The sequence below is a fragment of the Flavobacterium galactosi genome (genome assembly GCF_048158585.1).
Taxonomy (GTDB): Bacteria; Bacteroidota; Bacteroidia; order Flavobacteriales; family Flavobacteriaceae; genus Flavobacterium; species Flavobacterium galactosi.
This window is the reverse complement of record NZ_JBLNKV010000007.1, coordinates 1-115,343: the sequence shown is the minus strand read 5'-3', so window position 1 is coordinate 115,343 and position 115,343 is coordinate 1. Positions and strand designations below refer to the sequence as shown.

General features: G+C 33.2%; 97 protein-coding genes, 2 tRNA genes and 1 rRNA gene (1 of these 100 running past the window's edge). 36 read left to right on the top strand and 64 right to left on the bottom strand.

Annotated features, from left to right (window positions below; genetic code table 11):
* The 12 genes from ACM55M_RS15360 to ACM55M_RS15305 all read right to left on the bottom strand — a co-directional run.
* A protein-coding gene (locus tag ACM55M_RS15360; RefSeq protein WP_416858540.1) for a 3-keto-disaccharide hydrolase crosses the window boundary here: on the bottom strand, window positions 1–480 show its 5' portion. Its footprint begins 165 nt before the window's first position; only the first 480 of its 645 coding nucleotides appear in the window; it begins with the start codon at window positions 478–480; its stop codon lies beyond the left edge, outside the window.
* A 59-nt stretch (window positions 481–539) separates the two neighbouring features.
* Entirely contained in the window at window positions 540–2,006 is a 1,467-nt protein-coding gene (locus ACM55M_RS15355) for a Gfo/Idh/MocA family protein (RefSeq protein WP_416858539.1), read from the bottom strand.
* 94 nt (window positions 2,007–2,100) lie between these two features.
* Window positions 2,101–3,153 (bottom strand): sugar phosphate isomerase/epimerase family protein, encoded by a 1,053-nt coding sequence (locus ACM55M_RS15350; RefSeq protein ID WP_416858538.1) that lies wholly within the window; start codon window positions 3,151–3,153, stop codon window positions 2,101–2,103.
* 35 nt (window positions 3,154–3,188) lie between these two features.
* Window positions 3,189–4,352, bottom strand: coding sequence for a Gfo/Idh/MocA family protein (locus ACM55M_RS15345; RefSeq protein WP_416858537.1), 1,164 nt, complete (start codon window positions 4,350–4,352; stop codon window positions 3,189–3,191).
* A 10-nt stretch (window positions 4,353–4,362) separates the two neighbouring features.
* A complete protein-coding gene (locus ACM55M_RS15340) occupies window positions 4,363–6,066 on the bottom strand; it encodes a GMC oxidoreductase (protein ID WP_416858536.1) in 1,704 nt (567 codons plus the stop codon).
* A gap of 106 nt (window positions 6,067–6,172) precedes the next feature.
* Window positions 6,173–6,733: a gluconate 2-dehydrogenase subunit 3 family protein gene (locus ACM55M_RS15335; RefSeq protein WP_416858535.1), complete on the bottom strand. Its 561-nt coding sequence runs from the start codon at window positions 6,731–6,733 to the stop codon at window positions 6,173–6,175.
* Window positions 6,734–7,232: 499 nt separating this feature from the next.
* Complete coding sequence (locus ACM55M_RS15330) at window positions 7,233–8,423, bottom strand: hypothetical protein (RefSeq protein WP_416858534.1); 1,191 nt, start codon at window positions 8,421–8,423, stop codon at window positions 7,233–7,235.
* Window positions 8,424–8,438: 15 nt separating this feature from the next.
* Entirely contained in the window at window positions 8,439–9,269 is an 831-nt protein-coding gene (locus tag ACM55M_RS15325) for a type 1 glutamine amidotransferase (protein ID WP_416858533.1), read from the bottom strand.
* Between the two features lie 41 nt (window positions 9,270–9,310).
* Window positions 9,311–10,417, bottom strand: a complete 1,107-nt coding sequence (locus tag ACM55M_RS15320) for a carboxylate-amine ligase (RefSeq protein ID WP_416858532.1) — start codon at window positions 10,415–10,417, stop codon at window positions 9,311–9,313.
* A gap of 122 nt (window positions 10,418–10,539) precedes the next feature.
* On the bottom strand, window positions 10,540–11,487 hold the full coding sequence (locus tag ACM55M_RS15315) for an ATP-grasp domain-containing protein (protein WP_416858530.1): 948 nt from the start codon (window positions 11,485–11,487) through the stop codon (window positions 10,540–10,542).
* 18 nt (window positions 11,488–11,505) lie between these two features.
* Window positions 11,506–12,219 carry an esterase family protein gene (locus ACM55M_RS15310; protein ID WP_416858528.1) on the bottom strand — a complete coding sequence of 238 codons (714 nt, stop codon included), beginning with the start codon at window positions 12,217–12,219 and terminating at the stop codon, window positions 11,506–11,508.
* A 229-nt stretch (window positions 12,220–12,448) separates the two neighbouring features.
* On the bottom strand, window positions 12,449–12,853 hold the full coding sequence (locus ACM55M_RS15305) for a glyoxalase (RefSeq protein ID WP_416858527.1): 405 nt from the start codon (window positions 12,851–12,853) through the stop codon (window positions 12,449–12,451).
* Between the two features lie 69 nt (window positions 12,854–12,922).
* Between ACM55M_RS15305 and ACM55M_RS15300 the strand changes: the two genes are divergently transcribed.
* Window positions 12,923–13,306: an acyl-CoA thioesterase gene (locus ACM55M_RS15300; RefSeq protein ID WP_416858525.1), complete on the top strand. Its 384-nt coding sequence runs from the start codon at window positions 12,923–12,925 to the stop codon at window positions 13,304–13,306.
* 21 nt (window positions 13,307–13,327) lie between these two features.
* Here ACM55M_RS15300 and ACM55M_RS15295 read toward each other — a convergent pair whose 3' ends face one another.
* Genes ACM55M_RS15295 through ACM55M_RS15285 form a run of 3 tightly spaced genes read right to left on the bottom strand, consistent with a single transcriptional unit; the run spans window position 13,328 to window position 15,284 of the window.
* Window positions 13,328–13,720 (bottom strand): ACT domain-containing protein, encoded by a 393-nt coding sequence (locus tag ACM55M_RS15295; protein WP_416858524.1) that lies wholly within the window; start codon window positions 13,718–13,720, stop codon window positions 13,328–13,330.
* A gap of 33 nt (window positions 13,721–13,753) precedes the next feature.
* A complete protein-coding gene (locus ACM55M_RS15290; protein WP_416858522.1) occupies window positions 13,754–15,007 on the bottom strand; it encodes a mechanosensitive ion channel family protein in 1,254 nt (417 codons plus the stop codon).
* On the bottom strand, window positions 15,000–15,284 hold the full coding sequence (locus ACM55M_RS15285) for a DUF3817 domain-containing protein (protein ID WP_416858521.1): 285 nt from the start codon (window positions 15,282–15,284) through the stop codon (window positions 15,000–15,002). Before ACM55M_RS15285 ends, ACM55M_RS15290 begins: the two co-directional genes overlap by 8 nt.
* 148 nt (window positions 15,285–15,432) lie before the next feature.
* Here ACM55M_RS15285 and ACM55M_RS15280 point away from each other — a divergent pair, with 148 nt between their 5' ends.
* From ACM55M_RS15280 to ACM55M_RS15265, 4 genes are all read left to right on the top strand, one after another.
* The gene (locus ACM55M_RS15280; RefSeq protein WP_416858520.1) at window positions 15,433–15,960 is read left to right on the top strand and encodes a DUF6155 family protein; all 528 of its coding nucleotides are present in this window, start codon (window positions 15,433–15,435) and stop codon (window positions 15,958–15,960) included.
* 107 nt (window positions 15,961–16,067) lie between these two features.
* Window positions 16,068–17,612: a DEAD/DEAH box helicase gene (locus ACM55M_RS15275; protein ID WP_416858519.1), complete on the top strand. Its 1,545-nt coding sequence runs from the start codon at window positions 16,068–16,070 to the stop codon at window positions 17,610–17,612.
* Window positions 17,613–17,754: 142 nt separating this feature from the next.
* Window positions 17,755–19,092: a DEAD/DEAH box helicase gene (locus tag ACM55M_RS15270; protein ID WP_416858518.1), complete on the top strand. Its 1,338-nt coding sequence runs from the start codon at window positions 17,755–17,757 to the stop codon at window positions 19,090–19,092.
* Between the two features lie 320 nt (window positions 19,093–19,412).
* Entirely contained in the window at window positions 19,413–20,690 is a 1,278-nt protein-coding gene (locus tag ACM55M_RS15265) for an NAD(P)/FAD-dependent oxidoreductase (RefSeq protein ID WP_416858517.1), read from the top strand.
* A gap of 13 nt (window positions 20,691–20,703) precedes the next feature.
* Here ACM55M_RS15265 and ACM55M_RS15260 read toward each other — a convergent pair whose 3' ends face one another.
* Complete coding sequence (locus tag ACM55M_RS15260) at window positions 20,704–21,948, bottom strand: multidrug effflux MFS transporter (protein WP_416858516.1); 1,245 nt, start codon at window positions 21,946–21,948, stop codon at window positions 20,704–20,706.
* A gap of 114 nt (window positions 21,949–22,062) precedes the next feature.
* Window positions 22,063–22,800 carry an NUDIX hydrolase gene (locus tag ACM55M_RS15255; RefSeq protein WP_416858515.1) on the bottom strand — a complete coding sequence of 246 codons (738 nt, stop codon included), beginning with the start codon at window positions 22,798–22,800 and terminating at the stop codon, window positions 22,063–22,065.
* A gap of 475 nt (window positions 22,801–23,275) precedes the next feature.
* Here ACM55M_RS15255 and ACM55M_RS15250 point away from each other — a divergent pair, with 475 nt between their 5' ends.
* Genes ACM55M_RS15250 through fucP form a run of 4 tightly spaced genes read left to right on the top strand, consistent with a single transcriptional unit; the run spans window position 23,276 to window position 27,929 of the window.
* Window positions 23,276–24,658 (top strand): carbohydrate porin, encoded by a 1,383-nt coding sequence (locus tag ACM55M_RS15250; protein ID WP_416858514.1) that lies wholly within the window; start codon window positions 23,276–23,278, stop codon window positions 24,656–24,658.
* A gap of 44 nt (window positions 24,659–24,702) precedes the next feature.
* Window positions 24,703–25,548 carry a sugar phosphate isomerase/epimerase family protein gene (locus ACM55M_RS15245; protein ID WP_416858513.1) on the top strand — a complete coding sequence of 282 codons (846 nt, stop codon included), beginning with the start codon at window positions 24,703–24,705 and terminating at the stop codon, window positions 25,546–25,548.
* A 60-nt stretch (window positions 25,549–25,608) separates the two neighbouring features.
* A complete protein-coding gene (locus tag ACM55M_RS15240; RefSeq protein ID WP_416858512.1) occupies window positions 25,609–26,547 on the top strand; it encodes a carbohydrate kinase family protein in 939 nt (312 codons plus the stop codon).
* A gap of 20 nt (window positions 26,548–26,567) precedes the next feature.
* Entirely contained in the window at window positions 26,568–27,929 is a 1,362-nt protein-coding gene (fucP, locus tag ACM55M_RS15235) for an L-fucose:H+ symporter permease (RefSeq protein WP_416858511.1), read from the top strand.
* A 296-nt stretch (window positions 27,930–28,225) separates the two neighbouring features.
* On the opposite strand, the gene ACM55M_RS15230 is transcribed toward fucP, so the two are convergent.
* Complete coding sequence (locus ACM55M_RS15230; RefSeq protein WP_416858510.1) at window positions 28,226–28,729, bottom strand: DUF2911 domain-containing protein; 504 nt, start codon at window positions 28,727–28,729, stop codon at window positions 28,226–28,228.
* Window positions 28,730–28,914: 185 nt separating this feature from the next.
* On the opposite strand from ACM55M_RS15230, the gene ACM55M_RS15225 reads away from it, so the two are divergent.
* Together ACM55M_RS15225 and ACM55M_RS15220 are read left to right on the top strand one after the other, a co-directional pair.
* Entirely contained in the window at window positions 28,915–30,831 is a 1,917-nt protein-coding gene (locus ACM55M_RS15225) for a DUF294 nucleotidyltransferase-like domain-containing protein (RefSeq protein WP_416858509.1), read from the top strand.
* 2 nt (window positions 30,832–30,833) lie between these two features.
* Entirely contained in the window at window positions 30,834–31,430 is a 597-nt protein-coding gene (locus ACM55M_RS15220) for a 3'-5' exonuclease (RefSeq protein ID WP_416858508.1), read from the top strand.
* A 53-nt stretch (window positions 31,431–31,483) separates the two neighbouring features.
* On the opposite strand, the gene ACM55M_RS15215 is transcribed toward ACM55M_RS15220, so the two are convergent.
* From ACM55M_RS15215 to ACM55M_RS15150, 14 genes are all read right to left on the bottom strand, one after another.
* The gene (locus ACM55M_RS15215; protein ID WP_416858507.1) at window positions 31,484–31,975 is read right to left on the bottom strand and encodes a 4'-phosphopantetheinyl transferase family protein; all 492 of its coding nucleotides are present in this window, start codon (window positions 31,973–31,975) and stop codon (window positions 31,484–31,486) included.
* A gap of 67 nt (window positions 31,976–32,042) precedes the next feature.
* Window positions 32,043–32,291: an acyl carrier protein gene (locus ACM55M_RS15210; protein ID WP_416858506.1), complete on the bottom strand. Its 249-nt coding sequence runs from the start codon at window positions 32,289–32,291 to the stop codon at window positions 32,043–32,045.
* 93 nt (window positions 32,292–32,384) lie between these two features.
* Window positions 32,385–33,704, bottom strand: coding sequence for a beta-ketoacyl-[acyl-carrier-protein] synthase family protein (locus ACM55M_RS15205; protein ID WP_416858505.1), 1,320 nt, complete (start codon window positions 33,702–33,704; stop codon window positions 32,385–32,387).
* A 58-nt stretch (window positions 33,705–33,762) separates the two neighbouring features.
* Window positions 33,763–34,212 carry a 3-hydroxyacyl-ACP dehydratase FabZ family protein gene (locus ACM55M_RS15200; protein WP_416858504.1) on the bottom strand — a complete coding sequence of 150 codons (450 nt, stop codon included), beginning with the start codon at window positions 34,210–34,212 and terminating at the stop codon, window positions 33,763–33,765.
* A 49-nt stretch (window positions 34,213–34,261) separates the two neighbouring features.
* Window positions 34,262–35,314, bottom strand: coding sequence for a type III polyketide synthase (locus tag ACM55M_RS15195; protein WP_416858503.1), 1,053 nt, complete (start codon window positions 35,312–35,314; stop codon window positions 34,262–34,264).
* Between the two features lie 40 nt (window positions 35,315–35,354).
* On the bottom strand, window positions 35,355–36,074 hold the full coding sequence (locus ACM55M_RS15190; RefSeq protein ID WP_416858502.1) for a methyltransferase domain-containing protein: 720 nt from the start codon (window positions 36,072–36,074) through the stop codon (window positions 35,355–35,357).
* Window positions 36,075–37,205: an NAD(P)/FAD-dependent oxidoreductase gene (locus tag ACM55M_RS15185; protein ID WP_416858501.1), complete on the bottom strand. Its 1,131-nt coding sequence runs from the start codon at window positions 37,203–37,205 to the stop codon at window positions 36,075–36,077.
* Between the two features lie 157 nt (window positions 37,206–37,362).
* Entirely contained in the window at window positions 37,363–39,270 is a 1,908-nt protein-coding gene (acs, locus tag ACM55M_RS15180; protein ID WP_416858500.1) for an acetate--CoA ligase, read from the bottom strand.
* 476 nt (window positions 39,271–39,746) lie between these two features.
* Window positions 39,747–41,216 (bottom strand): ketol-acid reductoisomerase, encoded by a 1,470-nt coding sequence (gene ilvC, locus ACM55M_RS15175; RefSeq protein WP_416858499.1) that lies wholly within the window; start codon window positions 41,214–41,216, stop codon window positions 39,747–39,749.
* A gap of 86 nt (window positions 41,217–41,302) precedes the next feature.
* Entirely contained in the window at window positions 41,303–41,824 is a 522-nt protein-coding gene (gene ilvN, locus ACM55M_RS15170; protein ID WP_416858498.1) for an acetolactate synthase small subunit, read from the bottom strand.
* Between the two features lie 4 nt (window positions 41,825–41,828).
* Window positions 41,829–43,523 carry a biosynthetic-type acetolactate synthase large subunit gene (gene ilvB, locus ACM55M_RS15165; protein ID WP_416858497.1) on the bottom strand — a complete coding sequence of 565 codons (1,695 nt, stop codon included), beginning with the start codon at window positions 43,521–43,523 and terminating at the stop codon, window positions 41,829–41,831.
* 132 nt (window positions 43,524–43,655) lie between these two features.
* Entirely contained in the window at window positions 43,656–45,329 is a 1,674-nt protein-coding gene (ilvD, locus tag ACM55M_RS15160) for a dihydroxy-acid dehydratase (protein ID WP_416858496.1), read from the bottom strand.
* 269 nt (window positions 45,330–45,598) lie between these two features.
* Window positions 45,599–46,714: a 3-isopropylmalate dehydrogenase gene (leuB, locus tag ACM55M_RS15155; RefSeq protein WP_416858495.1), complete on the bottom strand. Its 1,116-nt coding sequence runs from the start codon at window positions 46,712–46,714 to the stop codon at window positions 45,599–45,601.
* A 45-nt stretch (window positions 46,715–46,759) separates the two neighbouring features.
* Complete coding sequence (locus tag ACM55M_RS15150) at window positions 46,760–47,935, bottom strand: 2-isopropylmalate synthase (protein WP_416858494.1); 1,176 nt, start codon at window positions 47,933–47,935, stop codon at window positions 46,760–46,762.
* Between the two features lie 154 nt (window positions 47,936–48,089).
* Between ACM55M_RS15150 and ACM55M_RS15145 the strand changes: the two genes are divergently transcribed.
* Window positions 48,090–49,634 (top strand): hypothetical protein, encoded by a 1,545-nt coding sequence (locus ACM55M_RS15145; protein WP_416858493.1) that lies wholly within the window; start codon window positions 48,090–48,092, stop codon window positions 49,632–49,634.
* Window positions 49,635–50,132: 498 nt separating this feature from the next.
* Here ACM55M_RS15145 and ACM55M_RS15140 read toward each other — a convergent pair whose 3' ends face one another.
* Complete coding sequence (locus ACM55M_RS15140) at window positions 50,133–52,109, bottom strand: alpha-ketoacid dehydrogenase subunit alpha/beta (RefSeq protein WP_416858492.1); 1,977 nt, start codon at window positions 52,107–52,109, stop codon at window positions 50,133–50,135.
* Window positions 52,110–52,282: 173 nt separating this feature from the next.
* Between ACM55M_RS15140 and ACM55M_RS15135 the strand changes: the two genes are divergently transcribed.
* From ACM55M_RS15135 to ACM55M_RS15095, 9 genes are all read left to right on the top strand, one after another.
* Window positions 52,283–53,233 carry an isopenicillin N synthase family dioxygenase gene (locus ACM55M_RS15135; RefSeq protein WP_416858491.1) on the top strand — a complete coding sequence of 317 codons (951 nt, stop codon included), beginning with the start codon at window positions 52,283–52,285 and terminating at the stop codon, window positions 53,231–53,233.
* Between the two features lie 134 nt (window positions 53,234–53,367).
* Window positions 53,368–53,697: a translation initiation factor gene (locus ACM55M_RS15130; RefSeq protein WP_416858490.1), complete on the top strand. Its 330-nt coding sequence runs from the start codon at window positions 53,368–53,370 to the stop codon at window positions 53,695–53,697.
* 87 nt (window positions 53,698–53,784) lie between these two features.
* Complete coding sequence (locus ACM55M_RS15125; RefSeq protein ID WP_416858489.1) at window positions 53,785–54,654, top strand: nucleoside phosphorylase; 870 nt, start codon at window positions 53,785–53,787, stop codon at window positions 54,652–54,654.
* A gap of 97 nt (window positions 54,655–54,751) precedes the next feature.
* Window positions 54,752–55,876 carry an SDR family oxidoreductase gene (locus tag ACM55M_RS15120; RefSeq protein ID WP_416858488.1) on the top strand — a complete coding sequence of 375 codons (1,125 nt, stop codon included), beginning with the start codon at window positions 54,752–54,754 and terminating at the stop codon, window positions 55,874–55,876.
* Window positions 55,877–55,900: 24 nt separating this feature from the next.
* Window positions 55,901–56,752 (top strand): substrate-binding domain-containing protein, encoded by an 852-nt coding sequence (locus tag ACM55M_RS15115; RefSeq protein ID WP_416858487.1) that lies wholly within the window; start codon window positions 55,901–55,903, stop codon window positions 56,750–56,752.
* A 21-nt stretch (window positions 56,753–56,773) separates the two neighbouring features.
* Window positions 56,774–57,706, top strand: a complete 933-nt coding sequence (locus ACM55M_RS15110; RefSeq protein WP_416858486.1) for a transglutaminase — start codon at window positions 56,774–56,776, stop codon at window positions 57,704–57,706.
* Between the two features lie 676 nt (window positions 57,707–58,382).
* On the top strand, window positions 58,383–58,514 hold the full coding sequence (locus ACM55M_RS15105; RefSeq protein WP_416858485.1) for a GIY-YIG nuclease family protein: 132 nt from the start codon (window positions 58,383–58,385) through the stop codon (window positions 58,512–58,514).
* 23 nt (window positions 58,515–58,537) lie between these two features.
* Window positions 58,538–58,954: a thiol-disulfide oxidoreductase DCC family protein gene (locus tag ACM55M_RS15100; RefSeq protein WP_416858484.1), complete on the top strand. Its 417-nt coding sequence runs from the start codon at window positions 58,538–58,540 to the stop codon at window positions 58,952–58,954.
* Window positions 58,955–59,032: 78 nt separating this feature from the next.
* Complete coding sequence (locus tag ACM55M_RS15095; protein WP_416858483.1) at window positions 59,033–59,161, top strand: hypothetical protein; 129 nt, start codon at window positions 59,033–59,035, stop codon at window positions 59,159–59,161.
* Between the two features lie 60 nt (window positions 59,162–59,221).
* Here ACM55M_RS15095 and ettA read toward each other — a convergent pair whose 3' ends face one another.
* From ettA to holA, 3 genes are all read right to left on the bottom strand, one after another.
* Window positions 59,222–60,916, bottom strand: a complete 1,695-nt coding sequence (ettA, locus tag ACM55M_RS15090) for an energy-dependent translational throttle protein EttA (RefSeq protein WP_416858482.1) — start codon at window positions 60,914–60,916, stop codon at window positions 59,222–59,224.
* A gap of 43 nt (window positions 60,917–60,959) precedes the next feature.
* The gene (locus ACM55M_RS15085; protein WP_416858481.1) at window positions 60,960–61,142 is read right to left on the bottom strand and encodes a CAL67264 family membrane protein; all 183 of its coding nucleotides are present in this window, start codon (window positions 61,140–61,142) and stop codon (window positions 60,960–60,962) included.
* Between the two features lie 61 nt (window positions 61,143–61,203).
* On the bottom strand, window positions 61,204–62,208 hold the full coding sequence (gene holA, locus ACM55M_RS15080; protein ID WP_416858480.1) for a DNA polymerase III subunit delta: 1,005 nt from the start codon (window positions 62,206–62,208) through the stop codon (window positions 61,204–61,206).
* Between the two features lie 91 nt (window positions 62,209–62,299).
* On the opposite strand from holA, the gene ACM55M_RS15075 reads away from it, so the two are divergent.
* The 3 genes from ACM55M_RS15075 to ACM55M_RS15065 all read left to right on the top strand — a co-directional run bounded on the left by ACM55M_RS15075 (window position 62,300) and on the right by ACM55M_RS15065 (window position 64,657).
* A complete protein-coding gene (locus ACM55M_RS15075; RefSeq protein WP_416858479.1) occupies window positions 62,300–62,749 on the top strand; it encodes a type I restriction enzyme HsdR N-terminal domain-containing protein in 450 nt (149 codons plus the stop codon).
* A gap of 13 nt (window positions 62,750–62,762) precedes the next feature.
* The gene (locus ACM55M_RS15070) at window positions 62,763–63,749 is read left to right on the top strand and encodes a glycosyltransferase family 2 protein (RefSeq protein ID WP_416858478.1); all 987 of its coding nucleotides are present in this window, start codon (window positions 62,763–62,765) and stop codon (window positions 63,747–63,749) included.
* A gap of 74 nt (window positions 63,750–63,823) precedes the next feature.
* The gene (locus ACM55M_RS15065; protein ID WP_416858477.1) at window positions 63,824–64,657 is read left to right on the top strand and encodes an OmpA/MotB family protein; all 834 of its coding nucleotides are present in this window, start codon (window positions 63,824–63,826) and stop codon (window positions 64,655–64,657) included.
* A gap of 223 nt (window positions 64,658–64,880) precedes the next feature.
* On the opposite strand, the gene ACM55M_RS15060 is transcribed toward ACM55M_RS15065, so the two are convergent.
* From ACM55M_RS15060 to ACM55M_RS15045, 4 genes are all read right to left on the bottom strand, one after another.
* Window positions 64,881–65,918 (bottom strand): carboxypeptidase-like regulatory domain-containing protein, encoded by a 1,038-nt coding sequence (locus ACM55M_RS15060; protein ID WP_416858476.1) that lies wholly within the window; start codon window positions 65,916–65,918, stop codon window positions 64,881–64,883.
* An 82-nt stretch (window positions 65,919–66,000) separates the two neighbouring features.
* The gene (locus ACM55M_RS15055; RefSeq protein ID WP_416858475.1) at window positions 66,001–66,621 is read right to left on the bottom strand and encodes an L-threonylcarbamoyladenylate synthase; all 621 of its coding nucleotides are present in this window, start codon (window positions 66,619–66,621) and stop codon (window positions 66,001–66,003) included.
* 82 nt (window positions 66,622–66,703) lie between these two features.
* On the bottom strand, window positions 66,704–69,040 hold the full coding sequence (locus ACM55M_RS15050; RefSeq protein WP_416858474.1) for an ATP-dependent helicase: 2,337 nt from the start codon (window positions 69,038–69,040) through the stop codon (window positions 66,704–66,706).
* Window positions 69,041–69,159: 119 nt separating this feature from the next.
* A complete protein-coding gene (locus tag ACM55M_RS15045; RefSeq protein WP_416858473.1) occupies window positions 69,160–69,927 on the bottom strand; it encodes a sulfite exporter TauE/SafE family protein in 768 nt (255 codons plus the stop codon).
* 131 nt (window positions 69,928–70,058) lie between these two features.
* Here ACM55M_RS15045 and ACM55M_RS15040 point away from each other — a divergent pair, with 131 nt between their 5' ends.
* Entirely contained in the window at window positions 70,059–70,580 is a 522-nt protein-coding gene (locus ACM55M_RS15040; protein ID WP_416858472.1) for a DUF7935 family protein, read from the top strand.
* 151 nt (window positions 70,581–70,731) lie between these two features.
* On the opposite strand, the gene ACM55M_RS15035 is transcribed toward ACM55M_RS15040, so the two are convergent.
* Window positions 70,732–72,795, bottom strand: a complete 2,064-nt coding sequence (locus ACM55M_RS15035; RefSeq protein WP_416858471.1) for a M1 family metallopeptidase — start codon at window positions 72,793–72,795, stop codon at window positions 70,732–70,734.
* 104 nt (window positions 72,796–72,899) lie between these two features.
* On the opposite strand from ACM55M_RS15035, the gene ACM55M_RS15030 reads away from it, so the two are divergent.
* Window positions 72,900–73,637 carry a Dph6-related ATP pyrophosphatase gene (locus tag ACM55M_RS15030; protein ID WP_416858470.1) on the top strand — a complete coding sequence of 246 codons (738 nt, stop codon included), beginning with the start codon at window positions 72,900–72,902 and terminating at the stop codon, window positions 73,635–73,637.
* Window positions 73,638–73,866: 229 nt separating this feature from the next.
* Here ACM55M_RS15030 and ACM55M_RS15025 read toward each other — a convergent pair whose 3' ends face one another.
* The 6 genes from ACM55M_RS15025 to ACM55M_RS15000 form a co-directional block, all read right to left on the bottom strand.
* The gene (locus ACM55M_RS15025; RefSeq protein ID WP_416858469.1) at window positions 73,867–75,351 is read right to left on the bottom strand and encodes an aminopeptidase P N-terminal domain-containing protein; all 1,485 of its coding nucleotides are present in this window, start codon (window positions 75,349–75,351) and stop codon (window positions 73,867–73,869) included.
* Window positions 75,352–75,600: 249 nt separating this feature from the next.
* Window positions 75,601–76,023: a hypothetical protein gene (locus ACM55M_RS15020; RefSeq protein WP_416858468.1), complete on the bottom strand. Its 423-nt coding sequence runs from the start codon at window positions 76,021–76,023 to the stop codon at window positions 75,601–75,603.
* A 137-nt stretch (window positions 76,024–76,160) separates the two neighbouring features.
* Window positions 76,161–76,706 (bottom strand): DUF1697 domain-containing protein, encoded by a 546-nt coding sequence (locus ACM55M_RS15015; protein WP_416858467.1) that lies wholly within the window; start codon window positions 76,704–76,706, stop codon window positions 76,161–76,163.
* A gap of 240 nt (window positions 76,707–76,946) precedes the next feature.
* Window positions 76,947–77,393: a NanQ anomerase/TabA/YiaL family protein gene (locus ACM55M_RS15010; RefSeq protein ID WP_416858466.1), complete on the bottom strand. Its 447-nt coding sequence runs from the start codon at window positions 77,391–77,393 to the stop codon at window positions 76,947–76,949.
* Between the two features lie 85 nt (window positions 77,394–77,478).
* Window positions 77,479–78,132, bottom strand: coding sequence for a Yip1 family protein (locus ACM55M_RS15005; protein ID WP_416858465.1), 654 nt, complete (start codon window positions 78,130–78,132; stop codon window positions 77,479–77,481).
* A 93-nt stretch (window positions 78,133–78,225) separates the two neighbouring features.
* Entirely contained in the window at window positions 78,226–78,669 is a 444-nt protein-coding gene (locus ACM55M_RS15000) for a DUF2059 domain-containing protein (protein WP_416858464.1), read from the bottom strand.
* A gap of 149 nt (window positions 78,670–78,818) precedes the next feature.
* On the opposite strand from ACM55M_RS15000, the gene recG reads away from it, so the two are divergent.
* The 6 genes from recG to ACM55M_RS14970 all read left to right on the top strand — a co-directional run bounded on the left by recG (window position 78,819) and on the right by ACM55M_RS14970 (window position 88,871).
* Window positions 78,819–80,927, top strand: coding sequence for an ATP-dependent DNA helicase RecG (gene recG, locus ACM55M_RS14995; RefSeq protein WP_416858463.1), 2,109 nt, complete (start codon window positions 78,819–78,821; stop codon window positions 80,925–80,927).
* A gap of 486 nt (window positions 80,928–81,413) precedes the next feature.
* Window positions 81,414–82,475, top strand: coding sequence for an efflux RND transporter periplasmic adaptor subunit (locus tag ACM55M_RS14990; protein ID WP_416858462.1), 1,062 nt, complete (start codon window positions 81,414–81,416; stop codon window positions 82,473–82,475).
* Window positions 82,476–82,568: 93 nt separating this feature from the next.
* Window positions 82,569–85,664, top strand: a complete 3,096-nt coding sequence (locus ACM55M_RS14985; RefSeq protein WP_416858461.1) for an efflux RND transporter permease subunit — start codon at window positions 82,569–82,571, stop codon at window positions 85,662–85,664.
* Between the two features lie 4 nt (window positions 85,665–85,668).
* Window positions 85,669–86,979 carry a TolC family protein gene (locus ACM55M_RS14980; protein WP_416858618.1) on the top strand — a complete coding sequence of 437 codons (1,311 nt, stop codon included), beginning with the start codon at window positions 85,669–85,671 and terminating at the stop codon, window positions 86,977–86,979.
* A 28-nt stretch (window positions 86,980–87,007) separates the two neighbouring features.
* Window positions 87,008–87,871: a bestrophin family protein gene (locus ACM55M_RS14975; RefSeq protein WP_416858460.1), complete on the top strand. Its 864-nt coding sequence runs from the start codon at window positions 87,008–87,010 to the stop codon at window positions 87,869–87,871.
* A gap of 73 nt (window positions 87,872–87,944) precedes the next feature.
* Complete coding sequence (locus ACM55M_RS14970) at window positions 87,945–88,871, top strand: AraC family transcriptional regulator (protein ID WP_416858459.1); 927 nt, start codon at window positions 87,945–87,947, stop codon at window positions 88,869–88,871.
* A 2-nt stretch (window positions 88,872–88,873) separates the two neighbouring features.
* Here the strand turns inward: ACM55M_RS14970 and ACM55M_RS14965 are convergent, their stop codons facing one another.
* Complete coding sequence (locus tag ACM55M_RS14965) at window positions 88,874–89,248, bottom strand: DUF779 domain-containing protein (protein WP_416858458.1); 375 nt, start codon at window positions 89,246–89,248, stop codon at window positions 88,874–88,876.
* A gap of 76 nt (window positions 89,249–89,324) precedes the next feature.
* On the bottom strand, window positions 89,325–90,830 hold the full coding sequence (locus ACM55M_RS14960) for an aldehyde dehydrogenase family protein (protein WP_416858457.1): 1,506 nt from the start codon (window positions 90,828–90,830) through the stop codon (window positions 89,325–89,327).
* 294 nt (window positions 90,831–91,124) lie between these two features.
* Here ACM55M_RS14960 and pheT point away from each other — a divergent pair, with 294 nt between their 5' ends.
* Window positions 91,125–93,545, top strand: coding sequence for a phenylalanine--tRNA ligase subunit beta (gene pheT, locus ACM55M_RS14955; protein ID WP_416858456.1), 2,421 nt, complete (start codon window positions 91,125–91,127; stop codon window positions 93,543–93,545).
* 121 nt (window positions 93,546–93,666) lie between these two features.
* On the opposite strand, the gene ACM55M_RS14950 is transcribed toward pheT, so the two are convergent.
* The 12 genes from ACM55M_RS14950 to ACM55M_RS14895 all read right to left on the bottom strand — a co-directional run bounded on the left by ACM55M_RS14950 (window position 93,667) and on the right by ACM55M_RS14895 (window position 112,386).
* On the bottom strand, window positions 93,667–94,221 hold the full coding sequence (locus tag ACM55M_RS14950; RefSeq protein ID WP_416858455.1) for a fasciclin domain-containing protein: 555 nt from the start codon (window positions 94,219–94,221) through the stop codon (window positions 93,667–93,669).
* Window positions 94,222–94,600: 379 nt separating this feature from the next.
* On the bottom strand, window positions 94,601–96,382 hold the full coding sequence (gene rpsA / locus ACM55M_RS14945; protein ID WP_416858454.1) for a 30S ribosomal protein S1: 1,782 nt from the start codon (window positions 96,380–96,382) through the stop codon (window positions 94,601–94,603).
* 358 nt (window positions 96,383–96,740) lie between these two features.
* A complete protein-coding gene (locus ACM55M_RS14940; RefSeq protein WP_416858453.1) occupies window positions 96,741–97,997 on the bottom strand; it encodes a nucleoside permease in 1,257 nt (418 codons plus the stop codon).
* 66 nt (window positions 97,998–98,063) lie between these two features.
* On the bottom strand, window positions 98,064–98,768 hold the full coding sequence (gene cmk, locus ACM55M_RS14935; RefSeq protein WP_416858452.1) for a (d)CMP kinase: 705 nt from the start codon (window positions 98,766–98,768) through the stop codon (window positions 98,064–98,066).
* 7 nt (window positions 98,769–98,775) lie between these two features.
* Window positions 98,776–99,795, bottom strand: a complete 1,020-nt coding sequence (gene porQ / locus ACM55M_RS14930; RefSeq protein ID WP_416858451.1) for a type IX secretion system protein PorQ — start codon at window positions 99,793–99,795, stop codon at window positions 98,776–98,778.
* A gap of 164 nt (window positions 99,796–99,959) precedes the next feature.
* The gene (lon, locus tag ACM55M_RS14925; protein ID WP_416858450.1) at window positions 99,960–102,413 is read right to left on the bottom strand and encodes an endopeptidase La; all 2,454 of its coding nucleotides are present in this window, start codon (window positions 102,411–102,413) and stop codon (window positions 99,960–99,962) included.
* Window positions 102,414–102,674: 261 nt separating this feature from the next.
* Window positions 102,675–104,000: an MFS transporter gene (locus ACM55M_RS14920; protein WP_416858449.1), complete on the bottom strand. Its 1,326-nt coding sequence runs from the start codon at window positions 103,998–104,000 to the stop codon at window positions 102,675–102,677.
* Window positions 104,001–104,207: 207 nt separating this feature from the next.
* On the bottom strand, window positions 104,208–105,023 hold the full coding sequence (locus tag ACM55M_RS14915) for a M48 family metallopeptidase (protein WP_416858448.1): 816 nt from the start codon (window positions 105,021–105,023) through the stop codon (window positions 104,208–104,210).
* 90 nt (window positions 105,024–105,113) lie between these two features.
* Complete coding sequence (locus ACM55M_RS14910) at window positions 105,114–107,510, bottom strand: glycoside hydrolase family 31 protein (RefSeq protein ID WP_416858447.1); 2,397 nt, start codon at window positions 107,508–107,510, stop codon at window positions 105,114–105,116.
* A 199-nt stretch (window positions 107,511–107,709) separates the two neighbouring features.
* Window positions 107,710–109,617 carry a 1,4-alpha-glucan branching protein GlgB gene (gene glgB, locus ACM55M_RS14905; RefSeq protein WP_416858446.1) on the bottom strand — a complete coding sequence of 636 codons (1,908 nt, stop codon included), beginning with the start codon at window positions 109,615–109,617 and terminating at the stop codon, window positions 107,710–107,712.
* 70 nt (window positions 109,618–109,687) lie between these two features.
* Complete coding sequence (locus ACM55M_RS14900) at window positions 109,688–110,968, bottom strand: glucose-1-phosphate adenylyltransferase (RefSeq protein WP_416858445.1); 1,281 nt, start codon at window positions 110,966–110,968, stop codon at window positions 109,688–109,690.
* Window positions 110,965–112,386 carry a glycogen synthase gene (locus ACM55M_RS14895; RefSeq protein ID WP_416858444.1) on the bottom strand — a complete coding sequence of 474 codons (1,422 nt, stop codon included), beginning with the start codon at window positions 112,384–112,386 and terminating at the stop codon, window positions 110,965–110,967. Before ACM55M_RS14895 ends, ACM55M_RS14900 begins: the two co-directional genes overlap by 4 nt.
* A 189-nt stretch (window positions 112,387–112,575) precedes the next feature.
* Here ACM55M_RS14895 and ACM55M_RS14890 point away from each other — a divergent pair, with 189 nt between their 5' ends.
* The 3 genes from ACM55M_RS14890 to ACM55M_RS14880 are packed head-to-tail and all read left to right on the top strand — an operon-like array spanning window position 112,576 to window position 114,517.
* Window positions 112,576–113,442, top strand: a complete 867-nt coding sequence (locus ACM55M_RS14890) for an alpha/beta fold hydrolase (protein ID WP_416858443.1) — start codon at window positions 112,576–112,578, stop codon at window positions 113,440–113,442.
* Window positions 113,443–113,478: 36 nt separating this feature from the next.
* Window positions 113,479–113,868, top strand: coding sequence for a peptide-methionine (R)-S-oxide reductase MsrB (gene msrB, locus ACM55M_RS14885; protein ID WP_416858442.1), 390 nt, complete (start codon window positions 113,479–113,481; stop codon window positions 113,866–113,868).
* 4 nt (window positions 113,869–113,872) lie between these two features.
* Complete coding sequence (locus tag ACM55M_RS14880; RefSeq protein WP_416858441.1) at window positions 113,873–114,517, top strand: endonuclease III domain-containing protein; 645 nt, start codon at window positions 113,873–113,875, stop codon at window positions 114,515–114,517.
* A 484-nt stretch (window positions 114,518–115,001) separates the two neighbouring features.
* Here ACM55M_RS14880 and ACM55M_RS14875 read toward each other — a convergent pair.
* The 3 genes from ACM55M_RS14875 to rrf all read right to left on the bottom strand — a co-directional run bounded on the left by ACM55M_RS14875 (window position 115,002) and on the right by rrf (window position 115,341).
* Window positions 115,002–115,087 (bottom strand) — tRNA-Leu (locus tag ACM55M_RS14875).
* Window positions 115,088–115,093: 6 nt separating this feature from the next.
* Window positions 115,094–115,166, bottom strand: a tRNA-Phe gene (locus tag ACM55M_RS14870).
* A gap of 65 nt (window positions 115,167–115,231) precedes the next feature.
* A 5S ribosomal RNA gene (rrf, locus tag ACM55M_RS14865) occupies window positions 115,232–115,341 on the bottom strand.
* Between the last annotated feature and the right edge of the window lie 2 nt (window positions 115,342–115,343).

Below are 115,343 nucleotides of genomic sequence, written 5' to 3'. Positions count from 1 at the left end.
TATTCCGTTTAAAATAAAAGTCAATACTCCTTTATTACTGATTATTTCAGCAGTATTCCATTCACCTACAGCTTTTACGGGCTCCACATCACTTTTTATCAAATCATATAAATTTCCAGCTCTGTGTTTTGTTATTTTCCCGTCAGGATGTCCGTCATTATCCAAAACTTGCATTTCCAAACCAGTTTCATAAGTGTTTTTGTATTTTTTAGGATTCTCATTAATGTAAAAAATGATTCCACTGTTAGATTTTGAAGCTACTTTCCAATCCAACTTTAAATGAAAATTAGCGTATTCTTTATCTGTTACAATGTCACCGCCTTGATCTTTATCTTTTGCTGTTGGATCCAAATGCAATATGCCTCCATCAATTTTCCAAGCTGTGCCAACAGTAGTTTTTCCATAAGTATGCCAGCCTTTTGTAGTTTTACCATCAAAAAGTGGTTTAAACTCATTTTGGGCATTTGCTATTTGTATCATAACTATTAATGTTAATAAGCTTAGGATTTTTTTTATCATGATGCTTTCTTTAAGTACTTTTATAAAGTTAAATTATTCCATCCCTGACGGTATTCACGTTTTACAAATTGATTAACATCATCAAAATTTGTAATTTTCATAGCATTATTATCCCAAAGTAATTTTACTGATCGACCTGGATATTTAATTTTTCCAAGAGTTTCTCTTTGAATATCATATCCTCTGATGGCCAAATTTGCCATTAACAAAGCCTCGGTCAAAGGACCTGCAATTTCAAAAGGAGAACTTAATTCTTGTTTGCCATGACCGGCAATAGCAGCTTCAACCCATTGTTTATAATGTCCATTTGCTCCGTCATGCACTCTGGCATATTTTTGGGCAACATTTATATTTTGATTTTTTGTCAAAGGAAGCAAACGAGGATTCATTCCATATGTGTCACACATCATTTTACCTTTTGTACCAACAAATAACGTTCCATTTCCTCCGTCTCCAAAAATTTCGTTTGGTTCTAATTCTAAAGGTCTTTCAGGTTGAATTCCTCCATCCATCCAATGTAAGGATACATCGCCATTCGTTTTATTAGTTTTAGGAAAAGTTAAAGTTACATGGCTTGAAGGGGGACAACTTTGTGGAAAATAACCTCTTTTAAATTCATCAACATATACGGATCCAACGCTACATTGCACATCTTTAGCATATTTTAAGTTTAATACACTAAAAGGAGCTTCAATAAGATGACAACCCATATCTCCTAAAGCACCTGTTCCATAATCCCACCATCCTCTCCAGTTAAAAGGAACTAATTTATCTACATAATCTTTTTGAGGAGCCGTTCCTAACCATAAATCCCAATCTAATTCTTTTGGGATTTCTGCTTTTGTAGTAGGCCAGGGGATACCCTGAGGCCAAACTGGGCGATCAGTCCAAGCATAAACAGTATGAACATCTCCAATTAAATCGGCATCATACCATTCTTTCATTATTCTGGTTCCATCGTTAGAAGCACCTTGATTCCCCATTTGGGTTACTACTTTGTATTTTTTTGCAGCTTGAGTTAAAATACGAGCTTCGTAAATATCATGCGTTAATGGTTTTTGAACATAAACATGCTTGCCTAATTGCATAGCAGCGAGGGTTTGTATTGCATGATTATGGTCTGGTGTTGCTACTGAAACAGCATCAAAATTTTTATGTTCTTTGTCAAACATTTCTCGCCAATCTTTGTAATATTTGGCTTTAGGAAATGCATTTACACTTTTAGAGGCTCTTCTATAATCTACATCACAAAGAAAAGCAATGTTCGCTTTTCCACTTTTATCAAACATAGCAATATCAGACTGTCCCTTACCGCCAACACCAATACTGGCAATTAATAAACGATCACTTGGAGCTACAAAACCGCGTCCCAAAACATGTCTTGGAACAATCATAAATGCAGCAGCAGCTAAAGCACTTGTTTTTATAAAATCACGACGATTCGTTATGATTTTATTTTCTTTATCGTCTTCTTTTTTTATACTCATTATAAGATACTTATTGTTTATTATGAAATATAGAAATTTGCTATTGGTGTTTTAGATTTTACTACTATTTAAGTTGAATTAATCCTTGATTGTTTTATAATCCTAAATTTTTCATATTAAATGATTTGTTCGTTTCTACCGCAGCAAAATCATCAAAAGCTTTATCAGTTACTTTTATAATATGCTTTTTTATAAATTCAGCACCTTCACGAGCACCATCTTCTTGATTTTTAATACAGCATTCCCATTCCATAACTGCCCAACCTTTATAATCGTATTGCGCTAATTTGCTGAAAATAGTTTTAAAATCAATTTGTCCATCTCCAGGGGAACGATAGCGTCCTGCACGATTTGCCCAACTTTGGTAGCCTCCAAAAGTGCCTTGTTTTCCTGTTGGGTTAAATTCAGCATCCTTAACATGAAATGCTTTTATTCGTTCGTGATAAAAATCGATATATTGAATGTAATCTAATTGTTGTAAAACAAAATGGGATGGATCATATAAAATACATGCTCTGGAGTGATTATTTACAGCTTTTAAGAACATTTCATAGGTTTCCCCGTCAAATAAATCTTCTCCGGGATGAATTTCATAGCAAAGATCAACACCGTTTTGATCAAATTCATTTAAGATAGGCAACCAGCGTTTTGCTAATTCAGCAAAACCATCTTCCACTAGACCTGGTGGACGTTGTGGCCATGGATGAAAATACTGCCAAAGTAATGAACCGCTGAAAGTGGCGTGCGCATTTAAACCTAAATTATGAGATGCTTTTGCAGCATATTTTAACTGCTGAACAGCCCATTCTTGTCTTGCTTTTGAATTTCCATGCACATTTTTTGGCGCAAAAGCGTCAAAAAAATCATCATAAGCAGGATGAACTGCTACTAATTGACCTTGTAAATGTGTTGATAATTCAGTGATTTCTAATCCGTATGTTGCAATGGTACCTTTTAATTCATCCGCATAGGTTTTGCTTTCAGCTGCTTTTTGCAAATCGATGAATCTAGTATCTAATGTTGGCATTTGAATACCTTTAAAACCTAAATCGGCTGCCCATTTACAAATTCCATCTAAGGAATTAAAAGGAGCTTCATCACCAATAAACTGAGCTAAAAATACTGCAGGACCTTGTATTGTAGTCATTTATTTATTTTAAATTTTTTATGAATACCCTCTTCCTACAAAACGTAAGGAGTCCATTTTTTATCTGAATGTGCTGAAACTACTACGGTATCAATAAACGCCATACCTCTTAATCCATCTTCAACAGAAGGGAAATCTAACATTTCAGGAGTGGGCTCATTGCCGTCTAGTTTGCAACCAATTGTTAATGCAAAATTGCGGTAGATATTAGCAAAAGCTTCTAAATAGCCTTCCGGATGTCCTCCTGGAGTACGGCAATTATGAGTAGCAAATGAGGATAAATGTGCATAATTAGACCCTGCTCTTAAAATTTGTGCGGGTTCATCTAACCATCTTACAATTAAAGTATTGGGATCATGTTGCAACCATTCGATTCCGCCTTTTTCACCATAAACTCTGATTCTTAAAGCATTTTCTTCCCCAGCAGCAACTTGGGACGCCATTAAAACTCCTTTAGCACCATTATCAAATTTTAACATTACGGCTCCGTCATCATCCATTACACGTCCTTCAACTAATGTATTTAATTCAGCACAGACATCTGTAATCTTAGATCCGGTAATATATTCTGCTAAATGAGCTGCATGAGTACCAATGTCTCCCATTACAGAACTTTTCCCTGCCTTTGTGGGGTCAGTTCTCCAAGCAGCTTGTGCATTTCCTTCTCTTTCGGATAATTTACTCAACCATCCTTGAGGGTATTCTACCCAAACTTTTCTAATCTTTCCAAGTTTTCCTTCTCTGACCATGGCTTTCGCCTGTTTCACCATTGGGTAACCAGAATAGGTATGTGTCAAACAAAGGATTAATCCTGTTTCTTTTATTTTTTGTTCTAAAAGTTTGGCTTCTTCTAATGAAAAAGTGATTGGTTTTTCGATTACTACATTAAAACCATAATCTAAAGCCATCATAGCAGGTGCAAAATGAGCGAAATTGGGAGTAACAATAGTCACAAAATCCATTCGTTCGTTAATCGGTAATGCCTTTTCTGCTTTAAACATTTCTTCATAAGTTAGGTATGTTCTTGATTCTGGAAGAAATAAGGCTTTTCCAGATGCTATTGCTGTTTCTGGTTTTATACTTAATGCACCACAACTTAATTCTATAAGACCATCCATATTGGCAGCTAAGCGGTGAATGGCACCTATAAATGCATCTTGGCCACCACCGACCATACCCATTTTTAATTTTCTATTCATCTTTTGTATACTAAATATTCCCTTTATTTAATTCTTTTACTGCATAATCACAAGCTCTAGCCGTTAATGCCATAAAGGTCAATGATGGATTTTGGCAAGCAATTGATGGCATACAAGAACCATCTGTTACAAATACATTATTTACTTCGTGCATTTGATTCCATTTGTTTAAAACGGAAGTTTTAGGGTCATTACCCATTCTGGCAGTTCCCATTTCGTGAATGGCCATTCCAGGATAACATTCATTATCATACGTTTCTACATTTTTAATTCCTGATGCTTCAAGCATTTCTGCAGCATCATTCATCATGTCAATACGCATTTTTTTCTCATTTTCTTTGTATTCGCAATCAATGGCTAATACCGATTGGCCCCATTTGTCTTTTTTATCATGGTTGATATAAACCTTATTTTCATAGTAAGGTAACATTTCGCCAAAACCACCTAATCCCATATTCCATGTATCAGCCGGTAGACTCATTTTATCTTTAAAATCTCCACCAAAAGCTAATTCTGCAACTTCTTCATGCCAAGGATCTCTACTGGCACCACCTTGATAACCAAAACCTCTTAAATAATCTCTTTTATCATTGCCTATATTTTGATATCTTGGAACATATATACCATTCGCTCTTCGCCCATAAGTATATTTATCTTCAAAGCCTTCTGCTTTTCCTGAAGCACCACAACGGAAATGATGATCCATCAAGTTATGTCCTAATTGACCACTGGCATTACCCAATCCTTCCGGATGTGCTTCTGAAGTTGAATTTAATAAAATAAATGTTGAACCTAAAGTTGAACCATTTACAAAAACAATTTTAGCATAAAACTCCATAGTTTCATTTGTTTCTGCATCAATCACCATAACCCCTTTTGCTTTCTTGGTATCTTTATCATAAATGATATGATTTACGATAGAGTAGGGTCTTACCGTTAATCGTTTAGTTGCCATAGCGGCAGGAAGAGTAGCTGATTGTGTACTGAAATAAGCTCCAAAAGGACAACCACGACTGCATAAATTTCTATATTGACAACTACCACGACCATTATGAGGAACCGTCAAATTTGCTGTACGTCCAATGGTAAGAATACGGGTTCCTTTATAATGCTTTTCCATTCTTTCCTTAACGGACTTCTCCACACAATTCAAATCCATTGGTGGTAAAAATATACCGTCAGGTAAAAGAGGCCAATTTTCTGCTTGACCACTTATTCCTGCAAATTTTTCTGCATAATCGTACCAAGGGGATATATCTTTATAACGAATAGGCCAGTCATTACCATGACCATCTTTAGCATTATCTTCAAAGTTATGATCACTTAAACGGTAACTCTGACGTCCCCACATTAAGGATTTTCCACCAACATGAAAACCTCTGTACCAGTCAAAACGTTTGTCTTCGGTATAAGGGCATTCTAAATCATTTACCCACCATTTTTCTGTAGCTTCATTATAAGGATAATCTCTTGTTTGAACTGGATGTGTTCTTTTTTGCTCTTCGGTCATTTTTCCGGCATGCTTAAATTCCCATGGATTTTTCATGGCCGAATCGTAATCTTTTATATGTTCGATGTTCATTCCACGTTCCAACATCAATACTCTTAATCCTTTTTCAGTTAGTTCTTTTGCAGCCCAACCACCACTTATTCCTGAACCTATAACAATCGCGTCATAAGTATTTTCTTCTTTTAAATTTGAATTTATATTCATTCTAGGGGAGTTCTATTTGGTTAATTTGAAGATAATATTTCGAAAAAATTAATGTGCTAAAATCCTAAATAATTTATTATAAAGGATTTCTATCGGCAATTAATTTCTAAGTAGCCCAAGCTTTTTGTCCGGGCTTGTAATCCGCATTTCCGTCATAACGACCAGGAACTGCAATATATTCACGTGCTTGTGTACAACCAATTTCCGATGAAAAGTATCCTAGAATTGTTAAGTCTCTGGCAAGAATAAAAAAGGAAGGTTTTTTAATATCTACAAGCGATTCGGTTCTTAATTGTTCCATTATTTTAACACGTTCTTCAGGGGACAATGCAATGAAATTTTTATTATATTCTTTTTGACATTTCTCTTCCATCTCTTTCATTCCGGTAAAGAACGTTTGTTGTAAATCTGCAGGGTAACACTCTTTAATCATCATAGGAATAAAAGCTCCTAAACCAGCAGCTTTAGCTCCAGGTGCAGCTTTTGTAGTTGGAATAATAATATCAGCAAATTCGGCTAAAAGTTCTTCGTCTGTAGCAGAAAACGATACATTACTATTTTCGTTGTCAGGAATTACAATATCTTTAATTAAAATTCCAACTGTTGTGGCTGAGATTACACCTCCCAGCACCAACGCCAAGTTTTTGATTGCTCTACGTCTATCCATTTACTAAATTATTAAAAGTATTAATGATTATTGAATATTATGCATTTATTATAACAATACAATAATAAATAAAAATAAGATAGATTCATTTTTTTAATGTTAAATTATTGATAGAATTCAATAATTTGTAAATTATTAAGGGAATCACTTTAAAAAATTCATTAAAGTGTAACTCTAAGCAATTAAAACTCGAAAAATATTAGTTTTTAAAAATAGCACACAAAGTAAAAATTATTTAAAAAGCCATTTACAATATAATTTAACATTCTTTATACTACAAAAATGAATTAATTTTTAACTAAAACCAATGTCAATGCGTTAAAATGACATTTACCTTAAAAAAACGAATCGAAAAAAGTATTTAAATAGTAGAAATAATATAAAAGTGATTTATTACAAAAAAAAGATGCTTCAGTATTAAGATATGAAACTAAAAAAATGAATTTATTTTAAAACAAATAAACGTAAAGTCCTGAAATTCGATCAAATTAAAACTGATTTATCTTTCAAATAATCCCAGCGTACCACCGACCCAATCCTTATCTTTATTGAATTTTACGCCGATCATTTCACCGCGACTCAGTCGGACTAAGTTACAAAGTAGCGTAGGAGCGGCGTCCTCTTTTTTCCAAACACAAAGCATACGCACTTCAGCTTTTACTTTTCCGTCAGGTGATTGAACAATAGGAAGGTAGTTTACCTTTTTTTGAAGAATATAAAGTTCTTTTTCAGCTACAGCTTCAATGTCTTCTTTTTTTACATGAAAAACAACCCCCGTTCCTGAAAAAGAAAATAAAGGTTTTAAAACATAATTCTCTAAATCCTTAGGAATTTCTTTAAGCTCACTTAATAAAGTAGTTTCTATAAAACATTTCCCTTTGAGGAAAGGTAAAATAAATTTACTGATTCGAAAAAACCAATTGGGATGGCCTGCCCATTCTACATCAAGCTCATCAGAAAAATGAAAATTTAATTTCAAATCGGTACGTAAATCTAATTCATCAAAAATAACCCTATTATAAATTCGTTTTACAAGAATTTCGGCGCCTTTTTCGTTTTTGTAGAATAGTTGTTTTCCTTTTTTAATAAGTTCAGTGACACAAATTATTGGGATGCCAATATCTCTGCGACAATAATAAAAATCAATTTTGGTATTTTGTTTTTCCGGTTCTATTTCAAGAAGGATAACATTTTCTTTGGGATGATTATTGCAAATCGCTTCTTCAAGAATATCCAGATATTCTTGAGGCTCAATGTTATTAATAAAAGGAGTTAATTCGCTAAGAAAAGGATACTGATTCTTAAATTTTTCATATAAATTAATTTGATAATTATACAAAGAAGGGAATCCTTGCACTTCAATCAGTTTAGGTATAATCACTCCGTCTTCTTCGCAAATTCCAAAATCAATTGCTAAAAAAGTAGTATGCTCATCTTCATTTGGAACTTTATGATTAAGTTCTAATGATTTATCTGTAAGCGATTTAAACGATTTTTCCTGAATTAAAGCTATAACTTCATTGCTACCTTCTATTAATTGTGATTTTAGTTCATTTGAAATAAAAAAAGGCGTTTCACCTAATCGGAAAGTAGGCATATAATTAAAATCGGAAGCAATATCATCTTTAAGCTCTTGATATTTTTTTTCTGTAAATTGAGCATTAAATAACTCCCGATATTTTGAAATCATTTGGAATGGATTGTATTAATTAGAAAGCATTTTTTTTGTTTTCATCAAGTCATTAATAGCTATTCGAAGGAAATTTGGAATCAAAGTTTCATTAGTTCTGTATATTTTATCATCATCCAATAAATCTTCGAGCATATTTCTAAACTTTCTTTTCCCTTTCATAGCTCTGATTTTCTCTTTCGCTTCTTTATTTCTCAAATGTGAGACAAAACTAATAGGATCCGCTTCTGGGTGAAATTGAGTACCTACAAAATAGTCTGTAAAACGAACTGCCATAATTGCACGTTCATATTGTACATGGTCCCTAATTTTCTCTAAAGAAATAATTTTAGCCCCTTTTTTTGCAAAAATACTTAGCTTAGGTTGCACAACCTGATAGTCTCTGGAATCAATTGCATAGAACGGATCCGCTAATCCTTCGAAAAGAGGATCAACAAGTCCTTCTTTCGTTTTATGAATAGTCATAACACCAAAAGAAGTATCGTTTCTTTTAGTCACTGTAGCTAATCCAAAATGCAAACATGCCATTTGAAAAGAATGACAAATAAAAAGCACATGTTTTTTGATTGCATTTTCATTATTCCACTTGTTCAATGAATCAATAAATTCATAATATTTCACATCCCAGTTTCCATCTCCAATTAATGGATTGCCAGGACCTCCAGTTGAAATATAAATGTCAAACTTATTAATATCAGGCAATTCACATTTTACCCGAACATCAAATATTTCGAAACTCATAACCGGACTAAACCGATTCACTACATCAATAATACAACGCATTCCTTGGTTAGGTTCACCGTTGTACATATCTAAAAGGGCTATTTTTATAATCTTATTAGGCATACACAATTTTTAAAAAACAATGCACAAAGGTAATTTATATTTTACAATCCCTTGGTAAATTCACCAGTTATAAAATCAACCACTCTACAAAGGTCTCCCGTCTCTTCAAAAATAACTAATTGTTTATCTGCTCCAGTTCCGTTTTTCAAAATTTCATGCACGTAATTAATATCCTCACGACTTCCTAATTCATCCACTACATCATCAATGAAATCAAGCAATTCCAGAATAAGCATCTTGGTTTCCACTTCTTTTTGCAATCCAAAATCAATCATATTATTATCAATTCCATAGCGGGCAGCACGGAATTTATTTTCTTTAATCAATGCCAATCGATAAATATTGAAACTAGTATTATTCATGTTTAATTTGTAGAGTTTAGCTACAATTGCCTGAATAATTGCAACAATACAAATCGTCTCATCAACGGTTAAACACATGTCACAAATCCTAAATTCAATCGTATTGTAAAACGGGTGTAAACGTAAATCCCACCAAATTTTCTTTGGATTATCAATACAATTGGTCTTTACCAATGTCTCTAAATAATTCTCATACGATCCTACCGAATCAAAATATTCGGGCAATCCAGTTCTTGGAAATTTATCAAAAACTTTTGTTCTAAAGGATTTATAACCCGTTTGTCGTCCTTCCCAAAAAGGGGAATTCGTAGAAAGCGCAAAAATATGAGGCAAGAAATAAGTCGCCTGATTCATCAATTGCAAGCCAATTTCCCGGTTTTCAATACCTACATGACAATGCATCCCAAAAATTAAATTGGAACGTGCCGCATCTTGCAATTCATTTACAATATCATGATAACGAGGATCATCGGTGATCGGCTGGTCTTGCCATTTCGAAAAAGGATGCGTCCCGGCACCACCCACAATCAAATCTTGTTTATCGGCTAACTCAACAATTTTAGAACGTAAAAATCTAATTTCGTTTTTGGCATCAGTGACGCTATTACAAATATTAGTACCTACTTCCACAACCGATTGGTGCATTTCAGCCTTTACCTGTTCATTCAAAATTATTTTCGCGCCATCCACAATTTTAGACAAATGGGAACGCAAATCCCTTGTTACCGGATCTATAATTTGATATTCTTCTTCTACACCAAGTGTAAAAACGGGTAATTTTTTCATTATTTTTTTTTTAGGAGCTATTTCCCGCTTTTCGTTTCAATCTTTCTATTCCTGAAAAAAATCAGGAATAGAAAGGATTTTCTCTACAATCGGGGCTAGGAAATTCCGTTTATCTATAATTTTTATTTTACAGCTACGGCGTCTTTAATAAAAGTTCCCCAAGTCAGATTGATCTTCCCTGGCTTTTGTTTTTTTGCGGCAGCGATAGCCATTTTTGCAGCTTCTTCAACCACCCATTCAAAATTTTCGGCACCCACTGAAGTCAATTCAGCATCAGGCGCAGGATTCCCAAAATCAATCGCATAAGGAATCCCATCACGAACAGCAAACTCAACCGTGTTGAAATCATAGCCTAAACCTTTGCAAAGGCGTAAAGTGTAGTCTTTTACAGTTGCTAATAATTTTTTATCAACCGGTGGCCCATCAATCACATAACGCAAATGATGTGGATTTCTTGGTTCGTATTGCATAATTCGAACCGCTTTGCAGCCCAAACAATACACTCTGAAATATTCCGTAAAAACAATTTCTTCTTGTAACATCATCACTAATTGCCCCGTTTCCTGATGTTTCTCCCAAAACTCTTCTTTGTTTTCCAATCGATATACGTTTTTCCAACCGCCACCGGCATACGGTTTCATATAGGCTGGGAATCCAATATAATCAAAAATTCCTTCCCAATCCATTGGGTATTTTAGGTTTCGGAATGATTTTCCGGTGGTATCTGTAGGATGTTCCGCAGAAGGAAGTATAACCGTATTAGGAAGCGGAACTCCAAGAGTATCAGCTAGAGCGTTATTGAAAAACTTATCGTCAGCGCTCCACCAAAAAGGATTGTTAATAACGTTAGTTCCTGTTAAGGCAGCATTTTTCAAATAAGCGCGATAAAAAGGAACATCTTGTGAAATTCGGTCAATAATTACAGCATATTCTCCATCTTGGTTTTGAACTACTTTTTCAATAGCAACTGCTTCGGCAATGATTCCTTTTTCATTTTTTGAGTTTACACGATCTATAAATGCTTGCGGAAAGGTGTCTTCCATTCCAAATAAAATTCCTATTTTTTTCATCTTGATACGTTTATAATTTTAGAAAAATTTAATTCTTGATAAATAATGCGGAAACATTTCTTGCCAAACTGGCCAATCGTGTTTTCGCTCCTGACGAATATCCAGCCAGTGATGCATGTTTCTTTCACTTAAAACTTTGCTCAATTTTAAATTCGCATCAAAACAAATATCCCAATTTGAAGTTCCAAGAACAACATCCATATTCCACAATTCATGATCATCGAGTCCGTATAAATAATCCTCGGGACTGTTGTAAAACACATCATCATTATGAAAACCATCCAAAAAACTCTTAATATTAAAAGCACCACTCATGGAAAACATATGACTTACGTAACCTGGATGTCGAAAAGCAAAATTAGCGGCATGATACCCGCCAAAACTACAACCCGCTACAACAACTTTACCGGAAGAAGTATTGTTTTTCACTTTTTCAACGATTTCATGACAAATCATTTTGTCATATCTAACATGATTTTCTATGCGATGTACAGGATGAATTTGTTTATTGTAAAAACTGTCTTTATCGATACTGTCTGGACAAAATATTTGGATTAAACCTTGTTCAATATACCATTTTGCAGAATCAATCAACCCCATGTCTTTATTTTCATGGAAACTGCCCATAGAAGTAGGAAATAAAATAACAGGGTATCCTGCATGTCCAAAAACCAGCATTTCAATATCTCTACCCAGATTGGTTGAATGCCATTTGAAATATTCTTCCTTCATAACTTTATTTTTAACAATTATAATGAAAAAATCTGAGCGGATAGCATAAATAATTTTACTTAACTAATATTTATTATAAAAAACATTGCGATTATTAAATCATAATTAAATTGTAATATTTACATCAATAAGCGTCTGTTTTTTAAATTATAGACAACAAATTCAGTCAATTTAACATATCGCGATTTATAATTAATGCTTTCGAATGAACTACAATAAATAAATCAGATTACATATCTTGATTGATTTCAAATAATTGGACTTGGCTTTTTAATCGTTCGATAAGCATACTCATCATCCTTTTATTGATATTGGAGGAATTTTTTATATAATCTGCATATTCATCGGCTGTAAATAATGCGATTATCATTCCTTTTAAAGCATTTCTAAACTTGATGTCTTTTTGAATAGCATTTTCTATAACCGATAATTTTTTTTCGGTAGTGTAACCATAAAAATCAGCTTTGTTTTTTACTACATAATTAATGAATGAAGCTATGAATAAATCGTTTTGCAATTTCAAAATTGGCCTAAGCACTTCATTTTGAAATGATTCCTCTGTTGAAGATTGAGTAGTTACGGATCCTATTGTTTGTCCTCGGAATTCTTTTAAAAAAGTATCGCGTTCGTTCATGGTTTTTTCTTTAAAAATAAAGAAAATAGCCATAAGAAAAGTTTATTTTTGCAGATATAAAGAAAAATTATGAGATTTCACACTAGAAAATGGGTAAAACCAGAAGATTTAAACCCAAACGGAACCTTATTTGGAGGTAAATTATTAGCTTGGATTGATGAAGAATTAGCTTTGTACACCATCATCCAATTAGAGAACACAAGAATTGTAACTAAACATATGTCTGAAATCAACTTTAGAAGTTCAGCAAAACAAGGCGATATTATAGAAATTGGTATTGATGTTGTCAAATTTGGAAATTCTTCGCTTACGTTAAAATGTGAGGCCAGAAACATGATGACAAGAGAAACAATTATCACAATTGACCATACTACAATGGTAAGTTTGGACGCTGATGGAAAACCAAAAGCACACGGAAAAACAGAAATTGAATTTGTAAAGGATCGTTTATAATTAGAATTGATAATTTCTCTTTTACTTTGAAAATCGATTAAGGATTTCCATTGCTTTATCGGTGTCTTTTTTATCTACAAAAATATGGTCGTGATAAAAAGCGGCTACCACATTACAACTTATTCCTTCCTGCGAAAGAGCATTAGAAAAAGCTGCGGTCAATCCCACAGCTTCCAGAGAAGAATGAACCGTTAGAGTAATCCAAGAAGCAATAAAAGAATATTCTAATTTTAGATTATCGGCAAATTCCTTCTTGATTACTATTGTGGTACCTTTCTGCTCTTTGAATGTCATAATGATATCGTTAAGATTTAGATTTGCCAAATCATGAACCAAACAAAAAACATATTCTCCTGAAATATGTTCTGGTTTCATTGTTTTAAGCAACTTATCTAAATCTTTTTCTCCGCTCATTTTAATGTAGAATGCATTTAAATCCCCTTATTTTTAATCAGTTACATTTTCGCTAACTCCTTCAAAAATCTCTAAATCGAAATATTTTACGGAAGCAATAATATGATCAAATATGTCGGACATGATGTATTCATAATTTTCAAATCGTTTGTCATGCGAAAAAGCATAAACTTCAAGAGGAACACCATGAGAAGTAGATTGCAATTGCCGACAAAGCATTAACATATCTTTATTCAATCCCGGATAATGATGAAGATATTGGGTAATATATTTTCTAAACAGGCCTAAATTAGTCAAATTACGACCATTGATTGCCAATGATTTATCGATTTTATTATTCGAATTAAAAGTATCAATTTCTAATTTTCTAGTATCTATATAATCTGAAATCAGTTGGATTTTTTTTAATTCGTTTAATTCGGCTTCTTCCAAAAATCGAATACTGCCTGTTTTAATAAGAATGTGTCTTTTTATGCGTCGCCCATCAGAATTAAGCATGCCGCGCCAGTTTTGAAAAGAATCAGAACTCAAACTATATGTAGGAATAGTGGTAGTGGTATTATCGAAATTTCGAACTTTTACAGTAGCTAGATTAATTTCAATAACATCTCCATCTGCTCCAAATTTATCCATTGTAATCCAATCGCCTATTCGAACCATATCATTTATAGATACTTGGACACTCGAAACAAATCCTAAAATTGTATCTCTGAAAATCAAAATAATGATAGCTGAAACTGCTCCTAAAATGGTCAACAATTCTTTTTGATCGATATCGAATAGCTTCGAAATTATAACTGTGATTCCAACCATCCAAAGCACAATCATAATAACCTGAATAAAACTATCGATAGGTTTATCGCTATACCTTGGTTTTAACTTTAAATAATCTCTTAATGCATTGAAAATAGTTCGTATGATCCACAGTACTAGCATTACAATATAGATTCCTACCAATTTACCAAAAACACCTTCCCAGTATTCAAAACGATCTAAAATTATAGGAACTGATTTGTAAATAAATAATAGCGGGATTAAATGGGCGATGTATTTTGCTGTTTTATTGGTTACCAACAAATCATCAAACTTAGTTTTTGTTTTCTTGGCAACAACAATCATTAAGGTAACTAAAATAAGCCTGAAAAGTATGTATATACCGTAAGCTATTGCACATAATAATGCAATATTTACAATCAAACTTAGGTAGCTTGAAAAACTACTCCCAAATCCTATTTTCCTTAATATAGGATATAGAAAAGTGAATATTTTTTCTATGAATTTATACATTTTTCAAGTATTTCTTTTCCATGTAAAAAGTCCCAAAAGGAATTATTGATGCAAGACCGATAATCCCAAATTTTTTAAAGTCCCAATTTTCTTTAAATTTCAATAGTACTGCCAATATAACATAGGTAATGAACAACACTCCGTGAGCCATTCCTATTGGAAATAAAAGTGTTTTGTATAGCACTAAATTTGTAGGTTTTACAATAAGCATATTTGAAAATAAAACTAAATAGGAAACTCCTTCGAGAATGGCAACAATCTTAAAAAATCTAAGCATAAAAATTAAATTTGAGGTATAAAAGTAAAAAATAAAGAACCAAAGAACCGTTCTTAATACTTTATTTATGGCAAAATTAAGTATTATCATTGATTTTGGATGTATTCATTACTAAAGTAATTTACTTTTGTATTCTTAAACTTTGATAATGAGCAAACGCGATTTAAAAAAATACTTAGCTGAACTTAATAAAGAACAACTCGAAGGACAGATTATCGAATTGTACGAGAAATTTAGTCCGGTAAAAGTCTATTATAATTTTGTTTTCAATCCAAAGGAAGAAACACTTTTGCAGGAATGTAAACTCAAAATTTCAAATGAATATTATCCTTTGAAAAAGGCGGGAAGACGGAGCAAACCAAAAATGAGACGTTCTGTTGCCCAAAAATACATCAAGCATTTCACGCTCTTGGGAGTAGATCCATTTATAATTGCTGATGTAATGCTTTATAATATTGAAATTGCACAAAAATTCTCCTCCGAGCATATAATAAAACAAGACTTATTTTTCAAAAGTATGTTTAATTCTTTTGAACAAGCCATTGTCTTTTTGATAGCAAATGGAATCCTAAATGATTTTAAAACAAGGATTTTAGCTATTCATAACGAAACCATAACACAAAAATGGTACAATGAACCCGAATTCAATGCAATTATAGAGCGATTTGAATATTAAGTTTGCTGTATAATTCAATTTTATTTAATCAATCGTTTTTTTTTAATTAAAAATTGACAATTAAACTGTTTTTTAGGCGTATTTTTGCAAAAATCCAACAATAAGCAATGTCGCAAAACACTTTAGAAATAGAAATAGAAGACAAAAAAGAACTATATGCGTATCAAAAAGGCGACATTGACGCCATATTTGAACGTATCGATAATGCTCCTCCACAACATCATTTGTTATACCAATTGCCTACTGGTGGTGGGAAAACAGTAGTTTTTTCAGAAATCGTACGTCGTTATTTATCACAACACGATAAAAAAGTAGTTGTATTAACACACCGAATTGAGTTGTGTAAGCAAACTTCAAAAATGTTGAAGGGTTTTGACGTTAAAAACAAAATCATCAATAGTAAAGTAAAAGAACTTCCGGATCAAAACGATTATTCCTGTTTTGTTGCCATGGTAGAAACGTTGAAAAACCGAATTAATGACGAAAAATTACATTTAGATAATGTAGGATTGGTAATCATCGATGAGGCGCATTACAATTCGTTCAGAAAATTATTAAGCTCATTCAAAAATGCCTTTATATTAGGAGTTACCGCAACGCCTTTAAGTTCGAATATTAAATTACCAATGCATGAAAGCTACGATGAATTAATCGTAGGAGATACCATTAGTTCTTTGATTGCAAATGGCTTTTTGGCCAAAGCAATTACTTATAGTTATGATGTAGGTCTAACTTCATTAAAAGTAGGTATCAATGGTGATTACACCGTTAAATCATCGGATGATTTATACACGAATATGGCGATGCAGGAAAAATTACTGCATGCTTATACAGAGAAATCTCTGGGCAAGAAAACCTTGATTTTCAATAATGGTATCAATACCTCTTTGTATGTATATGAAACTTTTAGAGAAGCCGGTTATGCGATTCGTCACTTGGACAATACCAGTAATAACGAGGAAAGAAAAGATATTTTACATTGGTTTAAGCATACACCAGATGCTATTTTAACATCCGTTGGAATTCTTACCACAGGTTTTGATGAGCCTACTGTAGAAACTATAATTTTAAATAGAGCGACAAAATCATTGACATTATATTATCAAATGATTGGTCGTGGTTCTAGAAAACTGCCTAATAAAGATACTTTTAACGTTATCGATTTAGGAAATAATGCAGCACGATTTGGACTATGGAGTGAGCCGGTAAACTGGCAACACATCTTTAAATCCCCAGAGTTTTATTTGGAAAATTTACGTGATGATACGGAAATTGAGTTGTATTTCAAATACAATATGCCACCTGATGTACGCGCAAAATTCAGCAAAACAGAAGTAGTAACTTTTGATGTCGATGAAGAACATAAACTCATCATTAAACAAAATTTACGCTCTAAAGAAGTACTTGAAAAATCATTGGACCAGCATGCTGCCATGTGCGTTGATAATTCGGAGACTTTACAAGAAGCTAAAGCATTGGGAAAACTGTTAGATGATGATATCGATTGTCGCATCAAACGGTATTCTAAATGTTTGAGTCAGTGCAGTAAAAATTACCGCGAATGGCTTGTTGACGATTACAAATTAAAATTAATTTTGTTAACGGGAAAAAAATATCGTGAGAAAATCATGAACGAACCTGATGAAGATTAATATTTCTTTTCAAGGAGCTAATCCCGCTATTCGTTACAATCTTTTATTTTTAAAGAAAAAATAAAAGGATTTTCACTGCTATCGGGGCTAAAAATTACCGTTTACAAAATAACTTTTTTATAAAATTATAAAATCCAAAAAAATGCCAAAGCAATTCTCTGATTTAGGAATTTCAGCACCCATATTAAAAGCAATAAATGAATTGAAATTTACTGTACCAACAGAAATTCAACAAAAAACAATTCCGTTGCTTTTATCAAATACAACAGATCTGGTTGGACTTGCCAAAACGGGTACTGGAAAAACAGCGGCATTTGGATTACCTATTTTACAATTAATAGATACCAATTTATCTGTCATACAAGCGGTAATTCTTGTACCAACAAGAGAATTGGGACAACAAATCTTTAAGAATTTAGAATCTTTTGCTAAATTCCTACCCGAAGTTTCTATTGCAGCAACCTGCGGAGGAATTCCAATCAAACCACAAATAGAACGACTTTCATTGCCTACGCATATTGTTGTGGCAACACCGGGACGTTTAATAGATTTGATTCAGCGTAAAGCAATAAACTTAAAAGAAACCAGATTCCTCGTGCTCGATGAAGCAGATGAAATGGTTACCATATTGAAAGACGGCTTAGACGAGATCATCACCGAATTACCTAAAAATCACAATACTTTTTTATTCTCGGCAACCATGCCAGGAACCATAAAACAACTGATTCAAAACTACTTAAACAAAAACGTAGTTCAAGTTAGTGCTAATATGGAAACAGTAGGGAATCAAGGCATTGACCACGAATATATTGTAGTTGATCCAATTGAAAAACTCGATGTTTTGATGCATTTCTTAAATACTAAAGAGGGCGAACGCGGAATTATTTTTTGTAAAACGAAAGCCGCTGTCAATAAATTAGCTAAAAACCTAGCCATCAACCGGTTTTCATCAGGAGCATTACATGGTAGCTTATCACAAGGAATTCGAGACAGAATCATGGAGCAATTCCGTGAAGGACATATCAATATATTAGTAGCTACAGATTTAGCTGCAAGAGGAATTGACGTTAAGGAAATTTCTTATGTTGTTAATTATCATTTGCCTGATGTTTATGAAGCTTACGTTCACCGTAGCGGAAGAACTGCAAGAGCAGGAGCAAAGGGACTTTCTCTAACGGTTTTACAACCGGAAGAAGTGGCAGAAATTGCTGATTTCGAAAAAGAATTAGGAATTAAATTTACCCAGTTCAAAAAACCAACGGTTGCCAGTATCGAAGAAAACAACACATTATTGTGGGCAAAACAAATCTTTAAAACCAAGCCCAACCATGATGTTGATGCAGAACTTAAGACCAAAATAAAAACAGTTTTTCATCATTTGACTAAAGATGAATTAATTGAGAAGTTATTGGCTAATTATTTGTTGCAAAACAAAAATGAACCTTTAGAAAAGCCCGTTAAAAAGCTTAAAAAGAAGTAAAAAATTCTTTTCTATTACAATTTACAAAACCATTACATTACTTTAAAAAGTAATGTAATGGTTTTTTTTGTAAAAATTCTGTTTTGAAAATTTTATATTTAAAACAAAAAAGGGTACTTCTGTTTAACAAAAACAAAATAGACACTATCAGCTTTTTCAACGCTATCGTTTTCGTTGAGGATAAAATAGAAAAACCCAGAAAACACTCGAGAAATAGCTGTTTTTTTAACCCTTTTTTAGTACTAATAATTCGAGTCTCCTCTATAATTTATGTAATTTTGTAACAATTATTTTTTATAAAACTATATCAAAATTATTATATGGAAATTGTTATTATCGGAGGAGGATTTGCCGGATTAAATCTTGCTAAAGAATTAGTAAACGAAAAAGGAATTAATGTAACGCTCGTTGACAAAAACAATTATAATTTCTTCCCACCACTTATATATCAGGTTGCTACCGCTTTTTTAGAGCCTTCCAGTATCAGTTACCCTTTCCGAAAATTTTTTTCCGGGAAAAAAAATCTACAGTTTCGAATGGGAAACTTATTAAAAGTAAACCCTTCAGAAAATAAAATTATTCTCAACAATGGAGAATTAAAATACGATTACTTGGTTTTTGCTACAGGTGCTGAAACTAGCTATTTTGGGATGGAAAATGTAAAGAAAAATGCCATTCCAATGAAAACGCTGAATGATGCCATTGTGATGCGCAATACATTGTTGAAGAATTTAGAAAAAGCAGCCATTTGCAAAGACATTCGCGAAAGAAGGAAATTATTAACCATTGTAGTGGCCGGTGGTGGTCCAACAGGAGTTGAAGTTTCGGGAATGTTTGCTGAGATGCGTAAAAATATTTTGCTAAAAGAATATCCTGAATTAAGCACTACAGCAAGTAATATCTATCTTGTTGACGGAGCCAATGCCGTATTATCTCCAATGAGTAAAGCTTCACAGGAAGATACACTGGAGGCATTAACAAAATTAGGCGTTGTAGTAAAATTAAATACTACAGTGGTGGATTATATAGATGATACGGTATATTTTGGAAATGGAGAAACGATTCAAACCAAAAATTTAATTTGGGCTGCTGGAGTTTCAGCAAAAATTTTCGAAGGAATTCCTGCAGAAAGTTATGGTCGCGGAAAAAGAATGGCCACCGATGCTTTTAATAAAGTTAATGGTACCGAAAATATCTTTGCTATAGGAGATACTTGTCTTCAACTTACAGATGCAGATTTTCCTAATGGACATCCGCAAGTAGCACAAGTTGCTATTCAACAAGGAATAAATTTGGCAAATAACTTTAAGTTAATGAACCAGAGTAAGGCATTAAAACCCTTTAAGTATAACGATAAAGGATCAATGGCTATCATTGGGAAAAATAAGGCTGTAGTTGATTTACCTAAACCCAAAATGCATTTCAAAGGATTCTTTGCCTGGGTAATATGGCTATTCATTCACCTTATTTCATTGATAACGTATCGCAACAGGATAAAAACATTCTTCAATTGGATGATTGCTTATTTTGCAAAAGATCAATCTTTACGTATGATTATCAGACCTGATAAAAAAGCAAAATCAGAAAAACAAGAATAAATTAAACCTATAATTAATGAACTATTGCAATTCCCTCATCATGAGAAGTTGCAATAGTTTTTTTTATGGTTCGTTTTCCAAAAATCAAAATGATTAATGCCAAAATTGTGGTAACGGTCATAATCACCACCATAGGTAACATAGAGTCTTTTACAAAAACACCCACTGCAAAAGACGCCAAAGCTCCTAATCCTAACTGAATAGCACCCATTAAAGCCGAAGCACTTCCCGCATTTCTTGAGAAAGGAGCAAGAGTAAGTCCCGCAGTATTGGGATTTGATATCCCTAAACAACCTAAGAATAAGAATAGCATCGCAATAGTTTCGTATAATCCCAAAAGATTATTCATTGCCAAAATAAGGAATAAAATACTAATAATGGATTGCGTAATCAATGCACCATAAATCATTTTCTCACTGGTAAATTTTCTTAATAATAATGAATTAAGCTGACTGGCGCCTATAAAACTTAGCGACATAAAAGCAAATATCCATCCGTAGGTTTTAGCATCCACTTTGAAAATATCCATGAATAAAATAGGAGAAGCAGCAACATAAGTAAACAACCCTGAGAAAGCGATAGCTCCTGTAAACGCATAGGTATAAAACTGAGGTTCCTTTACAATACTAATAAAATTTGTAATTATAGGTTTAGGTTTTAATGAAATTGAAGTGTCTGGTTTAAACGTATTTGGTAAGCCCATTTGAGCGGCCAAAAGAATCAAAATCCCCATGCACATTAATATAAAAAAAACAGTATGCCAACCATAATCGGCTGTGATGTAACCTCCAATTGTAGGTGCTAACATTGGCGAAAGCCCAACAACCAACATCAATAATGAGAATACTTTAGGAATATCTTTGACAGGAAATAAATCCCGAACCATAGAAACCGAAGCTACAGTTGCAGCACAACTGCCGATAGCCTGAATAAAACGCAACCCAATGAAAGTATCAATATCAGTAACAAAAACACATCCTAATGAGGCTAAAATGTAAACTAACAATCCTATAAATAAAGGTTTTTTTCGACCAAAACGGTCTAATAATGGCCCATAAAGTAATTGTCCCGCTGAAATCCCAATGAAATAACTGGATAAAGTCATTGAAACATTGGCGACCGAAGTGTTCAAGTCTTTTGCAATTCCAGCAAAACCAGGCAAATACATATCAATTGAAAATGGACCGAGCGCTGTTAACGAACCTAAAATTAGAATTAATTTTATATATTTTGTTTTTGGGATTGATTTATCGGACATCAAATTGCTTTTTTAAATTTTTTGCAAAGGTAAATATTTAAGATGCCAATCGAACCACTTTCTTAAGTAATATTACATTTTGAAACCAATCCATCATTTATTAAAAACAGCAATCTAAATAGTAATCAAGTAGGTTTCTTTATATATTTTTTGATAAACATCTTTACTAAACATGAAAAGTTGAGAAGGTCTTTTTGAAACTCCCACTTGTTTTTCATCCAGCTCAATAATATATTTCTTTGTTAGCAATTTCCTCCTTAAATTACGATTATCGATTCCATTTCCTAATATAGATTCGTAAGTATCCTGTAATTCATTGAAGGTGAATTTATCGGGTAAAAGTTCAAAAATGATAGGTTTATACAATGCTTTTTCCTTTAAATCAGCATATGCGTCATTGATAATATCCCTGTGGTCAAATCCTAATTCCGGTAAATCATTTACAGGAAACCATTGCGGTTTATGTTGCTTATTTTCTAAAGTGACCTCCTGTGTTTTTACTAAAAAATAATAGGCAATAGTTATCGTCCGTTTATTAAAATTTTCATTTTTGGCCCAAATAACATCTTTTTCATTCATCAAACGATTCGGATCTCCAAAAACTTTAAATTGCTTTTTATATACATTATCAAGTCCTGTCAATTCCTTCAAGACTCTGGTAGCCGTATCATCTATTGTTTCATTTTCGAACGTATGATATCCCGTTAAAACATAATCGTTAACCAGTGGTTCGTGATTTTCTTTAGATTCTAAATAACGTTTTATCAATAATACGTTTAGTGATTTTGTATTGGCGTCAAACCCAAAAACGACGCAGTCTACGGATATATTTGGAATTATTTGAGGCATCATAAGATAACAAAGAATATAATTAGTTTTTTGAAAAGATTGTACTGTTTTGCACAGCCTTTTAATACTGCAAAACTAATGATTTATTTGTAATAATATATTTAGTACTATACACTTCAATTTCAATAATAAACGTCATTATTACGATATATATTATTTGCAATAAATTAATTGTTATTTATTAAAAAATCATATAATTAGACGTAAAAATGCTATAAATAAATATTTATTTGATTTTTTTTATTGTAAATTAAAAAAATATAATACATTTGAAAAATAATATTCAAAATGACGCTTAATATTAAAAATCAATAATGTAAATTGAAAACTAAATTTTATGGAACAAAATTAACAAGAGTATCAAATATTTCAGAAGCACTAAAAAAAGAAACTATTTAATAAATCTACTATACGTTTAGTCAACTTTTTAAAACACTTAATAAATCTTTTTTTCCTTAATTATTTTACTATACGCCTAATGCAAAAAACACTTTTCATACTTTTTTTTTCAATAACATCAATACATACTTATTCACAAGTTGTTATAACTAATTCAAATTTTTCATTGGGAACAACGGGTCGCATCGGAGTTGGACTTTCTCCAAATGGCGAAGGGAATATGTGGAAACCGTTGAATCTTTCCGGTCAAGGTTCATTAGGAGGACGTATGGAACAGGTTGACTATATCGATATATTGCCAGCCATACACTTCACTCCAAAGATTATTGGAAAAGACAGTACTAACGTGACTTTCCAAATGCGATTGGGAATGTATTCCGCTAATGGACAATTTGTGGGAAATGTGAGTACTCGTTCTAATAATGGTTTGACTTTTATCCTTCCCGAGGCTTATATCGAAGCTAGAAATATTATGGGAAGCAAATGGTCGGCTTGGGTCGGATCTCGTTTTCGTCGTTATGATGACATTCACATCAGTGATTATTTTTATTTTGATGATCATTCCGCACAAGGATTTGGCGTAAGCCATAAAAACACCGAACTAACCCTGTTGATGCCAGCTTCATCTGATTCAACCGGCGTTTACCCTTATAATTATCAAGTTACGGTTGCCGGCGCAACAAATCCTGCCATTCGCCAACGTATGGTTTGGATTGGAGAACACAGTATTCATTTGAAAAACGATAATGTAATTAAACTTTTAGGTGAATTTCATTATGTTGTTGCTAACTCAAAAAATGTTTCTAAGAATTATCCATCCGATAACGGCTGGGTAGCTGGTATTAAATACAATAATCCGCTAAAAACAGTTTTACCCGGCTCGTTTAATCAATTTTCGGTGCGTTATGGTTCCGGAATTGCAAATGGAGGTGATAACGGAAATACTTTTACTTGGGCAACTTATGGAGCACCAGATTCAGAAGGAAAATATAGCAATGCATATTCCTTTACAATGGTGGAACATTTTCTGCTAAACCTTTCGCAAAAATTCAGTATCAATGGATATGGTGTTTTTACAAAAAGTAAAGGGGGCTCTGCCAGTACGAATACGGATGAATACTTCAACGGAAATCAATTTTACAATCAAAAAACAGATTTTGTAGTAGGTTTTAGAAGTTTCTATTATGTAACGAAGTGGCTGCACTTAATTGAAGAAGTACATTATGCAGTTCGAAAAGACGGAGATAATCCAGAAGCCAATATGTGGAAATTTTCTTTTGCTCCCACAGTGGTGCCATTAGGTAAAAAAGATCCTTGGAGTCGTCCTCACATCCGCCTTGTTTACACGCTGGCTCACTACAACGATTACGCTCGCGATCATAATTATTCCCCGTATTTGCAAGTGAACCAAAAAAGTTGGGGTTCTTATATTGGAGTAAAAACAGAATGGTGGTTATTTTAAAAATAGGAATCTGAAAATAGAAATAAATTTTAAATTATATAAATATGCCAATTTTTGGAACAACAATTTTATCATTTATTCCAGGATGGAGTGCCGAAGGAGGTCGTTTTGCTATACAAAAGACTGCTGAATATGGTTTTGATATGCTTGAAATTATCTTACCGGCTTCATTAGATTTCGATGCTAAAACAACAAAAAAATTACTTGATAATAAAGGTGTTTTAGGTCGTTGCACGTTAAATTTACCAACAAATTGTCACATTCCTTTATATCCTGAGCAAGCAATAACCCTTATTAAATCAGCACTTGATAAAGTGGCTGACATGGAAGGTGATTTTTTAGGAGGTGTATTACATTCTGCCATTGGAACATTTACAGGAAATCCTTGTACAAAAGAAGAAAAAATAATCATTCGACAAGTATTTACTGAAGTCGCAGATTATGCGAACAAGCACAACATAACGATTGCTCCCGAGCCAATTAATCGGTACGAAAGTTATGTATTTACAGCTGCAGATGAAGTTTTGGATATGATTGAAGCTATTGGTACAAATAATATTGGATTGCATCTGGATACTTTTCACATGAATATTGAAGAAAGAAATTTCTACGATCCAATTATTCGTGCGGAAAACAGGTTGAAACACATACATATAACGGAGAGCGATCGTGGCATGACTGGCGAAGGCAACGTTCATTGGGATGATTTTTTCAAAGCTTTGGCGGCAATTAACTACCAAGGTCCGCTGGTTCTGGAGAATTTTTCTTCACAAATTACAGCATTAGTTGGACCAACTTCCTTGTGGAGACCTTCAAAATACAACTCGGAAGATCTTGCAAAAGGAAGTCTTTTGTTTATGAGGGAAATGGTCAATAAATGGTACCAATAATTATTAAATCCTAATAAAAATTAATTACCTAAATATATTGTTTTACATAAAAATGAAAAAATGAAAAAGAAATTAAACGGTGTTTGTTTTGGAGAAATCCTTTTTGATGTATTTCTGGAGCACAAAAAAATTGGAGGAGCACCACTAAATGTAGCTTCAAGACTAAATTCGCTAGGAGGGGAGGTTTCCGTTATCAGTGGAGTAGGGAACGATGTCAATGGGAAAGAATTAATAGATTATTTAAGTCTTTCCGGCATTAACACCGACGCTATTCAAGTAAAGGATACTTATCCAACAGGTTTAGTCAATGTTATTTTGAATGAAAAAGGAAATGCTTCCTATGATATTAATTATCCTTCAGCATGGGATAAAATAGAAACTTCAAACGAGAATATTTCAATAGTTGAAGCAGCAGACTTTTTTGTCTACGGAAGTTTATCTTGTAGAGATTCAGTTTCCAGAAATACATTGGAACAACTTTTAGCTGTTGCAAAATATAAAATATTTGACGTGAATTTAAGAGTACCACATTATACTAAGAAAAATGTTTTGGATTTATTGCATGTGGCTGATTTTATTAAGTTTAATGATGATGAGTTAAATGAAATTTGCGAGGATTTAAATTCAAATAAAAAGTCATTAGAGCAAAATATTAAATTCATTGCCAAGGAAACCAATACCGATACGGTTTGCGTTACTTTAGGATCTCATGGAGCGGTGTTGTATTGCAATGATACATTTTACCATAATTGTGGATTCAAAGTAAATGTGGTTGATACTGTGGGTTCCGGAGATTCTTTTTTAGCTTCATTAATCATTATGTTACTCAATGGGGAAGATCCTCAATACGCTATTAATTTTGCTAGTGCCGTTGGCGCTATTGTTGCTCAAAACGAAGGAGCAAACCCAGTAATTTTTCAATCGGAAATAGATGATTTTTTATGTGGTTTTGAACATACAGACTGTAAAACCAAAGAACCATTTGATATTATTAATTAACAAATTAAACAAACCAAACAATGAATCAATTCAAAAAAATCCCTGTAGTCAGTAAAGAATTTGTTTTTCAATTTATAATAATAACCATATTATTTGCCCTTTGGGGAATTGCTAATGATTTAACAACCCCGATGGTTTCCACTTTCAAAAAAGTCATGCCAGAACTTTCAAACACACAAGCATCATTAGTACAATTTGCGTTTTATTTTGGATATTTCTTTATGGCATTACCGGCTGCATTATTCATTAGAAAATACAGCTATAAATCTGGAATAATATTAGGACTGCTATTATATGCGACAGGTGCTTTTTTATTTTATCCGGCAGCACATTATCAAAATTATACGTTCTTTCTTATTTCATTATGGGTAATTACATGTGGTTTAGCCTTCCTTGAAACCACTTCAAATCCTTTGATTTTATTTCTGGGCAATAAAGAAACAGCAACGCAACGTTTAAATTTAGCGCAAGCATTTAATCCTATTGGAGCAATAACCGGATTGGTCATGGCTCAATTTTTAGTAATTAAAGAAATAAAATCAGATGATTATACCCCAGAAGCTTACAAAGCTTTAACTTCAAATGAGTTAGCCAGTATTAGAGAAAATGATTTGAGTATTATTAGTATTCCGTACATTGGATTAGGAATTTTTGTCTTAATAATTTTAATCATTATTATTTTAACAAAAATGCCTAAAACAGCACACGAAGATAAAATGTCTATATCTGAATCATTCAAAAAGTTATTTGCCAATAAAAATTATAAACATGGTGTTATAGCGCAGGCTTTTTATGTTGGGGCACAAATTATGTGTTGGACTTTTATTTTTCAATACGTAGATAACATCAATAAAACATTTGGATTAGAATTGACTGCCACATATTACAACATAACTGCCATGATTTTATTTTTATTAGGCAGATGGATTGGAACCGGTTTGATGAAAACCGTAAATCCGTCAAAAATATTAATGGTATTTGGTATTGGAGGAGTAATTTGTGCAGCTGGGGCAATTTTATTACAAGGCATGGCTGGATTAATTTCTTTAGTATGTATTTCTATTTTTATGTCTATTATGTTTCCAACTATTTATGGCATAGCACTAAAAGACATGGGAGACGAAGCAAAAATTGGGTCTGCTGGTTTAGTTATGGCTATTGTTGGTGGCGCATTGATGCCTGTTATACAAGGGAGTATTTTGGACTTAGGAGGTTCAGGATTTTCTGACATTAAATTATTCGGGTATATTCCTGAAGTAAATTTCTCCTTTATATTGCCTTTAATTTGTCTATCAGTTGTAACGTATTATGGTTATAGTACTTATAAATTGTCAAAAAGTAAAATCAAAGAAGTCATTGATATTGTGGATGCGGCAGTTTAACTTGATTAGACTTTTTGATTTTAAAAAGAACGAAAAAGAAACGAACAGTTAATGATAATGATATTGTTCGTTTCTTTTTTGAATATACAATAAATGACCTTATTTACAATATTTACAATGTCACTATTTGAACTATAATTTATATTATGTAAAATAGAATTTTCGAACATTCACCTGGATTCTATAATTCTCCAAATGCTTCCTTTTAAATTCTACTCCTATACTTTTAAAACCAATAAAAAAAGCATTACCAATATTCTTGATAATGCTTTATAAAAAAATAAGCTACCACTATGTTATTTTACAGAAATCGGAATATTCCAATTTCCCCAGCTTAAAAGAATATTGTCTTTATTTATTGTGTAAACTAATTTTTCAGCGGTGGAATTAGCAATTTGCTGTTTTACTGTAACTCTTAACTGATCTTCTTTATCTTTATATTTATAAGCTCCCCATTGTTTAGCTTCTTTATTAAAAATGATGACACATTCTTTTTCTTTAGGCATAACAAAAAAAGAATATTTTCCTGCAGGTAATTTAAATCCTTCAATAGTAAGATCTTTGTCTGTTTCAAAAGTGGTTGCTTCATTTGCGCCAGCACGCCAAACTTCATTAAACGGAACTAACGCACCCCAAATTTGTCTTCCTTTAACTGAAGGGCTACTATAATTAATACTAATTGTAGCGCCATTAATTTTCCCAATTGCAACTGCTGCCGGGCTAGCTTTCTCTTGAGCATTTAAAAAATTAATAAATAATAATGCAAAGGCAAAAAAAGGTATTTTTTTAAGTAATCTCATGATTTAAAATATTTTAGTTATGATTACAAACTTAAAATAACTTTATTTAATTTATTATAAATTCTTACTAATTTTAAGAAAAAAATAAGGATTTTATAAATTATTTGTTTTACTATAAAATTGACAGTCTTGTAATTATTTAATTTGCTATTTTTACAGACAATACTTTATTTATTTGCCTAACTATGAATACAATTGCTGAGCACATTGCTGATTTTTTAAAGGAATACCCACCATTTAATCACTTGACGTTTGAAGAACTATCTGAAATAGCTACAAACATTCGCGTTGTAAATTTAGAAAAACATAAAATATTATTTCAAGTAAATGATGTTTTACATGATAGTTTTTATGTTGTGGCATCAGGAGTTATTAATCTATCTGTCATAGCAGATGCTGAAGAAACCCTATTGAATAAATGTAATACAGGTGATATCTTTGGTTTGCGTCCATTTTTTGCCAAAAACAATTATATGATGACGGCTAAAGCCAGAGAAGAAAGTATTGTTTATGCCATTCCCATAGCTACTTTTCGTCCTTTTGTCGCCAATAATTCTGAAGTTTTAAACTTTTTATTAGAAAGTTTTGCTGTAAATACGCGCAATCCAAAAGATAAAGAAAATTTAATAGGAAAACTTATTTCTGACAATGTCTTCTATTCTGATCAGCAATCGGAAATGCAATATTTTCAATCCTTATCCTATAACATTTCTCCATTAAAAACAACAGTTACGGCTATTGTGCAAGATGTTGCACAATTGATGACTGAATCCTTAAAAAACAATATTGTCATATGTGATAATAATATTCCTTTAGGAATAATTACAGATACAGATATGCGTTCAAAAATTGCCACGGGACGATTTCCTATCACAATATCCGTAGATAAAATAATGTCATCGCCGGTCATTACAGTTGTAGAGAATGTTTCCCTAGCAGAAGCTCAATTACTTATGTTGAAACATAACGTAACTCATTTATGTGTAACGCAAGATGGAACTGATAAATCTGCTTTAAAAGGAATTATTTCTGAACATGATTTAGTGGTAGCTCAAGCCAGTAATCCTGGAGTTTTGATTAAAGAAATAAAACGTTCTCAAAATCCAAAAGAACTAAAACAAATACGGGAACGTTTGACGGATCTGATTCAGACTTCCCTTTCTAAAAATATACCGCTTTCTCATGTTTTCAATATTGCAAGTGAAATCAATTTGGCCATCATTAAGCGTTCCGTAGAACTATCAATTTTAGATTTGGGCTCCCCTCCTGCACGTTTTGCTTGGTTGAGTATTGGTAGTCAAGGAAGAAAAGAGCAATTATTATTAACGGATCAAGACAGTATTTTAATTTTTGAAGATGTCTCTGCAGATAAATACCGTGACGTGAAAGACTACTTCCTTAAACTAGCAAAAAGAACCACCGGCACACTTGAAAAAATCGGATATGAATACTGTCCAAATGGTCATATGGGAAGTAATATGTTATGGTGTAAATCCTTGACTGACTGGACAAAACAATATGACAGTTGGATGAATACTCCCGGTGAAAACAGTAATGATTTAAGTAGTATTTTCTTTGATTATGAAATCACTTTTGGAGAACAAAAAATTGAAGATGCTATAGGAAATATAGTATCAAAAAACGCAAAAAACAATACGCTGTTCTTTGATTTTCTGGGAAATGATGCGTTAAGGAAAAACGCTCCGTTAAGTTTTTTCAAAAAATTCAATGTTGAAGAAGAAGGTCCAAATAAAGATAAATTTGATTTAAAAACGCGCGCTTTAATGCCGTTGATCGATGGCGCTCGTTTATTTACATTACATTATGATTTGAGAGGAATTAATAATACGTATCAACGATTCAAGCAGTTAGCAATTATAGATTCCAAACATTCCGAGATTTATCTTAATTGTGCCGATGCCTTTTTGACACTATCAAAATTTAGAACATTAGAAGGTTTAAAAAATGATGATTCAGGACAATTTATAAATTTGCATGAATTATCAAAAATTGATAAGGAAAAACTGAAAAATGCTTTCGCTCCAATGAGAGAACTGGAAGAATTAATTAAAAGTAAATTTCAACTCACTCAATTTTCATAACTATGTTGGACTGGCTGAAAAATTTAAATAAAGAATACCCTGAATTTTGGAAAATCTATTTGGCTAAATTTGATAAAAAATCAACTCGATTTGTGGTTTTATCGACAGAAACTTCAGGCTTAAATCCTGTAAAAGATGTTATTTTATCAATTGGTTCTTTTGCTGTAGTTGATAATAGTATACTTATTGGTGACAGTTTTGAAACCGTTTTATTGCAATATAAATTTTTACATGATAACGGTCTTTCAAATGAGTTTATAGTCGAAAGCAAAATGAAAAAACTTGGGGAAGCTGAAGCGATACAAACTTTAATAGAATATATTGGGAATGCCGTTTTAGTAGGACATCATATTGATTTTGATGTAGAAATGATTAATGCAGCCCTAGAAAGATTGGACTGCGGCCGATTAAAAAATGAAGCTTTGGACGTTGATGTTATGCATCGCAAACTGAATGATATTAATGACAAACAATTTTCTCTAGATGAACTTTGCACTGCATATAATATTCCTAAAAGTGACCGGAATTCTTCTGCTGAGGATGCTTATAAAACCGCTTTGTTATTTTTGAAATTAAAATCTAGACTGGGGATAAGGTGATTTATTCTCTGAGTTGGCAATAAAAAGCTTTTAAAAATAAAATCTTAATTTATTTAATCAAACAACATTACACCTTCCCAAAATCTTCCATGGTGACTGATCGAAACAGGTTTTTCAATTTTGGTTTGCTCCTCAATTATAAAAGGAATTCCGTTTATTTTAATGATTTCAGTTTTAGAATTTAAAGTCTTTATTTCATTAAAATATTCCTTTTTTACAACTGCAATAGTGTGTATAAATTCCTCCGAAACTATAGTTTGTGTGTAATATGTAATTTCATTACAAATAACCGTTCCTAAAGTTTCATTTTCGAAACAGCAAATCAATTGCAGTGGAATAAACGCCCTGATTTGAGTTTCTCTGTTGTAGATTTTATAGGCAGCTTCTTTTCTGCTCCATAAATTCCAAACCATAACTTCTGGATTTGTAGCATTATTAATCAACGACTGCTCTTTTGGAGTGAAAATTTTATCTAAAAAACCTTTCCGTTTCCAGTCGCTTTCCTTTTTAGCTAAAGCTAAATCTACAATGTCATTTCCAATCATTTACAAGATATTTTTAACACAAAAGGCACAAAAGAGATTACATTTTAATGTCGCTTTCAATCATTTTTTAGGATAATTTGGCATCAATAATTTGCATAGCTGCTTTTACATTTACCATCTGTTCCATAGATTCATTATCTATTATTATATTGTATTTTTCCTCAATGTCAAGAATTACATCAACTAGATTTGCAGAATTAATCTTCAAATCATTGATGAAATCAGTGTCTTCTGTAAGTGCATCAAATGCTTCTTGGTTTTGAATATAAGGCTTTACAATAGCTTTTATTTGCTCGATTGTTTCTTGTTTATTCATAGTTTTTTTATTTTTTAGCTCGTAAAGACTTAAAAGCGAAGTTGTTTGTTTTTGTTTAGCTTAATTTACAAATAGATTTTTTACAAATAACACTTATGTTTTCGGCTTCGACTCCATTCCCACGGTGAAGGGCTGAGGATGGGATTTCCATCTTTTAAAAATCACACAACCGTTCACATCACCAAAACCAAAACTGGCTTTCGCAACTATATTTAACTCTTTTTCAAGCAATTGTACTGGAATTCTTGACGCATCAACTAGAGCAGTAATTTCAGGGTTTAAATCTTCACAATTAATATTTGGAAAAACAAACCCTTCCTTTAATTGCAATACTGAGGCCACACTTTCTATACTCCCAGCTCCTGACAAACAATGTCCAACCGTTGATTTTAATGAGTTTATATAAGGAAAATCTTTACCTTTTTTTCCTAAAGCTTCACTCCAATTCTGAATCTCCAAACTATCTTTGGATGTGGCTGTCAAATGACCGTTTATAGCGTCAATATCGTCGGCAGAAATTCCAGCATTTTCAATAGCATTTTCAATACATTTTTGAACAGCTTTCGGATTTGGAGCGGTCATCGTTCCTAAACCCCGTTGGCCACCAGAATTTACATTTCCACCCAAAACCTCTGCATAAATTTTAGCCCCCCGGGCCAGTGCGCTTTCTAAATCTTCCAAAACTAATGCCCCTGCTCCACTTCCTGGAACAAATCCAGAAGCAGTAGAACTCATTGGTCTTGAACCTTGTTCGGGTGATAAATTATGCTTAAACGTACAGACTTTCATAGCGTCAAAACCACCCCAAATATAAGGACCGGAATCACTGGTACTTCCTGCTAAAATGCGTTTTGCTTGGCCTGATTTTATACGTTCATACGCCATCAATATACTTTCGGTTCCTGTAGTACATGCTGAAGAATTTGTCGTAACTTGATTTCCTAACCCTAATTTCCCTCCTAAATAGGCACTCACGCCACTATTCATAGTTTGTGCCACAGCTGTACTCCCTAATCTCCGGGTCTGAAAATCATCTATTTTATAAATGCTTTCGCGAAATTTATCAATTCCTGATGTTCCTGTTCCAAAAATAGTTCCGCTATCCCAATCTGGTTCTTCATTGACTTCCATAGGCAATCCCGCATCTTTCCAAGCATCAATTCCAGCAATAACACCATATAAAATTCCAGTGGAATTGAAATTTCTCAACTCTAATTCCGAAAAATAGTGCAACGCTAATTCAGGCGAAATTTCAGGTTTTCCAGCAATATGACAAGAAAATTGTAATCTTTCTAATTCCGGATCATGTTTGATTCCTGAAATTCCATTTTTTATGGCGTGAGTAAAAGCGTCAAGTCCTACTCCATTTGGAGCAACTACGCCAAGACCAGTAATTACTACGCGTTTTTTCATATAAATTCAATTTTTTAAGGTCAATTTTAATAGATTATTAGAATCCGGTTGTGGCTCCCTATCCTTTGGAGAGAGTTGGGGTGAGGATCATTCCTGCAATGGTTCCCATACAAACCATTTCTTCTCTTTCATTTATCATCTTCACTTTACATTTTAATTTCCCAAATCTAAAATATATTTTTTCTGAAATCACAATCACTTTTTCATTTGGAAAAACAGGTTTTAAAAATTCTATTTCCGTTGATGTTAAAGCAATTGAGATGTTTTTATTTAATGTATTATTTAATAAAAACACACCCAAACAAACCAAACCAATCTGTGCCATAACTTCAGTCAAAATTACTCCGGGAGTAACAGGATGTTCTTTAAAATGCCCTTTGTAAAAATCTAAAGTTTCATCAAATGTATAAGTACCCTCCACTCCATTTTCATTGACATTGATTATTTCATCAACAAACAGAAAAGGTTTAGAATACGGTAATTTAGATATGATTTCTTCTTTTGTCATATTTTACTTTTCATTATTTCTAGTTAATCAAATTGACAAGATTAACTATTTAGAATTGTAACAAAACCCGTTGAGCCGAAAATCCCGGACCAAAACTCAGCATTAATCCTTTCTCACCTTTTCTAGGTTTGCTGTCCATAATTCGTTCTAAAACATATAAAACCGTCGCACTAGACATATTCCCGTATAGTCGCAATACTTCTTTGGTATCATTTATATTCTTTCCTAAATCAGAAAATAAAGTTTCTACTGTTTGAACAATTTTTTTTCCACCTGGATGAAAAATTAAATGATCGATTGTATCAATTGTTTGATTGTTCTTCTGCAAAAAAGGATTAATAATATCCGGAAAATGCGATGCAATAGTTTCTGGAACTTCTATATCCAGCACCATTTGTAAACCCGAATTGGTAAGTTTAAAACCCATCATATGAATATTGTCATAAAAATGGTACATCTCTTCGGCTAGAATTTCTGGACCTTCCTCATCCTCATGAGAAGAAAGTAAAACACAAGCTGCTCCATCACCAAAAATAGCTGCACTTACAATATTAGCCATTGAAAAATCATCCAATTGGAATGTAGCCGTTGGGCTTTCCACTGCAATTACCGCTGCCCGTTTCCCCGGATTAGCCTGCAAGAAATTTTTAGCATAAATAATCCCTGAAATCCCAGCGGCACAGCCCATTTCGGTTACTGGAAGCCGAACGATATCTTGACGTAGTTTTAATTTATTAATCAAATACGCATCCAATGATGGAATCATAATTCCGGTGCAACTCACCGTAATGATATAATCTAAATCTTCTGGATTCCAATTGGCCTTTTTTAAAGCTTTTTCTAATACTTTTTCACCTAAATAAATTACTTCACGAACATAAATATCATTTCTTTCCGCAAAAGAAGTTTCAGTAAAAACTTCAATTGGATCCATAATAGAATACCGTTTATCAACTGCAGCACCTTCAAAAATTTTCTTAACTTTTCTAATGAAACGCTCGTCTTGTCCGACTAACCAAGCATCTAAAAATGGAATGATTTCTTCGGTTGTTCTGGAATATTTTGGCAATTGTTTTGTAACGGCTTTTATTTTTACACTCATATTTTTTTTAGACTTTATGCATCTTTTATCTATATGTCTATTATCTCTTTGTCTTTTTTATGATCCATTGGTAGCGAAAGGCCCATTTCCAATGAATTTTATAGTTGCTAAAATTTAATTTTTGGGAGAAATTAATCAGTTCTTCTTTTTTAAAACCCCTTAAAATTGAAATTAATCCATCTTTCCGTGACATATCGTTTAATCGAAAAACAAAACATAATGCCTGAAATAAGCGATAGGCAACAGCACTTCTCTGTAAGTCATTTATAACAATTCCAATTTTTGAATTAGCACTAAATATATTTAATAAATAAACAATTTCATTCTCTTTAAAATGATGTAATGTCAAAGTACACAGAATGATATCGTATTTTAATTCTCCAAAAGCTTGATCAAATATATCTTCACATTGGTACGCTATATTAGAATACTTTTCAGATAATTTTTGCGCATGGTTGATTGTGAAATCATTAGCATCTATACCAATTAATTTAAATTTAAGATTGTTTTTTAATCCAAAATCCGCTAATGTTCGTAACATATCTCCATTGCCACAACCTACATCCACAATTCTAATTTCATTTGATTTAGAAATATTCTGAAGCAAATCCTGAACGCCTCGTAAAGTTAACTGGTTTCCACCTAAAAGCTGATTGATTTTAGCAATTTTGTCTAAAGCATCCCGTAAGATTTCTCCTTCCAGGGCGAAATCGTCCATGATTTCAGGTTCGTCCGTTCTGTATTTGGTGTTTATAAACATCTAAAAGCTTAAAATTATAGGTTTTCCATGCGTTTTTTTTATAATTTTCGGTAATAAAAATGGAAATGTAATCAATATACGCATTAACACACTCGATAGTTTTTGCTTTTGCAAAAGGTTAGACAAAAATCGCCCTATTTTTAATCTTTGACTAAAATTAAAATTCCATTCCTGAATGTATTTTTCTTCTAATTCTTTTCGGGATTCTATTTGGTTATCATAATATTTCTCCACTAATTCAGAAACAATTTTAGCACTATGAATAGCCATTGCCATGCCATTTCCACACAAAGGATGGATTAATCCGGCGGTATCTCCAATCATTAAAATATGATTCTCAACTGCTTGTTTTTTTTCGAAAGAAATTTGGCTTATTGTCAATGGTTTTTCGAAAAGTAAGTTACTTTTTTCGAAAATTATTTTTAAATGTGGATTTTGAGAAACAACATTATTTTGATAATCCGCTATATTTTTAAACTTCTTAAAGGTTTCGTAATCTGCTAAATAACAAATATTAATTACATCATCTTCTACTTTTGAAACACCACAATAGCCACCTTTAAAGTTATGCAATGCAACCAAATTGCTTGGAAAATCTCCTGAATAATGGGCTTTTACAGCCAACCAAGAGCTTTTTTTCTGAATGAAATTACGAGAAATTTTTTGATCAATATTAGAACGTTTTCCAAAAGCTCCAATTACAATTTTAGATTTTAAAATAGTTCTATTTGAAGTTGTTACGGTAAATATTTCATCCTCAAAAGCTATCCCTTCAACTAAATCGTGAATAATTTTACAACCATTTGTAAGTGCTTTTTTATATAGATATTCATCCAGGGCATAACGGCTAATTCCAAAACCTCCAAGCGGTAAAACACTTTTAATTTTCTTTCCGCTGACAGTTGAAAATTCAAGCTTTGTGATAGCTGTAGGATATAAATCAGCTATTTTTAAATCCAGCCAATTGAGATAAGGCAAAACTTCATTAGAAATGTATTCCCCACAAACTTTGTGTTTTGGAAATTCATTTTTTTCTACAACGGTAATTTGGAATCCGATTTTGGATAAATGAATTGCTGCAGTTAGTCCTGCTAAACCGCCACCAATAATTAAGACTTCCATATTTTTCATACTAAAGTAAATTTATGGATTTGTTTATTAATGTAGTTATATAATTAATGTAAAACTTACATAATTAATTAGGGTTTATTAAAAAGAAATATTCTGCGTTATATTACAATTAAATCCAAAAAAAAAGCTGTTTTATTACAAACAGCTTTTAGTTAATTTACAATTTCCCTTCTTTTATTTCCTCGATAATTTCAGGATTTAATAATGTTGTAGTATCTCCAAAATTAGAATAATCTCCTTCTGCTATTTTACGTAGAATTCGACGCATGATTTTCCCGGAGCGAGTTTTTGGTAAGCCGGAAACAAATTGAATTTTATCCAGTTTAGCAATTGGGCCAATGTGATCCGTTATGTGTTGATTAATCTCTTTGATAAGATTTTCTTTATTTCTAGTTTCACCTGTTTCTTTTAGAATTACAAAACCATATAAGGCATTTCCTTTGATATCATGAGGAAAACCTACAATGGCTGATTCAGCAACTGCCGGATGCTCATTAATGGCATCTTCTATAGGCGCAGATCCCAAATTGTGACCTGAAACGATAACCACATCATCTACACGACCCGTAATTCTGTAATATCCTACTTCATCACGCAAAGCACCGTCACCAGTGAAATATTTACCTGGAAAGGTAGAAAAGTAAGTATCTTTGTACCGTTGATGATTGCCCCAAATGGTTCTGGCAATTCCAGGCCATGGGAATTTAATACACAAGCTACCTACCACTTGATTGCCTTCAATTTCATTGCGTTTTTCGTCCATTAATACCGGTTGAATTCCTGGTAATGGCAAAGTAGCGTAAGTTGGTTTTGTAGGAGTTACAAATGCAATTGGCGAAATCATAATACCTCCGGTTTCGGTTTGCCACCACGTATCCACCACTGGACATCTTTTATCTCCAACATGGTCATTGTACCAATGCCAGGCTTCTTCATTGATAGGTTCACCAACCGAACCGATTACTTTTAATGATTTTAAAGGAAACTTTTGAACGTATTCTAAGCTTTCTTTAGCCAAAGCACGAATAGCCGTTGGTGCGGTATAAAATTGAGTCACTTTATGTTTTTCAATAATTTCCCAAAAACGACTAAAATCAGGATAAGAAGGAACTCCTTCAAAAATAACGGTTGTACCACCATTTAATAGTGGGCCATATAAAGTATAGGAATGTCCCGTTATCCAACCAATATCAGCGGTACACCAAAAAATATCATTTTCTTCGTAATTGAATACATTCTTAAAAGTATAGGCGGTATAAACCATATATCCTGCCGTGGTATGCACCATTCCTTTTGGTTTTCCAGTTGAACCGGAAGTGTAAAGAATAAACAATGGATCTTCAGCATCCATGATTTCAGCAACATTATTATCTGAAGCTTCATCTAGAAGAGGTTGCAACCATTGGTCACGTCCATCTTTCATATTTACGGAAGTATTCGTTCTTTTTACCACCAAAACGTTTGAAACACCAGGGCAGTTTACCAACGCTTCATCAATGATTACTTTTAAATCAATGGTTTTGTTACCACGATAACCTCCATCTGAGGTGATGACCATTTTACAATCGCTGTCATTTATTCTAGTGGCAACAGCTGAAGATGAAAATCCTGCAAAAATAACGGAATGTATGGCTCCGATTCTGGCGCAAGCCAAAGTGGTTATAGCCAATTCAGGTATCATTGGTAAATAAATACAAACACGATCTCCTTTTTTTATACCTTGCTCCCGCAACACATTTGCCATTTTACAAACACGTTGGTGTAATTCATTATAGGTTATATGTAATGCTGTTTCTGTTGGATCATTCGGTTCAAAAATAACAGCCGTTTTATCCCCTCTTTTGGCAAGATGTCTGTCAATACAATTTTTAGTCATATTTACTTTAGCTTCAGTAAACCATTTTATTTCGGCTTCAGCCATATTAAAATCGACAACTTTATCCCATTGTTGGTACCAAGTGAAATTTTCTTCTGCTATTTTACCCCAAAATTTTCTTGGCTCACGAACTGATTTATTATAATGTTTAAAATATTGTTCTAAATTATCAATTTTATAGTAGCTCATGTTTTTTAATTTTTTATAAAAGTATTAAATCTCTTTCTATTCTTAAAATTATTTAAATTATAAATTCCTATGTTAAATTAAATATTAAACAAAAAAACACGTTTTTTAATGATAATTTATTCGTTTTTTGCTATTTATAAGAATTGGGATTAAAACAAAAAAAGCGAGATAGAATTTCTACCCCGCCTTTTATCTCAACAAAATTTAACAACAAATAATTTTACTAATAAAAAATGCATTATTGTAACATCAATGAAGCCTCTCAAAATTTAATTTAGACATTAAAAAGTATCTAATTCTGTTTTAGAAAGGAATTACTTCACTTAACTTTCAAATCGTTTGAAGTTAAGTGAAAGTAATATGCATCCATATCTCTTTTTTCTTTTAATAAGTGCTTACTAATTCAAAATATTATGGATTCAAATGATATAATGCAAATCCCAACACACCCTCATGTGTGTAATTCCTAATTTTTATTATCCTATTTTTTTCATAGCCGTCATAGATTCTCTCAACCACTCTCCTACTTCTTCAATAGGGTGTTGACGAATACTTTTATTTACCGCAATAAGAACTGCATTATCTACTCCGTTAGAAGTTGAGAACGGTTTACCGATTACGTTTGTATCTACAGTTTTCATATAATCAACCAATAAAGGCTTACAAGCATGGTCAAATAAATAACACCCGTATTCTGCAGTATCGGAAATGATTCTGTTCATTTCATATAATTTTTTTCTTGCAACTGTATTAGCAATCAAAGGCAATTCATGTAAAGATTCATAGTAAGCTGATTCTTCAATGATTCCTGATTGTGTCATTGTTTCAAAAGCCAATTCTACACCCGCTTTAACCATGGCAATCATTAAAACACCATTGTCAAAATATTCTTGTTCTGAAATATGAGCTGCTGTTGGAGCCGTTTTTTCAAAATTAGTTTCTGCAGTTGCAGCTCTCCAAGACAATAAATTAACATCATTATTAGCCCAGTCAATCATCATGTTTTTTGAAAATTCTCCAGAAATGATATCGTCTTGGTGTTTTTGAAATAATGGACGCATGATATCTTTCAATTCTTCCGAAATTTCGTAAGCTTCGATTTTTGCAGGATTAGAAAGGCGATCCATCATGTTTGTAATTCCACCATGTTTCAAAGCTTCAGTTACAGTTTCCCAACCGTATTGAATTAATTTCGAAGCATAAGCTGGCTCGATTCCTTTTTCAACCATTTTGTCGAAACATAAAATTGAACCTGTTTGTAACATTCCACAAAGAATGGTTTGTTCACCCATTAAATCCGATTTTACTTCAGCTACAAATGAAGAGTTCAAAACTCCTGCTCTATGTCCTCCAGTAGCAACTGCATATGCTTTTGCTTGTTCAAAACCTTCTCCGTTTGGATCATTTTCAGGGTGAACTGCGATTAAAGTTGGTACACCAAAACCTCTTTTGTATTCTTCGCGAACCTCAGATCCTGGACATTTAGGAGCACACATAATAACCGTGATATCTTTACGGATTTGCATTCCTTCTTCTACGATATTAAAACCATGAGAATAAGCTAATGTTGAACCGTTTTTCATCAAAGGCATGATTGCTGTTACTACAGCTGTATGTTGCTTATCTGGTGTAAGATTACAAACCAAATCAGCAGTTGGAATTAATTCTTCATAAGTTCCCACTTTGAAACCATTATCGGCAGCATTCATATAAGAAGCTCTTTTTTGTGCAATTGCTTCTGCACGCAATGCGTAAGAAATATCTAGACCTGAATCTCTCATGTTCAAACCTTGGTTTAAACCTTGAGCTCCACAACCTACGATAACTACTTTTTTTCCTGCTAATGCTGTTATACCATTTGCAAATTCTGATTGATCCATGAATTCGCAAACGCCTAATTGCTCTAATTGTAATCTAAGTGGTAATGAATTGAAATAATTTGCCATCTTTTTTTATTTAATGATTTTAAAATTTAATAATTGAAATTTTGATTGCTGCACTAACATTATAAAGTGTTACTGCAAAATGAATTCTATTTAAGCTCTTCTAATAAAGTTGATATTTCCATTTTCTCTTTGGAAACCGATATTCTTCCTGAACGCACAAACTGCATGATTCCGAAAGGTTTTAATTTTTCATATAGTTCTTCAATATCAGAGCGTCTCCCTGATTTTGAAATCACAAAAAAGTCTCTTGATACGGTAACAATTTCTGAGTTACTCTCTTTGATGATATTTTGTATTTGTCTTTCGTCAAATAACAAACTCGAATTTATTTTGAACAAAGCACTTTCTAAGAAAATAGTTTCCTCATCAACATGATAAAAGGCTTTGATTACTTCGATTTGTTTTTCGATTTGACCCACAATATTTTGCACCCATTTTTCAGTTGTATCCACTACAATAATGAATCTGGAAACGTTTTCAATTTCTGATTCGGATACATTTAAACTTAAAATATTGATATGGCGTTTCAAGAATATTCCTGATATTCTGTTTAATAAGCCAACGTTGTTTTCTGAATAAACAGAAATGGTGAATGTTTTATTTTCCATAATATTAACTTAATCGCATATCAGAAACCGATGCTCCTGTTGGAATCATTGGGAATACGTTATTTTCTTTTTCTACCATAACTTCAAGGAAATACGATTCTTTTGAAGCCATCATTTCAGCAACGGCAGCATCTAAATCTTCTCTTTTGGTTACTTTCTTGGCTTTAATATAATAGCCTTCAGCAATCGCTATAAAGTTAGGGTTGGTCATTTCCGTAGAAGCATATCTTTTGTCAAAAAACAATTGTTGCCACTGACGCACCATTCCTAAAAATTCGTTGTTCAAGACTACAATTTTCACAGGAACTTTAGTTTGAAAAATAGTTCCTAATTCTTGAATAGTCATTTGAAAACCACCATCGCCAATAATAGCAACCACTTCGCGTTCTGGCATTCCCATTTTTGCACCAATCGCAGCCGGTAATGCAAATCCCATAGTTCCTAATCCTCCAGAAGTAACATTACTTTTTGTAGAATTGAATTTGGCATAACGACACGCAAACATTTGGTGTTGTCCCACATCCGAAACCATAATCGCATCCCCTTTAGAATGTTTGTTAATCATTTCAATAGTTTCCCCCATTGAAATTCCTTCTTTCTTAGGTTTTAGCTCCTCATTGATTACCGCATCCAGTTCAATTTTATACATTTCCTTGAACTCATTGTGCCACGATTCATGTGTATTACTTTTGATTAAAGGAAGTAAAGCGGTCAATGATTCTTTGACATCCGCTAAAACAGCCACCGTTGTTTTTACATTTTTATCGATTTCCGAAGGATCAATTTCAAAGTGGATTACTTTGGCTTGTTTCGCATAAGTAGCTAAATTTCCTGTAACACGATCATCAAAACGCATTCCAAGGGCAATCAAAACATCACATTCATTAGTCAACAAATTAGGACCATAATTCCCGTGCATTCCTAACATTCCCACATTCAACGGGTGATCCGTTGGCAATGCCGAAAGCCCTAAAATAGTCCAAGCAGCAGGAATTCCTGATTTTTCAACTAAAGCTTTCAATTGTTCTTCGGCTTCACCAAGAATAATTCCCTGACCAAAAACGATATATGGTTTTTTTGCATTGTTGATTAGTTCCGCAGCCTCTTTAACTTTTTCAATATCTAAAGTCGGTTTTGGATTGTAACTTCTAATGCTGGTACATTTTTTATAACTAAATTCAATTTCGTCAAATTGAGCATTTTTTGTAATATCAATCAGTACTGGACCCGGACGACCTGATCTTGCAATAAAAAAGGCTTTAGCAATGATTTCTGGTATTTCATGCGCTTCGGTAATTTGATAATTCCATTTGGTAACCGGAGTCGAAATTCCGATAATATCTGTTTCCTGAAACGCATCTGAACCTAATAAATGTTTCCCTACTTGGCCTGTAATACAAACCATTGGAGTAGAATCAATTTGCGCATCAGCTATACCGGTTACAAGATTTGTTGCTCCAGGACCTGAAGTCGCTATGGCAACTCCAACTTTTCCTGTTGCTCTTGCATATCCCTGAGCCGCGTGAGTTGCGCCTTGTTCGTGACGTACTAACACGTGCTGCAATTGATCTTGGAATTTATATAATTCGTCGTAAACAGGCATTATGGCACCTCCTGGATATCCATAAACCAAGTCTACTCCTTCTTCTAATAAGCATCTAATAACGGCTTCTGCGCCTGATATTTTATTTGTTCCCATGGGTACGTTTATTATTTTTCCTCCCCCACAACCTTCTCCATAAGAGAGGAAGCCGAGATTGATATAGTATTCCTATTTTTTACTTTTAAAATAAAAGTCCAACCCTATTTTCCCTTTCGGGAGTTAGGGGGATTATTTATCGGTTACACATCCTTCAGAGGCACTGGAGACCGAACGCATATATTTAAGTAACACTCCTTGTTTAATTGGAGATTCTGGTTGAACCCAGTTCGCTTTACGTTTTGCGAATTCTTCGTCAGATATTTTCATATTGATAGTATTTTTCACAGCATCAATGGTAATAACATCACCGTTTTCTATCAATGCAATTCCTCCACCTTCATAGGCCTCTGGAGTAACGTGTCCTACCACAAAACCGTGAGAACCTCCAGAGAAACGTCCGTCAGTAATCAAAGCGACAGTACTTCCTAACCCAGCTCCCATAATGGCAGATGTTGGTTTTAACATTTCAGACATACCCGGGCCACCTTTTGGACCGCAGTACCGAATGATCACTACGTTTCCAGGCTTAACTTCGCCTCCTTGTATTCCTTTAATTACATCTTTTTCATTTTCATAAACTACTGCTGTACCTTCAAAAAATTCTCCTTCTTTTCCACTAATTTTAGCCACACAACCTTCTGAAGCTAAGTTTCCGTATAGAATTTGAATATTTCCAGTAGCTTTTAATGCTTTTTGGATTTCATGAATTACTTCTTGACCATCATGTAAATCAGCAACTGAAGCTAAGTTCTCAGCAATTGTTTTTCCGGTTACCGTTAAACAATCGCCATGTAAAAAACCTTCTTTCAATAAATATTTCATTACTGCCGGAACACCACCTACATTATGTAAGTCTTCCATTAAGTATTTCCCACTTGGTTTCAAGTCAGCAAGCAAGGGTGTTTTATCACTAATGTCTTGGAAATCTTTTAATGTAAGATCAACGCCTACTGAATGTGCCATTGCAATTAAGTGCATAACCGCATTAGTAGAACCACCTAAGACAGCCACTATTGTAATAGCATTTTCGAATGCTTTACGAGTCATAATATCTCTAGGCTTAATATCTTTTTCTAGTAATATTCTGATGGCGCGGCCAGCATCAGCACATTCTTTTTTCTTTTCTGGACTCAAAGCAGGATTAGAGGAACTGTAAGGTAAACTCATTCCTAATGCTTCAATCGCTGATGACATTGTATTAGCCGTGTACATTCCTCCACACGCACCTGCACCTGGACAAGCATTTTGTATCACACCCTTAAAATCTTCAGGTGTAATAGTATTGTTGAATTTTTTTCCTAATGCTTCAAAAGCTGAAACAATATTCAAATCTTCACCTTTCCATTTCCCAGGATGAATCGAACCTCCATATACCATAATGGAAGGGCGATTTACTCTACCCATAGCCATCAAGGCTCCTGGCATATTTTTATCACAACCTGGAACAGCAATCATACCATCGTACCATTGTGCACCCATAACAGTTTCAATAGAATCTGCAATTACATCACGGGAAACCAAAGAAAAACGCATTCCGTCATTCCCATTTGAAATACCGTCACTTACACCAATAGTATTAAAAATCAAACCAACTAAATCTGATGCCCAGACGCTTGTCTTAATATCTTTAGCCAAATCGTTTAAGTGCATATTGCAAGGGTTTCCATCGTAGCCCATACTCACGATTCCTACCTGCGCTTTTTTAAGATCTTCTTCAGTTAATCCAATTCCGTACAACATGGCTTGAGAAGCTGGTTGTGTTTCATCTTGCGTGATTATTTTGCTGTATTTGTTTAATTCCATTATATGATTGTTTCTCTATTTTTTTAATTTATTCCAAAAAAAAACCTTCCAAAATTATTGGAAGGTTTTAAATATTTTTTTAATTATATCTATACCATTCCTGTTGCATATGTGATTACCACATTGACATTAATAATTGAAGAAATAATAGTTCCGATTTTCATTTTTTTTATTTGTTTCAAAAGTATGAAAAACAAATAGAACAAAAAAATAGAACCTTACTATTATAGGCACTTTTCAATTATAAAATGCGCATTTGATCATTGTTGCTAAACAATAGTCGATTGTCCTATTTGGACATTGTCACTTTTAAAATATAAATCGTCTTTACTTAAAATGACATTCGAAATAAAGTCTCCTACTTCATTTGTACCAAATTTTGAATCTGCTTTCAAATCTGTTGTCACCACATTATATTCAATTGCTTTTTCTACTGCTTCATATACTTTTTTAGCTTCTTTATGAAGTCCAAAATGTTCTAAAAGCATTGCTGCTGATAATATGGAAGCGATTGGATTAGCGCTATTTTTTCCTTTTGCTTCCGGGTAAGAACCGTGAATGGGTTCAAAAAGCGCATTCTTATTTCCGAATGATGCCGAAGCTAATAATCCAATAGAACCAGTAATGGCACTAGCTTCATCGGATAATATATCTCCAAATAAATTTTCGGTCAAAATGACATCAAATTGTTTTGGATTGAGGATAATTTGCATCGCGGCATTATCAACAAAGAGAAAATCCAATAGTACATCCGGATAATTTTCGCTAACTTTTTTGACGACTTTTCTCCACAATCGAGAAGTTTCAAGCACATTAGCTTTATCCACCATCGTCACTTTTTTGCGTCTGTTTTGCGCGGCTTTAAAAGCCAAATGAGTAATTCGGGTGATTTCTTCTTCTGAATATTCGCTAAAATCAGAAGCAATTGTGCCCGCATCGTTCAATTTTTTCTCCCCAAAATAAACACCTCCAGTAAGTTCTCTGAAAATAGTAAAATCCGCTCCTTCGATTACATGTCTCTTTAAAGGAGAAGAATCTAATAAGGATTTATAAGGTTTTATAGGTCTGATATTTGCAAAAAGACCCAATTCTTTTCTTAATTTTAATAATCCTTGCTCCGGACGTACTTTAGCACTGGGATTGTTGTCGTATTTTGGATCACCAATGGCTCCAAACAAAACTGCATCTGTATTAAGACAAAGATTAAGCGTTTGTTCCGGGAGAGGGTTTCCAGTTTTATCTATGGCAACAGCACCTATAAAAGCATCTTCAAAAACAAATTCATGATCATACACTACACCTATAGCATATAAAGCTTTCTTTGCCTGTAAGGTCACCTCTGGCCCTATTCCATCCCCTGGCAATACTGCTATTTTTAAATTCATGGTTTCGTTTTTTATAATTATACTATTATGTAAATAGTGCTTTTATTAGCTTCTTATTAAATCACTTTGTATTTTACAAGCTTCAATAATTTGATGAATATCATCATCTAAAACTTCTTTTTTGATATCGGCAAATTTTAAGAACTCAATATAAACTACATCCAATTGTACTTTAGTAAGTTCATATCCTACTTTTTTTGCTCTGTAAGCTAATGCTGCTCTACCACTTCTGGCAGTAAGAACTATTGAAGACTCATTGACACCTACATCCAAAGGATCCATGATTTCATAAGTTGCTCTGTTTTTAATCACACCGTCCTGATGAATTCCTGAACTGTGTGCAAAAGCATTAGCGCCAACAATCGCTTTATTTGGCTGTACCATCATTCCCATACTTTCAGAAACCAAACGACTCATTTCGTTCAACTGTTTCGTATTGATATCAGTGTATAGATTTAAATAAGGGTGTTGTTTGAAAATCATTACAACTTCTTCAAGTGCAGTGTTTCCAGCTCTTTCTCCTATTCCATTTATGGTACATTCTATTTGTCTTGCTCCGTTTACCGCACCTGCAATAGAATTGGCTGTTGCCATCCCTAAATCATTATGGCAATGACAAGAAAGAATAACATTTTCAATACCTTTTACATTTTCTCTTAGGTATTTTATTTTTGCACCATATTCTTCCGGTAAGCAATATCCAGTTGTATCAGGGATATTAAGTACTGTAGCACCTGATTTTATAACTTCTTCACAAACTCTTGCCAAGAAATCATTATCGGTTCTACCGGCATCTTCAGCATAAAACTCCACATCTTCAACATACGATTTGGCATGTGAAACTGCAAATTTTGCTCTAGCGATAATATCTTCTCTGGTAGTATTTAATTTATGTATTATATGTGAATTTGAAGTTCCGATTCCAGTATGAATACGTGGTTTTTTGGCATGTTTTAAGGCAGCTGCAGCAACATCAATATCATTTTTTACTGCTCTGGTCAAACCACAAACAGTTGCATTTTTTACAATCTTACTAATTTCAGAAACAGACAAAAAATCACCTGGACTAGAAACAGGAAAACCAGCTTCAATAATGTCAACACCCATTTCGTCTAAGCGATTGGCTATAACGAGTTTTTGATTGGTATCTAATTTACATCCTGGGACCTGTTCTCCATCTCGTAAAGTGGTATCAAAAATTTGAACTTTCTCTCTATTCATTTTCATTTATTTAATGTAATTTCACATCTCGATAACAAATTTATATTTCATTACTTTAATACAAAACTCATTTTATCGAAATATACTGCTTATAAAGAGAATTAATACTTTATAAGTGGCTGATTAACAATTAATTAAGTTACAATATATTACAATGGCTAACCATCAAAAAGATTTCTTATTTGTATTAATAAAATCCCTTTCAAAGTCTGAAAAAAGACAATTTAAGATTTTTGCGAGCCGACTCGAGACAAGTTCAAATACAAAATTCATTGAATTATTCAACATTTTAGACAAATCAGAAGCATACGATGAGAAGCTTATTTTGAAAAGTGGTATTATCAAAAAAGTACAATTATCCAACCTAAAGTCCTATTTATACAAGCAAATTTTAGTGAGTATTCGATTGAATATTCCAAGTCAAAACATTCGGTATCAGCTAAGAGAGCAAATTGATTTTGCCGCTATATTGTACAATAAAGGTTTATACAAACAAAGCTTAAAAATATTAGACAAAACAAAGATTCTGGCATTAGAAAATGACGAAAAACTCATGGCATATGAGATTGTAGAATTTGAAAAATTAATTGAATCACAATACATTACCAGAAGTATTCAGGGACGCGCCGATGAGTTGGTAATTCAGGCCAAAGAATTAAATTATCGCAATACCATTTCCAGTAAATTATCTAATTTATCCCTGCAGCTGTATGGTATTATGCTCAAAACAGGTTATGTAAAAAGTGACGAGGAATATAAATATATAGACAACTATTTCAACAAGCACATTTCTAAATTCGACGAGAAAAAATTTGGATTTCGTGAAAAATACTGGTTTTACAATGCTAACCTTTGGCATAGCTTTTTAGTGCAGGACTTTTTAGCCAGTTATAAATATGCCTATAAATGGGTCAATCTTTTTTATGACAATCCCAATATGATTTATCTAAATCCGGTATTTTTCCTCAAAGGAAACCATTATTTGCTGGAGTCTTTATACATGCTCAAATACAAGTCAAATTTTAAAAAATATTTGGTTTTATTAGAAGAAACTATTAGCGATCCTCGCTTTCCGGTGAATGATAATATTGCTTCATTATCATTCTTATATTTGTACAATAACAAATTAAATTATCATATTTTAGAAGGTACTTTTGCCGAAAGTGAGTATTTAATTCCTGAAATTTTAGAAAAGTTAAAACTGCATAGTGAGCATCTTGATGAGCATCACGAAATGTTGTTTTATTATAAAATTGCATCCATTTATTTTGGTAATGAAAAATACAATGAATGTATCTTTTATTTAGAGAAAATCATAAACAACAAAAATCTAACTATGAGAGAAGATTTAATGTGTTTTTCTCGAATTCTTTGCCTTATCGCTCATTATGAATTAGGAAAAGATTATTACTTGGAAAATCAATTAAAAAACACCTATAAGTTTTTATTGAAAATGAATGATTTGCATGAAGTCCAAAAGGAAATCATGCGATTCATGAAAAACCTGAACTCTATTTATCCTGGTGATATCAAAAAAGAGTTTATAAAAATGAGGGAACGATTTATCGAATTGGAAAAAAACACCTACGAAAAAAGAGCCTTTCTTTATCTTGATATTATATCCTGGCTGGAAAGCAAAATTGAAAACCGAAAAATTAGTGATATTATTAAGGAAAAAGCGAAATTGAGTAATCGATAAGATGTTATTTAAGATCTTAATTTTGTAGCCTCCAGTCAGGCATAGGGAAAAATAAGAATACCTATAGCACTAATTTTTAAGTTAAAATTCGTGTTTAATATCCATTTCTGATAGTAATAGATTGGCGGTTGTACCCGATTTTTTATGCCGAAAAGAAATTGAAAATGGTTCCGTAAAACTAATTTGGGAAGGAAATAATCCGCTTAAAAACACACTCTATTTCGCGACCAGAAAAAAAACCATGTATCAAGAAGAAATCGCTTTGATAAAAAAAATATTCATGGAATTAAAATAAAATTTGCCATTCAAAAATAAAAGTTTAATTTTATAAAACACTTAAATTCAAACTTATGAACGGATTTTTCAAAACACTACTGGCAGGTTACGGCGCCAAAAAATTAGGCGGTGGCTGTATCGGAACAATTATACTATTTATTATTATCTATTGGTTATTAGGCTATTTTTAGAATCAAAACTATAAAATAACCTAATCCACTTTTAATATTTCAAAAGTTGTTTCAAATCATTTTCAAACCTGCCTTTCGGCAAATATTGATCTTCTAACGCTTTTGTAAAAGGAATCGGCGTGTCTAGACTTGCCACACGTTTTACAGGCGCATCAAGATATTGGAAACAATTTTCCATTATCAATGCCGAAATATCACTGGCAACTCCACCAAACATACTGTCTTCCTGATAAATAATCACTCTTCCAGTTTTCTTTACCGATGCGAAAATAGCTTCGGTATCCAAAGGCTGCAGGGTTCTTAAATCCAACAAATCAGCCGAGATCTCTGGGTTTTTAGCTAAAGTATCCAAAGCCCAATGCACTGCTGCACCAAACGAAATAATCGTAACCTGATTTCCTTTCTTCAACAAAGCCGCTTTTCCTAATGGAATGGTATAATATTCTTTTGGCACGTCTTGGTAAACACTTCGGTACAATTGCTTGTGTTCAAAAAACAATACCGGATTTGGATCATTGATCGAAGTGTTTAAAAGCCCTTTTGCATCATACGGAAATGCGGGATAAACCACTTTTAGACCCGGCGTTTTGGTAAACCAAGCTTCATTGGTTTGCGAATGAAAAGGACCCGCTTGTGTTCCACCACCGCAAGGCATTCGGACCACAACATCGGCTTTTTCTAACCAGCGGTAATGGGATTTGGCCAATAAATTCACAATGGGATTGAATCCCGTTGAAACAAAATCAGCAAACTGCATTTCCACAATCGCTTTGTATCCATTAATCGACAATCCCATTGCTGCCGAAACTATTGCACTTTCACAAATGGGCGTATTGATGACACGCTCTTTGCCAAACTGCGCTACAAAACCATCGGTAATTTTGAAAGCACCACCATATTCAGCGATATCCTGACCCATGATTACCGAGTTCGGGTGTCGTTCCATCGATTGTCTCAAACTGGCGGAAATGGCATCTATAAAGCGAATGTTTTCTTTTTCATATAAAGGGTTAACTTGTTCAAATACATATGGTTTATAAACATCATTTAGTTCTTCACTTAACGAAGCTTCAATCTCAGGTTCTGCATTGGCAACAGCCAGACTTTCATCAATATCGTTCTTGATTTCGGTATGTAATGCTGTATCAAAATCGGCTGTAAGAATGCCGTTATCTATCAAATATTTCCTGTAATTTTCTACTGGATCTTTAATCGCCCACCTATCCATTAACTCTTGCGGAACGTATTTAGTGCCACTCGCCTCTTCATGGCCGCGCATTCTGAAGGTTTTGAATTCCAATAAAACAGGACGCGGATTTTCTTTCATCGAAGCTTTCAATTCGAATAACAAATTAAACACTTCCAGAATATTGTTCCCATCAACAATATGGCTTTCCATTCCGTATCCTTTTCCTTTATCTACTAGGTTTTCGCAACGGTATTGTTCATTGGTAGGTGTTGAAAGTCCATAACCGTTATTCTCTATCACAAATAGAACCGGTAATTCCCAAACGGAAGCGATATTCAAAGCTTCATGAAAATCACCTTCACTGGTAGCTCCTTCGCCAGTAAAAACTGCGGTAATTTTTCCGTTTTTCTTGAGTTTATTAGCCAAAGCGATTCCATCAGCTACCCCTAATTGTGGTCCTAAATGCGAAATCATGCCTATAATCTTGTACTGTTGGGTTCCAAAGTGAAAACTTCGATCACGGCCTTTGGTAAAACCATTGGCTTTACCCTGCCATTGCGAAAAAAGTCGGTACAACGGAATGTTTCTTCCCGTAAAAACGCCTAAATTTCGATGCATAGGCAAAATATACTCGTCTGAATCTAAAACTGCCGTAACTCCTACAGAAATAGCCTCTTGTCCAATTCCTGAAAACCATTTGGATACTTTTCCCTGACGAATCAGAATCAACATTTTTTCTTCTATAAGCCTTGGCTTCAGTATTTTTTTATATAAATCTAATAATTGATCGTCAGTAAGATTTTTTCTATCAAAGGTCATTTTTTCTTTTTTAATGGATGCTTCAAAGATAAAAAAATATAACAGTTTGGTGTATTTTTGTTATATTTTTTTAATTTGTTTCTAAATTTTAAAATCCAAATATAAAATTATTCTTTACATTTGTAACTGCAAGGTTTTTAGACGTTGTAAGTTATAAAAAAATATTTAAAAGTATGCAAAACATTCCTAGTGTTGACTTGCGTGATTTCCTTTCGGACGACCCGAAACGTAAACAAAAATTTGTAAATGAAATCGGAAGTGCATTTGAAGATATTGGCTTCGTAGCACTCAAAGGGCATTTTTTAGACGACCAGTTGGTTGATGAATTGTATGGTGAAATCAGAAATTTTTTCGCTTTGCCATTAGAAACAAAACGCAGTTATGAAATTCCTGGAATTGGCGGACAAAGAGGCTATGTTTCTTTTGGAACGGAGCATGCCAAAGGCAGAAAAGAAGGGGATTTAAAAGAGTTTTGGCACTTTGGACAATATGTATCCAAAGATTCAAAATATGCTTCAGAATACCCTGAAAATGTGGAAGTAAAAGAGTTGCCCCGTTTTAATGTTGTAGGAAAAGAAGTCTACCAAATGCTCGAAAAAACAGGCGTTTATGTCCTGAGAGCGTTGGCTTTATACCTTGGTTTGGATGAATTTTATTTTGACCAATATGCCAAAGACGGAAATTCAATCTTAAGACCGATTCATTACCCACCCATCACTTCTGAACCAGCCAATGCCATTCGCGCCGCTGCTCACGGAGACATCAACTTGATTACCTTATTGATGGGGGCTCAAGGAAAAGGATTGCAAGTTCAAAACCATGATGGTGAATGGATTGATGCCATCGCTGAACCCGACGAATTAGTAATTAATGTAGGAGATATGTTATCACGTCACACTAACAATAAACTGAAATCTACGATTCATCAAGTGGTAAATCCACCGAGAGAATTGTGGGGAACTTCACGTTATTCTATTCCGTTTTTTATGCATCCGGTGAGTGATATGAAATTGGATTGTTTGGAAAACTGCATTGATGCGGAACATCCTAAAAAATTTGAAGATATAACTGCAGGAGCTTATTTATATGAACGTTTAGTAGATTTGGGACTTATTAAAAAATAAAACTTAAATTTACGTCAAATACTAAAAGACATTGAGTGCATGCTTAATGTCTTTTGTTTTTTACTCTTTAGAAATTAAGAACATAAACCTCGTATTCTTAATTTCTAAAATGGTTTAAATAAAATTTTAAAATTATGGACTTAAAAGACCAATTAAAAAACCTTTTTCCGGATCACGAACCCTCACCTGAAGAAGCAATTGAAGCAGTTGCACACGAATTGTACGTTCAAAAAGAACCTATGATTTGCAAATTCGAAAAACGAAAAGGAAAAGCTACCACTATAATTGAAGGTTACGAAGGAACAGACGAGGATTTTAAAATTCTGGCCAAAGAAATCAAAACCAAATTAAGTGTGGGTGGAACTTTCAAGGATGATTCCATCATTATACAAGGGGATTATCGGGATAAAATCATGACTATTTTAAAAGAAAAAGGCTTTAAAGTAAAACGTGTTGGAGGCTAGGAAAAGTGTTCAGTGTTCAGTGTTCAGTGTTCAGTAATTAGTATTCAATTGAGCAACTTGAAACATTAAACCTTAAACAAAAAAACAATGATACAAGCATCAGAATTAATATTAAATCCAGACGGAAGCGTTTATCATTTGAATATAAAACCAGAACACATTGCGCATGATATCATCTTTGTAGGGGATCAAAATCGGGTCGAAAAAATCACGCAGTTTTTTGATAGCATCGAATTTTCTACTCAAAAAAGAGAGTTCAAAACCCAAACCGGGATTTTCAAAGGGAAACGAATTACCGTGATGTCAACAGGAATTGGCCCAGATAATATTGATATTGTCATGAACGAATTGGATGCTTTGGTCAACATTAATTTACAAACCCGTCAACCAAAAGAGAATCTTACTTCATTGAACATCATCCGTATTGGAACTTCGGGTTCTTTGCAAGCTGATATTCCTGTGGATAGTTTTGTGCTGTCTAAATTTGGATTAGGCCTGGATAACATGCTACGCTCCTATTTGATTGATGAAGTTTCACATATTGAAATGGAAGATGCTTTTGTAAAACACACCAATTGGGATTTACGAAAAGGAAAACCCTATGTGATTTCATGTTCTTCTACACTGGAAAAAATGATTGAAAGCGACAAAATGCACAAAGGAATAACAGCTACAGCCGGAGGTTTTTACGGTCCACAAGGACGCGTGTTGCGTTTGAATATTCAAGATGAAGCATTGAATGCTAAAATGGATAATTTTAGTTTTAAAGGAAATAAAATTACCAATCTCGAAATGGAAACTGCCGCTATATACGGACTTTCGGCTCTTTTAGGGCATAATGCATTATCATTAAACGCTATCATTGCCAATCGAGCTTCAGGAACTTTTAGCGAAGATCCTTATAAAGCGGTCGATGAATTGATTGCCTATACGCTGGAGAAAATTGCTTTAGGATAACCATTTTAATTTTTGAAAATTTTAATCATTTGTAGTTTTTAAAAAGTTAATCCTTAATTTTTTTAAAACTACATTTGTTTTTACAACAAAACCACTAATGAAAATAATACTTACAGGTGCTACAGGAGTTTTAGGTTCTCATATTATGTATGAAATTCTGGAACTTTTCATGAAAAATAAAATTGACGGAAAACTTTTTCTTATCGCAAGAAATAAAGGAAAAAATTCCGCTTTAGATCGAATAAACGAGCTTTTATCCAGTAGTTACACCCCTAAAATTATAAAAGACAAAGGCATAGAAAAACTACATGAATACATCGAAATCATCGATACGGATTTGGATTCAATTCAGGATACTTTTTCGAACCAAATAGAAGGCGCTTATTTTATTCATTCGGCTGGATACGTAAATTTATCTACAGATGAAGAACAGCGCGAAAAGATTTTTGATGAAAACACCAAAATCACAAAATCCCTTTTTAATAAATTCCATCCCTTTATAAAAAAATTCATTTATATAGGGACCGCTTTTTCATCAGGAATCCGAAAAGGATTAATTGCGAATGATTTTCACAGTTTAAGTTTCAAACCGGAGCACCGCAATGCGTATGAAAATGCCAAATTCCACTCGGAAAATTTTATTGCCCAAGAATGCAAAAAAATTGGCTTACCCTTCCAAATTCTGCGTCCAAGTGTGATTGGAGGCAAAATGTTAGGAACCGAAAATCAATATTTCATTCCAAAATACATGGTTTTTTATCTTTTAGCAAAGTTTTTTCACTTTACTTCCCAGCGAAAAGGCGAACAAGAAAATGTCCGTTTTATCGTCAATGATGACACCGTTTTGAACATTATTCCTGTCGATTATGTCGCAAAAGTAATTGTAAATACATTTGAAAGAGACGATATTGAACAGCTTAATATTGTAAATAATAAAAGTTTTAATATGGTAAATGGATTGCAGTTAATTATGAAGGAAGTGGGTTACACCAATTTCACTTTAATCCAAAATTCATTGGACTTTAAATACAAAAACGTTATTGAAAAATTGTATTATGAAAGCATTGGTAAGCATTTAAATCCCTATTTCACAACAGCAGCCAACGAATATGATACCACTTTATTGAACTCCATTCTGGAAATACCAAAACTGGATCAGGAAGCGTTTACCAACATGATTCGGTATGCCAGATTGAATAATTTTAAAGATATTAATGTATAATTTTCACACATTTAGACCGTAAATATGACAGCAATAAAAATAGCTGGAGTTCCAGAACATTTTAATCTTCCTTGGCATTTAAGCCTCGAAAACGGAGATTTCGAAAAAGAAAACATCGATTTACAATGGACGGATGTCCCTGAAGGAACTGGCAAAATGTGCCAAATGCTTCGTGATGGAGAAACTGATATTGCCGTAATCCTAACCGAAGGGATCGTAAAAGATATCACTGCCGGAAATCCAAGTAAAATTGTTCAGGTTTATGTAGAAAGTCCGTTAATTTGGGGAATTCATGTAGCTGCAAAATCCAATTATAAAACGTTGGCTGATTTAGAAAACACCAAAGTGGCTATTTCCAGATTAGGTTCCGGTTCGCAATTAATGGCCTATGTCAATGCCGATAATCAAGGTTGGAAAACAGATAATCTGCAATTTGAAATTGTAAATACCATTGATGGCGCCGTTGAGGCTTTGACCAACGGAACTGCCGATTATTTTATGTGGGAACGTTTCATGACAAAACCGCTTGTCGACAAAGGAATTTTCCGCAGAGTTGCTGATTGTCCTACACCTTGGCCCTGTTTTGTAATTGCCGTTCGTGATGAGATTTTGGAAAAACAACCCGATATTATTTCTAAAATTTTAAACATAATCAATCAAACTACTCAAGAATTTAAAGACATTCCGAATATTGACAAAACTTTAGCGTCAAATTACAGTCAAAAAATTGAGGATATAAAAGAATGGCTGTCGTTAACACAATGGTCGCAAAAACCATTATCAGAAAAAATGTTAAACAAAGTTCAAAATCAACTATTTCAACTTAAAATTATCGATAAAAAAGGTACTTTTGAGGATATTGTAAAAACAGTCTAGATTGCTGTTTTTATTTTTACTATGATAAAAATAAAAGAAATTAATTTTCAAGGTATGAAACAGAAATTTCAGGTCAAAAAACCCTGGGATGATGTTATTATTTTTATTTTGAACATATTGATTGCTATTCCCGTTTTTATAATTGTACATCAAAATTTAATTAACCCGAATTGGTTTCTGAATATCGACAGAATAGTTTTGTTTCTATTGATTATTGTTGTTATTCAAATCATTCTGCGATTTCTAAGAACGATTATTCTCTTTTGTATCATCTTCTATTTTTTAATTTTAATTTATGGTTCTACTATTGGAAATTATGGTTTCAACAGCGTTTTTGAAGATTATAATTCAATGATGTATTCCATGTCTGACAATCCATATCCACAAGATATAATTATTGCCAAACTCCTTCCGTTTCCCAATAAATCAAAAATCATCAATGCTATAGAGTACCAAAATCCAAAAATTAGAAATTTTGCAATCATGGCTACTTCTAAACATTTTAAAAACGTTAAAGGATATTCGGATTACAGAACGATCATTCAATGTTTTGCAGTATTTAAAGAAATAAATCACCGATGGAACTATGTGAGCGATCCAAAAGAAGGCGATTATATTGCAACTGCCAGTGAATCCTTGCTATACTTTTCAGGAGATTGCGATGATCATTCCATTTTAATGGCAGCAACTATAAAATCTATCGGTGGAACACCCCGATTAATTCATACTAAGGGTCACATTTATCCAGAAATATTAATTGGTTCTCTAGTAGATTTAGAAAAAGTTAATTTTCTTATTAAGAATGTGTTGTTTGTAAATGAGAGTAGTGAAAAACAGCTACATTATCACATAGATGAGCGCGGGCAGGTTTGGTTAAACCTTGATTACACTGCTACATATCCCGGTGGGCCTTTTTTATCCGAAGAAATTCTGGGTGCATTGACATTGGATTAATCCCTAAAAAAAATATGGTATGTATAAATTCTAAAAAAGGTAATCAAAAAAAAAGCAGCTTTATCTATTCTTTTTAAAAAAGTAGATAAAGTTGAAATTGTATATAGAAATATCCTATATTATCCGTAGTGCGTTATTAGATTATATTAATTTCAAATTATTTATGTTCCTATCAAACACGAACTTGTTGAAATATTGAACCATTGTTAAAGCAAATTGATAATTTATTTAATTAACAATCAATACATTATACTATTTTTCAGTATAATTAGCAACTTATTTATAATGTACTACGGGTTATATTTTTACAATTATAGGCTTAATTTCAATAAGTATTGCATTCCTTTTTTATGGATTATATGTTTTTTTATTGTTAATTACATTAAGCTCAACACTTTTGGTCTGATTAGTAAAAAATGGAATCTAAAACTACTACTAACAGCGGTTCACTATATACGAAATGTGATTGTTTTGTTCCTCGCAATGACAAATACAAATAAAAAACATGAAACCTGGATTCATCTATATAATCACTAATAAATACCAGACTGAACTTATACAGGTGTTATTTCAAATCTTCCACAAAGGACTCTAGAACACAAAGAAAAAGATATCTTAATTCATTTTCTGCTCGTTATAATGCGAATGTTTTAGTATATTATAAGAATTTCAATGGATGGGTGATGCAATAACAAGAGAGAAACAAATAAAAACGGGTCCAAGAGAAGCAAAAAACACTTTAATTCGTTCTACGAACCCAACTTGGAAATATTTATTTGAAGAAACTAAAAATATAATGACGAAATAACTTTCGCAAAACAAAACAAGAAAATGCTAAACCTCCCTAAAGATAAAAAAATAATCCTGTTTGATGGAGTTTGTAATCTCTGCAATTCAGCGGTACAATTCATCATTAAACATGACAAAAAAGATATTTTTAGGTTTGTGGCGCTTCAATCTGATTTAGGTCAAGAAATCATTAAACACATTGGAATTGATGCTAAAAACATTGATAGTATAATTCTCTACCAGCCCGGAATCGCTTATTATTATAAATCGGAAGCAGTATTAGAAATTGCTAAAAATTTAGGTGGGATTTATTATTTTGGAACTTTATTTTCTATTTTTCCTATTTTCTTTACTAATTATATTTACGATTACATTGCTAAAAATCGATATGAATGGTATGGAAAAAAGGAAAGCTGTATAATTCCTACAAAAGAACTTCAAGCTAAGTTTTTAGAATAAAATTAATTAATTATGATAATTATCATGCATTACTTTTAACAGTAATTCTATATTTGACCAACCTTAAAATTTGAATTTATGAAAGACACATCACTTTTTTCTTGGGATAACGGTTCATTTATAATGATTGTCGTATTCGGTTTGGTAATAATTGGATTAGTTGCCGCTGTTTTAATTATGATGAATTCTGATAAAAAAAAAGAATAGCACAAAAAAGAGGATGTCTATACGGACGTCCTCTTGATGATATTAACTATATACAGAAGTTTAACTTCTAATTAATTTTCTGTATTTCAATCGTTTCGGTGTTAAATCACCACCCAAACGTTTCTTCTTATTCTCCTCGTATTCAGAGAAACCTCCTTCAAAATAATACACTTCAGAGTTTCCTTCAAAAGCTAAAATGTGTGTACAAATTCTGTCCAAGAACCATCTGTCGTGAGAAATGACTACCGCACAACCTGCAAAATTTTCCAAACCTTCTTCTAATGCACGAAGCGTATTAATGTCCAAATCATTCGTAGGCTCATCCAATAAAAGAACGTTTCCTTCTTCTTTCAAAGTCATAGCAAGATGCAAACGGTTACGTTCTCCTCCTGAAAGTGTGGATACTTTTTTGTTTTGATCACTGCCTCCAAAATTAAATCGGCTTAAATAAGCTCTGGAATTCACCTGTCTTCCACCCATCATAATTAATTCCTGACCATCACAAAAATTTTCCCAAATTGATTTATCAGGATTAATATTAGAATGCGCTTGATCGACATATGCGATTTTCACTGTTTCTCCAATGGCAAACTCCCCTGCATCAGGTTTTTCTTCACCCATAATCATTCTGAAAATCGTTGATTTACCAGCTCCGTTTGGCCCGATAATACCAACAATACCAGCTTGAGGCAGCGTAAAATTCAAATTGTCATATAATAATTTATCACCATAGGCTTTTGCAACACCTTTCGCTTCAATTACATTGGTTCCTAAACGAGGTCCGTTTGGAATATAGATTTCTAGATTTTCATCTAATGCTTTTTGATCTTCATTTAGCAGTTTATCGTAATTCTGTAAACGTGCTTTTTGTTTTGTTTGACGGCCTTTGGCTCCTTGACGAACCCAGTCCAACTCCCTTTCTAAGTTTTTTCTACGTTTAGAAGCTACTTTTTCTTCTAACGCCATTCTGCTTGATTTTTGATCTAACCAAGAAGAGTAGTTTCCTTTCCAAGGAATTCCTTCTCCTCTATCTAACTCTAAAATCCAACCTGCAACATTATCCAAGAAATATCTATCGTGAGTTACAGCGATAACTGTTCCTGCATATTGAGCTAAATGTTGTTCCAACCAAAGAACACTTTCGGCATCCAAGTGATTCGTAGGCTCATCCAAAAGCAAAACGTCAGGTTGTTGCAACAACAAACGACATAAAGCCACACGGCGACGTTCTCCTCCAGAAAGATTTCTAATTGGAGTATCAGCATCCGGAGTACGTAACGCATCCATCGCTATTTCTAATTTTGTATCGATTTCCCAAGCTCCAAGCGCATCAATTTTATCTTGTAATAACGCTTGACGATCCATCAATTTTTCCATTTTATCGGCATCTTCGTAAACTTCTGGAAGACCAAAGCTATCGTTGATTTTATTGAATTCGTCTAATACTGCCATTGTTTCAGCAACTCCTTCTCTTACAATTTCAATAACCGTTTTACTATCATCTAAAATAGGTTCTTGTTCTAAATAACCAACCGTATAGCCTGGCGCAAAAACTACATCTCCTTGGTAGTTTTTATCTACACCTGCAATAATTTTTAATAAAGAAGATTTTCCTGAACCATTTAAACCCAAAATACCAATTTTAGCTCCATAAAAGAAACTCAAATAGATGTTTTTAAGTACTGGTTTATCTGCTCCTTGATACGTTTTACTCAATTTTGACATTGAGAATATCACTTTTTTATCGTCTGCCATTTTTTTTAATTTAAAATTTAAAATTCAACATTTAAAATAATTATTAAAGTCTGCCTTTAAGCGAACTAAAAACCCATGCATTAGCCAAAAAACCAACGCCTACGGCTGCAAATCCCCAACCGGCTACATCATCATATCTGAAAGCGCCTAATGCTATAAGCAACAAACCCATTATAATCATTATTAAAGTAGCCCAACCTAAGATAGTATTTTTATTCATTCCCATATTTAGGTAAATTATGTTTTATGCCGAAGTTTCGGAGTGCAAATATCGGTAATTTTAGTCGCTAATTAAATATTTTATAAAGCATTTCTCTTAATAAATCCGATTGTGACAATGCGTTAGCACCAACACCTTTACTTTTTACATCAATATCTCTTAAAGCCCCTACAATTTGACTTACTTTTTTCATGGGATAATTCTTCAAAGCCACATCATATTCTTTCAAAAAAAACGGATTTACGCCTAATACCGCAGCAACATTTTTAGAGTTTCTGTCTTTTAACCCATGGTATTTCAGTAATTGAATAAAAAAACCAAAAACCAAACTCGTAGTAACCACCATGGGATTGTCTTTTGGATTTTGGGCAAAATTTTCGGCAATTGTATATGCTTTTAACTGGTTGCGCTCTCCTAATGCTTTGCGTAATTCAAATACATTAAAATCTTTACTGAAACCTATATTTTCCTCAATATGTTTTGGAGTTATTGTACTTCCAGCAGGCAGGATTATCTGTAATTTTTCCAGTTCGTTGTTTATTTTGCTTAAATCCGTCCCTAAAAACTCCACTAGCATCGCATTTGCTTTAGGTTCAATCGAATATTTTTTCCCAGCCAAAACGCGTTTAATCCACTCGCCTACTTGGTTTTCATACAATTTTTTACTCTCATAAACGACACCATGCTTCGCTAATAGTTTTGTTAGTTTTTTTCGTTTATCCAACGTTTTATATTTGTAACAAAAAACCAAAACGGTTGATGACATTGGGTTTTCAGCATAACTTTCCAGTTTATCAATCGTCCGAATCAAATCTTGTGCTTCTTTTACAATCACAACTTGGCGTTCTGCCATCATTGGATACCGTTTCGCTGTTGAAACAATATCTTCGATTGAAACATCCCTTCCGTATAAAACGGTTTGATTAAAGCCTTTTTCTTCTTCAGTTAATACTTTTTCTTCTATGTAATCAGATAATTTATCAATATAATAAGGCTCTTCTCCCATCAAAAAATAGATGGGTTTAATGTTGCCGCTTTTAATATCATTTACAATTTTTACAACCTCGTCCATTTCTTTTTGTTTAAAGTTTGAAGTTTAAAGTTTGTTGCTTCGAATGAAACTTTAAACTTTAAATTTTAAACTTATTTAATACTTTTGCTTTATGCAAAAACTAAATTTTCAACTTTATAACTTTCGGTTCAAAAATAGCGAAAATAAAGTCTCAATTTTTGATGAAATAAGGAAAAAATTTATCATTCTTACTCCCGAAGAATGGGTTCGTCAGCATGTAATCCAGTTTTTATTGGAAGAAAAAAAATACCCTAAATCATTGATAAATGTAGAAAAAATTCTAAAAGTCAATGGCTTGCGTAAAAGATATGACGTTGTTGTTTTCAATCCTGATGGTTCTATTTTCATTTTAATCGAATGCAAGGCCCCCGAAATAAAAATTGCACAAGCGACTTTTGACCAAATTGCCCGTTATAATATGACGATGCAAGCCCAATTTTTGATGGTGACTAATGGATTGAATCATTACTTTTGCAAAATGGATTTTGAAAATGAAAAATATCAATTTTTACCTGAATTACCAATGTATGAAATCCAATAATCAAATAATTTAAATGGAAATAGCTGTTGTCATACTCAATTGGAACGGAGTACAATTATTAGAACAATTTTTACCTTCGATAGTACAATATTCACCTGAAGCTACTATATATATTGCCGATAATGCTTCAACAGATGATTCCATTTCATTTGTATTGGCTAATTTTCCTTCTGTCAAAATTGTAAAAAACGATAGTAATTTAGGTTTTGCAGACGGTTATAATGAAGCATTGAAACATATTGATGCAGAAATTTACGCTTTAGTCAATTCCGACGTTGAAGTTACTAAAAATTGGCTACAGCCTATCCTTAAAACTTTCGAAAACGAAGCCGAAACTGCCATTATCCAGCCTAAAATATTAGATTTTAAGCGTAAAGAATACTTTGAATATGCTGGTGCTGCGGGAGGATTTATAGACCAATATGGTTATCCGTATTGTCGTGGACGTATTTTTGATACTTTAGAAAAAGATTACGGACAATACAATGATAACTGTGAAATATTCTGGGCTTCAGGAGCTTGTTTTTTTATACGAAGCTTGGTTTATAAGGAATTAAAAGGTTTTGATGCCGATTTTTTTGCCCATCAGGAAGAAATTGATTTGTGCTGGCGTGCAACCAATAAAGGATATAAAATAAAATACAATTCAGAATCGGTTGTTTATCATGTTGGCGGAGCCACTTTGCAGCAAGGAAATCCAAAGAAAACATATTTGAATTTTAGAAATTCCTTATTAATGTTAACTAAAAATTTACCTAAAGATAAATTGTACTGGATTCTGTTTTGCAGAATGATTTTGGACGGAGTTGCCGGATTGCATTTTCTTTCACAAGGCAAATTCAGCCATTTTCTAGCGATACTAAAGGCACATGGTTCCTTTTACAAATTATTTTCAAGTAATTTAAAAAAAAGAAACAAATTTCAAACCGAAAAGTACTACAACACAAAAAGTATCGTTTACTCCTATTACATCAACAGTGGCAAGGTTTTTGCTAAATAATTTTAACATTAATTTATGTATAATTTCTAACTTTTAAAAACTAAATTTACAAATCAAATCTTTAAAAAAAAATTATGAGAAAAATAGTAATTGCGTTATCAGTATTAGCTGTTTTAACTTCTTGTGTTTCTAAAAAGAAATACGCCGATTTAGAAGCCAGAAACAAAGAAACCCAAGATTTATTGAATTCTGCTACTGTAAAATTAAATTCTTGCTTGGAAGAAAAAGCGGGACTTTCTGCAACTGTAGCCGGTTTAAAAGAACACAATCAAACACTGATCAGTACGTCTAAAGATATGACGGTATTGACCACTAAAGGGGCTGAAAATATTGAGAAAGCTTTAGAATCTATCAAAGAAAAAGATTTGAAAATCAGTAGAATGCAAGATGCATTAACTAAGAAAGACAGTGTTACACTTGCTGTTGTTACTAGTTTAAAAAGTGCTGTTGGAATTTCTGATCCAGATATTGAAATAAATGTTGAAAAAGGAGTTGTATTTATCTCTATTGCAGACAAATTATTATTTAAAACTGGAAGTTATGATGTAACTGACAAAGCAAAAGCAGTATTGGCTAAGGTTGCTAAGGTTGTTAATGACAAGCCAGATTTTGAATGTATGGTTGAAGGACATACTGATAGCGTTCCTTATATTGGAAACGGTGTTTTACTTGACAATTGGGATTTAAGTGTGAAACGTTCAACTTCTATCATTCGTGTATTGACAAATCAATTAGGTGTTAAGCCAGAACAATTAATTGCTGCAGGAAGAAGTTCTTACGTTCCTTTAGTTGCTAATGATTCAGCTGAAAATAGAGCTCGTAACAGAAGAACTCGTATCGTTGTATTGCCTAAAATCGATCAGTTTTATGAAATGATTGAAAAAGAAATGAAAAAACAACAAAAATAATTTAAGGTTTTAAATACTTTATTACAGAGAAAAAGCAGGTCAATTGACCTGCTTTTTTATATCCCTACCTTTTTAATAACCAATTAAATATAAATTAAGAATAGTATTTTTAAATAACTAAATTTCTAATCTAAAGTTATTTGTTTTTAAGTTTTATATGATTTAACTTTTTTACAAATAGGCCATATCATTTGTTGGGCAATAGCATTATAAAATAAAAAAATTACTTTATACCATAATTAAGCGGCAACATATCACCTACTTTCTTTTCCGAAATTTTACCTGAAAATAATATACTTTCTATATTAGAATTATTTCCGTACTTATAAATATAAAAACTATCTGTCTGAAAAGTAATCTTAGATTCTTCGATTCTATTAAAAGCTATGTTGTAAGAAGCTACGATATCTTTAATATTTTCATTTTGAATTTCACCTTTTGGTTGTGGTAAAATTTCAACTTTTACAAAATCTTCTTTTTCAATAATTCTAAAACATTTAAGCGGATCCATATTGTTATCGCCATAAAACAATAAAAATTTATTTTTCCCCCAATCTTTTTTAGCAAAATTTCTAAAAAACTGAATTTGAGATCCCTGATACGTTTTTTCTCTTCTTTCCAGAACAGCGACTGAATTATCAATATCTTCAAATCTGCTTACACCTCCATAAAAGTTTTTTATAACGTGATTAGAATTAATGCTTAATTTATTAAAAGTAACTTCAAAAACTACTAATTCAAAATCAATTTTATATCCTAAAGAAGCATTTACAATCGTCAAAGGTTTATCTGATGAAGCTGTAAAAATTAGTTTCTCTTTATCATATTTAAAACGAAGATCCGATTCATTTTTTATAATGGTCGATTTTGTATTATTTGTTTTACCTAAAAAATATTCTCTAAATATTTTTAATTTCTGCTCTCTGGTAAATAATTCATTTGTTGTGATCACAACTTCTTTAAGTTCGTTTTTCGAAACCGACATAGTAACATTTAATGGTTTAGCAACATCCAAACTTGTAAGGTATTCGGTTTGATAACCCATCGAGCTAATTACTAAAATATTATTAGCATTAGGCTCATACTTAATAGTAAAATTTCCATTCGAATCAGAAATCGTGGAAATTGTAGTTCCATCAAAATAAATATTTACACCTTCTAACGGAATATTATCTTTAACCGAAATTTTTCCTTTTAATGTGTTTTGTGAGAATGTAGCAATAGAAGAAAATAAGAATAATAAAAGAATATTTTTTTTCATAAAATAAAAAAATGGTTTGGTTAAATTATTTGCTAATTAACCAAACCATTTTCTATTATCCTAAACAATGCAAGACTTATTCTTACAAAATATCCAAACTTCCTTTTCCTTCTCTTACTACAATAGGTTCATCACCAGACAAATCAATAATGGTAGATCCCATATTGTCACCATAACCCCCATCGATAACCAAGTCAACAAGGTTTTGCCATTTCTCGAAAATGAGCTCTGGATCAGTTGTATATTCTATTACATCATCATCGTCATGAATCGAAGTAGAAACAATTGGATTGCCTAATTGACGTACAATTTCAAGTGCAATTGAATTATCAGGAACCCGAATTCCGACTGTTATTTTCTTTTTGAATTCTTTTGGTAAGTTATTATTGCCTGGTAAAATAAAGGTATAAGGTCCTGGCAAAGCTCTTTTTAATAGTTTAAAAGTTGCTGTATCAATTTGTTTCACATAATCAGATAAATTACTCAAATCGTGACAAACAAATGAAAAATTAGCCTTGTCCAATTTAATTCCTTTTATCTTGGCAATACGTTCTAGGGCTTTTGTATTCGTAATATCACATCCTAATCCATAAACGGTATCTGTTGGATAAATTACTAAACCACCATCTTTTAAAACCTTAACTACTTTGGAAATTGCCGCTTCGTTGGGTTTCTCTGAGTATATTTTTATAAATTGAGCCATAGTTTTAGTTTAAAGTTAAAATGTTTAAAGTTTAAAGTTCTTCTAAACAGACAACTTTAAACCTTAAACTTGAAACAAATTTTTATCCGATAATATCCAATTTTGCAAATCGTAACAATAATTTCTTGATTCCGCCGATTTCAAACTTGATTTCGGCTTTTTTATCAGCGCCAACACCTTCTAAGTTGATGACTTGTCCTTTACCAAAACGCTCGTGCATAACCACATTTCCTGCAACCAGTTTATTATCAAATAGATTCGCACTTCCAGAAGAAACGGAATTACTAGTAACTGGCTTCAATTTACGAATATTTATATCCGGTTTAGGTTCGTTATCGGTAACCTGTTTTGGAGGTGTACTTCCTATTGGTTTTGCCAAACGCAATTTGGATTTATCCACATCACCAAAAATATCACTGTCAATCATTGGTTTATAACGGTAATTATTTTCAGGAGGAGTCATATATTCTAGATACTGACTGTCGATTTCTTCAATAAAACGTGAAGGTTCGCTATCAGTTAATTTTCCCCAACGGTAACGAGATTGTGCGTAAGTCAAATAGGCTTGATGTTCCGCTCTTGTTAAAGCTACATAAAATAAGCGACGTTCTTCTTCCAGTTCGCTTCTGGTACTCATACTCATGGCACTCGGAAATAAATCCTCTTCCATTCCTACCACAAAAACATGAGGGAATTCTAATCCTTTAGCCAAGTGAATGGTCATCAATGCTACACGATCTTCGTCACTGGTATCTTTATCTAAATCCGTCGCTAAGGCCACATCCTCCATAAACTCAGATAATGCACCTCGAGCTCCGTCAACTTCTTTTTGCCCTTCTGTAAAATCCTTGATACCGTTTAATAATTCCTCAATATTCTGGATTTTAGCCATTCCTTCCGGAGTTGCATCTTTCTTTAATTCTTGAACTAATCCCGTTTTTTTAGCAACATGATCAGCAAGATAAAAGGCATCCTGATTTTCATTTATGGCTTGAAAACTTTGAATCATAGTGACAAAATCAAGTAGTTTTTGTTTCGTTCCCGAATTCAGTTTTAAGTCAATTCGCTCAATATTTTGCATCACTTCAAAAATAGAACGCTTATAATGATTGGCCGCAATGGTTAATTTCTCAATAGTTGTATTTCCAATTCCACGAGCTGGATAATTGATTACTCGAACCAATGCTTCCTCATCTTTTGGATTGATAACCAATCGCAAATAACACAACACATCCTTCACTTCTTTTCTTTGATAAAAGGAAAGTCCGCCATAAATTCGATACGGAATATCTCTTTTTCTCAACGCATCTTCCATCGCACGAGACTGCGCATTGGTACGATACAAAATGGCAAAAGCTCCATTAGGTAACTGGTTTTGCATTTTTTGCTCCCAAATGGTACTAGCTACAAATCGGCCTTCCTCGTTATCTGTTAAACTGCGGTGCACTTTTATTTTTGGACCAAAATCATTGGCTGTCCAAACTATTTTATCCAGCTTGACTTTATTTTTATCGATAATGGTATTTGCTGCTTCCACAATATTTTTTGTAGAACGGTAATTTTGTTCCAATCGAAAGGTTTTCACCCCTTCATAATCTTTCTGGAAATTAAGGATATTATTGATATTTGCCCCACGAAATGCATAGATACTTTGTGCATCATCACCTACCACGCAGATATTCTGAAATTTATCTGATAATGCTCTAACAATCAAATATTGAGAGTGATTTGTATCTTGGTACTCATCAACCAAAATGTAACGAAAACGGTTTTGATATTTAGCCAAAACTTCAGGAAAACGAGTCAACAGCTCATTGGTTTTCAATAGCAAATCATCAAAATCCATTGCTCCTGCTTTGAAACATCGATCTACATAATTTTGATAAATTTCCCCCATTCGAGGTTTTTTAGACATGGCATCGGCTTCTTGCAAATCAGGATCATTGAAATAGGCTTTAACGGTAATCAAACTATTTTTGAAATTGGAAATCCTGCTCAAAACCTGTTTTGGTTTGTATACATCTCTGTCCAATTGCATTTCCTTGATAATTCCAGAAATGGCACGAAGTGAATCTTGAGAATCATATATGGTAAAATTCGAAGGATAGCCTAAATGTTCCGCTTCTGAACGAAGAATTCGAGCAAAAACCGAGTGAAAGGTTCCCATCCAAAGATTTTTAGCTTCGCCGGCACCTACAATATCCGAGATACGTTTTTTCATTTCTCGAGCTGCTTTGTTGGTAAAAGTCAAAGACAGAATGCTAAACGCATCTACTCCCTGATTCATCAAATAAGCAATTCTTATGGTCAACACCCGCGTTTTACCAGAACCTGCTCCTGCAATAATTATCATAGGACCGTCTTTTTGTAAAACGGGTTCGCGTTGCGCTTCGTTAAGTTGATCGATATATTTATGCATGGAAATTTTTAAATTATATTATGCAAAAATAGCGATTTTGAATGAGGTTTTAAGTGCCAAAAAATAACAATTGGTGAATTCATTTTGCTATTCATTTTAATATGACATTCTTGTATTTATTATTTGAAAAACACATCGTAGGCAAATCGAATTAATGTACCGATTACAACCACCAAAAAGAAAATCCGAATGAACCTATTTCCTTTATTTATGGCTAATTTTGCTCCAATCCATCCGCCAAAAGCATTACTGGCCGCCATCGGTATGGCTATTGCCCAAATAATTTTACCTTTCAAAATAAACAAACAAATGGAACCAAAGTTAGTCGACAGATTCACCATTTTAGCATTTGCGGAAGCGTGCAAAAAATCAAATCCCATGATAGCGATAAATGCCACAACCAGAAAACTACCCGTTCCAGGACCAATAAATCCATCGTACAAACCCACTATAAAACTGATTGCAATCGCATTTAAAATTTGTGTTTTGGGCGAATGCGTTTTTTCAATATGTTGCCCAAAATTCTTCTTTGCGTAGGTATAAACGACTAAAAATGAAAGAACAACCAGCAATAATGGTTTCATAAAATCATTACTCACATACGTCAATAATGTAGAGCCTAAAAATGCCGAAGGAAAAGCTAAAAGCATCATGATCCCAAGCAATTTCCAGTTCATATCGACCTTTTTAAGATATTGATAGGCTGCAAAAGAAGTACCGCTAAAAGCAGGAACTTTTAAGGTTCCAATAACTGTTGAAACTGGCAAATTAGGCAACAATATCAAACCCATGGGCGTTTGTATTAGTCCGCCACCGCCTACAATCGCATCTATAAATCCTGCAGCAAAAGCGGCTAAACAAAGTAAAACCAATACATAAGTTTCCATTCTAATAATCGATATTAAATATTCAGGTCTAAATGGTAAAAATACTATTCGAATTGATTTATTGCTAATAAAATCAAGTTGATTTATAATCAAAAAAGTATATTTTTGCTTCTATAAATCTTAAAAGCAAAATGGAATCAATACCAATCATAGAATTATTAAGTTATACTTTACCGGCAGTTGTTACAGGGGTTGTGGCCTATTATTTTTTTGATCTTCATACCAAAAACGAAGAAGGAAGACGCCGTTATTTATTAAACAAAGAAGCACAAAAAAACGCTTTGCCCTTACGCTTACAAGCTTTTGAGCGCATGACGTTGTATATGGAACGCATCAATCCTACAAAATTATTGATTCGAATTGCTCCTCTTTCACAAGATAAAAATGATTATGAAAATCTTATAATTGCCCAAATCGAACAGGAGTTTGAACATAATTTGACACAACAAATTTATATGTCTGATGAATGTTGGACCATTATTGTGACAGCTAAAAATACTACCATTCAAATGATTCGTAAGGCCAACATGAGTGATCGTGTCGACAGTGCTGATAAATTGCGTGAAGTACTTTTAAATGATTTAATGGAAAAACAATCTCCAAGTAATGCGGCTTTAGCTTATATCAAAAACGAAGTGGGGCAATTGTGGTAGAATATTAATTTGTTTTACTCTAACAAAACTCAATAATAAGACCATTTCTTAAATGAACTTATATTCCTTATATGGTTATAAATACAAACCATATAAGGAATATAAGTTCATTTAAGTTAAAAAATAGTAGACAAAATTCTATGTTTAATTGCTATTCTCTCAATAATCGATTTAATTGAAATTGTTCGCTTTCATCTAAATTCGGTAAAATTCTTTCGAAAGAAGCTCTCATCGTCGCATTCTTCAATAATCTTCTAATGTTATCTCTTCCAAATTTCGAAAATTGCCACATATGATGTGTTGTTGCTTTTACCAAATTTTTCAATACTTCATCATTGATAATATTAAAAGCAAGCAGTTTCTCTAAAGCATCTTGACAGATGGTTGCTTCATAATTAGACGATGAATAATTAATTAATTCATCTATCAATTGTTCTTTATTTATTGAATAATTGGGTGTTGACAATGCTAACGACAACCATAAAGTACGCAGATTGTAATCACTAAAACCAATCCAATCTTTTGATTTATCCAAATATCTAGCGCGTTGTTCCGGAAAATTATTCCATAAATTATAGAATGCTATTTCTTGTGTTTGATAGGATTTATCATCTAATAAAGTTTCATATTGTGTTCTAAAATTTTCCGGAATTTCATTTAGTGTAGCAGCAACCGCTTGACGAACTTGTATGTTTTTGGTTTCCAAAGCCAAGCTTAAAAGTGCGACTTTACCTTCAAATTTAACTTCTTTTAATTGATTGACTATTGCTTCTTTAACCGTAAAATAAACATCAGATTGTAATGTTTCAGCAAAAAAATATTCTTTCTCTAATAACGGTTTATTTCTTAATTTTTCTACTTCAAATAATATTTGAATTGCCTTATTTTTATTTAATAACGCATTAGCTTGTTGTGTATTAAAAACAGTTATTTCAAGCCATACTTTACTAAAACTATTCAAGTCATAATGTGACAATTTTTTAATTTCAGCAAAGAAATCTTGTGTATTTACCGTTTGAAACGAATGTTTTTTCAAATAACATTTTACTGCTTTTTTAAAAGCCTTTTTGCCTATTGCTTCGTGTAAAACATGCAATGCCCAAGCGCCTTTTTGATAGAAAGTCAACGAACTGGCTTTGGCGTTCAAAACTGGAATTGTATCGGTTCTGGAAGCAAACTTTAATTGTTGTGCCGATTCATATAATTTGGAATAAAAATAATCTTCCCCATAAATTTCCTTTTCGGCTAATAAGGCATAGTAGGTAGCAAAACCTTCCTGAAGCCAATGCTGCTTACTACTTTCGGCAGTGACTAAATTACCAAACCATTGGTGCGCCAATTCATGTGCATTCACATTCGTATAACTTCGGTCTTCAAAACCAGTTGAATCTACCACATATCGCGTGGAGAATAAAGTTGCCGACGTATTTTCCATACCGGCATACAAGAAATCACGAACGGGAGCTTGTTTATAAATTTCCCAAGGATACTTCACTCCTATTTCCTTTTCCAAAAAATCAAATAATTGCTTTGAATACCGATAGGTCGCTTCAAATTTAGATTTATCTTTTTGTTCATAATACATTTCTAAAGGAATTCCCGAATTTGATTTCTGAGTTTGTTTTTCAAATTTCCCGATGGCGAGCATCAGTAAATAAGAACTCATCGGTTTTTGCATTTGGTATTGCCAAACCGAAAGTCCATTGAGTTCCGACTTAAATTTCAAAACTCCATTTGAAAGTACTTGATAGTCTTTATTATATACAATATTCAAATTGAAAACCACTTTTTCATTCCCATCATCAAAACTTGGAAACCAATGACTGGTATATTTCCCTTGTCCCTGTGTCCAAATTTGCTGATTATCATTTGTTTCAGATCCTATGAAATACATGGTTTGTTTTGGCTTAGCCAAATAATGAAAAGTCAGACTATTTTTTCCTTTTTTAAATGGAAAAATAATTTGCAATTGTTTTTGTGTGTTGCTAAAATTGATAGGTTTCCCGTTCAGTTTCAAATTAGAAAATTCCATGCTTTGCGCATCAATTTTAATGGTATCAATGGCTATCAAAACTTCAAAATCATAATCAACATCTCCAGAAACTGTTTTTTCAATTGGATTAACAGCAATTTTTCCTAAAACCGATTTAAAATCAACAAATTGCGTCTGTTGGGCGAATGTTATTGTGGATAGTAAGAGGAAAAGGTATTTCATTGATTGCAAAGATTAAACTAAGATTTTCAAAGTTACAAAGGTTTACCAAACTAATAGTACAAATTTTGTAAGTTTACCCCCTGAAAAACCTCAAGAAAATCCCATTGAAAAAGAAAGCCCTATTTAATTGGAGCAGCGGAAAAGATTCTGCGCTTGCTTTATATAAAACATTACAAAATTCAGAATTCGAAATTAGCTGTTTACTTACCAGCGTAAATCAACAATTCCAACGTATTTCCATGCATGGTGTTCGAGTAGAATTATTGGAACAGCAAGCAAAAAGTATTGGATTACCGCTTGAAATTATGCAAATTCCAGAAATGCCCACGATGGAAGTCTATGAAAAAGTTATGCAGGAAACATTGACAAAACTAAAAGACCAAGGTATTACGCATTCTATTTTTGGAGATATATTTCTGGAAGATTTACGTAAATACCGAGAAGACAAATTAGCCGAAATAGGATTCAAAGGCGTTTTCCCGCTTTGGAAAATTCCAACACAAGATTTGATTCAAGAATTTATAAGTCTGGGTTTCAAAACGATTGTCGTTTGTGTAAACGAACGGTTTCTTGACAAAAGCTTTGTAGGTCGTGTTATCGATCAGGATTTTATCAACGATTTACCTGAAAACGTGGATGTTTGCGGAGAAAATGGCGAATTTCACACCTTTACTTTTGATGGTCCTATATTCTCTGAATCCATAGATTTTGAAATTGGCGAAGTTGTTTATAGAAAATACGAAAAACCAAAAGAGGAAGATTCCTCAAATACCGCTTGCGACACGAGTGCTTCCGATGCATTTGATTTCGGGTTTTGGTATTGTGATTTAGTAGCTAAGTAATTTTAATTAAACTTATGGACTAAAAGTTCGTAGTTTTGGGAGGAAGACTTAAAATCTACACGGTTGCAGACCAAATATTAGCCACAAATTAATTAGTGGTAATTCGTGAAATTCGCGGCATTTTTTTTAGGAACTAAGTGCATCGATTTAAAGTATAATTTGAGTCCAATAAAAAACTCCGAAGTCTTGAGACATCGGAGTTTTTTATTAGATAATGATTAAAAAATTTTTAATCCAATTTTGGTAAAGAAAAACTATCAAAAACACTTTTTTCTTTCATAAGCGCTTCAATTTCATTTGATTTTCTAGGTGCTTCTAAAGATAAATTAACTGGACCATTAGCTGTAATTAAAATATCATCTTCGATTCGTACGGCAATTCCCCACCATTTTTTATCACAATCGCTTCCTTTCGGAATATAAATTCCAGGTTCGACTGTGACCACCATATTTTCCTCAAAATTATTATACAAACCTGGATTATGAACATCTAACCCAATGTGATGCGAAGTCCCATGCGGAAAATATTTTCGAGATTCATCTGCCGTTTTAGTAATTCCTAATTTCAACAAACCATCACTGATTGTTTTGCGTGCCGCAACATCCGGAGCACTAAAGCTATTTCCTGTTTTTGCGGTAGCAATACCTGCTTCTTGGGCATCATAGACTAAATCATAAATTAGCTTTTGCTCAGTAGAAAATTTTCCGTTTGCAGGAATAGTTCGCGTTACATCAGCGCTGTAGCCGTGATATTCTGCCCCTAAATCCATTAAAACCAAATCATTTTCCACCTTCATTTTGCTGTTTTCAATATAATGCAATACACAACCATTATTTCCGGCTCCCACTATTGATGGATACCCTTCAAACTCACTGCCATATTTTTTATACACAAACTCATGGACACCTTGTATTTCGGTTTCAGACATTCCCGGATGCATCGCTTTCATGATTTCACGTTGTCCCATTGCTGAAATTCGAACGGCTTTAGTTAGCAAAACCATTTCTTCTTTGGATTTTTTCTCCCGCAAACTCGCCATGTAAGTTGCAATCGATTTGGTATCGGTAGTTGCTTTTTGTGTAGTAATACTTTTTTTAGCATTAATTTCATTTTGCAAATTAGAATCTATTTGCTTTTCTGCTTTTACATCATATCCAATTTGAGTTTTAAAAGCTTCAATTAATTTGTACAAATCGGCTTTGTCGCGTTTTGAATTTCTGGTGTCATTTTCAAATTCCTTAAAAAGCACATTGTTAAAACTCATATAATCAATCCCAGAATTTAGAAACTCTTTTCCATTTAAAGCGACCTCAAAACCTAAATCCTTTTTAGCACCTTCCGTTCCCAGGCGTATTCCAGTCCACTGCTCCGCTTTTGGATTTTTTTCCTGTACATAAAGAATTTCGTTATAGTTTTTTCCGTCTTTATCCGTTTGATTATTCGAAAAAATAACCAAAACACAATTGGGTTCTTTGTATCCTGTTAAGTAATAAAAATCAGGATCTTGATGGTACACATAATCAACATCATTGGCTCGATTCCGAACAGGATTTCCAAAAAATACTGCAACGCTATTATTTGGCATTTTTTTACGCAAAGCTTCTCTTCGTTCTTTGTGAAATTGAGCCGACAAGTAGTCGTTTGGAGTTCCATTTTGTGCTATCGAAGTACAAACAAATAGTACAGTGAGGATAAAAGAAAGTCTAAAAGTCATCTATTTAAAGGTTAGGGTTTTAAATGCTACAGAAAACATTTATATATTGTTAATTAGGAGTAAATATAAATAATTTCATGTTTAATATATAACTTTTCCGGGTAGAATTGTTTATAATTTTAGTCTAAACATAGAAAAAGGGCACATAAAAGTTAAAAAACTTCGAGTACTCTTTTCAGAAGTGCCACATAATTCTAGAATTAACCCTAACTAAATGGTATGAAAAATGTTGTAAAATACACTTATAATTTACTTTTTGTATTCTAATCCGGGACCATCACAGCTTTTCCAAGTACTTGATAAATTGTTCTTATCAGTAAAATAAAGTACCTCTTTTAGGTTTCCATAACAGTTTCCTATAATCTCGCTGTCATTGGGATATGTCAATTCTAAATACATTCCGTCCGAATCAGTTGTAGCAGCATATGTTCCTGAAATGGTTGCTTTAATCATATTTCTTTCTCTGGATTTTGTAAATGTTCCATTAGAGTTGAACAAATAAAATTCTTGCCATTCCATTGCAGAACCTGTAGTTTCTGAATTAGCAATAGAACCCGACATTTTAACCAAAGTCCATTTTCCGTAATAACCCGTATTATCTGTTGTTACAACATCTTTTGAACAGGAATTAAAAACAGAAAGAAAAGCAATAAGAATAGTAAAATGTTTCATATATCAGTTTTTACAGCTACAATATAGATGATGCCAATTATAAAAGGTTGCGTCAAATTATAATTATTTATTTTTTTAATGCTAAAATAAATTAGTCCAAATTAGTACCAATTACAACTAACTTTTTTAATGTCCTTTTATCTTTCTTCATACATTTTTAGCAACTGCGTCACCGTATTCCAATTTCGGATTGTGGCAGTAACATTCAGTTTTTTCTCGATGTATTTTTGATCAAAACGTGTTTTTCCAGCACCAACGGCGTATTTAATAAAAATTCTACTGCCATCAATACTAGCTTCATCCGGTTTAAACTGACTAATTTTCAAATCATTTATACTGTTGCTTTGCAAAGCGGTAGAAATAAACGCCACGTATAACTTCTTAGTATCAATATCTTTTTCTTTCAAAAAAGGATTGTTCTTGAGACAGGCTTCTAAATCCGCAGGACCTATAACCACAATAGGCACCTCATGTCCAAAAACTTTGAAAATTTCCTGCTTGATTTGAAAACCAACTTTGGAAGCATTTTCCTCTTCCGTATCCACAAAAACATTTCCTGATTGTATGTAGGTTACCACATTTTGAAAACCTATAGCTTCCAAAGTAGTTTTCAGCGCCTCCATTTTTATCATGTTGTGACCGGAAACATTGATACCACGAAGTAATGCGAGATGAGTTGTCATTTTTAATACTTTTTAAGTGTTCAAAGATATTGCGTTTGAAACGGAATTCACAATTTAATTGATTGGAATCATTGCATAAAAATTCTGAAATGAGAAAACGTAGAAGAAATATTTTGATTGTTTAGAATTTCTTTTAAAGGCAATTTTATAAAAAAAGAACCTCGCTAAAGAAGACTCAAACGAGGTATTTTATAGTTTTTTTCTTTAATCTTTAGGAGGGGAACACAATTGATAGTATTATCAAATTCGCACCTTTACAACAACTTTTTTTACTTTAGAAATTTGTTCCGCTTTTACACAAGGTCTATGAAGATCATCTGGAAAAAACAAGGTAAACATTCCTTCTTCTACTCTAATTAAAGAGGTTTCTCCTTCAAAAAATGAATAATCTTTTTCTTCATCAGTAAAAATCATTTTTTGATTTTTTTTAGTCGTAACTCCCATCAATTCAACACCTTTTATAATATATTGGATATCGATATGCTGAATGTGTCCTTCTAATTTACAATCTTCTACTTCCTTTGTATCATATTCCTGCACTATTGCAAAAACAGCGTCATTGTCAATTTGATATTTACCCGACTCTATTTGAGCTAAATCAGTGTTTCTAATAAATTCAAATCCTTTAGCGATTCTTTCGCTTAGGTTCCAATAAAGTTTATAATTTTCAATTTTATCCAGTATCATTTTATATTTTTAATTGATAAGTAAATCGTCATGATAGACTTTTTTATTTTGCGAAGATATTGTGTTTGGAGGGAGTTTTTGAATTTTAATTTATGAGCTTAAATAGTAAAACTAAAATCAATATGAAAAAAATCAATAAAATTGCAGGTAAAAGCAAGTTTAAAATAGATTTACCTATAGATAATTTCTGTACTTCTGATATTCCAATTACACATAATACAAATGACCAAATCCCTAATATAAGTTCGATAATAAAAAAGCCATAATAAATAACACTCTCTACTAATCCTGAGCTATAAAAATCATTTTCCGATTTAAACATTGTTTCGCCATAAATCGCAATTTGAGGAATAAGTATAATTAAACTAAGTATAGAAGGAAACAAAGCATAAGCAAGAATTCTTAATATAGATTCCGTATTTCCCTTTCCATTCAACCAACTACCAGACCAACTTATCAATGCTGAATAAATATAATAAGTAATCCATCCAAATAGGCCTCCAAAAATAATACTAATTAAGATTATTGCCCAAATGGAATAATTATCTCCCATATTTTTAGTTGATGCTCTATCAAAAGATCGAAGCATACCAGCAAGAAATAATAATATATATAAATGTTTTTCGTAATTGTAATCATTTATAAACTTGAAAGCTTCTCTTGGAGATGTCAATATTTTTATAAAAATATCACTTTCAAAGATTTTATTTTTTTCAGGTAAATCTTCTAAATCATTCATTTTTTAGTTTTTCTTTTGATTTGATTTATGATTTTAATTTTTGAGGTAAATCAATTGTGACAAAGACTTTGAATACGGATTCAACAGCTGTAATTAGTCTTTTTCCACAAACCCTTTTTCCTTTAGATTATTATAAACTTTTTCTCCAATCTCTTTTCCCCAGGTTTGTCCAGCTTGCATTGATTCTTGTAGTACTAAAGGCATTATTGATATTAATTTCTTCCCCAAAGAGGACTGATAAAATTCGGCTAGTTGCTTTATTTCCGATTCAGTATAATATTTATCATAAATTGGAATAATCAAATTTATTAGAGTATCAGAATTCATCTCTTTTAAAAAATTATCCCAAAATTCTACCGGTACATTAGGATAGCTTTTTTTGAAGCTAATAATCATATTTTCTCCCACTTGAACACCTAATTTTCCCGAGCCTGTTAATTCAAGAAGGTTTTTAATATTATCCATTTTTGATATAGATTGTGAAAATCCGCTTGTGAGAAGCCCACATAAAAAGAGTGTAATTAAAAATCGTTTCATTTAATTATAATTAGTGGATAAGTGCTATGTTTAAATATAAAACATGTCGAATGAATACTATTATTCATTTTCCAAATATACCAATTTTCTTACACTAATTTCAATTTTTCCTATTTCCAAATTTCCAAACAAAAAACTATCTTCGCAGCATGCAGCAAAACCTCCTACTTACTCCCATAGAATACCTCAAAGGCGTTGGTCCCAATCGGGGCGAATTGCTGCGTAAGGAATTGGGAATTTATAAGTACGTGGATTTGGTTAATTTTTTTCCAAACAGATACATTGACAGAACACGGTATTACAAGATTAACGAACTGCAAAATAATGTTGCCGAAGTTCAGATTATCGGTAAAATCATCAACATCAAAACCGTAGAATTTGGCAGAAACCAAAAACGATTGGTAGCGACTTTTGTGGATGATACAGGACAAATGGAACTCGTTTGGTTTCAAGGTCACAAATGGATTCGGGAAAGTTTAAAGCTCAACGAAATCTGTGTGATTTTTGGGAAATGCGCATCTTTTGGGAATGCGTTCAATATGGCACATCCAGAAATTGAATTGATGAGCGAACACGAACAAAGTCTGCGTTCGGCAATGCAACCCGTTTATCCTTCGACAGAAACCTTAACGAATCGCGGGATTTCGAACCGGGTGATTAATAAACTAATGCAACAATTGTTTCTGGAAACGCAAGCGTTGTTCACGGAAACCTTGCCGGATTATTTGATTAACGAATTGAAACTGATTCCTAAAAAAGCAGCTTTATTCAACATTCATTTTCCAAAAAGCGCTGATGTTTTGGCGAAAGCCAAATTCCGATTAATTTTCGAAGAATTATTCTTTATCCAATTACAATTAATCACGAAGAATCTCATCCGGAAACATAAAATAAAAGGGCATCCGTTTGCAACTGTAGGCGAATATTTCAATAATTTTTATCAGAATCATTTGCCTTTTCAATTGACCAACGCCCAAAAGAGAGTAATCAAAGAAATACGAACTGATATGGGCAGCAACGCCCAAATGAACCGATTACTGCAAGGTGATGTAGGTTCGGGAAAAACCATTGTCGCTTTTATGAGCATGCTTTTGGCACTTGATAATGGTTTCCAAGCGTGCTTGATGGCACCCACTGAAATCCTCGCCAATCAGCATTTCATTGGTTTATCCGAATTGGCAGTAACTTTAAATATCAACATTAGAATACTAACCGGATCCACCAAAATAGCGCAACGCAGAATTATCCATGAAGAACTGGAAAACGGCACGTTACACATCCTTATCGGAACGCATGCTTTACTGGAAGACAAAGTGAAATTCAAGAATTTAGGCTTGGCCGTGATTGATGAACAACACCGTTTTGGCGTAGAACAACGCTCTAAATTGTGGAAGAAAAATACGATTCCGCCACACGTTTTGGTGATGACCGCCACGCCTATTCCCAGAACTTTGGCGATGAGTTTGTATGGTGATTTAGACATTTCAGTAATTGACGAATTGCCTCCAGGACGAAAACCGATTCAAACCGTACACCGTTTTGACAGCAACCGATTAAAAGTTTGGAAATTCCTGCGGGACGAAATCGCTTTGGGCCGACAAATCTATATTGTCTATCCACTGATTCAGGAATCCGAAAAAATGGATTTCAAGGATTTAATGGACGGTTACGAAAGTATTTCCCGAGATTTTCCGTTGCCACAATATTCCATTTCAATCTTGCACGGAAAAATGAAACCGGCGGATAAAGATGCTGAAATGAAACGCTTTTCGGAAGGAAAAACCAATATTATGGTAGCTACAACGGTAATTGAAGTCGGCGTAAATGTTCCTAATGCAAGTGTGATGATTATTGAAAGTGCGGAACGGTTTGGATTATCGCAACTGCATCAGCTTCGCGGTCGCGTGGGTCGTGGTGCGGAACAAAGTTATTGCATTCTGATGATGAGCCATAAATTGAGTTCTGACAGTAAAACCCGTATGGAAACAATGGTGCAGACGAATGATGGTTTCGAAATTGCTGAAGTAGATTTGAAGCTTCGCGGTCCTGGCGATTTAATGGGAACCCAACAAAGTGGCGTGCTCAACCTTCAAATTGCCGATTTAGTTAGAGACAGGGATACTTTGGCATTAGCCAGAAACTATGCATTGAAATTGCTAAAGGAAGATGCAGGAATGCAAAAACCCGAGCATGCTGCTTTAAGAGCTGTTTTTATCGAGATGACCAAAAAGAAAAACATTTGGAATTATATTAGTTAAATCAAAATAGGACAAACATTTTTTTTAACAGAGTAAGAAATGTAAGTTTATCTAAGAAAATGGTCATTCTAATCCCAACACTTATTTATTACTTTAAATGGGAATTAAGCCCCTATTTATCAATACTTTGTTTTGTCTATTCGTTTTTAAATTACAAATACTAGGATCTTATAATGCTCGTAAAAACTTAGATGTCTTTACATTTCGTATTTGTTTAAATCCCTTTATAAATTCCACCCTTTGAAGTAAATTCTACAAAAAATATTTCTTTTATAGAATTATTGGTTAAACCATTCCCGTTTTTCAGAGTCGAATAGGAACTAAATGAAGAAATATTTTATGCCCTTTGTCATTCTAAATTTCATTAATATTTGTATGTACAAACGTTAAATAAAAATTAACAAAACAAATATTCCCAATAGTAAACCTTAATTTTGTTAAATCAATCTTAAATAGTTTTCTTTAACGCAATATTACTCTTATCCCATGAAAATAAAATACTTAGTTTACGCCTTATTAACCATCGGAATTATTGGGTTTATCGGTTACCGAATCAATGCAAACAAAAGTGAAAATGAAGGAGGAAATGATAAAGGAGGAAAAGACAAACCTATTAATGTAACAGGAATCGTTGTCCACCCGGAAACTTTTGATAATAACCTGTCGCTTTCCGGTTCCATCGAAGCGAATGAGCAGGTAGAAATCAGAAGTGAAGTTTCTGGTATTGTTGAAGGTATTTATTTTCAGGAAGGCAGTAATGTCAGCAAAGGACAAGTGCTTTTTAAAGTAAATGACATTGAACTGAGAGCGCAATTGAGACAAATGACCACCAAAGAAGGTTTAGCATCCGAAAACGAAAGAAGAGCTAAATTATTATTACAAAAAGAGGCTATCAGCCAAGAAGAATATGATGTTGCCAGAGCAGATTTAAAATCGGCACAATCTCAAAGTCAACTGATAAAAGCACAAATATCAAAAACATCCGTTAGAGCACCATTTTCAGGAAAAATAGGACTTCGTTCCATTTCTCCAGGAACGTATATTACACCAACACTTCTAGTGGCAAAATTGGTTAATATTGGTAAACTAAAAATTACTTTTTCGATTCCTGAAAAATATGCAACCCAGGTAAAAACAAATACACAATTAACTTTTACTGTTGCAGGTTCAACTGAAAAATATGCTGCTAAAGTTTATGCAATCGAGCCAGGAGTTGAAGTTGCGACAAGAACATTACAAGTTCGAGCAATTGCAGAAAACAGAAACGGCAAATTATTACCAGGAACATTTGCGAATGTTGAATTGCCTTTGGATATCATTAAAGACGCCATTATAATTCCTTCGGAAGCTATTATTCCAGTACAAAACGGGAAAAAAGTTTTCATCTCAAGTAATGGAAAAGCTAAAGAAGTAATGATAGAAACCGCAACAAGAACCGATGCTTCTATTCTAGTTCTTTCAGGCTTGAAAGCTGGAGATACCGTTTTGACAAGTGCTGTAATGTCATTAAAAGATGAAATTCCTGTTAAAGTGAAAGTTAAGTTATGAGTTAATAAATTATGATTTATTGTGCCTAAAATATAAATCATAATTAAGCAACAACAATTCCTAATTCATAATTACTAATATATAATTCAAAAAATGAGTTTATCTACTACAAGTATAAGAAGGCCCGTATTTACGATTGTAATTAATTTAGCAATTGTATTATTTGGTCTTATTGGATATAGTTTTCTGGGAGTTCGTGAATTTCCTTCGATTGATCCAGCCCAAATTTCGATTCGAACAAACTATGCCGGAGCCAATTCAGATATCATTGAATCCCAAATTACTGAACCCCTTGAAAAAGCCATTAACTCTATTGACGGAATCCGAAACGTTACGTCTTCGAGTGCTCAAGGAAGCAGTAATATCACAATCGAATTTAATTTAGATAAAAATCTGGAAGAAGCTGCCAATGATGTGCGTGATAAAGTGTCACAAGCCGTGAGAAGCTTACCACAAGATATTGACGCTCCACCAGTTGTTTCTAAGGCAGATGCCAATGGAGATGCCATTATTTCGATGACGGTACAAAGTGATACCCGAAATGCATTGGAACTTAGTGATTATGCCGAAAATGTAATTTCCCAACGATTAGAAACAATTCCAGGGGTAAGTGGTGTTCAAATTTGGGGACAAAAACGATATGCGATGCGCTTGTGGATTGACCCTGTGAAATTAGCGTCTTATGGCTGTACGATTTCAGATGTTCGAGATGCGTTGAATAAACAAAATGTGGAACTCCCTTCAGGAAAACTGACAGGAAAAAACACGGAACTTACCGTTAAAACTATTGGAAATCTATCCAAGCCTGAAGAATTCAACAACATCATTATACGTTCAGTTGGTGAAAAAGTAATTCGCTTAAGCGATATTGGAACAGCAAGTTTAGGTCCTGAAAATACCGAAACTCAAATGACACAATCAGGCACGCCTTTAGTTGGTGTGGCTATTGTGCCACTTCCCGGAGCTAATTATTTAGATATTTCAGCCGCTTTTTATAAAGAATTCGAAAAATTAAAAAAAGACTTGCCTAAAGATATCAAGTTAAATATCGCCATCGACAATACCATATTTGTAAAAAAATCAGTGATTGAAGTTGCCGAAACTTTAGGGATTTCTATCATTTTGGTAATTTTAATTATCTATTTATTTTTTAGAGATTGGGCTATTGCTTTCAGACCTTTAATTGATATTCCCGTTTCGTTGATTGCAACATTCTTTATTATGTGGCTTTTTGGATTTTCGATAAATGTATTGACTTTATTGGCGATTGTTCTTGCTACTGGTCTTGTGGTCGATGATGGAATTGTAGTGACCGAAAATATTTTCAAGAAAGTAGAAGAAGGTATGACGCCTATTGAAGCAGCAATAAAAGGATCCAATGAAATATTTTTTGCAGTAATTTCGATTTCGATAACCTTAGCCGCTGTATTTTTACCTGTAATTTTCCTCGAAGGATTTGTTGGGCGGTTGTTTAGGGAATTCGGTGTGGTTATTGGTGCTGCAGTACTAATTTCAGCATTTGTATCATTGACCTTAACCCCTATGTTGAATGCTTATTTGATGAAAGGTGGCGAACAAAAAAAATCAAAATTCTATATTCGTACAGAACCGTATTTTGAAAAACTAAACAGTAGTTACGCTAGTGCTTTACAGCGTTTCATGAAAAGGAAATGGTTGAGTTTTCCTATTTTGATTGCTTGTTTTGGACTGATTTATTTGTTTTTTAATATTTTGCAAAAAGAAACTGCCCCATATGATGACCGTAGTGGATTTGTAATGCGAATGTCAACTCCTGAAGGATCTACTTATGAGTATACCGATCGTTTCATGCAGGAAATGTCAAAATTAGTAGATGATTCCATTCCTGGAAAAAAAGTGAGTTTAGTGATTACTTCTCCTGGATTTGGATCTTCATCTGTGAATAGTGGATTTATTCGGGTTTCTTTGGTAGAACCAAACGAAAGAAAAGATTCCCAAAAAGAGATTGCACAAAAATTGACTAAATGGTCCAAACAATATCCTGATGCAAAAACCTCGGTAATTGAACAACCTACAATTGCAGTAAACAGACGTGGAGGCCTACCGATTCAATACATTATACAAGCTCCCAACTTTGAGAAATTAAGAGAAAAAATTCCAGTATTTATGGATGAAGTGGGTAAGAATCCAACTTTTGCAGTAAGTGATGTAAATTTAAAATTTAATAAACCAGAAGTCAATGTCAGCATTGACAGAGAAAAAGCGGAGAGTTTAGGAATATCTGTGATTGATATTGCCCAAACCCTGCAACTTTCCTTAAGTGGTCAACGTTTTGGTTATTTCATGAGAAATGGAAAGCAATATCAAGTAATTGGACAGTTTAATCAAGAAGACCGTTCAAAACCATTGGATTTAACCTCCATGTATGTCAAAAACAATAAAGGGGAATTAATTCAAATGGACAATGTGGTAACCATTGAAGAGAAAAGTAATCCTCCACAATTGTATCATAATAATCGATACATGTCGGCTACGGTTTCTGCTGGTCTTGCTCCAGGCAAAAGTATCAGCGATGGAATCGATGCGATGAATGAGATAAAAGCTAAAGTTCTGGACGATACATTTACCACCGATTTAGGTGGAGAATCCAGAGATTTTGTTGAAAGTAGCTCGAATACTACTTTCGCATTTGGATTGGCTTTGCTATTGATATTTTTAATTTTAGCAGCACAATTTGAAAGCTTTATTGATCCGTTTATTATTATTTTGACGGTGCCAATGGCAGTGGCCGGAGCATTATTCTCCTTATGGTTATTTGATCAAACCTGGAATATTTTTAGCCAAATTGGAACGGTAATGTTAATTGGTTTGGTAACCAAAAACGGAATTCTGATTGTCGAATTTGCGAATCAGCTGCGAGAACAGGGGAAATCTAAAATTGATGCGATCTTGGAAGCTTCAGAAGCGAGACTTCGTCCCATTTTAATGACCAGTTTAGCCATTTCATTAGGGGCTTTACCTATTGCGATGTCGCTTGGAGCTGCTTCAACAAGTAGAATCGGGATGGGAGTTGTAATCGTTGGCGGAACTATTTTCTCTTTGGTTTTAACCTTATTTGTTATTCCGGCGATGTATTTAATGTGGTCGAAAGCCCGAAAACATTATCCCGAATTTGATCACATTGAAGAATATGAAAAAGAAAGTAAGTAATATGATGAATTCAAAAAATACATTTAGAAGCCTGATTTTATTTTTCTTTTGCATCATAAAAATGAATGCTCAAGAAATTTTAACTGTTGAAGATGTTGTGAAAATTGCATTAGAAAATAATTATGAAATCAAAATTGCGTCAAACAATTTATTAATCGACAAAACTAACGTAAGTCCAGGAAATGCAACTATGTTGCCTAAAGTTACTGCTACAATTGTGGACAACAATAGTGTTCAAAACAGTTCGCAAACACGCCAGGACGGAACAGAAACAGAATTAGACAATGCTAAAAACAACAGTTTAAGTTATGGGATTGGATTGGATTGGACAATTTTTGACGGACTGCGTATGTTTGCCAGACTAGATCAACTAAAAGAGTTACAAAAATTAGGAGAAGCCCAGTTAAAACTAACCATAATTACAAAAATCAGTGATGTAAATGCAACTTATTTTGATTTGGTACAACAACAACAGCAATTAGCTGCTTTAGACTCCACAATCGTTATTTCTAATCAGCGATTGACTTTAGCACAAAACCGATTTACTATTGGAAAGGCATCAAAACTGGAAGTTTTAAATGCACAAGTGGATTTAAATACAGATAAAGTTACGCTGTTGAGGCAAAAAGAATTGTTTGTAAATACTAAAATTCTATTGAATCAAATACTTGCCAGAGATGCTAATATTGATTTCAAAGTGGTTGAAAAAATTGTAGTTGACAACGAATTATTGCTTCCGCAATTAAGCGCTTTAGCAGAGAAACAAAACCCGCAATTAGAAACCCAAATCATTAATAAAAGAGTTTCTGAATTACAGTTAAAACAAATAAAAGCAGGGCGTTATCCTAACATAAAAATAAATACAGGCTACAATTTTTCTGAAAGTCAATCCAGTCTTGGATTTGTATCACAATCAGCATCCAAAGGATTGAATTACGGTTTTAGCGCTTCCTTGAATTTATTTGATGGATTTGCACAAAACAGAAACGAGAAAATCGCTAAAATTCAGATTGAGAATTCTAAAATAACAATCGAGCAGCAAAATTTGGCCTTGCATTCACAATTATCCATTTCTTATCAAACCTATTTGACCAATTTGGAATTGATTGCTTTAGAAGAAAAAAATGAAGCAATTGCTAAGCAGAATTTAAATATTACATTAGATAAATTTAGAATTGGAACTATTACCACTTTAGAATTCAGAACCGCACAATTGAATTATGTGAATGCAAAAGTGCGTTACAGCAATGCTCAATTTCAAGCTAAATTATCTGAAATTGCACTAAAAGAATTGGCGGGTAATCTCAGTTTTTAATTTAAATTTGTAAAAAATTTAGCCTAAAATGATTTCATACAATACAAAAGACTGGTTTACTTTTATCTTTCGTTTCCATAAAGCAGATACCTTTAGAACCTTATTTCCAATAATGATGGCCATTGGCGCTTATTCGGGAATTATTGGGTACTTAGAAGTCGAATATTGGCAATTAGCAGACAATAGCTATGTGAAGAATATTACCATAATGCACGGGATGTTGGGGTTTGTAATTTCATTATTATTAGTTTTCAGAACCAATACTGCTTATGACCGTTGGTGGGAAGGACGTAAAATGTGGGGAAGTTTAGTCAACAACAGCCGGAATTTTGCTATCAAATTATCGGTGATCTTGGAGGATGAAAAAGACCGCAATTATTTTAGAAAAATGATTCCGAGTTATGCATCTATTTTACATAAACATTTGAATGATGCTGATACCAGTAAGCAATTATTTGATGATGTTGATTTAGAAATTGACCATCACAAACACAAACCCAATCAGGTAGCAAAAATGCTATTTCAAAAAATCAATGATTTATATATTTCAAAAAAAATAACAGGTGACCAATTGATCATTTTAAATGCCGAAGTATTATCCTTTACTGAAATTTGTGGTGCTTGCGAAAGAATTAAAAACACGCCTATTCCCTATTCATATAGTGCTTTTATCAAAAAATTCATCTTTTTTTATGTGATGACTTTACCCTTTGGTTATTCTTTCAGCCTTGGTTATTATGTGGCGCCGGTTGTCGTTTTTATTTTTTATGTTTTGGCCAGTTTAGAGTTAATTGCCGAGGAAATAGAAGACCCATTTGGAACTGATGAAAATGATTTGCCAACACATAAAATTGCCCTAAACATAAAAAAACATGTGGAGGAATTAATTTAAAATTTATTAAACAGTGTTACAGTTCTAATTATTTTCATTAAATTTAAACTTTGCCTTCTTTAAGTTTAAAACTATGAATAACAATCGTGCTTTTATAAATCCCCCGCACTTATCCAACGAAAAATCATTAAAAACATTAGTTGAAAACAGAACTGTTTACTCATTAAATCATTGTGAACTTAATCTTTTCGAAACCTATGAATCTTCTGCGTTAGTTCCTTTGAAGTTTAATGATTTGGTCGTAACAAGCATGCTAAGAGGCAAAAAAATAATGCATCTTTTTGATGACCCAAGCTTTGATTATTTGCCAGGTGAAACAGTTGTTATTCCTTCGAATGTGGAAATGAAAATCGATTTTCCTGAGGCTACAAAAAGTAATCCTACGCAGTGTTTGGCTTTGGCGATAGACCAAACTAAAATTACCGATACCTTACACTTCTTAAACGAACGGTATCCAAAAGAAGGCAATTCCCAATTCTGGCAATTGAATTATGACAATTATTTTTTTTACAATAATGTGGAACTGGCGACTACCATAAACAAGTTGATCAAAGAATGCATGAGCACTTCGATAACCAAAGACGCTTTAGCCGACTTGACTTTGCAGGAATTATTAATCCGAATTATTCAAACACAAACTGCAAAAGCAATTGATGACGGTTTGTTTACAGATCCAAAAAATCCTATTACTCAAGTAGTAGAATTCATTCGATTAAATTTAAAGGAAAACATCAGCATGAAACATTTGAGCGAAAAAGCATGTATGAGCACCACTTCTTTTTACAGGCTTTTCAAAAGAGAATTAGGTATGAGTCCGATAGAATTTGTAATAAACGAGAAAATAAGATGTGCCAAACAATTGCTAAAAAATCCAACAATACAAATCAATGAAGTTTGTTACTTATCTGGATTTGAAGATTCGAATTACTTTATTCGTTTGTTTAAAAAATACGAAGGAATTACGCCAAAACAGTATCAATTGTTATATGTGATAAACTAGATTTATTCAATATATTTCAAAGACTCAAGAGATAGTTCTTCTTCTGGTGTAAAAATCCGGTATTCAATTTTGAATGTTTTTTTTAATGGTGTTTCCAAAGAAAATCCTCCTACCCCAAAAGCATCAATTACATCCAAAGTAAAATGAGCATGTTTCCAATATTCGAATAAATCCTTATCCACCCAGAATTCAGTATTTTCGATTATTCCGATACAAACATCTCCCATTCTTTGGTAGAAACTACCTTTTTCAAAACATTGTGGCTGGGTTCCTTCACAACAACCTCCCGCTTGATAAAACATCAAATCTCCATGTTTTTCCTGCAATATTTTAATTAATTCTATTGCTTTTTCTGTAGCGTCAATTCTTTTTTTCATCTTTTTTCATTTAAAATAAAACCTGACAAATTATACAATCTGTCAGGCTTACGATTAACCAATAATCTGCACTCTATTAAAAGAAACCTAATTTCTTTTTATCATAAGAAATCAACATATTTTTTGTTTGACGATAATGTCCAAGCATCATTTTATGATTTTCACGACCAATTCCTGATTGTTTGTAACCTCCAAAAGGTGCGCCAGCCGGGTAAGAATGGTATTGATTAATCCAAACACGACCAGACTGAATTGCTCTTGGAACCTGATAAATTTCGTGTGCATCCCGTGTCCAAACTCCAGCCCCTAAACCATACATCGAATCATTTGCAATCGCAATCGCTTCTTCTGTTGTTTTGAAAGTGGTGACAGCCAAAACAGGCCCGAAGATTTCTTCCTGAAAAATACGCATTTTATTATTCCCTTTGAAAAGAGTTGGTTTAATATAATAACCTCCGTCTAAATTTCCTTCCAAATGATTCTCTTCACCACCAATTAACAATTCGGCACCTTCTTCTTTTCCTAATTTTATATAACTAAGAATTTTCTCTTTTTGAACTAATGAAGTCTGTGCCCCCATCATAGTGGTTCTGTCCAATGGATTTCCTAATTTGATAGCTGCTGTTCTTTCAATAACTCGGGCAATAAATTTTTCATAAATATCCTCATGGACTAATAATCTGGAAGGACACGTACAAATTTCTCCTTGATTTAAAGCAAACATTACTGCGCCTTCAATCGCTTTATCAAAGAAATCATCATCAGCATCTCCTACAGATTTCATAAAAATATTTGGGGATTTTCCACCTAATTCTAATGTTACCGGAATAATATTTTCCGTAGCATATTGCATAACTAAACGACCTGTAGGTGTAGAACCAGTAAATGCGGCTTTTGATACTTTTTTGTTAGTTACCAAAGCTCTTCCAAGCTCAGCTCCAAAACCATTCACAATATTTACAACTCCTGGAGGAAGAATATCGCCTATCAATTCCATTAAAACTAAAATAGAAATTGGCGTGCTTTCCGCTGGTTTTAAAACTACGGTATTCCCTGCGGCCAATGCCGGCGCTAATTTCCAAACTGCCATTAAAATTGGAAAATTCCAAGGAATAATTTGTGCAATTACACCCAAAGGTTCACTCAAAGCAATAGAAACTGTTTGTGAATCCAGTTCAGCAATTGAACTTTCCTCTGCACGAATTACACCAGCAAAATATCTGAAATGGTCTATCGCCAAAGGAATATCTGCAGCCAAAGTTTCCCGGATTGCTTTCCCGTTATCTATGGTTTCAACGGTGGCTATATATTCAAGATTATCTTCAATAACTTGTGCAATTTTATTCAATAATATACTGCGTTCTGTAACGGATGTTTTTCCCCATGTTTGAAACGCTTCATGTGCTTTATCTACAGCTAAATCAATATCAACTTTAGTTGAATGTGCTGCCCTTGTAAATACTTTTCCATCAATTGGAGAAACAACATCAAAATATTGGCCACCGATTGGTGCAACAAATTTTCCTCCTATATAATTATCGTACGTTGCCTTGAATTCAGGTCTTTTTACTATATTATCCATGTCGTTATATATTTTATTTTATCAAAAATAGTCTGCTATTCATCATTAGAATAGCACAATTCATTCAACTAGTAGCATTAAATTTTCATATCTGTTTTTTTAACGTTATTTTATTATTTTATTCTTACATATTTACATCTAATATTATTAAATCATTATTCTGAGTACTTCTGAAATGTGACAAATCAGATATAAAAAACCAAAAAAATTGTTTCTTACTCCAACCTGCAATCCTTATATTTGTACCCGAGACCGTAGGTCGAACTGACGAAGTAATCGCATTAAAATTGACAGATGAAAATATCTTACAACTGGTTAAAACAATTCATTAAAATAGACTGGAAATCCGAAGAAACAGCAGCATTGCTAACAGATTTAGGTTTGGAAGTAGAAATTGTTGAAAAATACCAATCGGTAAAAGGCGGATTAGAAGGCATAGTTGTAGGACATGTTCTTACTTGTATTCCCCATCCTGATGCTGATAGACTAAAAATAACCACTGTAGATTTAGGTAACGGTATTCCTGTGCAAATTGTTTGTGGTGCCAGTAATGTCGCTGCGGGACAAAAAGTTCCAGTTGCTACTATAGGCACTACATTGTACGATAAGGAAGGCGTTGCTTTTTCGATAAAAAAAGGAAAAATACGCGGTCAGGAAAGTCACGGAATGATTTGCGCTGAAGACGAATTAGGTCTTGGCGAAAGCCATGATGGGATTATGATATTGGACGATGCTATATTACCTGGAACTTCAGCTGCAACGGTTTTTAAAATTGAAAATGACGAAGTTTTCGAAATTGGATTGACTCCTAATCGTGCGGATGCTATGAGCCATCTTGGAACTGCCCGTGATTTGAGAGCGGGAATGTTGCAAAGTGGTATTAATGTAGAATTAATTACACCTTCAGTTAGTAATTTTAGAGTAGATAAGAGAATACTAAAGATTGATATTGATGTAAAAGAACCTAAACTTGCTCCTAGATATTGTGGCGTTACTATTTCTGGAATTACTGTAAAAGCGTCACCCGCTTGGTTGCAAAACCGATTGAAAGCAATTGGAATAAATCCAAAAAACAATATTGTCGATGTAACCAATTATGTTTTACATGAATTAGGCCAACCACTTCATGCTTTTGATGCTTCAAAAATAAATGGGAAAATAATTGTAAAAACACTTGCCGCCGGAACTAAATTCACAACTCTTGATGATGTTGAAAGAACGTTACACGAGGAAGATTTAATGATTTGTGATGAAAAAGGACCATTGTGCATTGCAGGAGTTTTTGGTGGAAAAAAATCGGGAGTTTCAGAAAACACAAATTCAATTTTCTTAGAAAGTGCTTACTTTAATCCTGTAAGTATTCGTAAAACAGCCAAAAGACATCAATTAAATACCGATGCTTCTTTTAGATTTGAAAGAGGAATCGATCCAACTATTACTGAATATGCATTGAAGCGAGCCGCTTTATTGATACAAGAAGTGGCTGGTGGAGAAATAACTTCGGATGTAATTAATGTATATCCAAAGAAAATTGAAGATTTCACCGTGTTTTTAAATTTTAGTAAAGTAGCCAAAATAATTGGTCAGGATTTACCAAAAGATACTATTAAGAAAATATTAGTTTCATTAGACATTAAAGTAAACAGCGTTTCTGATGCTGGACTGGGATTAACAATTCCTGCATACAGAGTTGATGTACAAAGAGAAATTGATGTTATAGAAGAAATTCTTAGAGTTTATGGATACAACAACATTAATTTTTCGAAAAAACTAAATGCAACGGTTTCTAATTCTCCAAGAAACGAAGATTACAAAATACAAAATACGATTGCCACACAATTAAATTCTCAAGGATTTAATGAAATGATGGCTAATTCATTGACTACGGCATCGTATGTAGAACTTTCTGATGTTTTAAATCCAGAGCATAATGTAACAATGCTAAATCCTTTGAGCAATGATTTAGCAACTATGCGTCAATCTTTATTGTTCTCTGGACTAGAAGCGATTTCTTATAATATTAATCGTAAAAATGCCGATTTAAAATTATTCGAATTTGGAAAATCGTACCATAATTTTCCTTCAGGTTATGAAGAACACAAACATTTGACTTTATTCCTTTCTGGAAATAGAAACCAAGAAAGTTGGACTAGTACTCAAAAACCATCCGATTTCTTTTTATTCAAAGGATATATAAATGGTATACTTTCGAGATTAGGCATCCAAAAAACGCAAAATTTACCAGTAACTTCCGATGTGTTTTCTGAAGGAATTACAATTGGATTTGGTCAAGATATAATCGTAGAATTAGGTGTTGTAAAAAAATCAATCTTAAAGCATTTTGGAATAAAGCAAGAAGTGTTTTTTGCGGATTTTAACTGGGCTTTGATTTTGAAATTAATTTCTACCAAAATAAAATATACCGAGATTCCGAAATACCCGGAAGTTCGCAGAGATTTGGCTTTGTTAATTGATCAAAATGTAACCTACGATAGTATTTACAATATTGCACGTCAAACAGAGAAATCATTATTGAAGGATATTAATTTATTCGATGTTTATGAAGGAAAAAATCTTCCTGAAGGCAAAAAATCGTATGCCTTAAGCTTTACCATTCAAGACAATTCAAAAACGTTAACCGATGCTCAAATTGATAAAATTATGAGTAAATTGCAAAATAATTTTGAAACGGAGCTTGGCGCTAGTTTAAGATAAATTTTGTTTTATAAATTTTAAAATCCAGATTCTGAAATTAGAATCTAGCTTTTTTATACAAAAGAGCCCCACAAAATGCGGGGCTCTTTCGATTAACAAAATAACAACCTCTAATCAAAAATTATTTTTTTGGAAGTACAACTGTATCAATCACATGAATCACACCGTTTGATTGGTTCACATCAGCAATTGTTACTTTAGCTTTGTTCATGTTCTCATCCGTGATATACAAATCTTTTCCTTGCATCCAAGCGGTTAAAGTTCCACCACTAACTGTTTTTAAAGTAGCTTTCCCTTTTCCCATTTTAATAGCTTTTGCTATATCTGAAGCATTCATTTTCCCAGCAACTACATGATAGGTAAGTATTGTTTGCAACATTTTTAAATTTTCAGGTTTCAATAGCGTTTCTACTGTTCCTGTTGGTAATTTATCAAACGCTGCATTTGTTGGGGCAAAAACTGTGAATGGACCTTTACTTTGTAAAGTTTCTACTAAACCTGCAGCTTTAACTGCTGCAACTAGTGTAGTGTGATCTTTAGAATTTACTGCATTTTCAATAATATTTTTAGTTGGATACATTGCTGCGCCACCAACCATAACACTTTTTTGAGCGAATGAAGTTGCTCCGAATACTACTGTAAATAATGCAATTGCTACTAATTTTCTAGTTTTCATAAAATCTATTTTTTAAAGTTATATAAAAGCATTTACGCACTACGATTGCTTTTGGTTTTAAAAAAACGAAAATATTTTATAATTAATTATTTTTCAATTAGTTATGATGCAATTTTTTTTAATCCAAATTAGTACTAAAAAAGATCTACTTAGCACCGATGGAAGCAAGTATCCTTTTTTTTTGCGAGTATTTAAACTTTTATTTTTAGTACAAATCGTTCCTCGCAATAAAAAGATACTGCCTACAGCGGGTGGATTGTGTATTGAAAACTAAAAATTGTGCTCCAAAAAAAAACTCAAACCCAAGTAAATCCTTTTGTTTTAAACAAAAAAAGCCCCACATTACTGTGAGGCTTCCTATATTCAAAAAATCAAGAAATTATTTTTTCTCTGACTTTTCCATTTTAGCTTTTAATGCTGCTAATACATCATTATTATCACCTAAAGTTGCTGCCGAAGCATTATTTGTAGATGCTGAAGATGAAGTATTTTCAGTAGCTGTTTTCACATTTTTCTCTTCTTCTTCACGGAAGATAGCAGTGTGAGAGGCAACTACTCTTTTGAATTCTTTGTTGAATTCAATTACTTTGAAATCAGCTGATTCTCCTTTTTTCAATTTCTTACCGTCTTCTTTTTCAAGGTGACGAGTAGGAATGAAAGCAACGATATCATCTCCGAATTCTACAGTAGCTCCTTTGTCAACGATTTCAGAAATTTCACCTGTGTGGATAGTTCCAACTGCGAAAGAATCTTCATATTGATCCCAAGGATTAGCAGTAGTTTGTTTGTGACCTAAAGATAATTTACGTCCATCAACATCTAATTCTAATACTACTACGTCCAATTTTTCACCAACGTTTACAAATTCAGATGGGTGTTTGATTTTCTTAGTCCAAGATAAGTCAGAGATGTAAATTAATCCATCAATTCCTTCTTCTAATTCTACGAAAATTCCAAAGTTTGTAAAGTTTCTAACGATACCTGTATGTTTAGAACCTACTGGGTATTTAGAAGTGATATCAGTCCAAGGATCTTGAGACAATTGTTTGATACCTAATGACATTTTACGGTCATCTCTATCTAATGTTAAGATAACAGCTTCAACAATATCTCCTACTTTTACGAAATCTTGAGCAGAACGTAAATGAGTAGACCAAGACATTTCAGAAACGTGGATCAAACCTTCAACACCTTCAGCAACTTCGATGAAAGCACCATAATCAGCGATTACAACTACTTTACCTTTTACTTTATCTCCAATTGCTAATTTAGCATCAAGAGCATCCCAAGGGTGCGCGTTCAATTGTTTCAATCCTAATTGAATTCTTGTTTTCTCATCATCGAAATCAAGGATTACAACATTTAATTTTTGGTCTAATTCCAATACTTCAGATGGGTGGTTGATTCTTGACCAAGAAAGGTCAGTAATGTGAATCAATCCATCAACTCCACCTAAGTCAATAAAGACACCATAAGAAGTAATGTTTTTAACAACACCTTCTAATACTTGTCCTTTTTGTAATTGACCGATGATTTCTTTTTTCTGGATTTCGATATCCGCTTCAATAAGCGCTTTATGAGAAACAACAACATTTTTGAATTCGTGGTTAATTTTCACTACTTTGAATTCCATCATTTTGTTTACATATACATCGTAGTCTCTAATTGGTTTAACATCAATTTGAGATCCTGGTAAGAAAGCTTCAATTCCGAAAACGTCAACGATCATACCACCTTTAGTTCTGCATTTTACAAAACCATTAACGATTTCTCCTGTTTCGTTAGCCGAAATAACTCTATCCCATGATTTGATAGTACGTGCTTTTCTGTGAGATAACACTAATTGACCTGTTTTGTCCTCACGGATGTCAATTAATACTTCAACAGTATCACCTACTTTTAAGCTTGGGTTGTAACGGAATTCGTTCAATGAAATAACACCTTCCGATTTTGCGTTGATATCAACGATAACGTCTCTATCTGTAATTCTAACAACTGTACCATCAACCACTTCTTCTTGATCCGTAGCGATAAATGTTTTTGAAACTAGTTCTTCGAATTCTAATAAGTTTTTCTCATCAACTGCATCAATACCTTCTTCGAAATTGTGCCAGTTAAAATTTGCTAAAAACTCTTCTTGTGATTTTACTTGTTCAGACATGCTGATTAAAAATTTGTATTCTGCATTCTCTCGAGTTTCTTAATGTGCTAGAAAACAACAGAAGTTGTTTGTATAATTAGTTGAACCCTAAAGGAAACTCTTACTCACCAAAAGGACTGCAAAAGTAACACATTTATCTTAAACTGCAAAATTTTACAGATAAGATAATCGATTGAGAATCAGCAGCGAATTAATTGGCGTTTTTGCAGGCAAAGTTCCCGCTCTCGCCTTTATCTCTCCGGTATGCTACGAGGATATCAGCTCCATCGGGACTAATTAGGCTTTATAGTGATTTTTCAGCAATAAAAAACCCGATAACTCTTAAGGCTATCAGGTTACATTTATAAGAAAAAGTGTTTTAATGATTAATTTCTCCTGAAACTTTAGGTCCAAATTTATCTTTAAAAACAAAAGGAAAAATGATGGCAAGAACTAAAGCATACGATGCAAAAGTAATCCAGATATGAAACCAGTCTTTACTTCCATCAGCCATAGTAAAATATTTTTGAATAATATAACCACTCGCAAAACTACCAATCAAGGCTCCAAAACCATTCACCATCATCATAAACATACCTTGCGCACTTCCTCTAATTTTTGAATCCGTTTGTGTTTCCACAAACAAAGAACCCGAGATATTAAAAAAGTCAAATGCCATTCCGTAAACGATGCAAGACATGATTATCATCCATAACCCGTCTGTTGGGTTTCCATAAGCAAATAATCCAAAACGCAATACCCAAGCCAGCATACTAAACAACATCACGTATTTAATACCAAATTTTCTAAGAAAAAAAGGAATAGCCAATATAAAAAGTGTTTCTGAAACTTGTGAAATCGACATGATTATCGCAGGGTATTTAACTGCAATTGTATTTTTATAAGCATCAATACTACCAAAATCATGGATATAAGTATCTCCATACGCATTGGTCAATTGCAAAGCGGCTCCCAACAACATTGAAAAGATAAAGAAAACAGCAAATTTTCGTTGTTTAAATAGTTCAAAAGCATTCAATCCTAAAGCTTGTGTAAATGAAGTACCTTTCTCCCCTTTACACATTGGAAGGCATTTTGGAAGTGTAAATGCATAAATTCCCAATAAAAACGAAACAATTCCAGCGATATAAAATTGATTCGCCGAAGTCTCATTATGCGTTAAACTTACCACCCAAAGTGCAGCAATAAAACCTATCGTTCCCCAGATTCTAATAGGCGGATAATCCTTTACAACATCCATATCTTTTGCAATTAATGCATTATAAGCTACAGTAATTGATAAGGAAATGGTAGGCATATAGAAAAACATATTGATCAACATTACCCAGAAAAAAGTAGTAGGATTATCTACTTGGGGCAAGTAAAATAAGGCGGCAGCGCCCAAGAAATGAAGTAATCCGTATAATTTTTCAGCATTAATAAATCGATCTGAAATAATTCCTGTTAAAGCCGGCATAAAAACAGAAGAAATACCCATTGTTGAAAATATGATTCCAAACTCGGTTCCAGACCAATGTTTGTTATTAAACCAATACGCCCCAATAGTAAGTAACCAAGAACCCCAAATAAAAAATTGTAGGAAGTTCATTAATACCAATCTGTTTTTAATTCCCATATAATGAATTGTTGTTTTTTAATTTAAAAAAATAATAAGGCGTAAAACTACTATTAAAAAAGAGATCTACAAAAGTTTACAACGGTTAATAACTTCCTTAACTAATTCCAAAACAACTTTAAATTGTTCTTCTCTAGTAAGGTACGAATTATCTATTTCAATGGCATCTTCGGCCATCACTAAAGGCGAATCCTTTCGGTGCGTGTCAATATAATCGCGTTCTTCTACATTTTTTAATACTTCTTCATACGCAACTGAATCTCCTTTTTCCTGTAATTCATCAAAACGTCTTTGCGCTCGGGTATCTGCACCGGCGGTCATGAAAATTTTAAGTTCAGCATCCGGAAAAACGACGGTCCCAATATCTCTCCCGTCCATAACAATTCCTTTGTTCTTCCCCATTTCTTTCTGTTGCTCCACTAATTTAGCTCGCACTTCGGATATTTCAGCCACTTTGCTCACAAAATTAGAAACTTCAATAGTTCTTATTTCCTTTTCAACATTGACATCATTCAAATACATTTCAGCAAAACCTAAATCAGGATTGAATTTCAACTGTAATTTTATACTTGGCAAACTGTTAATTAATGTTTCTTTATCGAAAGAATCAGCATTTATGTATCCGTTTTGCATTGTAAAAAAGGTAACGGCGCGATACATGGCTCCAGTATCAACATATGCATATCCCAAGTGATTAGCCAATTGTTTTGCTAAAGTACTTTTTCCTGTGGATGAAAATCCATCTATTGCTATTGTAATTTTTTTATTCAAAATAATATTATTGTAGGTTAATAGTCAATCCAAATAAACTCGTATTTCCCGCTAATGTATACTTGGAATACGAATAATTAAATTTTAATTTATTCATTTTTAATCCAAACCCTAAAGACACTCCTGAAAAATTGCGTTGTTCCAAAAGTCGTAATTCTTCTGCTCTTCGAAAATTATATCCTACGCGAAGATTAAACGCTTTTTTAGGGAAAAGTTCTACTCCCATAATTACGTGACGCAACGCATTATTTATAACCGATACTTTTTCGTCTGTTGCACTTCCATCCAGTGAAGATTCGGCCCTTTCAGGATTAGAAAAAGCAATATTCCATTGCTGTAAATTCTCCAATGTAAGATGCCAACGAATGGGTACATTTTCTAATTCTTGTGAAACGCCCGCAATAATCTCTAATGGCAGTTTTTCGTTTGTACCATTATAGGTTGTAATTTGAGTTCCAATATTTCGTATTGCCAATCCCCAATTCACATCGTTTCTTTCATCTATAAAAAGAGCACCTATGTCAATCGCTCCGCCAAAAGAACTATAACTTTCTAAATTCGAAGAAATCAATTTTGCATTAGCTCCTAAATGAATCGTAGTGTTAGGAATGTTATACGCATAACCAAAAGAAAGGGCAATTTCATTTCCTGTAAATGAGGCTGTAGGCTGACCATTTTCGTCATAACCATCAAAATTACCATAATTCACATAATTGACACCAGCCTGAAAAGTTTGCAAATGACGGTCATAAGTATAAGCATAAGAAGCCGTTCCGTAAGTTACTTCCTTGAAATAGCTTCCATAATTTAAAGCCAGATGATTATCCATATCAGGATTTAATGTTGCCGGATTAAAATTGACCTGATTCACATCATCGTCATAAATTGTAACTGTTTTTCCTCCTAGCGCCGCTTGTCTTGGCGAGGTAACTAAGTTTAAAAACTGATAGATGTACTTTCCTCCTATTTGACTGTAAGACACAGAGCAAACTGAAAACAAAGAGAATAATAAAAGTTTTTTTAACATGCTTTAAATCGCTGTTTATCTATGGTAAAACGAAAATGCGAAGATAAAATTATAAATACAATAAACTGCAATTTTTAAACTTGTAATTATAAATAAAAAATCCAAATTCCAAGCACTGCAGAACAGGTTTTAGAATTTGGATTTTTAATATTTAGACTTAATTTTTATTTTAAATCCTTTGCATTTTTAACATTTTGATCCGTCAAAGCATATTTAAGTACTTCGCTCATTTCTTTAACATAATGAAAAGTCAATCCTTCAAGGTATTCTGGTTTTATTTCATCAATATCGCTTTTGTTTTCGTGACACAGAATAATTTCTTTGATATTAGCTCTCTTAGCAGCCAATATCTTTTCTTTTATTCCACCTACTGGTAAAACTTTTCCACGTAAAGTAATTTCTCCAGTCATTGCCAAGTTTTTCTTAACTCGTTTTTGTGTAAAAAGCGAAACTAAAGAAGTCAACATCGCAATTCCGGCACTAGGACCATCCTTTGGAGTAGCTCCTTCCGGAACGTGCAAATGGATATTATATTTTGAAAGTATTTCAGAATCCAATCCTAAAAATTTCGCGTTTGCCTTAATATATTCTAAAGCGATTGTTGCAGATTCTTTCATTACCGTACCTAAATTCCCGGTAATTGTCATGGTCCCTTTTCCTGGAGAAAGCAACGATTCTATGAAAAGAATATCACCACCTACAGAAGTCCAAGCCAAACCAGTTACCACACCGGCAACATCATTGTTCTCGTACTTATCTCTTTCTAATCTGGGAACACCAAGTGTTTTTATGATATCTTCATCGGTTACTTTTTTATTGTAGGCTTCTTCCATTGCAACTGATTTGGCTGCATTACGAATTACTTGAGCAATTTTTGCCTCTAAACCACGAACTCCGGATTCTCGCGTATATCCCTCCACGATTTTCTCCAATTGTTTTTTTCCAATGGTTAAATCTTTGGTTGTTAAACCATGTTCCTTCAATTGTCTTGGAAACAAATGCTGACGTGCAATCTCTACTTTTTCTTCAATGGTATAACCTGACATTTTAATAATTTCCATTCTGTCTTTCAACGCAGGTTGAATCGCAGCCATGTTATTAGAGGTAGCGATAAACATCACTTTTGACAAGTCATATCCCATTTCCAGGAAATTATCATAAAAAGAATTGTTTTGTTCCGGATCTAAAACTTCCAGTAAGGCCGAAGAGGGATCTCCTTGATTGCTATTTGATAATTTATCAATTTCATCCAAAACAAATACCGGATTTGATGTTCCCGCTTTTTTCAAACTTTGAATGATTCTTCCTGGCATAGCACCAATGTAGGTTTTTCTATGTCCACGAATCTCCGCTTCATCACGCAACCCACCAAGAGAAATTCTAACATATTTTCTTCCTAATGCTTCTGCGATAGATCGACCAATAGAGGTTTTTCCAACTCCCGGGGGTCCTGTCAAACAAATAATTGGAGACTTCATATCATTTCGCAATTTTAAAACTGCCAAATGTTCTATCATTCTTTTCTTAACGTCTTCTAATCCAAAATGGTCTCTATCAAGAATTTTTTGTGCTTTCTTTAAATCGAAATCATCTTTAGAATATTCATCCCAAGGCAATTCTAGAAATAACTCTAAATAATTTCTTTGAATACCAAAATCTGGCGCTTGAGGATTCATGCGACGCATTTTTGACAATTCTTTTTCGAAGTGTTTTTTAGTTTTTTCATCCCATTTCTTGGTCAAAGACTTTTGCAACATTTCGTCCATTTCTTCTTCCTGTGAAACACCACCCAATTCTTCTTGGATCGTTTTCATTTGTTGATGAAGGAAATATTCGCGTTGTTGTTGGTCTAAATCGAAACGAACTTTGGATTGAATATCATTTTTTAATTCCAATTTTTGCAACTCAATATTCATATAACGCAAAGTTTCTAAAGCCCTAATTTTTAACTCGTTAATAGCTAATAAGTCTTGTTTTTCTTTAACCGTTAAATTCATATTAGAAGTCACAAAATTGATCAAAAATGATTGACTTTCAATATTTTTAATCGCAAAAGTAGCTTCACTAGGAATATTTGGACTTTCTTTTATAATTTGAATTGCTAATTCCTTGACAGAATCGAGAATCGCTATAAATTCCGTATCCTGTTTTTTCGGTCTTTTTTCAGAAACTTCTTTAACTTTTGCTGTTATATAGGGGCTTTCAGCAACTATAGAATCAATTTCAAATCTTTTTTTCCCTTGAAGTATAACCGTAACATTCCCATCAGGCATTTTTAAAACCCTTAAAATTCTAGCTACAGTACCAATATTATGAATGTCTTCCGGAGTTGGATCCTCGTCTTCCTCGTTTTTCTGAGCTACAACACCAATAATTTTACCAACTGCGTTGGCATCATTGATTAATTTAATTGATTTATCACGACCGGCAGTAATTGGAATAACAACTCCTGGAAATAAAACCATGTTACGCAATGGTAAAATAGGCAAAGAATCTGGCAATGCTTCATTATTCATTTCCTCCTCGTCTTCGCGAGTCAATAAAGGGATTAAATCAGCTTCAGAATCAAATTCTTGAAGTGACAGATTGTCAATAGTAAGTATTTTATGATTTGACATATATTATTTAAGTCTTTTTGTCATTAAAAATTTTAATTTGTCAAGCAAATATAAAGTATCATAGTAGTAATTTTAAATAAAACGATATATGAGAGGATTAATTGGCTTAACACTAAAATAGTCAATCATTATGCCAAAGTATAAGTAAAATCGATTACATCTTCTTACAAATAAAGAAAAAATAAATAAATTATAATTAATAAAATAGCTATTTTTTAAAGTGTCAAAAAATAAAAAAGGAAAGTTGTATTTTGCATTTTATTAATCTAGAGCACTGTTTTTAGGAACTCTTTTCAATAAAACAACACCCATTATAAAAAAAACACCTAAGAAAACTATCGCAAATCGAGGACTTCCGGTAATTTGGTCAATAATTCCATAAACTAACATTCCGATAACAATTCCAATTTTTTCTGAAACATCAAAAAAACTAAAAAAGGAAGCCGTATCTTCTGTTTCTGGCAATAATTTAGAATAAGTAGAACGTGATAAAGCCTGAATTCCTCCCATTACAAGTCCTACTAAACCGGCCATGATATAAAAATGTATTGGTAAAGTTATAAAATAAGCTGCTGCACATAATAAAACCCAAAAGCAATTGATTGCTATCAGCGTAGGAATATTACCGAATTTCTGGGAAGCTTTTGAGGTTAAAACCGCACCAACAATGGCTACTAACTGAATTAATAAAATACAAATAATTAAACCTGTTGTACTTTCACTTTTCGATGCCCAAGTAATTTCTTGCGCTCCAAAATAAGTGGCAATAAGCATAACGGTCTGAACAGCCATACTATAAATAAAAAAACTAACGAGATATTTTTTTAAAGCACTATTTTCTTCCAATAAATGCCATACTTTTTTTAATTCTTTAAATCCATTAAAAACTAGAGCTTTACTCACTTTTCGTTCAGTATTTCTGCTTCCTTTTGGTAAATAATAATATGTATATTGACTAAAGACAATCCACCAGATTCCTACCATTATAAAGGAATAACGCATGGCTTTCATCGCAGCTTCTCCTTTGGTTCCGCTAATTCCAAAAATATCAGGCATCATAATCATCGCTAAATTGACGATTAGTAAAATTACACTTCCTGCATAACCATAAGAATATCCTTTGGCACTGGTTTGATCTTGTTGTTCAACAAAAGCAATATCAGGCAAATAAGAATTGTAAAACACTAAACTTCCCCAAAATCCTATTAAACCTAAAAAATAAAAGAGCAAACTGATATAAATATTTTCTAAACTAAACCAATACAATCCCACACAGGATAAAGCTCCTAAATAACAAAAAAACTTCATGAACGCTTTTTTGTTACCTACATAATCGGAGATTCCTGATAACAAAGGAGAAATTAGCGCCACTACTAAAAAGGCAAATGCAGTAACAAAACTAATCAACGCAGAGTTTTTAACACTAAAGCCAAAAGCATCAATATAATGATTCCTGTCTGAGAATAAGGCTTCATAAAAAATAGGGAAAACAGCTGAAGAAATTACTAGTGGATAAACTGAATTCGCCCAATCATAAAAAGCCCAAGCGTTTAATAATTTTTTACTCCCTTTCGGTAAATCTGCCATGTTTTTTATTTTAAGCTGCGAATTTATTTATTTTTTATTTAGGATGATTCAAAAAAGTAAATAATTTAACATTAACAAATCGTCATTAACTCATAATCAAATCTATAACATTGCAGTTAAAATAAAAAAATAGGCTATTCTCGTTAGAGGAGAATAGCCTATTTAAATCTTCGTTAAAATAAATGAATATACATTAACAATACATTTTTATCTGTAAATAACTCCAACTTTAGCAGCTAATGCTTTCGCTTCCGGAATCAATGCTTTTAAATTTGCAATTCTAGTAGCATCAGATGGGTGTGTGCTCATAAATTCCGGTGGTGCTTGTCCAGCAGATTGCGCTGCCATTCTTTGCCAAAACATTACCGAATCATCTGGATTATAACCTGCAATTGCCATTAATGTAAGTCCAATTTTATCGGCTTCACTTTCATGACTTCTGCTAAATGGAAGCATTACTCCTACTTGAGAACCTAATCCATAATATTGTTGCCACATTTGTTGTCTTTCGGCACTTTGACTTCCCGTCGCAACTGCAACTCCTACAGCTCCCAATTGTTGCAATTGAGCAGCGCTCATTCTTTGTGCACCGTGATTTGCCAATGCATGAGAAACTTCATGTCCCATTACGGTAGCTAAACCCGCATCATCTTTAGTTATTGGTAATATACCTGAATAAACAACGATTTTTCCTCCTGGCATACACCAAGCATTAACTTCTTTGTTCTCTATTAACTTATATTCCCAACGATAATCATTCAAATATTGTGATTGTCCTAAGTAGGTCAAATATTTTTCTGCAGCTGCTTTAATTCGCATACCAACTGTCTCTACTCTTCTAGCATCAGCTGTTCCTGTAACAACTTTATTTTCCTTCAAAAAAGTTCCATATTGTTGAAAAGATGATGGAAACAACTCACTGTTTGAAACAAAATTCAGGCTTTTTTTCCCTGTAAGAGGATTTGTAGCACAAGAATAAAGTAATCCCACTGCAAAAATTCCTAGTAATAAGTTCTTTTTCATGATTTTATGTTTTATTTTTATACAAAAATACAACTATTTATGAATTTTTTATTTATATAATTAAATCAAAATGTATCAATTTTTTTGTTACTACCCAATTATATGCAATTCTGTAAAACCTTTATAAACAACCAAATAACCTTCATTTCCAAAAGTTTTTTCATCAAATAAAACTTTCTCATTGTCAATTTCAATTTCTTTAACTTTAAATGGCAATCCAACTAGATTTATTTTATACTTTGAATAATTGGTGTCATATTTTCCTTCTTTATGCAACTGAATGATGAGTTCTTTTTCCTTACCGATGGTTTGAAATGATAGAAAGCTGTATCTTCCTTTTTTATAATCATATCCATCTTGAGCATCCTCATAAACTACTGACTTTTCTTTCCCTTTTTTGTAATAGATATCTAATGTTAACTCGTCAAATTCCAATTCTCCAACATACTGTTGAATAGGATATTTTGGAATAACAGCACCCGCTTTTACAAAAAGTGGAATTTCATCAAATTTAGTATCCACCCAAATTTCTTTTCCTCCTTTAACTTCTTCATTTGTCCAATAATTATACCATTGTCCACGAGGAATATACATTCTTCTCCCTAAAGAATTAGGTTCTAAAATAGGGCAAACTAAAATTTGATTTCCAAAAACAAATTCGTCATTTCTATAATGTGTTTGAATATCATCTTGATCATAATATACCAATGGCTTCAACATAGGAATTCCTTCTTCAATATATTGCCAAAACATGGTGTACAAATAAGGCAATAATTGATAGCGTAAGCTGACGAACTTTCTAGTGATATCAATCACTTCTTCATCAAATGCCCAAGGTTCTTGATCGCCGTGATCCCCAGAAGAGTGGGTTCTGCAAAAAGGATGAAAAACCCCTAATTGAATCCAGCGTGCGTACAATTCTCCCGAAGGCTGCTCTGCAAACCCTCCAATATCTGATCCGGTAAAACCCATTCCTGAAATAGACATGCGTTGCACTTGAATGTTTGCAATCCATAAATGCTCCCAAGTGGCAACATTATCACCAGTCCAAGATGACGTGTATCGTTGTGCTCCTGCATATGCTGATCTTGTAATAACAAAAGGTCTTTTGGGGTACGCAAATCTTTTTACACCATGATATGTTGCTCTTGCCATTTGTGTACCGTAAATATTGTGCGCCTTTCTATGGCTGCATGGATTTCCATCATAATCATGACGCACATCCATAGGGAATGTTTTATTAGGAACCTCCATAACGGCAGGCTCGTTCATATCATTCCACACTCCTTTTACACCTATTTCTGAAATTAATTCTTTGAATAATCCTGCCCACCATTCTCTCACTGCGGGATTTGTATAATCAGGGAAATTGCATTCTCCAGGCCATACTTTTCCTTTCATATAAGGACCGTCGGCTCTTTTGCAGAAATAATCATTTTTTAAGGCCTCTTTATATATGGAGTATTCTTTGTCAATTTTTATTCCCGGATCAATGATTACAACGGTTTTAAAACCATCCTCGGCTAATTCTGCTACCATTCTTTTTGGGTCAGGAAAATATTCTTTATTCCAAGTGAAACATCGAAACCCTTCCATATAATCTATATCCAAATAGAGCGCATCACACGGGATTTTTAATTCCCTGAATTTTGCTGCTACTTCTTTTAAATTACTTTCTGGATAATAACTCCATTTACATTGATGATATCCAAGTGCCCAAAGAGGAGGCAATTCCGGTTTACCAGTCAAATCAGTAAATGTGGTTACTACATCTTGCATTTGTGGACCATAAATGAAATAATAATTCATTTCTCCTCCTTCAGCCCAGTAACTGGCTACATTTCTTCTTTCGTGGCAAAAATCAAAATAAGTTCTGAAAGTGTTGTCGAAGAAAATTCCATACGATTTCTTGTTATGTAATCCAATGTAAAACGGAACCACTTTGTATAATGGCTCTTGGTCTTTTTGAAAAGCATATTGATCTGTTGCAAAATTTTCCAGCCTTTTTCCTTTCAAATTCAATTGAGTTGCTTTGTCTCCAAGCCCATAAAAGCATTCACCATCTTTGGAAGACTTACTCATTTTTACGATATTACCGCCATATTCATAACTTTCTTCCCAGTGAAAACCCAATTCATCTTCTAAAATTAGATTATCTTCCAAATCAAAAATAGATAATCGCATATCTGTTTTTTGAATTCGACATTGTACTTTACTGGTTTTAATCTGATAATAATCTTCCACTTCAGAAACCTCAAGAAAATTATATCCATGAGAATGACTTTTGTCAATAGCATACGAAAAATCGTTACTAAAATATCCTTTTGTAGTAAATCTAAAACGGATTAAACTATCTCTTAATACAGTTACTTTCAGTATTACACTATTATCAGTATGAAAACATACAGAATCTACTTCATGTTCAAAAGCAACTATTTTAGTGGGATATAAATCCCCTTTATATTCTAATTCTGTATTTGTAATCATATCCTGTGGTATTTATTTTGCTACATCTTTACAACTCAAACTTACAAAAATACTTTGTAAACAACTCCATATCTTGGGTTTATTCACGAAAACGTTATAATTTTTCAGGCATAGTAATACCAAATCACACCACTAATTATTTCCATATTAAATGGAACTAATTAGTAATACAATTTGATACTAGAAGTAAAAATTTTATTTATGAAATTTTAAAAACAGTTACACTTAAAGGAGGCAAAAGTAATTCTGTAGAATAATCCCTTCCATCATAAGGCATCGCTTCAATTGTTAATTTTTTAGGATTAGAAAGACCACTTCCTCCATAATTTGCGGCGTCACTATTAAAAATCTCTGTTAATTTACCTTTCCTCGGTAAACCAATGCGATAATTAGGACGAACTATTTGGGTATAATTGCAAACTACAATTACATCGTCTTTTTGGTTATTTCCTTTTCGAATGAAAGACATTACTGCATTTTGATGATCTGAATAATTAATCCATTCGAAACCTTCTGGACTAAATTGTTTTTCATGCAAAGCTGGTTGTGTTTTATATAATTTATTCAAATCAGTAATCAATTTTTTGACCCCTTCATGAAACGGATATTGCAATAAATGCCAATCTAAACTTCCTTCAAAATTCCATTCACTACTTTGTCCAAATTCACTTCCCATGAACAATAATTTGGTTCCGGGATGCATGAACATATAGCCATATAACAATCTTAAATTCGCAAATTTCTGCCATTCATCGCCTGGCATTCTTCCTGCAATTGATTTTTTTCCATAAACTACCTCGTCATGGGAAAGCGGCAGCATAAAATTTTCGGAAAAAGTATAGGTCATCGAAAAAGTCAAATCGTTTTGATGGTATTTTCTATACACAGTATCTTTTTGGAAATATTCCAAAGTATCATGCATCCATCCCATCATCCATTTCATTCCAAAACCTAAACCACCAACCGATGTTGGTCTTGAAACCATAGGAAAAGAAGTACTTTCCTCGGCAATAGTTTGAACTCCTTCATAATTGAGATAAACGGCTTCATTAAATTCCTTTAAGAAACTTATGGTATCAAGATTTTCTCTGCCACCGTAAACATTAGGTTCCCATTCTCCATCATTTCTGGAATAATCCAAATATAACATCGATGCAACAGCATCAACACGCAAGGCATCGGCATGATAATGTTGTAACCAGAATAACGCATTACTAATCAAGAAGGAACGAACTTCATTTCGACCATAATTAAAAACCAGACTTTTCCAATCCGGATGATACCCTTTTCTACGGTCAGGATGTTCAAAAAGGTTTGATCCATCAAAAAAACCTAAACCATGCGCATCATCTGGAAAATGAGAAGGTACCCAGTCCAGAATTACTCCAATTCCTGCCTCGTGCAATTTATCGACCAAGACCATAAAATCTTGTGGTTTTCCAAAACGAGAAGTGGGAGCAAAATAACCAACTAATTGGTAGCCCCAAGAAGGATCGTAAGGATACTCCATTATAGGCATAAACTCCACATGAGTAAAGCCTGTTTCTTTTACATAATTTACTAAATCCTCTGCAAATTCGAGATACGTCAAAAAACGGTTCTCCTCAGCATGACGCTTCCATGAACCTAAATGTACTTCATATACTGAATAGGGTTTGTCCAAACCATTATGATTTTGACGCGTTTCCATCCAGTTATTATCGTTCCATTTATAATCTAAATCCCAAACTACTGAGGCAGTATGTGGTGGTTTTTCACAGTAAAAAGCAAAAGGATCTGCTTTTTCGGTTACAATTCCTCCGTTATTGGATTCTATTTTATATTTATAGGTTGCTCCTTTTTTAATACTTGGAATAAACCCTTCCCAAATACCTGATGAATCCCAACGTACATGCAACAAATGTTCGCCTTGTGTCCAAAAATTGAAATCACCAACAACAGATACCGAATGAGCTGTAGGAGCCCAAACGGCAAAATAAACACCTTCTACTCCATCAACTGTTATTAGATGTGCGCCTAGTTTTTCGTAGAGTCGGAAATGTTTCCCAGCTTTAAATAAATCGACATCAAAATCTGTAAAAAGGGAATGCGAGATAACTTTACTCATATAACAATTGTATAATTCTATTTTTATAAAATGAACAGAATATTATTTTAAGAAAAAACAGTTTTTAAATTTACTTTATGATATAATTATCCGGTATAACTGCTCCTTTTTTAATAACAACAATTCCGTCTTTAATAGCATATAATTCATTAGAAAAATCTTCTAAATGACTGCCTCCATTGATGTAAACATCATTACCAATTCTGCAGTTCTTGTCCACGAGAGCATTGTTTATAAAACATCTTTCTCCAATACCTATTAATTGTTTATTATTTTTGAGATCCTCATTCATATCACAAATATTCTGATAGAAATCATTACCCATTACATAACAATTTTGGATTATAGTTCCCTCACCTATTCTGGATCTAATACCAATCACGGAATGATTTATCTCTTTAGCATTCAATATACATCCTTCGGAAATTAAGGATTTGTCAACTGTTGTTTTTTGGAATTTAGATGGTGGTAATAATCTTGGTCTTGTGTAAATTTTATTATCGTTATCAAATAAATTAAATTTAGGCAAGTCTTCTGTTAATCCAATATTAGCTTCAAAAAAAGAATCTATATTACCAATGTCAGTCCAATACCCTTCATATTGGTAACTTAATATCTTTTTATGACCTACCGCTTGTGGAATAATTTCTTTACCAAAATCTTTAGTTTCTTTATTGGACATTATGTCTACCAACAATTTTTTGTTGAATATATAGATTCCCATCGAAGCCAAATAGTGTTTTCCTTCACTCTTCATTTGCTCGCTCACATCCGATTCCCAATCTGGCAACAATTCTTTTGCAGGTTTTTCAATGAAAGATTCAATACAGCTTTCGGAGTTTGTTTTTAATATTCCAAATTCAGGAGCATCTTTTGCATTTACCGGTAAGGTAGCAATCGTAATATCAGCTTCTTTTCTAATATGCTCCTCCAACATATCATTAAAATCCATTTGATACAACTGGTCTCCGGAAAGTATTAATGCATAATCAAAATCATGGTTTAAGAAATGAGGCATACATTGTCTTACTGCATCTGCAGTACCTTGAAACCAAGTAGGATTATCAGGAGTTTGTTCTGCAGCGAGAATATCAACAAAGGCATGACTAAAAATACTAAAGTTATACGTATTTTTAATGTGTGCATTTAAAGAAGCCGAGTTAAATTGCGTCAAAACAAACATTCTATAAATATCCGAATTCATACAATTTGAAATAGGAATATCCACCAATCTATATTTCCCTCCTATCGGCACAGCTGGTTTAGATCTTGTTTCTGTCAATGGGTATAATCTGGATCCTTGCCCTCCTCCTAAAATAATTGCAATAACATTTTTCTTTTTAGCTTTCATTTCTTCTTAATTATTAAATTGTACATTTCTATATATTCCTGACAGACTCTTTCCCAAGAATGATCCGTGCTCATTCCTATTTTTCTGATTTTATTTAAATGTTTCTTATCGTCATATAAATCGACTGCTCTTTGAATCGAATAACAAACATCCCCCACTGTTGCCTGATCATGACAAATTCCATTTCCATCATCTCCAAAATCAACAACCGTATCTTTTAACCCTCCTGTCCGTCGCACAATAGGAATTGTTCCATATCGCAACGAATACATTTGATTTAAGCCACATGGTTCCACTCTTGAAGGCATTAATAGAAAATCAGAGCCCGCGTAAATTAAATGTGCTAATTCTTCATTATACCCTATAAAAGTATTGTAATTACCTTTATAATCCGCCAATAAACTATTCAGTTGATTTTCAATAATTGGATTTCCAGATCCTAGAATTAAAATATTAATCTGGTTGTAATTTTCAGATAATGCAAGTGCTGCGGCATGCGGTAATAAATCTCCCCCTTTTTCTTCTAATAATCTTCCAATAAAACTAAAAAGTGGTTTTGTCGGATCTAAATTAAAGAGTTTGCATAATTTCTCTTTATTTTCTTGTTTGCCTTTTTCAAAATTTTGAATTGAATAGTTTTTCTCCAACATCGCATCTTTGGCCGGATCCCAGACTTCTATATCAATTCCGTTTAGAATTCCTCGGGATTTATACCGTACCAAATTAAATAAGGATTCCAATCCATTAGCCGAATAATTTATTTCATTTAAATAATTTGGAGAAACCGTCGTCACCGCCCAAGCACATTTAATTCCTACAGCGAGTGAATTGATACATTTATCCCATTCTAAAACATTCACATGAGCCAAATCAAACTCTGGTATGTAATGCAATTTGTCAAATCCAAACTGTCCTTGATACAAACCATTATGAATGGTAATCATAGAAGGTGTATTTCGCAGTTTTTCATATTTATGACAATACAACATCATAAAAGGAACCAAACCAGTGTGATGATCATGACAATTGATAACATCCGGAATTTCATTTCTTCCCATTATCCAATCTAAAGAGGCAATTTGAAATGATAAAAATCGTTCAATATCATCTTCATAACCATAGACATCTTTTCTGTCAAATAATTCTGCTATTTCTACTAAATACAATTCAAATCCTAGCTTATCTGTTTTTTCTTTAAGAACGCTAAAAGGAAAATTGAAACTCCCCAATTTTACATGACCCCAATGTACACATTCAAATTCATTTTCGTTTCTGAACTTTGAATCATAACAAGGGATTACAACTCTTACAAGATGCCCGGCATTATTTTGATATTTTGGTAATGCACCAACAACATCGGCTAAACCGCCAACTTTTGCTACTGGGTAACACTCTGCACTGATATGAAATATTTCCATTTATGAAATTTTGTTGTTTTTCAGTTAATTCTAATGTTATTCAGGTATTTTTTTAAACAATTCTAAATATTTATTATTTCCGTCTTTTATGTTAATCCCAATAAAAACTTTGTAAAAAATACTACTTTTATGTTTTCTAAATTTAGTAAAAAAAAATTAACATAATAACTAGCATGAAAATTTATTGAAATGACAAAAAAAACTTCTATTCATACACAATCCTTGAAAATTCCTAAGATTATCTTATTAACTAGTAAATTAATCTCTTTTATTTCGCCAAAACTAATTACATTATTTGCTGCTAAACTGTTTACTAGGCCTATAAAACATAAAATTCCAAAAAGAGAATTGGAAATGGATCGTAATAGTATCCAACAGCTAATCAACATTCCCGCATTTGATAAAGAGGTAATGGTATATAATTATGGAAAAAGTGAAAAGAAAATTTTATTAGTTCACGGTTGGTCTGGACGCGGAACACAATTATTTAAAATAGCTGACGAATTACTGAAAGCTGGATTTTCCACAATTAGTTTTGATGCACCCGCACATGGAAAATCACCTGGAAAAAATACTATTATGGTTGATTTTATTGCTGCAATTTTAGAGATTGACAAGCAATTTGGTCCTTTCGAAGCTGCAATTGGTCATTCATTAGGAGGAATGTCAGTTTTAAATGCCATAAAAAAAGGATTAAAAGTTAATCATGCCGTTGTTATCGGCAGTGGTGATGTTGTACAAGATATCATGGATGATTTTGTAGCAAAATTAAAATTGAAATCCAGTATAAGTACTCGTTTACGATTGCATTTCGAAAAGAAATATAAGGAAGATATGAATAGTTTTTCCGCTTATTTAGCTGCAAAAGAAACTACGATTCCGGTTTTAGTTATCCATGACAATAATGATCCCGAAGTTCCGGTAACAGCAGGAATACACATTCACAAATACCTAAAAAATGGAACATTATTTCTAACCGATGGATTAGGACATAGAAAAATTCTTGGTAATCCTAAAGTAATTGAAAAAACAGTTCAATTCATTCAAAACAAATAGCTGTATTACTACGTTATAAAAAAAAAAAAAAAAATCATGAAATATCCTATCGAAAAAACAGAACAAGAATGGAAAGAAGAATTAGGAGTGGAACGCTATCGAATTCTTCGTCAAAAAGGAACTGAGTACCCACACACAGGAACATATAACCTACATTACGAAAAAGGAACATATTGCTGTGGAGCCTGTGGAGAAGCATTGTTTGAAAGCAATTCCAAATTTGATGCGCATTGCGGTTGGCCTTCATTTGACGAATCCATTCTTGGCAAAGTACAATACATTTCGGATGTGACACATGGTATGAAACGTACTGAAATTCTTTGTGCTAATTGTGGCAGCCACCTCGGACACGTATTTGATGACGGACCTACAAAAACAGGACAACGGTATTGCGTAAATTCATTATCAGTAGACTTTAAAAAATAATGCTATGGACTTATTTGGAAACTCAACTGATTGGGCTAAAAAATTAGAACCAATTCTAACAAAATACAAAGGAAAAAAACATCCGTTAGACCATCATAATTTATACCAATTATTGGTAATGGTTGTTTTATCAGCTCAAGACTCTGATGCTCATATCAATAAAATTGCACCTGCCTTATTTGAAGCTTATCCTAATATGGAAAGTTTGGCCGTATCAAATCTGGATGCATTAATTCCTTACATCTCTAGTGTCAGGAATTTTGGCAATAAAGCCAAATGGTTATTGGAAATTGCTCAAACCATCCAAAAAGACAAAAACATTCCGCTCACCATGGAGGATTTAGTTGCCTTAAAAGGCATTGGACGAAAATCAGCCAATGTAATTATGCGTGAGGCAAAAATTCCTGCGCAAGGAATTATAGCTGATTTACATGTTATTCGCGTTGCACCCAGAATTGGAATAATTACCGAAACCAAAGATGGAATTAAAGCCGAAAAACAACTCATGCAACTACTCCCAAATGAAATCTGGGGCGAAATTGGAATGGCAATTTCATTCCTGGGGAGAGAAATTTGCCGTCCGACACCCAAATGCCCAGAATGTCCTATTAATTCGATATGTAAATATTATAAGGAGCATTATCAATAGTATTTGGGGTTTATCCTGAAGATGTTTCAGGGCGTGACCTTCCCGAAAAGGTCAGGTCGGGCTATCCGTTTCAAGTTCTCGTCGCATTGAGTTTGAGACTCAACGCGACTGTGGGCTTTTCACTGCTATCCCTCACGCAAAAAAGATATCTTTCTAACAGATATTTATACGAAGAATTATTTGCAACAAGCAGCCTAAACACTTATTAAACAGGTTTCTAAAAAATAAAATTCTAAATTCTGATGCTTTGAATAACCATAATTTTTCATAAAAATATCAATCCTCAATAAATACTTTCATAAAATATCACTCTATAGAGTTATAATACAAAAAATCCTTACCAAATAATGACAAGGATTCTTTAAACGAAGTCCATAAGTATGCTCTAATTTAAATTCAGATAACTTTTATAATAAAAAGAAAGTTCTTATAATAATCAAAAATAAAAAAACTTCAGCCAGCGTTAGCCAACTGAAGTTTCATGTACTCAGAGCGGGACTTGAACCCGCACGAACATTGCTGTTCACTGGATTTTAAGTCCAGCGTGTCTACCAATTTCACCATCCGAGCATTATGTGGTACCTCCAGGGATCGAACCAGGGACACATGGATTTTCAGTCCATTGCTCTACCATCTGAGCTAAGGTACCAATATACTTTCCTTATAATGAAAGTATGAATAAAAAACCCCGTTCGTTAGAACAGGGTTTTTAAAGAAAGGCGACGACATACTCTCCCACATAACTGCAGTACCATCTGCGCAGGCGGGCTTAACTACTCTGTTCGGGATGGGAAGAGGTGAGCCCCGCCGCAATAACCACCTTAAG

Excerpts from the sequence above, each read along its gene's own strand:
- ACM55M_RS15355 (WP_416858539.1), bottom strand. The coding sequence starts at position 2,006 with ATGAGTATAAAAAAAGAAGACGATAAAGAAAATAAAATCATAACGAAT.
- ACM55M_RS15350 (WP_416858538.1), bottom strand. The coding sequence starts at position 3,153 with ATGACTACAATACAAGGTCCTGCAGTATTTTTAGCTCAGTTTATTGGT.
- ACM55M_RS15345 (WP_416858537.1), bottom strand. The coding sequence starts at position 4,352 with ATGAATAGAAAATTAAAAATGGGTATGGTCGGTGGTGGCCAAGATGCA.
- ACM55M_RS15340 (WP_416858536.1), bottom strand. The coding sequence starts at position 6,066 with ATGAATATAAATTCAAATTTAAAAGAAGAAAATACTTATGACGCGATT.
- ACM55M_RS15335 (WP_416858535.1), bottom strand. The coding sequence starts at position 6,733 with ATGGATAGACGTAGAGCAATCAAAAACTTGGCGTTGGTGCTGGGAGGT.
- ACM55M_RS15330 (WP_416858534.1), bottom strand. The coding sequence starts at position 8,423 with ATGATTTCAAAATATCGGGAGTTATTTAATGCTCAATTTACAGAAAAA.
- ACM55M_RS15325 (WP_416858533.1), bottom strand. The coding sequence starts at position 9,269 with ATGCCTAATAAGATTATAAAAATAGCCCTTTTAGATATGTACAACGGT.
- ACM55M_RS15320 (WP_416858532.1), bottom strand. The coding sequence starts at position 10,417 with ATGAAAAAATTACCCGTTTTTACACTTGGTGTAGAAGAAGAATATCAA.
- ACM55M_RS15315 (WP_416858530.1), bottom strand. The coding sequence starts at position 11,487 with ATGAAAAAAATAGGAATTTTATTTGGAATGGAAGACACCTTTCCGCAA.
- ACM55M_RS15310 (WP_416858528.1), bottom strand. The coding sequence starts at position 12,219 with ATGAAGGAAGAATATTTCAAATGGCATTCAACCAATCTGGGTAGAGAT.
- ACM55M_RS15305 (WP_416858527.1), bottom strand. The coding sequence starts at position 12,853 with ATGAACGAACGCGATACTTTTTTAAAAGAATTCCGAGGACAAACAATA.
- ACM55M_RS15300 (WP_416858525.1), top strand. The coding sequence starts at position 12,923 with ATGAGATTTCACACTAGAAAATGGGTAAAACCAGAAGATTTAAACCCA.
- ACM55M_RS15295 (WP_416858524.1), bottom strand. The coding sequence starts at position 13,720 with ATGAGCGGAGAAAAAGATTTAGATAAGTTGCTTAAAACAATGAAACCA.
- ACM55M_RS15290 (WP_416858522.1), bottom strand. The coding sequence starts at position 15,007 with ATGTATAAATTCATAGAAAAAATATTCACTTTTCTATATCCTATATTA.
- ACM55M_RS15285 (WP_416858521.1), bottom strand. The coding sequence starts at position 15,284 with ATGCTTAGATTTTTTAAGATTGTTGCCATTCTCGAAGGAGTTTCCTAT.
- ACM55M_RS15280 (WP_416858520.1), top strand. The coding sequence starts at position 15,433 with ATGAGCAAACGCGATTTAAAAAAATACTTAGCTGAACTTAATAAAGAA.
- ACM55M_RS15275 (WP_416858519.1), top strand. The coding sequence starts at position 16,068 with ATGTCGCAAAACACTTTAGAAATAGAAATAGAAGACAAAAAAGAACTA.
- ACM55M_RS15270 (WP_416858518.1), top strand. The coding sequence starts at position 17,755 with ATGCCAAAGCAATTCTCTGATTTAGGAATTTCAGCACCCATATTAAAA.
- ACM55M_RS15265 (WP_416858517.1), top strand. The coding sequence starts at position 19,413 with ATGGAAATTGTTATTATCGGAGGAGGATTTGCCGGATTAAATCTTGCT.
- ACM55M_RS15260 (WP_416858516.1), bottom strand. The coding sequence starts at position 21,948 with ATGTCCGATAAATCAATCCCAAAAACAAAATATATAAAATTAATTCTA.
- ACM55M_RS15255 (WP_416858515.1), bottom strand. The coding sequence starts at position 22,800 with ATGATGCCTCAAATAATTCCAAATATATCCGTAGACTGCGTCGTTTTT.
- ACM55M_RS15250 (WP_416858514.1), top strand. The coding sequence starts at position 23,276 with ATGCAAAAAACACTTTTCATACTTTTTTTTTCAATAACATCAATACAT.
- ACM55M_RS15245 (WP_416858513.1), top strand. The coding sequence starts at position 24,703 with ATGCCAATTTTTGGAACAACAATTTTATCATTTATTCCAGGATGGAGT.
- ACM55M_RS15240 (WP_416858512.1), top strand. The coding sequence starts at position 25,609 with ATGAAAAAGAAATTAAACGGTGTTTGTTTTGGAGAAATCCTTTTTGAT.
- fucP (WP_416858511.1), top strand. The coding sequence starts at position 26,568 with ATGAATCAATTCAAAAAAATCCCTGTAGTCAGTAAAGAATTTGTTTTT.
- ACM55M_RS15230 (WP_416858510.1), bottom strand. The coding sequence starts at position 28,729 with ATGAGATTACTTAAAAAAATACCTTTTTTTGCCTTTGCATTATTATTT.
- ACM55M_RS15225 (WP_416858509.1), top strand. The coding sequence starts at position 28,915 with ATGAATACAATTGCTGAGCACATTGCTGATTTTTTAAAGGAATACCCA.
- ACM55M_RS15220 (WP_416858508.1), top strand. The coding sequence starts at position 30,834 with ATGTTGGACTGGCTGAAAAATTTAAATAAAGAATACCCTGAATTTTGG.
- ACM55M_RS15215 (WP_416858507.1), bottom strand. The coding sequence starts at position 31,975 with ATGATTGGAAATGACATTGTAGATTTAGCTTTAGCTAAAAAGGAAAGC.
- ACM55M_RS15210 (WP_416858506.1), bottom strand. The coding sequence starts at position 32,291 with ATGAATAAACAAGAAACAATCGAGCAAATAAAAGCTATTGTAAAGCCT.
- ACM55M_RS15205 (WP_416858505.1), bottom strand. The coding sequence starts at position 33,704 with ATGAAAAAACGCGTAGTAATTACTGGTCTTGGCGTAGTTGCTCCAAAT.
- ACM55M_RS15200 (WP_416858504.1), bottom strand. The coding sequence starts at position 34,212 with ATGACAAAAGAAGAAATCATATCTAAATTACCGTATTCTAAACCTTTT.
- ACM55M_RS15195 (WP_416858503.1), bottom strand. The coding sequence starts at position 35,314 with ATGAGTGTAAAAATAAAAGCCGTTACAAAACAATTGCCAAAATATTCC.
- ACM55M_RS15190 (WP_416858502.1), bottom strand. The coding sequence starts at position 36,074 with ATGTTTATAAACACCAAATACAGAACGGACGAACCTGAAATCATGGAC.
- ACM55M_RS15185 (WP_416858501.1), bottom strand. The coding sequence starts at position 37,205 with ATGAAAAATATGGAAGTCTTAATTATTGGTGGCGGTTTAGCAGGACTA.
- acs (WP_416858500.1), bottom strand. The coding sequence starts at position 39,270 with ATGAGCTACTATAAAATTGATAATTTAGAACAATATTTTAAACATTAT.
- ilvC (WP_416858499.1), bottom strand. The coding sequence starts at position 41,216 with ATGGCAAATTATTTCAATTCATTACCACTTAGATTACAATTAGAGCAA.
- ilvN (WP_416858498.1), bottom strand. The coding sequence starts at position 41,824 with ATGGAAAATAAAACATTCACCATTTCTGTTTATTCAGAAAACAACGTT.
- ilvB (WP_416858497.1), bottom strand. The coding sequence starts at position 43,523 with ATGGGAACAAATAAAATATCAGGCGCAGAAGCCGTTATTAGATGCTTA.
- ilvD (WP_416858496.1), bottom strand. The coding sequence starts at position 45,329 with ATGGAATTAAACAAATACAGCAAAATAATCACGCAAGATGAAACACAA.
- leuB (WP_416858495.1), bottom strand. The coding sequence starts at position 46,714 with ATGAATTTAAAAATAGCAGTATTGCCAGGGGATGGAATAGGGCCAGAG.
- ACM55M_RS15150 (WP_416858494.1), bottom strand. The coding sequence starts at position 47,935 with ATGAATAGAGAGAAAGTTCAAATTTTTGATACCACTTTACGAGATGGA.
- ACM55M_RS15145 (WP_416858493.1), top strand. The coding sequence starts at position 48,090 with ATGGCTAACCATCAAAAAGATTTCTTATTTGTATTAATAAAATCCCTT.
- ACM55M_RS15140 (WP_416858492.1), bottom strand. The coding sequence starts at position 52,109 with ATGACCTTTGATAGAAAAAATCTTACTGACGATCAATTATTAGATTTA.
- ACM55M_RS15135 (WP_416858491.1), top strand. The coding sequence starts at position 52,283 with ATGCAAAACATTCCTAGTGTTGACTTGCGTGATTTCCTTTCGGACGAC.
- ACM55M_RS15130 (WP_416858490.1), top strand. The coding sequence starts at position 53,368 with ATGGACTTAAAAGACCAATTAAAAAACCTTTTTCCGGATCACGAACCC.
- ACM55M_RS15125 (WP_416858489.1), top strand. The coding sequence starts at position 53,785 with ATGATACAAGCATCAGAATTAATATTAAATCCAGACGGAAGCGTTTAT.
- ACM55M_RS15120 (WP_416858488.1), top strand. The coding sequence starts at position 54,752 with ATGAAAATAATACTTACAGGTGCTACAGGAGTTTTAGGTTCTCATATT.
- ACM55M_RS15115 (WP_416858487.1), top strand. The coding sequence starts at position 55,901 with ATGACAGCAATAAAAATAGCTGGAGTTCCAGAACATTTTAATCTTCCT.
- ACM55M_RS15110 (WP_416858486.1), top strand. The coding sequence starts at position 56,774 with ATGATAAAAATAAAAGAAATTAATTTTCAAGGTATGAAACAGAAATTT.
- ACM55M_RS15105 (WP_416858485.1), top strand. The coding sequence starts at position 58,383 with ATGGGTGATGCAATAACAAGAGAGAAACAAATAAAAACGGGTCCAAGA.
- ACM55M_RS15100 (WP_416858484.1), top strand. The coding sequence starts at position 58,538 with ATGCTAAACCTCCCTAAAGATAAAAAAATAATCCTGTTTGATGGAGTT.
- ACM55M_RS15095 (WP_416858483.1), top strand. The coding sequence starts at position 59,033 with ATGAAAGACACATCACTTTTTTCTTGGGATAACGGTTCATTTATAATG.
- ettA (WP_416858482.1), bottom strand. The coding sequence starts at position 60,916 with ATGGCAGACGATAAAAAAGTGATATTCTCAATGTCAAAATTGAGTAAA.
- ACM55M_RS15085 (WP_416858481.1), bottom strand. The coding sequence starts at position 61,142 with ATGGGAATGAATAAAAATACTATCTTAGGTTGGGCTACTTTAATAATG.
- holA (WP_416858480.1), bottom strand. The coding sequence starts at position 62,208 with ATGGACGAGGTTGTAAAAATTGTAAATGATATTAAAAGCGGCAACATT.
- ACM55M_RS15075 (WP_416858479.1), top strand. The coding sequence starts at position 62,300 with ATGCAAAAACTAAATTTTCAACTTTATAACTTTCGGTTCAAAAATAGC.
- ACM55M_RS15070 (WP_416858478.1), top strand. The coding sequence starts at position 62,763 with ATGGAAATAGCTGTTGTCATACTCAATTGGAACGGAGTACAATTATTA.
- ACM55M_RS15065 (WP_416858477.1), top strand. The coding sequence starts at position 63,824 with ATGAGAAAAATAGTAATTGCGTTATCAGTATTAGCTGTTTTAACTTCT.
- ACM55M_RS15060 (WP_416858476.1), bottom strand. The coding sequence starts at position 65,918 with ATGAAAAAAAATATTCTTTTATTATTCTTATTTTCTTCTATTGCTACA.
- ACM55M_RS15055 (WP_416858475.1), bottom strand. The coding sequence starts at position 66,621 with ATGGCTCAATTTATAAAAATATACTCAGAGAAACCCAACGAAGCGGCA.
- ACM55M_RS15050 (WP_416858474.1), bottom strand. The coding sequence starts at position 69,040 with ATGCATAAATATATCGATCAACTTAACGAAGCGCAACGCGAACCCGTT.
- ACM55M_RS15045 (WP_416858473.1), bottom strand. The coding sequence starts at position 69,927 with ATGGAAACTTATGTATTGGTTTTACTTTGTTTAGCCGCTTTTGCTGCA.
- ACM55M_RS15040 (WP_416858472.1), top strand. The coding sequence starts at position 70,059 with ATGGAATCAATACCAATCATAGAATTATTAAGTTATACTTTACCGGCA.
- ACM55M_RS15035 (WP_416858471.1), bottom strand. The coding sequence starts at position 72,795 with ATGAAATACCTTTTCCTCTTACTATCCACAATAACATTCGCCCAACAG.
- ACM55M_RS15025 (WP_416858469.1), bottom strand. The coding sequence starts at position 75,351 with ATGACTTTTAGACTTTCTTTTATCCTCACTGTACTATTTGTTTGTACT.
- ACM55M_RS15020 (WP_416858468.1), bottom strand. The coding sequence starts at position 76,023 with ATGAAACATTTTACTATTCTTATTGCTTTTCTTTCTGTTTTTAATTCC.
- ACM55M_RS15015 (WP_416858467.1), bottom strand. The coding sequence starts at position 76,706 with ATGACAACTCATCTCGCATTACTTCGTGGTATCAATGTTTCCGGTCAC.
- ACM55M_RS15010 (WP_416858466.1), bottom strand. The coding sequence starts at position 77,393 with ATGATACTGGATAAAATTGAAAATTATAAACTTTATTGGAACCTAAGC.
- ACM55M_RS15005 (WP_416858465.1), bottom strand. The coding sequence starts at position 78,132 with ATGAATGATTTAGAAGATTTACCTGAAAAAAATAAAATCTTTGAAAGT.
- ACM55M_RS15000 (WP_416858464.1), bottom strand. The coding sequence starts at position 78,669 with ATGAAACGATTTTTAATTACACTCTTTTTATGTGGGCTTCTCACAAGC.
- recG (WP_416858463.1), top strand. The coding sequence starts at position 78,819 with ATGCAGCAAAACCTCCTACTTACTCCCATAGAATACCTCAAAGGCGTT.
- ACM55M_RS14990 (WP_416858462.1), top strand. The coding sequence starts at position 81,414 with ATGAAAATAAAATACTTAGTTTACGCCTTATTAACCATCGGAATTATT.
- ACM55M_RS14985 (WP_416858461.1), top strand. The coding sequence starts at position 82,569 with ATGAGTTTATCTACTACAAGTATAAGAAGGCCCGTATTTACGATTGTA.
- ACM55M_RS14980 (WP_416858618.1), top strand. The coding sequence starts at position 85,669 with ATGAATTCAAAAAATACATTTAGAAGCCTGATTTTATTTTTCTTTTGC.
- ACM55M_RS14975 (WP_416858460.1), top strand. The coding sequence starts at position 87,008 with ATGATTTCATACAATACAAAAGACTGGTTTACTTTTATCTTTCGTTTC.
- ACM55M_RS14970 (WP_416858459.1), top strand. The coding sequence starts at position 87,945 with ATGAATAACAATCGTGCTTTTATAAATCCCCCGCACTTATCCAACGAA.
- ACM55M_RS14965 (WP_416858458.1), bottom strand. The coding sequence starts at position 89,248 with ATGAAAAAAAGAATTGACGCTACAGAAAAAGCAATAGAATTAATTAAA.
- ACM55M_RS14960 (WP_416858457.1), bottom strand. The coding sequence starts at position 90,830 with ATGGATAATATAGTAAAAAGACCTGAATTCAAGGCAACGTACGATAAT.
- pheT (WP_416858456.1), top strand. The coding sequence starts at position 91,125 with ATGAAAATATCTTACAACTGGTTAAAACAATTCATTAAAATAGACTGG.
- ACM55M_RS14950 (WP_416858455.1), bottom strand. The coding sequence starts at position 94,221 with ATGAAAACTAGAAAATTAGTAGCAATTGCATTATTTACAGTAGTATTC.
- rpsA (WP_416858454.1), bottom strand. The coding sequence starts at position 96,382 with ATGTCTGAACAAGTAAAATCACAAGAAGAGTTTTTAGCAAATTTTAAC.
- ACM55M_RS14940 (WP_416858453.1), bottom strand. The coding sequence starts at position 97,997 with ATGGGAATTAAAAACAGATTGGTATTAATGAACTTCCTACAATTTTTT.
- porQ (WP_416858451.1), bottom strand. The coding sequence starts at position 99,795 with ATGTTAAAAAAACTTTTATTATTCTCTTTGTTTTCAGTTTGCTCTGTG.
- lon (WP_416858450.1), bottom strand. The coding sequence starts at position 102,413 with ATGTCAAATCATAAAATACTTACTATTGACAATCTGTCACTTCAAGAA.
- ACM55M_RS14920 (WP_416858449.1), bottom strand. The coding sequence starts at position 104,000 with ATGGCAGATTTACCGAAAGGGAGTAAAAAATTATTAAACGCTTGGGCT.
- ACM55M_RS14915 (WP_416858448.1), bottom strand. The coding sequence starts at position 105,023 with ATGAAAAAGAACTTATTACTAGGAATTTTTGCAGTGGGATTACTTTAT.
- ACM55M_RS14910 (WP_416858447.1), bottom strand. The coding sequence starts at position 107,510 with ATGATTACAAATACAGAATTAGAATATAAAGGGGATTTATATCCCACT.
- glgB (WP_416858446.1), bottom strand. The coding sequence starts at position 109,617 with ATGAGTAAAGTTATCTCGCATTCCCTTTTTACAGATTTTGATGTCGAT.
- ACM55M_RS14900 (WP_416858445.1), bottom strand. The coding sequence starts at position 110,968 with ATGAAAGCTAAAAAGAAAAATGTTATTGCAATTATTTTAGGAGGAGGG.
- ACM55M_RS14895 (WP_416858444.1), bottom strand. The coding sequence starts at position 112,386 with ATGGAAATATTTCATATCAGTGCAGAGTGTTACCCAGTAGCAAAAGTT.
- ACM55M_RS14890 (WP_416858443.1), top strand. The coding sequence starts at position 112,576 with ATGACAAAAAAAACTTCTATTCATACACAATCCTTGAAAATTCCTAAG.
- msrB (WP_416858442.1), top strand. The coding sequence starts at position 113,479 with ATGAAATATCCTATCGAAAAAACAGAACAAGAATGGAAAGAAGAATTA.
- ACM55M_RS14880 (WP_416858441.1), top strand. The coding sequence starts at position 113,873 with ATGGACTTATTTGGAAACTCAACTGATTGGGCTAAAAAATTAGAACCA.